The sequence below is a fragment of the Chryseobacterium sp. FR048 genome (assembly GCF_056844665.1).
The window spans coordinates 346,029-461,371 of sequence record NZ_JBXDSE010000001.1; the positions used below are offsets into that span (position 1 = coordinate 346,029).

Annotated in this window: 103 protein-coding genes (2 of these 103 cut by a window edge); 43 read left to right on the forward strand and 60 right to left on the reverse strand. The window is 37.7% G+C overall.

Going from position 1 to position 115,343, the window contains the following annotated elements:
* Positions 1-385, reverse strand: the beginning of a protein-coding gene (locus tag AC106K_RS01545) for an NAD-dependent epimerase/dehydratase family protein (protein ID WP_482443068.1). 581 nt of this gene lie to the left of the window's left edge; only the first 385 of its 966 coding nucleotides appear in the window; the start codon lies at positions 383-385; the stop codon falls past the left edge of the window.
* A 467-nt stretch (positions 386-852) separates the two neighbouring features.
* On the opposite strand from AC106K_RS01545, the gene ggt reads away from it, so the two are divergent.
* Complete coding sequence (ggt, locus tag AC106K_RS01550) at positions 853-2,541, forward strand: gamma-glutamyltransferase (protein WP_482443069.1); 1,689 nt, start codon at positions 853-855, stop codon at positions 2,539-2,541.
* 197 nt (positions 2,542-2,738) lie between these two features.
* Positions 2,739-4,019: a dicarboxylate/amino acid:cation symporter gene (locus AC106K_RS01555; RefSeq protein ID WP_482443071.1), complete on the forward strand. Its 1,281-nt coding sequence runs from the start codon at positions 2,739-2,741 to the stop codon at positions 4,017-4,019.
* Positions 4,020-4,097: 78 nt separating this feature from the next.
* Here AC106K_RS01555 and AC106K_RS01560 read toward each other — a convergent pair whose 3' ends face one another.
* The 8 genes from AC106K_RS01560 to gyrB form a co-directional block, all read right to left on the reverse strand.
* Positions 4,098-4,901 (reverse strand): T9SS type A sorting domain-containing protein, encoded by an 804-nt coding sequence (locus AC106K_RS01560; RefSeq protein WP_482443073.1) that lies wholly within the window; start codon positions 4,899-4,901, stop codon positions 4,098-4,100.
* 289 nt (positions 4,902-5,190) lie between these two features.
* Positions 5,191-6,081: a diacylglycerol/lipid kinase family protein gene (locus tag AC106K_RS01565; RefSeq protein WP_482443075.1), complete on the reverse strand. Its 891-nt coding sequence runs from the start codon at positions 6,079-6,081 to the stop codon at positions 5,191-5,193.
* Positions 6,082-6,085: 4 nt separating this feature from the next.
* Positions 6,086-6,913, reverse strand: coding sequence for an RsiV family protein (locus AC106K_RS01570; RefSeq protein ID WP_482443077.1), 828 nt, complete (start codon positions 6,911-6,913; stop codon positions 6,086-6,088).
* 98 nt (positions 6,914-7,011) lie between these two features.
* Positions 7,012-8,943, reverse strand: a complete 1,932-nt coding sequence (locus tag AC106K_RS01575; RefSeq protein ID WP_482443078.1) for a transglutaminase family protein — start codon at positions 8,941-8,943, stop codon at positions 7,012-7,014.
* A 2-nt stretch (positions 8,944-8,945) separates the two neighbouring features.
* Positions 8,946-10,838 (reverse strand): DUF3857 domain-containing protein, encoded by a 1,893-nt coding sequence (locus AC106K_RS01580; protein WP_482443080.1) that lies wholly within the window; start codon positions 10,836-10,838, stop codon positions 8,946-8,948.
* A gap of 43 nt (positions 10,839-10,881) precedes the next feature.
* A complete protein-coding gene (locus AC106K_RS01585) occupies positions 10,882-12,807 on the reverse strand; it encodes a transglutaminase family protein (protein WP_482443082.1) in 1,926 nt (641 codons plus the stop codon).
* Between the two features lie 454 nt (positions 12,808-13,261).
* Positions 13,262-13,684 carry a DUF5684 domain-containing protein gene (locus AC106K_RS01590; protein ID WP_482443083.1) on the reverse strand — a complete coding sequence of 141 codons (423 nt, stop codon included), beginning with the start codon at positions 13,682-13,684 and terminating at the stop codon, positions 13,262-13,264.
* Positions 13,685-13,766: 82 nt separating this feature from the next.
* Positions 13,767-15,701, reverse strand: coding sequence for a DNA topoisomerase (ATP-hydrolyzing) subunit B (gene gyrB / locus AC106K_RS01595; protein ID WP_047096882.1), 1,935 nt, complete (start codon positions 15,699-15,701; stop codon positions 13,767-13,769).
* A gap of 459 nt (positions 15,702-16,160) precedes the next feature.
* On the opposite strand from gyrB, the gene AC106K_RS01600 reads away from it, so the two are divergent.
* The 4 genes from AC106K_RS01600 (at position 16,161) to AC106K_RS01615 (ending at position 20,585) form a co-directional block, all read left to right on the forward strand.
* A complete protein-coding gene (locus AC106K_RS01600; RefSeq protein ID WP_482443084.1) occupies positions 16,161-17,462 on the forward strand; it encodes a T9SS type A sorting domain-containing protein in 1,302 nt (433 codons plus the stop codon).
* A gap of 258 nt (positions 17,463-17,720) precedes the next feature.
* Complete coding sequence (locus AC106K_RS01605; protein ID WP_482443086.1) at positions 17,721-19,064, forward strand: cytochrome ubiquinol oxidase subunit I; 1,344 nt, start codon at positions 17,721-17,723, stop codon at positions 19,062-19,064.
* Positions 19,061-20,065 (forward strand): cytochrome d ubiquinol oxidase subunit II, encoded by a 1,005-nt coding sequence (locus AC106K_RS01610; protein WP_482443087.1) that lies wholly within the window; start codon positions 19,061-19,063, stop codon positions 20,063-20,065. The genes AC106K_RS01605 and AC106K_RS01610 overlap by 4 nt, the downstream gene beginning before the upstream one ends.
* A 4-nt stretch (positions 20,066-20,069) precedes the next feature.
* Complete coding sequence (locus tag AC106K_RS01615) at positions 20,070-20,585, forward strand: ClbS/DfsB family four-helix bundle protein (RefSeq protein WP_482443089.1); 516 nt, start codon at positions 20,070-20,072, stop codon at positions 20,583-20,585.
* 19 nt (positions 20,586-20,604) lie between these two features.
* Here AC106K_RS01615 and AC106K_RS01620 read toward each other — a convergent pair whose 3' ends face one another.
* From AC106K_RS01620 to AC106K_RS01640, 5 genes are all read right to left on the reverse strand, one after another.
* A complete protein-coding gene (locus AC106K_RS01620) occupies positions 20,605-21,348 on the reverse strand; it encodes a hypothetical protein (protein WP_482443090.1) in 744 nt (247 codons plus the stop codon).
* Positions 21,349-21,474: 126 nt separating this feature from the next.
* Positions 21,475-23,172, reverse strand: coding sequence for a lysine--tRNA ligase (gene lysS / locus AC106K_RS01625; protein WP_482443091.1), 1,698 nt, complete (start codon positions 23,170-23,172; stop codon positions 21,475-21,477).
* 339 nt (positions 23,173-23,511) lie between these two features.
* Positions 23,512-24,414 (reverse strand): 23S rRNA (adenine(1618)-N(6))-methyltransferase RlmF, encoded by a 903-nt coding sequence (gene rlmF / locus AC106K_RS01630; protein WP_482443093.1) that lies wholly within the window; start codon positions 24,412-24,414, stop codon positions 23,512-23,514.
* A 3-nt stretch (positions 24,415-24,417) separates the two neighbouring features.
* Positions 24,418-24,792: a c-type cytochrome gene (locus tag AC106K_RS01635; RefSeq protein ID WP_482443095.1), complete on the reverse strand. Its 375-nt coding sequence runs from the start codon at positions 24,790-24,792 to the stop codon at positions 24,418-24,420.
* Positions 24,792-25,013, reverse strand: a complete 222-nt coding sequence (locus AC106K_RS01640; RefSeq protein WP_482443096.1) for a hypothetical protein — start codon at positions 25,011-25,013, stop codon at positions 24,792-24,794. The genes AC106K_RS01635 and AC106K_RS01640 overlap by 1 nt, the downstream gene beginning before the upstream one ends.
* Before the next feature lie 178 nt (positions 25,014-25,191).
* On the opposite strand from AC106K_RS01640, the gene AC106K_RS01645 reads away from it, so the two are divergent.
* The 15 genes from AC106K_RS01645 (at position 25,192) to AC106K_RS01715 (ending at position 38,041) form a co-directional block, all read left to right on the forward strand.
* Positions 25,192-25,647, forward strand: coding sequence for a cupin domain-containing protein (locus AC106K_RS01645; RefSeq protein ID WP_482443097.1), 456 nt, complete (start codon positions 25,192-25,194; stop codon positions 25,645-25,647).
* 78 nt (positions 25,648-25,725) lie between these two features.
* Entirely contained in the window at positions 25,726-26,370 is a 645-nt protein-coding gene (locus AC106K_RS01650) for a hypothetical protein (RefSeq protein ID WP_482443099.1), read from the forward strand.
* 247 nt (positions 26,371-26,617) lie between these two features.
* Complete coding sequence (locus AC106K_RS01655) at positions 26,618-28,042, forward strand: anthranilate synthase component I family protein (protein ID WP_482443101.1); 1,425 nt, start codon at positions 26,618-26,620, stop codon at positions 28,040-28,042.
* A gap of 33 nt (positions 28,043-28,075) precedes the next feature.
* Complete coding sequence (locus AC106K_RS01660) at positions 28,076-28,675, forward strand: anthranilate synthase component II (protein ID WP_482443102.1); 600 nt, start codon at positions 28,076-28,078, stop codon at positions 28,673-28,675.
* A gap of 38 nt (positions 28,676-28,713) precedes the next feature.
* Positions 28,714-29,700, forward strand: a complete 987-nt coding sequence (trpD, locus tag AC106K_RS01665) for an anthranilate phosphoribosyltransferase (protein WP_482443104.1) — start codon at positions 28,714-28,716, stop codon at positions 29,698-29,700.
* A 45-nt stretch (positions 29,701-29,745) separates the two neighbouring features.
* Positions 29,746-30,519, forward strand: coding sequence for an indole-3-glycerol phosphate synthase TrpC (gene trpC / locus AC106K_RS01670; protein WP_482443105.1), 774 nt, complete (start codon positions 29,746-29,748; stop codon positions 30,517-30,519).
* A 52-nt stretch (positions 30,520-30,571) separates the two neighbouring features.
* Positions 30,572-31,249, forward strand: coding sequence for a phosphoribosylanthranilate isomerase (locus AC106K_RS01675; protein ID WP_482443107.1), 678 nt, complete (start codon positions 30,572-30,574; stop codon positions 31,247-31,249).
* A gap of 82 nt (positions 31,250-31,331) precedes the next feature.
* Positions 31,332-31,784 (forward strand): IS200/IS605 family transposase, encoded by a 453-nt coding sequence (tnpA, locus tag AC106K_RS01680; protein ID WP_185287223.1) that lies wholly within the window; start codon positions 31,332-31,334, stop codon positions 31,782-31,784.
* Positions 31,785-31,891: 107 nt separating this feature from the next.
* Positions 31,892-32,437 (forward strand): hypothetical protein, encoded by a 546-nt coding sequence (locus AC106K_RS01685; protein ID WP_482443108.1) that lies wholly within the window; start codon positions 31,892-31,894, stop codon positions 32,435-32,437.
* Between the two features lie 4 nt (positions 32,438-32,441).
* A complete protein-coding gene (gene trpB, locus AC106K_RS01690; RefSeq protein WP_482443109.1) occupies positions 32,442-33,620 on the forward strand; it encodes a tryptophan synthase subunit beta in 1,179 nt (392 codons plus the stop codon).
* Between the two features lie 94 nt (positions 33,621-33,714).
* The gene (trpA, locus tag AC106K_RS01695; RefSeq protein ID WP_482443111.1) at positions 33,715-34,449 is read left to right on the forward strand and encodes a tryptophan synthase subunit alpha; all 735 of its coding nucleotides are present in this window, start codon (positions 33,715-33,717) and stop codon (positions 34,447-34,449) included.
* 78 nt (positions 34,450-34,527) lie between these two features.
* Entirely contained in the window at positions 34,528-35,256 is a 729-nt protein-coding gene (gene lipB / locus AC106K_RS01700) for a lipoyl(octanoyl) transferase LipB (RefSeq protein WP_482443113.1), read from the forward strand.
* A 78-nt stretch (positions 35,257-35,334) separates the two neighbouring features.
* Positions 35,335-36,468 (forward strand): hypothetical protein, encoded by a 1,134-nt coding sequence (locus AC106K_RS01705; RefSeq protein WP_482443114.1) that lies wholly within the window; start codon positions 35,335-35,337, stop codon positions 36,466-36,468.
* Positions 36,469-36,697: 229 nt separating this feature from the next.
* The gene (locus AC106K_RS01710; protein WP_482443116.1) at positions 36,698-37,660 is read left to right on the forward strand and encodes a protein-glutamine glutaminase; all 963 of its coding nucleotides are present in this window, start codon (positions 36,698-36,700) and stop codon (positions 37,658-37,660) included.
* Between the two features lie 69 nt (positions 37,661-37,729).
* Complete coding sequence (locus AC106K_RS01715; RefSeq protein WP_482443117.1) at positions 37,730-38,041, forward strand: hypothetical protein; 312 nt, start codon at positions 37,730-37,732, stop codon at positions 38,039-38,041.
* A gap of 11 nt (positions 38,042-38,052) precedes the next feature.
* On the opposite strand, the gene AC106K_RS01720 is transcribed toward AC106K_RS01715, so the two are convergent.
* Complete coding sequence (locus tag AC106K_RS01720) at positions 38,053-38,805, reverse strand: SDR family oxidoreductase (RefSeq protein WP_482443119.1); 753 nt, start codon at positions 38,803-38,805, stop codon at positions 38,053-38,055.
* Positions 38,806-39,322: 517 nt separating this feature from the next.
* Between AC106K_RS01720 and AC106K_RS01725 the strand changes: the two genes are divergently transcribed.
* The 4 genes from AC106K_RS01725 (at position 39,323) to AC106K_RS01740 (ending at position 41,980) form a co-directional block, all read left to right on the forward strand.
* On the forward strand, positions 39,323-39,955 hold the full coding sequence (locus AC106K_RS01725; protein WP_482443121.1) for an NAD(P)H-dependent oxidoreductase: 633 nt from the start codon (positions 39,323-39,325) through the stop codon (positions 39,953-39,955).
* 31 nt (positions 39,956-39,986) lie between these two features.
* The gene (locus AC106K_RS01730) at positions 39,987-40,421 is read left to right on the forward strand and encodes a MarR family winged helix-turn-helix transcriptional regulator (protein ID WP_482443122.1); all 435 of its coding nucleotides are present in this window, start codon (positions 39,987-39,989) and stop codon (positions 40,419-40,421) included.
* Positions 40,422-40,847 carry an organic hydroperoxide resistance protein gene (locus tag AC106K_RS01735; RefSeq protein WP_482443124.1) on the forward strand — a complete coding sequence of 142 codons (426 nt, stop codon included), beginning with the start codon at positions 40,422-40,424 and terminating at the stop codon, positions 40,845-40,847.
* 239 nt (positions 40,848-41,086) lie between these two features.
* Positions 41,087-41,980: a chitinase gene (locus AC106K_RS01740; RefSeq protein WP_482443125.1), complete on the forward strand. Its 894-nt coding sequence runs from the start codon at positions 41,087-41,089 to the stop codon at positions 41,978-41,980.
* A gap of 221 nt (positions 41,981-42,201) precedes the next feature.
* On the opposite strand, the gene AC106K_RS01745 is transcribed toward AC106K_RS01740, so the two are convergent.
* The 9 genes from AC106K_RS01745 to AC106K_RS01785 form a co-directional block, all read right to left on the reverse strand.
* On the reverse strand, positions 42,202-42,831 hold the full coding sequence (locus AC106K_RS01745; RefSeq protein WP_482443126.1) for a peptide deformylase: 630 nt from the start codon (positions 42,829-42,831) through the stop codon (positions 42,202-42,204).
* Positions 42,832-43,096: 265 nt separating this feature from the next.
* Positions 43,097-43,969 (reverse strand): ChaN family lipoprotein, encoded by an 873-nt coding sequence (locus tag AC106K_RS01750; RefSeq protein ID WP_482443128.1) that lies wholly within the window; start codon positions 43,967-43,969, stop codon positions 43,097-43,099.
* Between the two features lie 140 nt (positions 43,970-44,109).
* On the reverse strand, positions 44,110-45,138 hold the full coding sequence (locus tag AC106K_RS01755; protein WP_482443129.1) for a hemin-degrading factor: 1,029 nt from the start codon (positions 45,136-45,138) through the stop codon (positions 44,110-44,112).
* 4 nt (positions 45,139-45,142) lie between these two features.
* Positions 45,143-45,793 (reverse strand): class I SAM-dependent methyltransferase, encoded by a 651-nt coding sequence (locus tag AC106K_RS01760; protein WP_482443130.1) that lies wholly within the window; start codon positions 45,791-45,793, stop codon positions 45,143-45,145.
* Between the two features lie 2 nt (positions 45,794-45,795).
* Positions 45,796-46,569: a heme ABC transporter ATP-binding protein gene (locus AC106K_RS01765; protein ID WP_482443131.1), complete on the reverse strand. Its 774-nt coding sequence runs from the start codon at positions 46,567-46,569 to the stop codon at positions 45,796-45,798.
* Positions 46,569-47,609: a FecCD family ABC transporter permease gene (locus AC106K_RS01770; protein ID WP_482443132.1), complete on the reverse strand. Its 1,041-nt coding sequence runs from the start codon at positions 47,607-47,609 to the stop codon at positions 46,569-46,571. Before AC106K_RS01770 ends, AC106K_RS01765 begins: the two co-directional genes overlap by 1 nt.
* The gene (locus AC106K_RS01775; protein WP_482443133.1) at positions 47,593-48,471 is read right to left on the reverse strand and encodes a heme/hemin ABC transporter substrate-binding protein; all 879 of its coding nucleotides are present in this window, start codon (positions 48,469-48,471) and stop codon (positions 47,593-47,595) included. The genes AC106K_RS01770 and AC106K_RS01775 overlap by 17 nt, the downstream gene beginning before the upstream one ends.
* A 21-nt stretch (positions 48,472-48,492) precedes the next feature.
* Complete coding sequence (locus AC106K_RS01780) at positions 48,493-49,575, reverse strand: HmuY family protein (protein WP_482443134.1); 1,083 nt, start codon at positions 49,573-49,575, stop codon at positions 48,493-48,495.
* A gap of 10 nt (positions 49,576-49,585) precedes the next feature.
* Positions 49,586-51,721: a TonB-dependent receptor plug domain-containing protein gene (locus AC106K_RS01785; RefSeq protein WP_482443136.1), complete on the reverse strand. Its 2,136-nt coding sequence runs from the start codon at positions 51,719-51,721 to the stop codon at positions 49,586-49,588.
* A gap of 97 nt (positions 51,722-51,818) precedes the next feature.
* On the opposite strand from AC106K_RS01785, the gene AC106K_RS01790 reads away from it, so the two are divergent.
* Both AC106K_RS01790 and AC106K_RS01795 read left to right on the forward strand, forming a co-directional pair.
* Positions 51,819-52,601, forward strand: coding sequence for a T9SS type A sorting domain-containing protein (locus AC106K_RS01790; RefSeq protein WP_482443138.1), 783 nt, complete (start codon positions 51,819-51,821; stop codon positions 52,599-52,601).
* A 174-nt stretch (positions 52,602-52,775) separates the two neighbouring features.
* Positions 52,776-54,062: a T9SS type A sorting domain-containing protein gene (locus AC106K_RS01795; protein WP_482443140.1), complete on the forward strand. Its 1,287-nt coding sequence runs from the start codon at positions 52,776-52,778 to the stop codon at positions 54,060-54,062.
* 187 nt (positions 54,063-54,249) lie between these two features.
* On the opposite strand, the gene AC106K_RS01800 is transcribed toward AC106K_RS01795, so the two are convergent.
* The 3 genes from AC106K_RS01800 to AC106K_RS01810 form a co-directional block, all read right to left on the reverse strand.
* The gene (locus tag AC106K_RS01800; protein WP_047095522.1) at positions 54,250-54,540 is read right to left on the reverse strand and encodes a putative quinol monooxygenase; all 291 of its coding nucleotides are present in this window, start codon (positions 54,538-54,540) and stop codon (positions 54,250-54,252) included.
* 88 nt (positions 54,541-54,628) lie between these two features.
* Positions 54,629-55,516 (reverse strand): sulfite exporter TauE/SafE family protein, encoded by an 888-nt coding sequence (locus tag AC106K_RS01805; RefSeq protein ID WP_482443141.1) that lies wholly within the window; start codon positions 55,514-55,516, stop codon positions 54,629-54,631.
* Between the two features lie 112 nt (positions 55,517-55,628).
* Positions 55,629-56,036, reverse strand: a complete 408-nt coding sequence (locus tag AC106K_RS01810) for an RrF2 family transcriptional regulator (protein WP_482443143.1) — start codon at positions 56,034-56,036, stop codon at positions 55,629-55,631.
* 505 nt (positions 56,037-56,541) lie between these two features.
* On the opposite strand from AC106K_RS01810, the gene AC106K_RS01815 reads away from it, so the two are divergent.
* The 5 genes from AC106K_RS01815 to AC106K_RS01835 all read left to right on the forward strand — a co-directional run bounded on the left by AC106K_RS01815 (position 56,542) and on the right by AC106K_RS01835 (position 60,436).
* The gene (locus tag AC106K_RS01815) at positions 56,542-56,970 is read left to right on the forward strand and encodes a DUF4268 domain-containing protein (RefSeq protein ID WP_482443145.1); all 429 of its coding nucleotides are present in this window, start codon (positions 56,542-56,544) and stop codon (positions 56,968-56,970) included.
* Between the two features lie 111 nt (positions 56,971-57,081).
* Complete coding sequence (locus AC106K_RS01820; protein ID WP_482443146.1) at positions 57,082-57,720, forward strand: hypothetical protein; 639 nt, start codon at positions 57,082-57,084, stop codon at positions 57,718-57,720.
* Positions 57,721-57,767: 47 nt separating this feature from the next.
* A complete protein-coding gene (locus AC106K_RS01825; RefSeq protein WP_482443148.1) occupies positions 57,768-58,586 on the forward strand; it encodes a DUF2314 domain-containing protein in 819 nt (272 codons plus the stop codon).
* Positions 58,587-58,771: 185 nt separating this feature from the next.
* Positions 58,772-60,010 carry a serine hydrolase domain-containing protein gene (locus AC106K_RS01830; RefSeq protein ID WP_482443149.1) on the forward strand — a complete coding sequence of 413 codons (1,239 nt, stop codon included), beginning with the start codon at positions 58,772-58,774 and terminating at the stop codon, positions 60,008-60,010.
* Positions 60,011-60,070: 60 nt separating this feature from the next.
* Entirely contained in the window at positions 60,071-60,436 is a 366-nt protein-coding gene (locus tag AC106K_RS01835) for a helix-turn-helix domain-containing protein (RefSeq protein WP_482443150.1), read from the forward strand.
* Between the two features lie 54 nt (positions 60,437-60,490).
* On the opposite strand, the gene gldG is transcribed toward AC106K_RS01835, so the two are convergent.
* From gldG to kbl, 5 genes are all read right to left on the reverse strand, one after another.
* Positions 60,491-62,161: a gliding motility-associated ABC transporter substrate-binding protein GldG gene (gene gldG, locus AC106K_RS01840; protein ID WP_482443151.1), complete on the reverse strand. Its 1,671-nt coding sequence runs from the start codon at positions 62,159-62,161 to the stop codon at positions 60,491-60,493.
* A gap of 4 nt (positions 62,162-62,165) precedes the next feature.
* Positions 62,166-62,894: an ABC transporter permease gene (locus tag AC106K_RS01845; RefSeq protein ID WP_482443152.1), complete on the reverse strand. Its 729-nt coding sequence runs from the start codon at positions 62,892-62,894 to the stop codon at positions 62,166-62,168.
* A gap of 45 nt (positions 62,895-62,939) precedes the next feature.
* Positions 62,940-63,491: a CopD family protein gene (locus AC106K_RS01850; RefSeq protein WP_482443153.1), complete on the reverse strand. Its 552-nt coding sequence runs from the start codon at positions 63,489-63,491 to the stop codon at positions 62,940-62,942.
* A 93-nt stretch (positions 63,492-63,584) separates the two neighbouring features.
* Entirely contained in the window at positions 63,585-64,100 is a 516-nt protein-coding gene (locus AC106K_RS01855; RefSeq protein ID WP_482443154.1) for a hypothetical protein, read from the reverse strand.
* A gap of 681 nt (positions 64,101-64,781) precedes the next feature.
* Positions 64,782-65,978, reverse strand: a complete 1,197-nt coding sequence (kbl, locus tag AC106K_RS01860; RefSeq protein WP_482443155.1) for a glycine C-acetyltransferase — start codon at positions 65,976-65,978, stop codon at positions 64,782-64,784.
* A 158-nt stretch (positions 65,979-66,136) separates the two neighbouring features.
* Here kbl and AC106K_RS01865 point away from each other — a divergent pair, with 158 nt between their 5' ends.
* Entirely contained in the window at positions 66,137-67,015 is an 879-nt protein-coding gene (locus AC106K_RS01865) for a cupin-like domain-containing protein (RefSeq protein ID WP_482443156.1), read from the forward strand.
* 49 nt (positions 67,016-67,064) lie between these two features.
* Here the strand turns inward: AC106K_RS01865 and AC106K_RS01870 are convergent, their stop codons facing one another.
* The 3 genes from AC106K_RS01870 to priA form a co-directional block, all read right to left on the reverse strand.
* Positions 67,065-68,999, reverse strand: a complete 1,935-nt coding sequence (locus tag AC106K_RS01870) for a M1 family metallopeptidase (protein ID WP_482443157.1) — start codon at positions 68,997-68,999, stop codon at positions 67,065-67,067.
* Positions 69,000-69,082: 83 nt separating this feature from the next.
* Positions 69,083-70,552 (reverse strand): D-alanyl-D-alanine carboxypeptidase/D-alanyl-D-alanine endopeptidase, encoded by a 1,470-nt coding sequence (dacB, locus tag AC106K_RS01875; protein ID WP_482443158.1) that lies wholly within the window; start codon positions 70,550-70,552, stop codon positions 69,083-69,085.
* 162 nt (positions 70,553-70,714) lie between these two features.
* Positions 70,715-73,162 carry a replication restart helicase PriA gene (gene priA / locus AC106K_RS01880; protein ID WP_482443159.1) on the reverse strand — a complete coding sequence of 816 codons (2,448 nt, stop codon included), beginning with the start codon at positions 73,160-73,162 and terminating at the stop codon, positions 70,715-70,717.
* A gap of 106 nt (positions 73,163-73,268) precedes the next feature.
* On the opposite strand from priA, the gene AC106K_RS01885 reads away from it, so the two are divergent.
* On the forward strand, positions 73,269-73,739 hold the full coding sequence (locus AC106K_RS01885; RefSeq protein ID WP_482443160.1) for a hypothetical protein: 471 nt from the start codon (positions 73,269-73,271) through the stop codon (positions 73,737-73,739).
* Here AC106K_RS01885 and AC106K_RS01890 read toward each other — a convergent pair.
* The 7 genes from AC106K_RS01890 to AC106K_RS01920 all read right to left on the reverse strand — a co-directional run bounded on the left by AC106K_RS01890 (position 73,731) and on the right by AC106K_RS01920 (position 80,787).
* Entirely contained in the window at positions 73,731-74,639 is a 909-nt protein-coding gene (locus AC106K_RS01890) for an AEC family transporter (RefSeq protein WP_482443161.1), read from the reverse strand. The two genes, AC106K_RS01885 and AC106K_RS01890, sit on opposite strands and share 9 nt — an antisense overlap.
* A 117-nt stretch (positions 74,640-74,756) precedes the next feature.
* Positions 74,757-75,002: a type II toxin-antitoxin system ParD family antitoxin gene (locus tag AC106K_RS01895; protein WP_482443162.1), complete on the reverse strand. Its 246-nt coding sequence runs from the start codon at positions 75,000-75,002 to the stop codon at positions 74,757-74,759.
* A 77-nt stretch (positions 75,003-75,079) separates the two neighbouring features.
* Positions 75,080-77,551, reverse strand: coding sequence for a beta-mannosidase (locus tag AC106K_RS01900; RefSeq protein ID WP_482443163.1), 2,472 nt, complete (start codon positions 77,549-77,551; stop codon positions 75,080-75,082).
* On the reverse strand, positions 77,544-77,930 hold the full coding sequence (locus AC106K_RS01905; RefSeq protein WP_482443164.1) for a GxxExxY protein: 387 nt from the start codon (positions 77,928-77,930) through the stop codon (positions 77,544-77,546). Before AC106K_RS01905 ends, AC106K_RS01900 begins: the two co-directional genes overlap by 8 nt.
* A gap of 279 nt (positions 77,931-78,209) precedes the next feature.
* On the reverse strand, positions 78,210-78,872 hold the full coding sequence (locus AC106K_RS01910; RefSeq protein ID WP_482443165.1) for a copper homeostasis protein CutC: 663 nt from the start codon (positions 78,870-78,872) through the stop codon (positions 78,210-78,212).
* A 22-nt stretch (positions 78,873-78,894) separates the two neighbouring features.
* Complete coding sequence (locus tag AC106K_RS01915) at positions 78,895-79,461, reverse strand: hypothetical protein (protein WP_482443166.1); 567 nt, start codon at positions 79,459-79,461, stop codon at positions 78,895-78,897.
* A gap of 324 nt (positions 79,462-79,785) precedes the next feature.
* Complete coding sequence (locus AC106K_RS01920; protein ID WP_482443167.1) at positions 79,786-80,787, reverse strand: isoaspartyl peptidase/L-asparaginase family protein; 1,002 nt, start codon at positions 80,785-80,787, stop codon at positions 79,786-79,788.
* Between the two features lie 45 nt (positions 80,788-80,832).
* Here AC106K_RS01920 and AC106K_RS01925 point away from each other — a divergent pair, with 45 nt between their 5' ends.
* The 4 genes from AC106K_RS01925 (at position 80,833) to AC106K_RS01940 (ending at position 84,650) form a co-directional block, all read left to right on the forward strand.
* The gene (locus tag AC106K_RS01925; RefSeq protein WP_482443168.1) at positions 80,833-81,501 is read left to right on the forward strand and encodes a Crp/Fnr family transcriptional regulator; all 669 of its coding nucleotides are present in this window, start codon (positions 80,833-80,835) and stop codon (positions 81,499-81,501) included.
* A gap of 227 nt (positions 81,502-81,728) precedes the next feature.
* Entirely contained in the window at positions 81,729-82,085 is a 357-nt protein-coding gene (locus AC106K_RS01930) for a DUF3302 domain-containing protein (RefSeq protein WP_482443169.1), read from the forward strand.
* Positions 82,086-82,090: 5 nt separating this feature from the next.
* Entirely contained in the window at positions 82,091-83,248 is a 1,158-nt protein-coding gene (locus AC106K_RS01935; protein ID WP_482443170.1) for an HlyD family secretion protein, read from the forward strand.
* A 1-nt stretch (position 83,249) separates the two neighbouring features.
* Entirely contained in the window at positions 83,250-84,650 is a 1,401-nt protein-coding gene (locus tag AC106K_RS01940) for a TolC family protein (protein WP_482443171.1), read from the forward strand.
* Positions 84,651-84,799: 149 nt separating this feature from the next.
* Here the strand turns inward: AC106K_RS01940 and AC106K_RS01945 are convergent, their stop codons facing one another.
* The 6 genes from AC106K_RS01945 to AC106K_RS01970 all read right to left on the reverse strand — a co-directional run bounded on the left by AC106K_RS01945 (position 84,800) and on the right by AC106K_RS01970 (position 91,415).
* Complete coding sequence (locus tag AC106K_RS01945) at positions 84,800-85,288, reverse strand: DUF6691 family protein (RefSeq protein WP_482443172.1); 489 nt, start codon at positions 85,286-85,288, stop codon at positions 84,800-84,802.
* Between the two features lie 27 nt (positions 85,289-85,315).
* Positions 85,316-85,879, reverse strand: coding sequence for a YeeE/YedE family protein (locus AC106K_RS01950; protein WP_482443173.1), 564 nt, complete (start codon positions 85,877-85,879; stop codon positions 85,316-85,318).
* Positions 85,880-85,888: 9 nt separating this feature from the next.
* Positions 85,889-87,304, reverse strand: a complete 1,416-nt coding sequence (locus AC106K_RS01955) for an MBL fold metallo-hydrolase (protein ID WP_482443174.1) — start codon at positions 87,302-87,304, stop codon at positions 85,889-85,891.
* Between the two features lie 82 nt (positions 87,305-87,386).
* On the reverse strand, positions 87,387-88,175 hold the full coding sequence (locus tag AC106K_RS01960; protein ID WP_482443175.1) for a sulfite exporter TauE/SafE family protein: 789 nt from the start codon (positions 88,173-88,175) through the stop codon (positions 87,387-87,389).
* A 344-nt stretch (positions 88,176-88,519) separates the two neighbouring features.
* The gene (locus tag AC106K_RS01965) at positions 88,520-89,146 is read right to left on the reverse strand and encodes a Crp/Fnr family transcriptional regulator (RefSeq protein WP_482443176.1); all 627 of its coding nucleotides are present in this window, start codon (positions 89,144-89,146) and stop codon (positions 88,520-88,522) included.
* Positions 89,147-89,165: 19 nt separating this feature from the next.
* Positions 89,166-91,415 carry a beta-N-acetylhexosaminidase gene (locus AC106K_RS01970; protein WP_482443177.1) on the reverse strand — a complete coding sequence of 750 codons (2,250 nt, stop codon included), beginning with the start codon at positions 91,413-91,415 and terminating at the stop codon, positions 89,166-89,168.
* 280 nt (positions 91,416-91,695) lie between these two features.
* Here AC106K_RS01970 and AC106K_RS01975 point away from each other — a divergent pair, with 280 nt between their 5' ends.
* Positions 91,696-92,520 (forward strand): DUF4197 domain-containing protein, encoded by an 825-nt coding sequence (locus tag AC106K_RS01975; protein WP_482443178.1) that lies wholly within the window; start codon positions 91,696-91,698, stop codon positions 92,518-92,520.
* A gap of 956 nt (positions 92,521-93,476) precedes the next feature.
* Here the strand turns inward: AC106K_RS01975 and AC106K_RS01980 are convergent.
* The gene (locus AC106K_RS01980) at positions 93,477-94,130 is read right to left on the reverse strand and encodes a CoA transferase subunit B (protein ID WP_034695353.1); all 654 of its coding nucleotides are present in this window, start codon (positions 94,128-94,130) and stop codon (positions 93,477-93,479) included.
* 280 nt (positions 94,131-94,410) lie between these two features.
* Between AC106K_RS01980 and AC106K_RS01985 the strand changes: the two genes are divergently transcribed.
* Entirely contained in the window at positions 94,411-96,213 is a 1,803-nt protein-coding gene (locus tag AC106K_RS01985; RefSeq protein WP_482443179.1) for an ABC transporter ATP-binding protein, read from the forward strand.
* Between the two features lie 54 nt (positions 96,214-96,267).
* Here AC106K_RS01985 and AC106K_RS01990 read toward each other — a convergent pair whose 3' ends face one another.
* A complete protein-coding gene (locus AC106K_RS01990; protein ID WP_482443180.1) occupies positions 96,268-96,969 on the reverse strand; it encodes a CoA transferase subunit A in 702 nt (233 codons plus the stop codon).
* 387 nt (positions 96,970-97,356) lie between these two features.
* Here AC106K_RS01990 and AC106K_RS01995 point away from each other — a divergent pair, with 387 nt between their 5' ends.
* Positions 97,357-98,895, forward strand: coding sequence for a toxin-antitoxin system YwqK family antitoxin (locus AC106K_RS01995; RefSeq protein WP_482443181.1), 1,539 nt, complete (start codon positions 97,357-97,359; stop codon positions 98,893-98,895).
* A gap of 212 nt (positions 98,896-99,107) precedes the next feature.
* On the opposite strand, the gene AC106K_RS02000 is transcribed toward AC106K_RS01995, so the two are convergent.
* Positions 99,108-101,852 carry a fibronectin type III domain-containing protein gene (locus tag AC106K_RS02000; RefSeq protein ID WP_482443182.1) on the reverse strand — a complete coding sequence of 915 codons (2,745 nt, stop codon included), beginning with the start codon at positions 101,850-101,852 and terminating at the stop codon, positions 99,108-99,110.
* A gap of 295 nt (positions 101,853-102,147) precedes the next feature.
* On the opposite strand from AC106K_RS02000, the gene rplS reads away from it, so the two are divergent.
* A complete protein-coding gene (gene rplS, locus AC106K_RS02005; RefSeq protein ID WP_002980648.1) occupies positions 102,148-102,504 on the forward strand; it encodes a 50S ribosomal protein L19 in 357 nt (118 codons plus the stop codon).
* A 605-nt stretch (positions 102,505-103,109) separates the two neighbouring features.
* Here the strand turns inward: rplS and AC106K_RS02010 are convergent.
* A complete protein-coding gene (locus tag AC106K_RS02010; RefSeq protein WP_482443183.1) occupies positions 103,110-103,568 on the reverse strand; it encodes an SRPBCC family protein in 459 nt (152 codons plus the stop codon).
* Positions 103,569-103,779: 211 nt separating this feature from the next.
* Positions 103,780-104,562 (reverse strand): AraC family transcriptional regulator, encoded by a 783-nt coding sequence (locus AC106K_RS02015; protein WP_482443184.1) that lies wholly within the window; start codon positions 104,560-104,562, stop codon positions 103,780-103,782.
* Positions 104,563-104,638: 76 nt separating this feature from the next.
* Here AC106K_RS02015 and AC106K_RS02020 point away from each other — a divergent pair, with 76 nt between their 5' ends.
* The gene (locus AC106K_RS02020; protein ID WP_482443185.1) at positions 104,639-105,787 is read left to right on the forward strand and encodes an MFS transporter; all 1,149 of its coding nucleotides are present in this window, start codon (positions 104,639-104,641) and stop codon (positions 105,785-105,787) included.
* Here AC106K_RS02020 and AC106K_RS02025 read toward each other — a convergent pair whose 3' ends face one another.
* The 7 genes from AC106K_RS02025 to rpsA all read right to left on the reverse strand — a co-directional run.
* Complete coding sequence (locus AC106K_RS02025) at positions 105,788-106,285, reverse strand: DUF3592 domain-containing protein (RefSeq protein ID WP_482443186.1); 498 nt, start codon at positions 106,283-106,285, stop codon at positions 105,788-105,790.
* 97 nt (positions 106,286-106,382) lie between these two features.
* A complete protein-coding gene (locus tag AC106K_RS02030) occupies positions 106,383-107,378 on the reverse strand; it encodes an alpha/beta fold hydrolase (protein ID WP_482443187.1) in 996 nt (331 codons plus the stop codon).
* A gap of 86 nt (positions 107,379-107,464) precedes the next feature.
* Entirely contained in the window at positions 107,465-108,451 is a 987-nt protein-coding gene (locus tag AC106K_RS02035) for an EamA family transporter (RefSeq protein WP_482443188.1), read from the reverse strand.
* 128 nt (positions 108,452-108,579) lie between these two features.
* The gene (locus AC106K_RS02040; RefSeq protein WP_482443189.1) at positions 108,580-111,234 is read right to left on the reverse strand and encodes a T9SS-dependent M36 family metallopeptidase; all 2,655 of its coding nucleotides are present in this window, start codon (positions 111,232-111,234) and stop codon (positions 108,580-108,582) included.
* Positions 111,235-111,494: 260 nt separating this feature from the next.
* The gene (locus AC106K_RS02045) at positions 111,495-112,919 is read right to left on the reverse strand and encodes a T9SS type A sorting domain-containing protein (RefSeq protein WP_482443190.1); all 1,425 of its coding nucleotides are present in this window, start codon (positions 112,917-112,919) and stop codon (positions 111,495-111,497) included.
* Positions 112,920-113,085: 166 nt separating this feature from the next.
* Positions 113,086-114,507: a T9SS type A sorting domain-containing protein gene (locus tag AC106K_RS02050; RefSeq protein ID WP_482443191.1), complete on the reverse strand. Its 1,422-nt coding sequence runs from the start codon at positions 114,505-114,507 to the stop codon at positions 113,086-113,088.
* Positions 114,508-114,892: 385 nt separating this feature from the next.
* A protein-coding gene (gene rpsA / locus AC106K_RS02055; protein WP_482443192.1) for a 30S ribosomal protein S1 crosses the window boundary here: on the reverse strand, positions 114,893-115,343 show its final stretch. It continues 1,340 nt past the right edge of the window; 451 of the gene's 1,791 nt are visible here — the last part of the coding sequence; the start codon falls outside the window, past its right edge; it ends in the stop codon at positions 114,893-114,895.

Sequence of the window (115,343 nt, forward strand, 5' to 3'; positions counted from 1 at the left end):
TTCCTTTCCCAAACACAGCAATAGAACTTGGCCAGAAGATCTTTTTAAGAAGCCCTTCTTTCGCCATTTCACAGAAATGAAGCAGAGGTTCAAGATTTAATTTCCAAGCGAAAATAGGCTGCTTTTCTGAAGTCCCGGACAAAAGTGAAGCTAAGTGATACACTGTAGTGATGTCATAATCTTTAATCACCTGTCTTACTAATTGCGTATTAGTAACATCCATTCTCTCATAGTGTCCGGCAGAAGTAATGCCTTCCTGCCATCTGTCAAGCCCAGAGGCCACAACATTCTCCGCTCCGTGGATTTCAACAAGTCTATTGGTAAGTTCGGTGCCGATTTGTCCCAGCGCACCTGTAATCAGTATTCTTTCCGTATAGGATTCCATTTTTCAGATTTTTTTTAGAATTGTACAAAAGTAAAAAAATCATGCTTATCATAATAAAAAAGGTGGATTTAAAATATTTTTCCAAATTGTGATTAAAATCATTTAGCCCAAACTCTGATACTAACCAGAAGCCTGAAACTGAAAGAAGGAAGCTGGAAGAAGGGAGCTGGAAGTCAATTTGAGTTATAATAACTATATTCACCACTATCATTCAATGCCCTTTTAAAAAAAACAGCTATTGTTAATGACTTTCATAGCTTCCAGTTGTCATTTCCTGCTTCAATCCAGTAATTCTTGTCCCTAACTCAAGCTAATTTAAATCAATCATCAAGACTTCCAGAGGTTTAAAGACCAACAACAAATTCCCACTTCCAGCCTCCCTCTTCCTTCCATGCTCTATTATTTCCTCAATTCAATCTAAAGTTATTGATGTAATTTCTATATTTTTGTTGTAAAGAAACAATCATATGAAGAAGTATTTAATCGTTTCGGTACTATTGGCAAGTCAAATGAGCTGGGCTCAGTTCAAAGACTTCAATATCGTAAAGGAAGTACAGGTCAAAAATAAAGGGGTCGTGGTCTCTGCACACCCATTAGCCAGTGAGGCGGGGGCAAAAATCCTGAAAATGGGCGGAAATGCCTATGATGCAGTCACTGCTACCCAATATGCTTTGGCTGTAGTCTATCCTCAGGCCGGAAATATCGGTGGTGGTGGATTTTTGGTAGGGGTAAAAAATAATGGTGAAAAATTTACATTAGACTATAGGGAAACAGCCCCGAAAAAGGCTTCCAGAGACATGTATCTCGATAAAAAGGGGAAAGCAGATACTGATCTGTCACAGAACGGAAGGCTGGCCGTAGGTGTTCCCGGAAGTGTAGCCGGATTTTTTGCGACCCTGAAATATTGCAAACTTCCGATGGAAAAGATTATTCAGCCTGCGATTGATCTGGCAGAGCAAGGTTTTGCCATCACAGACAAGGAGGCAGATATGCTCAACAGCCAGAGAGAGAAATTCCAGAAACACAATAAATCTTCTATCATTTTTGTAAAAGACAGTCCATGGAAAGCTGGTGATATTTTGGTTCAAAAAGACCTTGCTGAAACCTTAAAGCTGATTCAGAAATTAGGAGCAAAAGGATTTTATGAAGGTAAAACAGCCGAACTTCTGGTTGCTGAAATGAAAAGAGGCAATGGCATCATTACTCTGGAAGATCTTAAAAACTATAAAGTTGCAGAAAGAAAAGCTTTAGAATTTGACTACAAAGGAAGCAATGTTGTTTCTATGCCTTTACCATCCAGCGGCGGACTTCTTCTTGCCCAGATGCTGAGAATGGCCAGCTTTGAAAATCTTGAAAAATACCAGCAAAATTCTACAAAAGCGGTTCAGATCATGACTGAAGCAGAGCGAAGAGCTTTTGCCGACAGGGCAGAATATATGGGTGATCCGGATTTCATTCAGGATAAAACCTCCTATCTGATCTCTGATGAATATTTAAAGAACAGATGGAAAAGTTTCAGCTTCGACAAAGCCACTCCAAGTGCGGAGGTTGGAAAAATCATTGAACAACCCAAAGAATCTACACAAACCACTCATATTTCCGTGCTGGACAAAGATGGAAATGCAGCTTCTGTAACGACCACTCTTAACGGATATTATGGAAGTAAAGTTTTGGTTTCAGGGGCCGGATTCTTTTTAAATAACGAAATGGATGATTTTTCCATCAAACCGGGAGTACCTAATATGTTTGGAGCGGTAGGCGGTGAAGCCAATGCCATCCAGCCAAACAAGAGAATGCTTTCTTCGATGACGCCTACCATCCTGCTTAAAAACGGAAAACCTTATATGGTCGTAGGAACTCCGGGAGGAACTACCATTCCAACGTCTGTCTATCAATCTATCGTTAATGTGGTTGATTTTAAACTAAACGCCAATCTATCGGTAAACTCCCCTAAATTTCACCATCAGTGGCTTCCCGAAAGCATCAGCGTGGAAAATAACTTCCCGGAAAGCACCATTGCAGAGCTGAAAAGCAAAAATTATGTGATTGAAAAGGTAAAACAGATCGGTAAAACAGAAATGATCGTCCTTGATGACAAAGGAAACGTCCATGCTGTAGCGGACGGCCGTGGAGATGATTCTGTAGCAACCGAATAGTTGAACACCACAACATATGACTCATACAAGGGGATAGATCTGAAAAATCTATCCCCTTTTTACAGCCTAATTCTCAAACAATATTTCTTAAAAAGCTAATATTTTCCAACAATATCGCTGTTCAATCAGGAATATCATGACATTCGTCATGTTTTTAGAAAAAATTCATAATTTCGCCTTCTCAAAAAAAAATTTTATTGAAAGCAAAAAAATTTTATCAGCAGCTTTATTTCCAGGTGATCATAGCCATCGTTACAGGTGTTCTTCTTGGAAAATTCTATCCTGAACTGGGAGAAAAAATGAAACCTTTAGGCGACGGTTTTATCAAACTGGTCAAAATGATCATCGCTCCGGTCATCTTCATTACCCTTACCCTGGGAATTGCTCATATGACGGATCTGAAAAAGGTAGGCAGAATTGCAATAAAGGCAATGATCTACTTTTTTACATTTTCAACCCTGGCCCTGATTATAGGATTAATCGTAGGTAATCTTCTGCAGCCAGGTCATGGCTTAAATGCTGATACCTCTACCCTTTCCGGAGATGTTTTACAATACCAGCAAAAGGCTCATGAAACCACCCTCACCGGATTTGTCATGAATATTATTCCCGACACTCTTTTCAGTCCATTGGTGGGAGACAATATACTACAGGTGCTTTTGGTATCCATTTTAATGGGGGTTGCCCTGGTTTTAACAAAAGAAAAAAGTCAGAGAGTCACTGATTTTCTTCAGGATCTGTCGGCTCCCATATTCAAGATCGTTCATCTCCTGATGAAGCTGGCTCCTATCGGGGCTTTTGGCGCAATGGCTTTCACTATAGGAAAATACGGTCTCCATTCTCTTCTTAATCTGATCTTTCTTGTCGCCACTTTTTATATTACTTCCATCTTATTTGTTGTATTGGTCTTAGGATCAGTAGCCTGGTATAACGGATTTAATATTTTTAAGCTTTTATTCTACCTTAAAGAGGAACTTCTTCTGGTATTGGGGACCAGCTCTTCGGAATCTGCCCTTCCGGGGATGATGGATAAACTGGAAAAAGCCGGCTGCTCAAGAACAATCGTCGGACTTGTAGTCCCTACCGGGTATTCTTTTAATCTCGACGGGACTAATATTTATATGACCCTCGCCTCTCTTTTTATTGCCCAGGCATTAAATATTCATCTTCCTATTGAAAAACAGCTGATGCTTCTTTTAGTCGCCATGTTGAGTTCAAAAGGAGCTGCCGGAGTTACCGGAGCCGGATTTGTAACCCTGGCAGCAACCCTGGCAGTAGTTCCTGAAATTCCTATTATGGGAATAACACTGATCTTAGGAATCGATAAATTCATGAGTGAGTGCAGAGCATTGACCAACGTTATCGGCAACTCTGTCGCTACAGTGGTGGTAGCCAATTGGGAAAAACAGCTTGATAAAGAGCAGTTTCATTATTGCCTTAATCACCCGGAAGAGATTGAAAGAAATCTGGAGGTTTAATCTTAATTTATATACAAAAACCGGAGTACAAAGATGATGTACTCCGGTTTTGAATCATTGAATCAACAATCTGATCCCTTATTTTTTTTCAATTTTCTTTATGATTCTGTTCTCATTATCTGATATGATGATAAAATAGATTCCTTTTGGCAGGTCTGATACATTATATGATTCTTTACCAGACTCAAAAGTTTTCACTCTTTTCCCAGCCATATCTACCACTTCAATATTTACATTATTTTTGCTGTAAACTTTTGGTAATTCTATTTTAAACGCATCCTGAACAGGGTTTGGATAAACCAACAGATCATTTTTAACTTTTGCTTCAGAAACGCCTAAAGTTGTTGCCGTAATACTAATATCATCAATTCTCCATTGGGCTCCGTCAGTTCCAACATAATTAAAAGCTATTTTAACATTACTCTGGCCAATCAGAGAAGTTAAAGGAATACTTATATTGTACGTTGCAAATCCTGCTGGTGTAGCTACTGTAATATCATTTTCGCTCCAGATTTGCGTCCATGTTGCCCCATTATCAGTGGAAACCTTCACAATTGTATCATAATTATTGTTAGGAGTAATTGCCCAATAAGGATTAAAATTGGACTTGAAAGTCAAAACAGGATTCGTTACTGACATTAAGCTAAATGATGGTGAAACCAGCTTTTCATTTTGTGGCACAAGGGCAGGGTCATAAGCTACTCCGGCTGAATTCGTTCCTGAAATAGCTGTAGCTTTTACCCATGTATAAGCTGCATTTGTAGATTGAACCGTCCATCCGGATGGAGGAAAAGTTGTGGATTCAAAATTTTCAGTCAAAAGCTGGCTTTTTATTCCAATGAAGCAAATAAAAAGCATTAAGATAAAGTAATGTTTTTTCATAGGAAATGTTTTTAGTCTTATAAAACTATTATTATTTCACAACAAAAACAATGAAAATAGAAACATCCAATAACAAAATCAAGAATAAATTAAATTATCAATAACAAATACTCACTTTATCTTGATATATCTGCATTGAAAAACACTGTAAAAATGCATCAACAGGACAAAACCAATACATTCAATTGAATATCAACGCATTAAAAACCAAAAAAGCGGACTAAATCTCAAATGGGAAAGAGGTTTATTATTTTTACTTTTAGACAAAAAATAGTTAAAATTTTGAGGCCTATATCAGTATATTCAGGCTTGAGGGTTGCACTTTCACATGAATAGGAGACTGTATTTTATTAAACTCCCCATCCAGATGCCAGTTTTTGGTATTGACTTTGAACGAAATCTCAGAAACCGGAAGATAGGTAACATATTCATCATCCTTCAGTCGCTTAGTAAACATTCTGAAGGCAAAAAGTGCTGAATACGTCAAAGGAAATTTTTTAACCAACACCATATCAACCAAACCGTCACTTTTGCTTGCTTTTGGGGCAATGTATGCATTATTCCCGAACTGACGGGTATTGGCGATATTCAGCATCAGATACCTGCCGTTGTATTGCTGGTATTTTTCATCTAAAAATTTCACCTTGATCGGTCTGTAGTTGAAGAAAGTTTTCAGAGATACTTTGATGTAGTTTTTGAATCCACGGCTTGTTTTTTCAAATTCCTTCACTACTTTACCATCGAAACCTGTCCCGGAAACATTGATAGAAAGCCTGTCGTTCACTGTAAATGTGTCGATCTTTCTGGATTTTTTTGCTTTTATTTTTCCTAAGAGCTCATCCAGGTTTTTGCTGAATCGGGTTTCATTGGAGAATCCGTTTCCAGAACCTGCAGGAAAAATTGCCAGAACTTTTTCTGTATTGATCAGGTTTTTGGCTACTGTAGAAATGGTTCCGTCCCCTCCTATTGCCACGAATATATCCACTTCCTCAAAGTGGGCCTGAATAAATTCGTCGGTTCCCGGAATAGATTCGGATACATAATACAGTGGATTATCAACCTTAGATTTCAGCTCATTCAGAAACGGCTGATAATTTTTTTTGGCTGAAAAGGGATTGATAATAAAAGCTACTTTGTTCATCACCGCAAAAATAAAAAATGCTTCCTGAACTGGAAGCATTAATTTACTTAATTTTCATTCTTTCTTTAAATTCTGCATTTAAAGTCCCTTTTAATTCTTCCCATGAAACAGGAATGGTGATGTCTCCTGCTGCAAAAGCTGCAATTTCGTAAGGACTATAGTGGAAATAGAGGTTCTTATCATCAAAGTAGAAATTATCTGAAGCAGGAATCTTCTCTACCAAAAGCATTTCAGAATTCTTCACTTCTCCGTCCCCGTCCATCGTTCCGCTATTGATCTTATTGATATTCTTCATCAGAATAGCTTCAATCTTGTTTTTAGGCATTGAGGTAATATCTTTCAGCTCAAGTCTTTTGCTGTTTTTAAGATCAAAAACTCTTTCTGAAAACCCATAATTATCGTGGGCTCCACCTTCATAGCCGCTTCCTGTATACTGAATATGCATGTACCCATTGGCATTGGATATTAAATTCATATGAGAGCTTGAATACCACTCCTGAGAATAGGTAACATCCGAAAGCCAGTCTTTATTATCTTTTTTTACAGAGGTGAAATAATCATTTTTTTCCTTGTCCAGAAAAGCCTGAAGCCCAGCTTTAGAGAAGTCTTTGATCTTATTGTTCTGAAAATAAATGCTATCCAGCAACTTTTTATCTTTTAAAGAAGGAAAAACCAACAACTTGGAGGTGTAAGTAACTTTTAAAGAATCTGTAATTTTAGTGGAATCACTTACTTTTACCGAGTCTACCACCAATTCTTCTGAAGGTTTGTTTTCTGTTTTTTCTGTCGTCGTTTCTTTTGTTTCTCCCTTTTTACAGGCTGTAAAGGCTAAAAATGAAGACACCGCTAAAACAGCAATCATATTTTTCATAATTTCAATTTTCGATACTAATACAAAAACCATTCAAAAGATGAATGGTTTTGATTTTTAAAAAAAAAAATATTCAGATTTACCGGATCCTTCAAATATTATTTTTGAATGAGACTGATCACCTGATTTTCAAACTTTGAAGCAACGCCCCATATTTGTTTGAATGCCACATAATATTCTTTCGGATAGTCTGCGCTTGCCACTTTTGTAGTGGAAGTAATTTCCAGTTTATTTCCTTTTTGCTTAACGAAATAGCTATATTCGATCTCCTTATCTTCGGTTATGATCTTTTTTTCTTTCGGCAGCTCTTCTATGGTATAGCCTTCCGGAATTTCAAGGATCACTTTTTTGACTCTTGTAATAGGTGCTCCAAAATCGATGGTATATTTTCTGGCTTCCGTCTGATCAAATTCATTGGCATTCTTCCATAAAAACAGCATCGGGTTGATGATCATTTTCTTACCTACCCTATCGATCAGGCTCGTTGAGGAGAATTTCATTGTACTTTCAAATTCGCCATTTTCCAGGATTTTGGATTCAACTCCCGTAAAATCTACAGCATAATTGTCTTTATAGGCTTTCTTGTACTTTTCAGGATTTTCATCGTACTTATCTTTTGCCAACATTGCAAAAGCACCGGTATCACGGTCTGAATAGGTTCCGGAAATACTACCGTCCCCATTAATCTTGGCTTCAGTGGTAAGATAAGTATTACTGGCTTTTGTATTCGTCATCTGAATAAGCTGCCCCTTTGTTTTGGTTACTAAAAGTCCATACTGATTCCAGTTTTGTATAGGAATTTCATCCAGAGAAGACTGCTTGGAGGTAGCATCATAAATATGAAGTTTCCCTTCCATTTCTAAGGCTGCCAGTACAAAATTCATATTGGTAACATTGGGAGACACGAGATTGATCAGACCGTTGTTTACTGTGGAGATAATAAGTGGATCTGCCTTAATACCCGCTTCACGCAGCATCATGACCAGAAAAAGATTAATTTCAGCAGCATTTCCTACTTTCGTTTCCAGCATTTTCTTAATCCCCTCTTCGGTATAGATTCCCTTGTCTTTGTTCCAGGTAAATGTTTTCTGAACGTATGCAAAAATAGCATCGGCTTTTTCAGCATCAGTTTTTAATCCCGAAACTCCTGCCGGCATATTGTCTTTAGCCAGTTTTGATCTTTTCAGCTCTTCTCCAAAGTCTTCATTCTGGTAAAGCCTTTTGCTGATCTGATCCCAGGAAGAGGAATACAGCTTCAGTTCTCCGAAATTGGTAGAATGCAGTTCTGCACTTATCTTTGTCCGGAAGTTCTTATCATTTCTTACCCATTTTTCGGTTTTAAAACCTTTCAGATTTTCATACCCGAATCTATAGGTCTTATACTGACTGCCATACAGGTTACGATCTTCAATCTCTCGGTACTTAGGAGATACATCTCCTGTATAATTGATATTGTAGGAGATATTGAGCGGGGCATCCAGAACGTATTCTGTATTCAGTGAAGGGGTATCCGTCTCTATCAGTATCTCAGGAATCACATATAGGAAAGGGGAATTTACTTCATACTGATATTCCAGTACTGATCCGTTTTTCACATTGGGAAAGGCAAATTTGGTAATAGTAACATATTTGCTTTCTTTACTTTTATACTGGGAACTCTTTTCTACTTTCACCGGTACCACGTTTCCGTTTTCCAGATTGTAGGTAAAAGCTTTAAATTTACCCAGCGATTCTCTGTTGGAATTGAAACTATAAAGAGGTATTTCAAGGTTCAGCCAGTCCTCTGCCTTATCTTTATCATAGATTTTTACCCGGTAGAAATATTTTTTACTCAGGGTTCCATTAGAAGTATCCACCATAAAATGTATGGACTTATACAAAATTTCAGCTGACGCATTTTCGTCTAATAATGATTTTGTTTTAGACAGGTCTGCATCATTAAATTTTGGCGGGTTCAGAAACTGGTATTTCTGTGCACTGATTAGTATGGTATTGGCCGAACAAAGAACCAATACGATTATTTTTTTCATCTTTATATTTTAGTAATTAAAACTTTTGAATTGTCCATATTCAGAATCTTCTTTCTAAAACTTATATAGTCATTGTATTTTTCTTTCGGATAGATTCCTTTATTGAGCTGTATTTTTCGGAACACTTTCACCTGATCATTGTCTTTTACAAAACTTATTTTATAAGACCCGAATTCTGAACTGATATTTGAATCTGCAGGAATTTCATCAATCTTATAGCCTTTAGGAAGGGTAAAAACTATATCATAATCATCTTCAAAAGACTGCCAGATCTCGAAAGGGAGTTCACGGCTCTCGTCTGTTTTATACACCTGATTTTCAAAAATAGGAACTGCTCTGAACAAAAGGCTGCTTCCTGCTTTTTTAGAAAAATCATTGGTTTTAAAATCTATATCATAGGTAATAACCGCTTTATCTCGATCATTATTGAAATTTTTCATCTCAACTTTTTCGAAATTCAAAATACTGAATCTTCTTTTCAGGGCATCATTTTTTTCTTTGGGATCAAGGTTTACCAATCCTAAATTACTGTCATACTGGCTTCCTGTATAAGAAAAATTACCTACTCCTGTAATGCTGTTATCTTCGCTGAGGCTGATCTTTAATACCTGCTTTTCTCTGTTCTGTTCAGCTTTGTAGACAGGAGTATTGATGAGTTCTATTCCTTTCGGAGTCATGGCAAGCACATTTCTATCGGCTGTACTATACCCTAAGTGATTGAAAGCTATCTGCTGGGAAGTATTTTCAAGCCAGATATTCCCTTTTTCTGTAGGTACCATCAGAATGGCATGGTTTCCACCCATTGAAGGAAAATCCGGATCGAAAGAAATCGGTGAACTACTCGCGTTGATAATACAATATGTAGAAGGAATACCTGCCTCATTCAAAAGCGCTTTCATATAGTTAGTAAGTCCTTTGCAGTCACCGTAGCCTTTTTTATGAACTTCATCCGGCTGCATGGGAAGCCATCCTCCGATTCCTAATGCAACAAATATGTAGCGGGTCTTCGACTGCATATGCTGATAAAGCTTTTTCACTTTGTCTTCTGTTGATCCTTCCAGTTTTAATGCTGCCACTTCCGCTTTAATGCCAGGAGAGGAAACAGCAACAGGCTCTACCAAGTTGGTATAACACCAGGTTCCGAAGTCTTTCCAATCCGTCAGAGTTCCTTTTCTTCCGGCCAGATTAAACTGTGCCAGGGAAAAGCTCACTTTAGGTAATATTTTTACCGGATCCGGCAGCAACAGGGCATTTTCAATAGCGGGAACATTTTTGTAGGTATATGTTTTTTCAGTCCCACTTCCACTTTCTACAGCTGATGCATAGTTATATTTTGATGGATAGTTTTTCGTTCTCAGCTCAATTCCTGATTTGTTTATTATTTTAAACTGAGCTTCTTCCAATGAAGTATTGGTAGAAGAAAAAGGAGCAAAACTTGGGATAAAAACTGTATTCTGATCAGTAATCTCATAGGAAAAATCTACGGTATAAGGATAATAAGCAGAAGTATAAGGCAATACCAGAACTCTGCTGTCCGAATAAAATACCCCGGAAGAATTATTTGCAAAATCCTGAAAGTCAGATTTTGAAAAGCTCTTTACTTTTTTCCCGGCTTCATCATAGATCGTCACTTTCACCCCTGAAATATTATCCCCTTTCTCATAAGGAATGTAGATGGCCGCTTTAGAATCGCCTTCTTTATTCATAACAGTAGTTACTTTGTTGTACTGATATGTGATTTCATCGATCTTATTGATCTGTGCTGTTTTCAGGTTTTTTCTGATAACAACATCCGCATTTTTCTTTAAATTATCAGGAATTGCAGAAGCCGGATAGCTTTGTGCAAAGTATATTGAGGCTGCAGACAGCGCCCCTAATGTCAAAAGTTTCATCATTACTGTTAGTTTTTTAAGAAATAAATTATTAAAAACCGGAATTTTACTTTTTCTCCAGGCTGATTACCTGGTTCTCTGTTTCCGAAATGGTCTTCCAAATCTGTTTAAAAAAAGGATAGTATCCTTTAGGGTAGTTTTGGCTGGCCACTTTTATTTTTGAGGTAATAATCAATGTATTACCAAGAGTCTCAACTTTATAGTTAAAAGAAATCTCGCCATCATCTGTAGCAATCTTTTTATCTTTTGGAAGGCTCAGGACTTTATAATGATCAGGAATTTCCAATTCTACTCTTTTTTCTTTGGTGAAAGCGGACGTAAAATCAATCTGATGCATCCTTTCTTCGGTTTGGTCAAATGATTCTTTTTCAACGTTAAGGAACATCATAGGGTTGATAATCACTTTATTTCCTATAACATCCATAAGATTCGTATTAGAAAAGGCCACCTGAGTTTCAAAATCACCATCCGGAAGAAGTTTTGATTCCACGTTTTTACCTTCTATATTGTAGAGTGCTAAAAATGATTCTTTATACTTTTCTTTATTTGTGTCAAAATCTTCATAGGATTCTATGGCATACATTCCATTATCTTTTTGTACAAAAGTTCCTTTTACCGAAGGGTTTTCCAGATCTAAACGTGCTTTGATGCTGAGTTCTTTTTTACTCATTGTAAGGTTGGAAAATGAAAAGGATGCTCCTTTCTTGCCTTCAATCAGAATTCCGAAATCATTCCAGTTTCTTTCGGGAAGTAAGTTCGCTTTAGAATTAAAAGATGTTGCATCATAGAAATAAATCTGATTATTGATTTTTGCAGAGGTAAACAAAAAATTCAGGGTATTGATATTGGGCAAAGTGATGTTTAAAATCCCATTATCTACTGTAGAAATCAACAAAGGATTGGCCTCAATTCCTGCATCCCGCAAAAGCATTGTTAAAAGAAGATTAATATCCGCACTATTTCCAGCCTTCGTTTTTAAAAGTTGTTTTAAGCTTTGGGAAGCTATTGTTCCGTAACTTCTGTTCCACTTATAGTTTTCTTTTACAAAATTGAAAATTTTGTTGGCTCTTTCTAAGGGGTCAAAATAGGTTTTAATATTTTGGGGAAGAATATCTTTTACATTACTTTTTAAAAAACCACCAAACTCATCATAGCTATCCAGTGTTTCCGCTACTTTGTTCCAGTCTTTAAAATTATTGTAAGCAAAATATTTGCTGGAGTATCTTCTAAGCTCAGGTTTTATTTTTCCTCTGAACCGATCTAAATCTTTCACATATTTTTCTTTCTGAATCGGCTTTATATTTTCATATCCAAATCTGAATACATTGTATAAAGCTCCCAAATGACTTTCTGTGGTAGACAACTGATATTTTGGCTTAATAATCTTTCCCGTCGTATTAAAAGCATAAGTAATCGCTTCATCAGGATATTCTAAATTATATTCCTGGTAGACTACAGGGATATTATACTCCAGAAAATAGTTGGGGTTAATTAAATTTTTGGAGCTTATTTTATAGCTATACTCTATGATTGATCCGTCAGAAACACTTGGTAAGGCAAGTTTATAAATTCTTAGCCCTTTGGTAAAATTTTCTTTCAGCTGCTCTTTTTTGTCAATGACTACTTTCTCCACTTTGTTATTTGAAAGATTGTATATCCTGACTTCAAATTTCCCCAAAGATTCTCCTGTCTGGACAGGAATGTTTACATTAAGCCATTCTTCTGCACGCTTCTTATCATATATCTTAATTTTTGAATAGTATTCATTCTCTGCAGAGGCATCATTCAGTATATTAAATCTCACGCTATTATAAAGAATCTCGGCAGGAGCATTTGATTCTATTAAAGAATTTGATTTTCTCAGGTCCGCTTCATCAAAAGGCGGGGGAGAAAGAAACTGATGCTGCTGTGCAAAAAACATATTGACAGCCAGACATCCCACTACTACAGCGGATTTAGAATTAATTTTCATCGGTTTTTTTATTATCAGTTTTTAAGTTTCTCAATAGGTATTATCCCCGGAAAAGGGATTGCAGGTAAATTGAAGCGAAAGAAACTGCTTCTGAAGATACATATTTCTCATCATGGGTTATTAATATTTTGCAAACATAAGAAAATCTTAATAACTGTTAAAATATATAAAACAAAAGACCCCAAAAAATATGGAGCCTCTCAATACTTAAAAAGTACTATCCTAAAAATTGCCTGTTTAGGCTTAAAACAAAAATAATGGAAGATCATATGAAATATTTTACCAAAACATTTCATTACATGAATAAGGATCACATATCTTCTGTTTCAAAGTTAATATAATTAACCACACTTGTAATTCAAACAGTGTAGAATTAATTCTAACAGCCTATCGAATTTATTTTATCTTAATAAAAAAAGACTTCATCGCTGAAGTCTTTCTGATTTTTTATTTTCTAATCATTAGGTATTCTCTTACCGTCGAAGGTATCACTTCCCAGCCCAAGAACCGGGATAAAAATAAATCCGAAGAGTAGGATAAGAATAGTATACAGCGGAGTTTCTTTTCCGAATCCTTTTGCAAGTCTGTCATATACTACCCAGCATGCAAAAATATTAACTAAAGGAATACAGAATAAAATGAACCACCATATCGGTTTTTTCACAATATCCAACAATACAATTGTATTATAAATTGGAATAAAGGCTGCCCATGCATCTTCTCTTCCTGCTTTCTGGAAGATTTTATACATGCAGTAACCATAAAATATATAGATCAGAAGACCCATAAACATTGTTCCGATTCCCAATCCCGCTGCAGCTGCACCAGAAACGGCATTTGCGCTTTCATAAGAATCTGTTTGTAGAAGAGTTAACATATTATTGTTTTTTTGGTTTCTCCAAATATAAAAAAAGCTTCTAAATAATTAGAAGCTTTTTTTATTATATTTTTAAAAACGTTTATGCATCAATTTTTGCATATTTCGCATTTTTTTCGATAAATTCTCTTCTTGGCGGAACTTCATCTCCCATCAACATTGAGAAAATACTGTCTGCCTCTACTGCATTATCAATCGTTACCTGCTTCAGAATTCTGTGTTCCGGATTCAGGGTTGTTTCCCAAAGCTGCTCCGGGTTCATTTCTCCAAGACCTTTGTAACGCTGTACTTCTACTCCTTTTCCGTCCGGAGACATTTCTAATGTAAACTCTTCACGTTCTTTTTCGTTATAAGCATACACTTTTTTGTTTCCTCTCTTCAATAGGTATAAAGGCGGTTGTGCAATATAGATATATCCGTTCTCAATAAGTTCTTTCATATATCTGAAGAAGAAAGTAAGAATCAGGGTAGAAATGTGAGATCCGTCAATATCGGCATCGGTCATGATGACAATCTTATGGTATCTCAGCTTCGCCATATTCAATGCTTTGCTGTCTTCTTCAGTCCCTACAGAAACCCCAAGGGCTGTATAGATATTTCTGATCTCTTCATTATCATATACTTTGTGAAGCATAGACTTCTCAACGTTCAAAATCTTACCTCTTAGTGGAAGAATAGCCTGGAAATGTCTGTCACGTCCCTGTTTAGCCGTTCCCCCTGCGGAATCTCCCTCTACAAGGAAGATCTCAGATTCTGCCGGATCTTTGGATGAACAGTCAGACAGTTTCCCCGGAAGTCCTGAACCTCCCATCGGAGATTTTCTCTGAACCATTTCACGGGCTTTTTTCGCTGCCTGTCTTGCTTTTGCCGCTAAAACAACTTTCTGAACGATTTGTTTTGCTTCATTCGGGTTTTCTTCAAGGAAATTGGTTAACATTTCCCCTACAATTTTATCTACCGCTCCGGAAACTTCAGAGTTCCCCAGTTTTGTTTTCGTTTGTCCTTCAAACTGAGGTTCCATTACTTTTACAGAAATTACGGCAGTTAATCCTTCACGGAAGTCATCCCCTGTAATCTCTACTTTTTCTTTCTGTGGAATTCCTAAATCATCAGCATATTTCTTAAGAGTTCTCGTTAAAGCACGTCTGAAACCTGCCAGGTGAGTACCTCCTTCATGCGTATTGATGTTATTTACATAAGAGTGAAGATTCTCGTTGAAAGAAGTGTTGTAACGCATTGCTACTTCTACAGGGATATTATCTCTTTCTCCTTCCATGAAAATCACGTGTTCCATAATAGATTCACGGTTTCCATCGATATAAGCAACAAACTCTTTTAACCCTCCTTCAGAATGAAAAACTTCTGATCTGAAAGAACCGTCCTCCAATTTCTCTCTTTCGTCAGTAAGGGTAATGGTAATTCCTCTATTAAGGTAAGAAAGTTCTCTTAAACGGGTTGCTAAGGTATCGTAGTTGTAAACTAATTCTGTAAAAATAGTATCATCCGGCTGGAAGAACTGTTTTGTACCTCTTTTATCACTGTTTCCGATCTCTTCTACTCCTGTCTGAGCTTTTCCTTTCGAATATATCTGCTGGTAAACGTTCCCGTCTCTGTAAACCGTAGTGATCATTTCGTTGGATAGTGCATTCACACACGAAACCCCAACTCCGTGAAGACCTCCTGAAACCTTATAAGAATCTTTATCGAACTTACCTCCGGCTCCAATTTTCGTCATTACAACTTCAAGGGCAGATTTTTGTTCTTTTTCGTGGAAGTCAACCGGAATACCTCTACCGTTATCACTAACCTCGATTCCGTTTCCTTCTTTAATAGCAACGAAAATTGTGTCACAGAATCCTGCCAAAGCTTCGTCGATAGAGTTATCTACTACTTCATAAACCAAATGGTGAAGACCTCTTAATCCCACATCACCAATGTACATTGAAGGACGCATACGTACGTGCTCCATTCCTTCCAATGCCTGAATACTACTAGCTGTATATTGTTTTTGACTCATATTAAATATTAAAAATCTTGCTATATGCAAAGACTTACAAATATCGTGATTTTTTTTGACGTGTGAAAGTTAAAATATGTCAAAAAAGTATTAGTATAGGCATGAAAGATCACAGGATTACTCAGCTGTAAATTTAGAGTTAAAATTATTATAGACTCAGTTTTTTAAATGTAAAAAACAAAACGATCTTTAATATCCGGGAGTACGGAACAGCTCTTTTCAGAGATGGTTTTATATTCATGCAAAATTATTTGTACAACTATTTAAAATGATTATATTTAATTAATAATTGTATAAAACAAGTAAGTAAAATGCTGAAATTATATAAATTACACTTTTATTCTGTAAATAAATGAATAGACAGTCTAGTTTAAAATTCTACTCTTTTATTCACTTGTTTTATAACATTCACAAATGAAAAAACACAAAAGGAAATATTAACCTTTAAATATACAAATGATGAAAAATTTACTATTACTTTTCGGCTTGTTAGCCGGAATATCCGCCATGGCCCAAAACGTGAACATTCCTGATCCGAATTTTAAAAATGCTTTACTTACGCATAGTCCTGTAATTGACACCAACGGTGACGGAGAAATACAAACTGCGGAAGCCCAATCTTTCACGGGTACAATAAATATTATGAATAAAAATATTTATAATCTTACAGGTATTGAAGCATTTGCGAATATGAAAGAGCTTTGGGTTTCAAATAACCACCTGAGCAGTTTAAATACAAACCAGAATACGGCATTGGAAACTTTATATTGTAACAATAATTTATTAACGGGCCTGAATGTAAACAACAATCCTAACTTAGCTTTTTTGGATTGTTCTAACAACCAACTTACAATACTGGACGTAACTCATAATCTAAATCTGAGCTATTTGGCATGTTACTCCAATCATCTTACACAATTGGATATTAGTAAAAATGCTGTTTTAGACTATCTAAATTGTCAAAATAATTATATTACGGAATTGGATGCCAGCAATTGTCTGAATTTAACAATGTTGCATTGTCAGTATAACCAACTTACCACTTTAAATGTAAGTGGTCTACTCTATTTGACGGGGCTTCAATGTTTCCACAATTCTCTTACACAAATAGACATCACCTCAAGTCCGGCTTTATCAGGTTTAATCTGCTTCGAAAATCAGTTAACAGCATTAAATCTAAGTAATAATCCGGAGCTGAAAGTCCTTGAATGCTCTCATAATCTGATAACAGAATTAAACCTTAGTAATAATATTAAGTTATCTTTTGTATCTGCTAATGATAATCAATTAACGTCCTTTAATATAGCTAATGGAAACAATAATCTTTTTATGGATCCCAATGAGCCCAATTATCCTTACAATGGATTAATCGTTGATAACAATAGTAATCTTACCTGCATCAAAGTAGACAACCCTGCGTATAGCAATGCTAACTGGACAGATCCGCTTCGCTTCAAAAAGCCAGCAGGTGCGATCTGGGGAACATGTACAGCCACTTTAAATGTAAATGATGTACAGCAAAAGGAAAGTTTTAAAATCTATCCTAATCCTGCACAAGATTTCATCATCATTCAAGATTCTAAAAAACAAAACGAAACCCTGAAATATGAAATTTTGGATGGATCAGGCAGATTACTTAAAAAGGGTAAAGCTTTATTTAATGGAAAAATTAATGTCTCTAGCCTGGAGAAAGGAGCTTATATTCTCCAGATCCAATCTGGAAATGAGCCCAGACATAGTTTGAAATTGATAAAAAAATAGTTCTTACTTTATACTTCAGCCTGCAAATTTATTTGCGGGCTTTTTTTGTACATATTCCATACAAAATCTGAGACTGAAAGAATTGTTCTTTATCCGGCTTTTCAAGTCTGATCAGAAGTAGAAATTCCTATTCTGAACACTATTGTTTCAGACATAAAGAAAACAAAGTTAAAACACTTTTCGTGAAGTCATACTGTATTAAATCATACCTGAGATCAATAATTTATGCTTAAATTTATTTACTGAAAAGTTGATATTATGGATGATTTTATAGCTGCCCGCGCCCAGATGGCGCTTTCTTTGGGCTTCCATATCATATTCTCCTGTGTGGGTATGGTGATGCCTTTCCTCATGGCTTTTGCCCATTGGAAATACTTAAAAACCAATAACGAAGTATATAAAGGACTTACAAAAGCCTGGAGTAAAGGGGTTGCCATTCTGTTTGCTACGGGTGCTGTTTCCGGAACGATGCTTTCTTTTGAGCTCGGACTTCTGTGGCCCGGTTTCATGAAACATGCAGGCCCTATCTTCGGAATGCCTTTTTCTTTGGAAGGAACAGCCTTTTTCATTGAAGCGATTGCCATCGGGTTCTTTCTATATGGTTGGGACAAGTTTAACAAATGGTTTCATTGGTTCTGTGGTTTTCTGGTAGGGGTAAGCGGACTGGCCTCCGGGATTCTGGTGGTAGCAGCCAACGCCTGGATGAACTCACCCACCGGATTTGATTACATTAACGGACAATACCTTAATATAGATCCTATTAAAGCCATGTTCAATGATGCATGGTTTCCACAGGCTCTTCATATGACGGTTGCTGCGTTTTGTGCCACAGGATTTGCTGTAGCCGGGGTTCATGCTTTCTTAATTATGAGGAAAAAGAATGTGGAGTTTCATACCAAAGCATTCAGAATTGCGGTAGGTTTTGCTCTTATCGGAGCATTTGGAGCTCCTTTAAGTGGTGACGTGGCAGCAAAATCAGTTGCAGAGCGACAACCGATCAAACTGGCAGCTATGGAAGCACATTTTGAAACAGAAAAAGGAGCAGCATTTGTGATTGGCGGAATTCCTGATGAAGAAAAAGAGGAAATAAAATATGCGGTTAAAATTCCAAAAGTACTGAGCTTCCTTGTCAGCAATGACTTCAATGCTGAAGTAAAAGGACTTAAGGACTTTCCAAAGGATGAATGGCCTCCAATAGCGGTTACTCATTATGCATTCCAGATCATGATCTTCTTCGGGGTAGTGATGATCTGCATCGGAGCGGTATATCTCTATTCATTCTTCTTCAAAAAGGAATGGCTAACAAAAAACTGGCTGTTGAAAACATTTTTAATTGCAACTCCTTTCGGATATATAGCACTGGAAGCAGGATGGACTGTTACCGAAGTGGGAAGACAACCCTGGATCATTTATGGAGTCATGAGAACGATAGATGCGGTAACACCTATGCCAGGAATACAGTATTCTTTCTACTTCTTTACAGCGATTTTCATTTCATTATCATTGATCCTGATCTTCCTTTTAAGAAGACAAGTACAAATGGTACCGAAACTTTATGACCCGACCGACCCACAGTTTAACGATAAAAACAAAAAATCATGATTTACATTGTTATAGGCTTTCTCTGGCTATCCATCTGCCTTTATATGATTCTGGGCGGGGCTGATTTCGGGGCTGGTATTGTGGAACTTTTCACCAACAAAAAAGCCCGTCATAAGACTCAGGAGATCATGTATGAATCGATTGCCCCGGTGTGGGAGGCCAACCATATGTGGCTGATCATTGCGATTGTTATCCTCTTTGTAGGGTTTCCTGAAATCTACACCACGATGTCTACCTATCTTCATATTCCTCTGGTATTGATGCTGGTAGGTATTATTGCCAGAGGAACGGCATTTACCTTCAGACATTACGATGCAGTGAAAGACAACTGGCAGGTTTTATATACTCAGATATTCTATTATGCCAGTCTATTGACTCCTTTCTTTTTAGGATTAATTGCGGCGGCAACGGTTTCCCACTCTATCAATCCTGATGCAGTAGGTTTTCTGGATCTGTATGTTTTCAGCTGGCTGAACTGGTTTGGAGTTTCTGTCGGTTTATTTACCGTAGCGCTTTGTGCTTATCTTGCTTCTATTTTTTCATTAAGAGAAACCCGTGGTAAGGAAGAGTTATTATTAATGATCAGAAAATCAAAACAGACGATGATCTTTGTAGTCATCACGGGAATACTGGTATTTGCAACCGCCTATATTTCTGATATTCCGCTATTAATGTGGGTATTTTCAAAGCCTTTGGGTATTATGGCGATTGCTTTTGCTACAGTTGCCCTTCTATTGATTTTAAGAGCGATGAACCGTCAAAAATTACTTCCTGTACGAGCTTTGGCTGGTTTTCAAATCGTTATGATCCTTGTTGCGGCCACTTATCAGCACAATCCGGATATTATTTTATTAGGAAACGGCCAACACCTTTCATTACTGGTACATATGGCACCTCCGAAAACGATTGCCGCTCTGGGATGGGCGTTAATGCTTGGATCTTTGTTTATCCTTCCATTCTTATTTTATCTGATGGCTTCATTTAGTAAACTGAGAAAATAAGGAGATGCAAAATTATAAGGATAAAACAGAGCTTATTGAAGAGATAAGGAAAAGATACCTTCTTTATGATCAGGAACTGAATGATATTAAAGAGGATGAAAAAGATCTGTTAAAACCCGGAATCGACAAGACCCCATCACAGAATATATCTTATCAGCTTGGCTGGACGCATTTACTGTTACAGTGGGAGTCTGATGAAAAGAAAGGAATAGAGGTAAAAACTCCTACTCCTGAATATAAATGGAACAATTTAAAAGGGCTGTATCAATCATTTTATGAAAAATATGATACTTACAGCCTTTCTCAACAAAGAGAGCTGTTAAAAAGCCAGGTCAATGACATTATAAAATGGATAGAAAGCCTTGATCATGAAACCTTATTTGTTCCTGAACAAAGAAAATGGGCAACAACGCCTGCCATGTGGCCGGTTTGGAAATGGATTCATATCAATACTGTGGCACCGTTTACAAACTTCAGGACCCAGCTTCGGAAATGGAAAAAAGAAAAAGGTACAGCATAGTTCTGTACCTTTTTTATATTTAAAACCGTTTTCTTATTCTCTGGAAAAAGAAATTCAATATTCCAAAAACAATTTTGAGAAGCAGCATCAGTATAAATGCTAAAATAGCACCGGGAATAAGAAGGATGGGTCCTATAACAATCCAGCCAGTTGTAAAAATAACTACAAAAACCAGAATAGCAACAGCAACCATCACAATATAAACAAATGGCATCATCCACCAGTCTTTGCTTTCAGAATAATCTACCTTTGAAAGAATATATCCTGTCCTTTTTCCATATATAATTTCGAGAAAATTTTTATTTTCAGAGATAATTTCGAATTTATCTTTTTTTGTAAGTGTTTTAACGCTTACCTCTGCTCCACTTTTATCGTAGAAAAGTTCTATATATTTTTCTTTCTTCCCCGAATCATAAGTTCTGTTAAGTTTTACAGAAGCATTATTTTCTTCATTTTCTATTCTTGACACACTGAATACTTCAGAAAAAGAACGTTTTATTCCATCATTTTCCTCAATAAATACTATTGTACAGGAATCATCAGAAAGTTTAGCCTCCTTTACAATATACATTTTTGAGAAATCTTTTTTAATATATACCGGTTTTCCAGCTACATAAACTTCCATCCAGTTGATCCCATTCCGTCTCTTTTCACGGTTAAATTCGACAATTTCGCCTGTGTGCAGAAAATCGGAAGTCTTTGCATTTTCCTCATGGGCTGTATACATTGTTACAGGCTGAAGAATCTTAATTCGTTTTGCCATGTTAATCAGTTTTCTATTAGTTATTAGGGGGACGAATATACAAAGAAAACATGCTTTCACAATACCTATAAAAAAATAAAAAAGACTGCCTTAAAAGACAGTCTCTGTATGATATATTGGTCAATATTAAGCTAACTTCATCAAAAGATTTTCATCAATTTTCTCCACTTTCACAATATTGTTCTTCGTTAAAGTTTTAGAAGCTTTATCCCATTTTTTACCGGATAACTGGCTTCTTTCTTTTACTTCAGCTAAAGCCATTGGCTCTTCCTGAGAATTAAGGATTTCAAGGATTGCTTTTTCATCCTCACCTAATTCAATTTGTGGAACTGCCTTTTCAGGTCTCATCTGAGGGAAGAATAACACCTCCTGAATAGAAGCGTTGTTCGTTAAGAACATAATTAATCTATCCATACCGATTCCTAATCCTGATGTAGGCGGCATACCATATTCCAACGCTCTTAAGAAGTCCTGATCGATGAACATTGCCTCGTCATCCCCTCTTTCTGATAAAGCCATCTGAGCTTCAAAACGTTCTCTCTGATCGATTGGATCATTAAGCTCTGAATAAGCGTTTGCGATCTCTTTACCACATACCATTAATTCAAAACGCTCTGTTAAACCTTCTTTGCTTCTGTGTTTCTTAGTCAATGGAGACATTTCAACCGGATAATCTGTAATGAATGTTGGCTGAATGAAGTTTCCTTCACATTTTTCACCAAAGATTTCATCGATTAATTTTCCTTTCCCCATCGTTTCGTTCACTTCAATACCGATAGATTTTGCAAAGTCATACAATTCCTTTTCAGTTTTTCCAGTGATGTCGAAACCTGTAAACTTCTGGATTGCTTCCGTCATAGAAACTCTTGGATAAGGTGCTTTGAAGTCAACATTATGCTCCCCGAAGGTAGCAGTTGTAGTTCCGTTTACCTGAATCGCACAGAATTCCAATAATTTCTCAGTGAAATCCATCATCCAGTTGTAGTCTTTATAAGCTACATAGATTTCCATAGCGGTAAACTCCGGGTTGTGCGTTCTATCCATCCCTTCATTTCTGAAGTTTTTAGAGAACTCATATACTCCGTCAAAACCACCTACGATCAATCTTTTCAGATATAATTCGTTAGCAATTCTTAAATATAATGGAATATCCAATGCATTGTGGTGCGTGATAAACGGTTTTGCAGCAGCTCCACCAGGAATTGACTGCAGAATAGGTGTTTCTACCTCAAAGTAACCTGCATCGTTGAAGAACGTTCTCATTGCATTGAACAATTTTGTTCTCTTCACGAAGATTTCTTTCACCTGTGGGTTTACCGTTAAATCTACGTAACGCTGTCTGTATCTTAATTCTGGGTCTGTAAATCCATCGTGCACTACTCCGTTTTCATCGGTTCTTGGCTGAGGAAGCGGGCGAAGTGATTTAGTAAGAAGAACAAAATTCTTTACCAAAACGGTCTTCTCTCCTACCTGAGTTGTAAACAACTCTCCTTCGATACCGATAATATCACCAATATCCAAAAGGTGCTTATATACTTCGTTGTATAATTCTTTATCTTCTCCCGGACAGATCTCATCTCTGTTGAAGTACACCTGGATTTTTCCTTTAGAATCCTGCAATTCTGCAAAAGAAGCCTTTCCTTGAATTCTGCGGGACATCAATCTACCAGCGATCTTTACCTGTTTACTTTCAGAAAAATCCTGTTTTATAGATTCTGTAGTATCTGTGATTGTATACTCATCCGCAGGGAACGCATTAATCCCCATTTCAGTCAGCTTATTCAGCTTTTCTCTTCTAATGATTTCTTGTTCTGATAATTGCATTTCTTATTTTTCTAAAAGCGTACAAATTTAGGCATTTTTGACTTGATCATCAATGAGTTTTTTCAGAAAAATAATTTATTTATGAAAAATCGGATTCGGAATATGATTTTATCAGGATTGACAGCGGATTTATTTTAGTTACAGATTTTCACAGATGAGGGCGGTGGATATTTATGCAGGATATGCATTAGGTTTTGGCTAAAGCCGTTGGAAAGGAGCGATTATAAATAAAGCGGGCTAAAGCCCACTCCTATTGATGAAGGTAAATATAAATAAAATGTCGAATGACTTATACCTTTCAATGATCAATTACGTCAGTTATTAATTACGAGAACTTTTCTATTTTGTATTCCAGCTCCATGCAAGCATTCTGCTTACTTTCTGCCCTTGTGCCATGTCAACAATTTTAAAGTCAGCTTTATATTTTTTCAAAAGAGCTGTCAGCTTGGGTAGATTATCTTTTTTGGAAACCAGGCAGGTAAACCAAAGAACCTGAGATTGATACAAAAAGCTTTCATTGATCATATTGGTAATAAAAGCAATTTCACCTCCTTCACACCATAATTCCGATTGCTGGCCTCCAAAATTGAGCAACGGCTGTTTCGATTTTCCTTTTTTAAGATTTTTTGTTTTCCTGATATTCCCTTTCATTGCAGATTCTTCAGAATCGTGAAAAGGAGGATTGCACATCGTAAACGTGAACTGATCATCAGGACCGATGATATTCTTAAAGATATGATTGGAATCGGGTTGTTGTTTTAACTTGATTGCGGGGAACAGATTCGGATTTCGATCTAAGATCTCCCGGGCATTCTTCAAAGAAGCTTCATTAATGTCGGTTCCGTACATTTCCCAGCCATAAGATGCATGGGCTATTAAAGGATAAACAAGATTGGCTCCGGTTCCGATGTCGAGTCCTTTTATGGAAGTTCCTGTAGGAATTTCAGCAGATTGTTCTGTCAACAGGTCTGCAATATAATGTACATAATCAGCTCTTCCGGGAATAGGAGGACATAGATTGGCCTCAGGAATATCCCAGTCTTTGATGTTATAAAAGTGCTGTAGTAAAGCTTTGTTAAGTAATTTCACAGCCTGAGGAAGGCTGAAGTTAATGGTGGTCGTCTGATACGCATTAACGAAAACATAGTGTTTCAGTTCCGGCACACAAGAAATAAGCTGATCAAAATCATAGGGATTACGATGCAGATTTCTTGTGTGCAGACTGGATTTTTCAGTGGACATATTTTATTTCTTCTGACTCAAAATATATTCCACCATTTTTTTGGCATCATCTTTAGATACCTGTGGATGGGCAGCCATAGGGACACCTCCCCAAACTCCACTTCCGCCTTCTATAATCTTGGAAGCCAGCAATTCTATATCTTTATCAGAATATTTAGCCGCAATTTCCTTATAAGAAGGTCCTATCATTCTCTCATTCAGAGAGTGGCATCCCGAACAGTCTAATGTTTCCATAATCTGGTCACCGGAAAGATTAGATTTTGCAGGTTCTGAAACGGCAGTCGTTTCAGAAGATGATGCAACCTCTGCTGTATTTTCTTTTTTAGAACAGGAGAACATCAGAAAACCCAATGCTCCTGCCAAAAGTACTTTTTTCATTATTTTTTTGCTGTAGAGTCTGTTTTAGCAGCTTCAGGAGCAGGTGTAGCCGGAGTTGCAGCAGCCGGAGCAGCAGCAGGTTTCGCTGTAGAATCTGCAACAGTAGCTGTTTCAGGCTCTTCAAGCATCGTGTTGCTGTCTTGTAATGTGTGATCTACTTTTTTAGAACAGTTTACAACTAATAAACCTCCGATAAATGCAATTGCTAATACTTTTTTCATTGTTTTCTAATTTGGTAGCAAAAATATAAAAAATAAACTTTTAAACTTATGACAAATGTTTTCTTTGAAAGAAATTTTAAAGGACACCTTTGATTAGGTTCTAAAAAAATAATTCAAAATATAGGGAATTTTAATCAAGGTTGTTATTTTTGTGTAATTAATTATTCAAATAAAACTTATGACCGCAAAAAATGTATTCAAAACAATCTTATTCAGTTCCCTGTTAATCTGTATTTTATCCTGCGACAATTCTTCCTCAGATCCTCAGAATCCGGATTATCCTGATAAAACAGAATCAATCACGCTCTTAAAAGCTACAAAATCATGGGATGGAACCTCCTATGCCAGTTATCCTGGTGGGCAACCTGAAATCACGGTTCTTAAAATTGCAATACCGCCCAACTCTGCTCTGGATTGGCATAAACACGCCGTTATCAATGCAGCCTATATCGAAAAAGGCGAAATCCAGATTGAAAAAAAAGAAGATGGTAAAACACAATGGGTAAAGAAAGGACAGGTACTTCCGGAAGTAGTCAATACGACCCACAGAGGTAAAACGGGAGACCAAGGTGCAACCCTGATCGTTTTCTACAGCGGAACAACAGATCTTCCCATCACAGAACCAGTACATTAAAACATTCTTTCTGACAGAATTTTTGAGATTTATTTCCAGGATCTGCTTTTATCTGAAAAGATAATAGTACATTTAAACATGATTTTAATTTCAAAAATTCTGTTTTTTACCAGTCATCACGGATTTTATACTGTGATCCTGCTGTTTTTATTCTTTGGATTACTTTCATATGTAACAAAAAAAGCCTGGTTTCTTATTCCAATCATTCCTCTGGCTATTTTAAATGGGCTAGGCGGACAATTTCTCAACGCCTGGTTTCTGAATAAATATGGAGTAGAAAGTACCGCCATCATTACTTCCGATGTGGAAACCAATTCTACGCTGAACGAAATGTACATCCATGACTATGAAGCTATTGTGAAAAAACAGGACGGAAAATATATCTCAACCTTCTTCTCTACCACTTCTGCATCTATTTATCCGATTGAAAATGCAATCAGAATCCCCAGAACGGAAGTATCATTTCCGGTAAAATATATTCCCGGATACGAAAAGAATATCGTCATCCTCTACAACCAGTCTGAAGAAGGAAAAGCTGCCGAGAAATACTCAAAACTGGCTCCTGTAAATGCTGCCAGAATCAAATATGAAGCGGACAGAACCAATAAAGAATTTGTTGAAGAATACATTTCAGCTCTGGAAGATTATACCGCATCGTATGATGATGAACAGTACAAGGCAAAACTGAAAGAACTGAAACAGGAAGTTGAGCATTTGAAATAAAGTTCCCAATGTTAAGTTTTCTAAATTTTAAACTTTTTTATTTTTTGTATTAAAAAATTTTCTAATTTTGTGGCATGTTTAACATGAACAACAATAATTGGTGGTGGCTTTCAAACTCTTCGTCGGGTCTGGAAGTATTGTCATGTTGTTAACTGTACAGCAGAAATAATTAAAATAAACAATATATAGGCTTTGACGGATACCGTTGAAGCCTTTTTTTATTCCTTAATCTCAAAAAAAACAGCAGATGTTTACTGATACAATCAAAATAAAAACCGTTTCGAAAAAAACACTGGGAGACCTTCATACTCCCATGAATATCTATCTTAAAATCAGAGATAAATTCCGGGACACCATTCTTTTGGAAAGTTCTGATTCTAAAAGCATTGACAATAACTTTTCTTTTATTGCCGTCAATGCGATTGCCGGAATTGAAGTAAAGAACCTCCATGAATTTGAAGTGAAACTTCCGGATTCCGCACCTGTAAAACAATCGATCGAAAACCGTAACATCATCGATATATTTGAGGAGTTCCGTACGATCTTCAGTTGCGAAAAGACCAATGATCCGATAGAACAGACCGCCCAAAGCCTTTTCGGGTATACAAGCTTTGAAGCTGTACAGTTCTTTGAAAACATCAATTTGAAACCGCAAAGTCCGGAAGTGGAGATTCCCGTTCTAAGATACAGACTGTATCAATATGTGATCGCCATCAACCACTTCAACGATGAAATGTACATCATTGAAAATCAGATCAGCGGAATAAAATCTGAACTTCACCTTTTGGAAAGTCTTATCAAAAACCAGAATACTCCGGTATATCCTTTCGAAAAGAATGGCCAGGAAACCTCCAATATTACGAACGAAGACTATATCGAACTTGTAAAAACCGCTCAGAGACACTGTATGAGAGGTGATGTTTTCCAGTTGGTTTTAAGCAGAAGATTTGAGCAGAAATTCAAAGGGGATGAGTTTAATGTATACAGAGCTTTGAGAAATATCAATCCTTCTCCTTACCTGTTCTACTTTGACTACGGAAGTTATAAACTTTTCGGATCCAGCCCTGAAAGCCAGCTGATTATCAAAAACAACAAAGCTATTATTCACCCCATTGCAGGAACAGCGAGAAGAACCGGAAATTTTGAAACGGACCTTCAGGCTATTGAAACCTTAAAAGCTGACCCGAAAGAAAATGCGGAACACACCATGCTGGTAGACCTGGCAAGAAATGATCTTGGAAAACTTGGAAAAAATGTGACTGTTACCAAACTTAAAGAAATACAGCTTTTCTCTCATGTGATCCATATGGTAAGCGAAGTAACTGCAGAGGTTTCTGATGACATCAATCCTCTTGAAATGGTTTCTGCAACATTCCCTCAAGGCACATTAAGCGGAGCTCCAAAGCACAAAGCTCTTCAGCTGATCAATCAATATGAAAAAGATTCCCGTGGTTACTACGGTGGCTGCATCGGGATGATCGGTCTCAATGGCACCTGCAACCAGGCAATCATGATCCGAACTTTTTTAAGCAAAAACAATACGCTGTATTACCAGGCAGGAGCAGGTCTTGTGGCAAAGTCTGTTCCTGAAAACGAACTGCAGGAAGTCAACAACAAGCTGAATGCCCTCAAAAAGGCTGTAGAAAAGGCTGAAAAAATCGTCGAAAATTAAAACTTGAAAACACAATCTGTAAAAAAGCAAAAAATGAATACTACTATCAATACCATATCAGCCTCTAAAGTTCTTGTATTTGACAATTATGACAGCTTTACTTACAATCTGGTACAAATCATTGAAAGAGTTCTTGACCAGAAAGTAGATGTTGTAAGAAATGATCAGATAAGTCTGGAAGATGTGGACCAATATGACAAAATCATCCTTTCGCCAGGTCCGGGAATTCCGGAGGAAGCAGGAATCTTATTGGAACTGATCAAAAGATATGCACCCACCAAAAGTATTTTAGGAGTATGTCTCGGACAACAGGCCATCGCTGAGGCATTCGGAGGAAGTCTGATCAACCTGTCTGAGATCTTCCACGGAGTGGCTACCACCACCGACCTTGTAAAAGAAAACACAAAGCTGTTCAGAGATCTGAATTCCGGGCTGGAAGTGGGAAGATACCACAGCTGGGCTGTAGATCCTCAGAATTTTCCGGAAGAACTGGAAGTAACCGCCGTAGACAAAGACGGAATGATCATGGCCCTGCAACATAAAACTTATGATGTACACGGGGTACAGTTTCACCCTGAAAGTATCCTGACTCCGGATGGAGAAGTAATCATTAAAAACTTTCTTCTATCATGATTTCCTCAGAGATCTCCTCAACTGTAAAAAAAGCTCAAATGAAAGAAATACTACAATACCTTTTTAATCATCATACCTTATCAAAACCTGAGGCTAAAGCCATGATGATTGAAATTGCACAGAATAAATTCAATGCCGCAGAGGTAACGGCCTTCATCAGTGTTTTCCTGATGCGCGATATTACCCTGAACGAACTTGAAGGCTTTAGGGAAGCTTTACTTCAAATGGCTGTTCCTGTTCATATAGATGCGAATGATGCAATCGATATTGTAGGAACGGGAGGTGACGGAAAAAACACAATCAATATATCAACATTGGCCAGCTTTGTAGTGGCCGGAGCCGGGCAGAAGGTGACAAAACATGGAAATTACGGGGCTTCTACCACTACAGGCTCTTCCAATGTGCTGGAAGAACTTGGGTACGAGTTTAAAAACAATTCTGAGCAGCTGAATGAGGATCTGGAAAGAGCCAATATCTGCTTTTTACATGCTCCTTACTTCCACCCTGCTTTACAATCTGTCGGATTATTGAGAAAATCTCTGGGATTGAGAACATTCTTCAATCTTTTAGGGCCGCTCGTAAATCCTGCAAAACCTCAGTTTTCAATGATCGGGGTTTACAATCTGGAAATTGCAAGAATCTATCAGTATCTGCTTCAAAAAGAAAACCGTGAATTTATTCTGGTTCACGGATTGGATGGCTATGACGAAATCAGTTTAACCCATGATAGTAAGATCATTACCAAAAACGGTGAAAATATCTATTCTGCAGAGGATCTTGGTTTTCCTCCATTGACTCTGGAGGACATCAAAGCCGGAAATACCATTCAGGAAACGGCAAAGATCTTCAGAAATATCCTTGAAGGCAGCGGGACTGAACAACAAAATTCTGTTGTATTGGCCAATGCTGCTGTTGCTCTTCACCATACCCACAAATTCGGGGCTTATGAAGACTGTTTACTCCTAGCCAAGGAAAGTCTGAAAAGTGGAAAGGCATTGAGAAGTTTTGAACTTTTGATCAATTAAGAGGATCGGCAATTTAATGATTGGCTTAAATTTTAAACACAAAAAATGACCATACTAGACAAAATTATTGAAAGAAAAAAAGAAGAAATAGCGGCCGCAAAGTCTGCCATTTCTGTCGGGCAATTAAAAGACACTGATTTTTTTGGAAGAACAACCCACTCTCTGAAAGAATCGATCAAAAATAAAAGCGGAATCATTGCTGAATTTAAAAGACAGTCTCCATCAAAAGGGATTATCAATGATAAGGTTCAGCCGTTAGATGTTGTTTCAGCTTATGAAAAATTCGGGGCCAGCGGAATTTCGGTTTTGACGGATAAAGATTTTTTTGGAGGAAGCTTCAATGATATTCTGAATGTAAGGAACCAGATTAATACTCCTGTTCTCCGCAAAGATTTTATGATCGATGAATATCAGTTTTACGAAGCAAAAAGCATTGGTGCTGATGTTATTTTACTGATCGCATCCTGTCTTTCTCCCAATCAGGTTCTGGAATTAACAGATCTCGCTAAGGAGTTGAATATGGAAGTTCTACTGGAAATTCATACGGAGGAAGAACTGGAACATTACAATTCAAAGATCGATCTGGTTGGAATCAACAACAGGAATTTAAAAGATTTCAAAGTAGACCTGCAGCACTCCGTTCAGCTTAAAAATCAACTTCCCAAAGAAGTATTATCAGTGGCAGAAAGTGGTATTTACAGTCTTGAAGATTTTATATTTTTAAAAGAAAAAGGATTTGACGGTTTTCTGATGGGTGAATATTTTATGAAAAATACCGATCCTGCCAAAGCATTTGAAGCGTTTACCTTACAAATCTGAAAATGAATTTCAAACAGAAAAACAACACAATCATCAATCAGCCCTTACACTTATGAATCATCAACCTACCTCTAAACTCAAAGTCTGTGGTTTGACGAAACTCAGCCAGATTCAGGAATTGATTTCAATGAAAGTTGATTTTCTGGGCTTCATTTTCTATGAAAAATCGCCAAGATACGTTCTGAACCATTTGACATTAGAAGATATTTCAAAGATTGATCATCCTGGAAAAACAGGAGTATTCGTCAATGCGACTATTGAAGAGATTGTGGGAACCGCTGAAAAGGCACAGCTCAATTTCATCCAGCTGCATGGAGATGAAGATTATGATTTCATTGTTGAATTAAGAAATGCCCTGAAACCGGAAATTAAGATCATCAAAGCCATAAGAATAGGAAGTGATAATTCGGAAAACAGAGATAAAATGGAACAGCTTTTCCATCATCCAACGACAACCGATCACCCTCAGCCTATCTCCTACTACCTTTTTGATACAGATAGCAAAGCTTTTGGCGGAACGGGTCATCAGTTTGACTGGAACCTATTGAATACATTTGAAATTCCTATCCCTTATTTTCTGAGTGGCGGTATTTCAGAAGAAAATGTAGAAAATATTAAAGATCTTCAGCAACAGCCTTTTGCTTTAGACATTAATTCAAAATTTGAAACAGAGCCAGGCAATAAAGACCTCAGCAAAATAAAAAAATTTAGGTATAATATTACAGTATAATATCAAAGAGTGCCAACGGGACGATTTACCCCAAAATCGGATATAGTCCGATTATTACCCACACCAAAAAAACACAAAAGGAATGCCCCAATCACTAGTAAAAAATTATCTCCACATCGTATTCAGCACAAAATACAGGAATGATTTCATCGATGAAGGAATAGAACAGGAACTGTACTCTTACATTGCTGTAATATGTAAAGATTTTGAGAGCAAAGCATTGCAGATAGGCGGAACGGATAACCACATTCATATTCTGTGCAGACTTTCCCAGAAGATCCCGTTAATGAAACTGGTTCAGGAAGTAAAAGCCCACTCATCAAAATGGATCAAAACAAAAGGGAAGAAATATGAAAACTTCTTTTGGCAGGATGGGTACGGAGCTTTTTCGGTGAGTGAAAAGGATGTTCAAATGGTAACGAATTATATAAAGAAACAACGTCAGCATCATCAGAAACAGGATTTCAAAAAGGAACTGATCAAAATACTGGAAAAACATAAAATGGAATATGATGAAAAATATTTGTGGGATTGATTATATGTTGAATATGAAATATTACCGCTAAGGATTTTATCCTTTGCTATTTTTTAAGTCGTCCCTTCGGGACTCTTTGCTAACTTTGAATATAAAGCCTGAATCTAATGAAATATCAGATAAAATCAACAGACGGATTAACAGAAAATGAAATAGAGCATATTCTTCAGCTTTGGGATATTTCTTCCTGGAACTCGATGAAAGCTGATTATTTCCGTAATTTTTTCAAAGAATCGGAATTTCATTTTCTCCTGGATAAAGAAGAAAATATACTGGCAGTCATCCGGGTTAATTACGATTTCATTCTTGAAATTTTGGGAGAAAGGTTATCCTTTGCAGAGGCAGTAGGATTGGTAGCAGCCCAAAAGAAAAAAGGATATGGAGCTATATTGGTTAAGCATTTCCGGGAGCATGTTACCCTGAACCATATTGAAACAATAGGATTCTGCCATCAGGAACTTCGTCCGTTTTATGAAAAATGCAATATTGAAATCCTCTGTGATAAAGCTAAGACCATTAAGGAAAGTATAGGTTCAGAATGGGTCAACACAGAAGATGACGACATATTGATTTTTAATGTTTCAGAAAAAAGAAAAGAACTGCTCACTAACCTGAGTGTACAAAATAATGCTTATTTAATTACTAAAGAATAAAAAAATGAATTATAAAAACCCCGATGAAAACGGATATTATGGAGAATTTGGAGGCGCATTCATCCCTGAAATGCTCTATCCGAATGTAGAAGAACTTCAGAAAAACTATCTTAAAATCATAGAATCTGAAGATTTTCAGAATGAATATCAGGATCTGCTTAAGAACTATGTAGGCCGGGCTACTCCACTTTATTTTGCTAAAAATTTAAGTGAAAAATATAATACCCGGATCTATTTAAAAAGAGAAGACCTCAACCATACCGGTGCTCATAAGATCAATAATGCCCTGGGGCAGGTTTTGCTGGCCAAACGTCTTGGAAAAACCCGAATTATTGCTGAAACCGGTGCAGGCCAACATGGTGTTGCTACCGCTACAGCCTGTGCTTTATTAGGCCTTGAATGCATAGTTTACATGGGCGAAATCGACATCCAGAGACAGGCTCCGAATGTAGCAAGAATGAAAATGTTGGGAGCGGAAGTCGTAGCAGCCACTTCAGGTTCAAAAACACTGAAAGATGCAGTGAATGAAGCATTGAGAGACTGGATCAATAATCCTGTTACGACTCACTATGTGATTGGAAGCGTCGTGGGTCCCCACCCTTTTCCAGATCTTGTGGCAAGATTCCAAAGTATCATTTCAAAGGAGATCAAGGAACAGCTGAACGAAAAGATCGGAAGAGAAAATCCGGACTACGTGATTGCCTGTGTAGGTGGCGGAAGTAATGCAGCAGGAACCTTTTACCATTTTGTAGAAGAAAAAGATGTCAAAATTATTGCCGCAGAAGCAGGAGGTTGGGGTGTAGATTCCGGGAAATCTGCTGCGACGACTTTTTTGGGAACGCTTGGGGTTCTTCATGGCAGCAAAAGCCTTGTCATGCAGACTGCAGACGGACAGGTCATTGAGCCTCATTCTATTTCTGCCGGATTAGATTATCCGGGTATCGGGCCTTTTCATGCCCATTTGTTTAAAGAAAACAGAGCCGAATTTTTCAGCATCAATGATGATGAAGCCCTGAAATGTGCTTTTGAGCTGACCAGACTGGAAGGAATTATTCCGGCACTGGAAAGTTCTCACGCCCTTGCCGTTCTGGATAAAAAGAAATTCCATGAAAATGATATTGTAGTCATTTGCCTGAGTGGTCGCGGAGATAAGGATATGGAAACGTATCTGAAAAACTTGTAAACTGTCAGATGTACAAGGTATTCCATACACCATACTTTGTACATCATACTTTGTACTTTGTACTTTTTACACTATACCCTAATACATTAAAAAAATGAAAAAATTAAACATATACTTCACAGCAGGCATTCCTCAATTGGAAGATACAGCTGATATTATACGCCTCATTCAGGATTCCGGAGCCGATATGATCGAAATCGGCATGCCTTATTCTGATCCGGTGGCAGATGGTCCTGTGATTCAGAAAGCTCATGAGCTTGCTTTACAAAATGGCATGACCATCGAAAAGCTTTTTTCCCAGTTAAAAACGATTAAAGAAGAAATAAAGGTTCCCATTATTCTGATGGGATACATTAATCCTGTTTTAAGTTTCGGATTTGAAAAATTTTGTACCGAATGTGCTGAAAGTGGAGTTTCAGGCCTCATTCTTCCGGATCTCCCTCCTATTGAATTTGAGAAAAATTACCAGCAGATCTTAAAGAAACACAACCTCAACTTTACGTTTCTTATCACTCCGGAAACATCGGACGAAAGAATTCAGTATCTTGACTCTTTAAGCTCAGGTTTTCTGTATGCGGTAAGCTCTTCTTCTACCACAGGGAATGACAATACCGTTGTAAAAAATGAGAACTACCTTTCCAGGGTAGCTTCCCTTCCGCTTAAAAATCCGGTAATGATCGGATTCGGGATCAAATCCAAAGAGGACTTTGAAAATGTGACGGAAAAAGCAGACGGAGGAATCATAGGAACAGCTTTTGTGAATATTTTATTGCAGGATAAAGACTGGAAGAAGACTGCCATAGATTTTATCCATTCCATAAAAGGGTAAAATTCACTAAATTTGTATTTCAGAAATGGGATGAAATTCTGATTTCAGATGACCATTACAGAAGATAGAAAGCAGCATATGAATACAAATCAAAATAAAGCAGTAAAATTTGAAGATCTTGGCATAAAAGAATACCAGCCCGCCTGGGATTATCAGGAAAAACTGATGAAAGGTATTATCGACACCAAAATAAAGAACCGTGACCTGCCTGCCGAAGAGCATATTACAACACCCAACCACCTTCTTTTCGTAGAACACCCTCATGTGTATACCTTAGGAAAAAGCGGTCATGAGGAAAATATGCTTGCCGGTATTGATAAGCTGAAAGAACTGGAAGCTACCTATGTAAAAACAAATCGTGGCGGAGATATTACCTACCACGGCTACGGGCAGATTGTAGGATACCCTGTTCTGGATCTCGAGAACTTCTTTACTGATATTCATTTGTATATGAGAAATCTTGAGGAAGTCATCATCAGAACCATTGCCGAATATGGCCTCAAAGGAGAGCGTTCTCCAGGCGAAACCGGTGTATGGCTGGATGTAGGGAAACCTTATGCAAGAAAAATGTGTGCGATGGGGGTGAAAGCTTCCCGATGGGTAACCCTTCATGGCTTTGCATTGAATGTGAATACGGATATGCGCTATTTTGAATACATCATCCCATGCGGAATCAAAGATAAACAGGTAACTTCTTTGAAAAGAGAACTTGAAAGAGAGCTTACGCCTGAAGAAATGGAAGATATAAAAGCAAAGATCAGAAAGCACTTTGCAGATGTATTCCAGGCTGAACTTATCTACAAATAACAATTTAAAAACAGATATTCCCTATGTATTTTTATGGATACATGGGGAGTTTTTTATCTAATAACCCTACTTTTATACATGAGAAAAACATTTTTATTAGTCTATCTGCTAATAATAGCTACTACTTACGCCCAGGAATCAAAAAAAGTCAGTTTTGACGAAAAATTCAAAAAGGAAAATCAGGGAAAAAGCAAAATTGAGATCAATGAAGTAAAAGAGCTTCTTCATATCATGATCGCCATTACAGAAGTTGGTTTGGAGAATGATGATATGGTGCAGCAATCCGGAACGTATTATCAGGATGTGCTGCAACAGTTCAAAGCCTTTAAAAATGAAAAAATTATCGTAAAATTTGATTCATTGATGAAAGCTAATCCTACCAACTATGTACTTCTTACGGGAAATGCAATCAGCTATGATTTTAAAGGAGATCAACTTGTTCCTGATAAGAATTATCTTTTCCCGGCTCAGAGTGTTTCTTCCCATACTACTGTAAAAGTGAATCCTATGATCACTTACCGAACAGAACTTGAAGATTTTGCCAGGAAATCAGGGTTCAGAAGTTTTTACAAAAAACATATTCCTTATTATAATACCCTGATTGCCCAATACAACAAAATGGCCAACCTCAGTGAGCAATGGAAATGGCTTGAAAAAAACTTTGATACCAGAATTAATAATTATATGGTCTTAACCTCTCCTCTTATCAATGGACTTAACTATACCAGTACTTACAGAGATCATGGTTTTACCCAGATCATCATGGTACTCCCTCCTATTGATGAAGTCAAAGAACGTACGGAAGCTGAAAACAGAGTCTTTAATACAAGAGTAATGCTGACAGAGATTGATCATAATTATATAAATGCACCTACAAAGAAATATGAAGCCCAGATCAATGAAGCCCTTAAAGACAGGGAGAAATGGGTAAATATAAAGCAGGAAGGCACAGAATATTACCCTAATCCAGCCCGTGTTTTTGATGAATATATGACCTTTGCGATGCTTCCTCAGTTTATTTCGGACAAACACCCTGAGGACCGTAAAATTATCGATTATGCATATCAGGATGTAAATGCTGCGCTGAAAGCAAGAGGTTTTATCAAGATAAAAGAATTCAATGAGGCCATTGTCTCTTTAAAGAAAAAATATCCAAACAAAAAGATGGAAGAACTCTATCCGGATCTGCTTGAGTGGTGTAAGACTCAATAAGATTTATTTCATCTTCACAATACAACACCAGTTTCATGAGTTGAGACTGGTGTTTTTAGTTAACAGAAACCTACTTCATTATTGATTTTATAACGATATTTTAAATTTTTATTAAAAAATATTTGCATGTAATTGAATTTTTCCTACTTTTATTATCACAAAACTGTGAACTATTATTAATTTAATACGTTCATTAAAAACACCATTAACCCACTAAACTATGAGAATTATGAAAAAATTCCTGTTATCCATGATGGTATTCGTGACAGTTCTGTCATTCAATGCCTGCGCAGATTCCAGCGCCAATCAAGAGAATTTAACTGCTAAAGAATCCAGCGATAAGTCGCTGAAAGATTTCGGAAGAACTGTTCCGGTAGGGATAGAAAAAGAAAATGGAAAATACAGAGTTTCATTTATCGTTACAGCACAGCCTTATGAAATCAAAGACACTAAGGAAAATGAAAACTTCATTTCTATGATCAGCCAGGCTGTAAAAAATGAATCCCCTATTCATGTTTACCTGAAGTCTAATTCTAATGAAATTGCAAAAGTAGAAAGCCCTACAGAGGAAGATATTCGTTTCTTTAAATCTGCTTTGACGAAAGAAATAAGAGCGGATAAAGGAGCTACCAACAAACTGGCCAGCGTAATCCCTGATCTGGCAACTTTAAACAGCTTGTTTACTCAGATCAAAAATCAGTCTTGCGGTACTTCTACGGCATCTTCACCTTGTATCACATTCAGATATCCTGTTGACGGATGCTATGCAAGAGCTCACAAAATGAGACAAATCTTAAACAATGCCGGATATGAGTGTGAAAAGCAATTCGTATATGGTAATTTAAGAGCTTCCACAGGTACATGCTGTGTATCATGGGTCTATCACGTAGCCATTCTGGTAAGCTTCAAAAATGCTTCCGGAGTTGTTGAAAAAAGAATTATAGATCCGTCTCTGGTATCAACCGGTCCTATAACGGATACTGCGTGGAGAGCAGCATGTACTAACACTACTTGCGGATCAGCTTCTGTATCTTCTTTTGCTAATACTCCAGGAAATGTTTATTACAGAAATCCGGCAGGATCTCTATTATATGATAACAACCTGGTTAATACCAATTGTACCCTGACAGCTTTCGCAGCCCTTTCCGGTTGTTCAGCTCCGGTACCTAGTACAGCTCATTGCGGATTCTAATTAACTTTCTATATAGCTCCTGCATTTTTTGATATATTGCAGGAGCTTTTTATTCAATAATCTATCATTATGAAAGCCTGGACTTATTTATTATTAATCTTTACCATGATCGCATCCTGCTCTTCCAACTCTGAATCCCAGAAATTAACCTGGTATAATAATGCCACGATCAACGACATCCATGAAGACCCGGACAGACCGAAAGAATTAGTACGCGTTGCCATTGGAATAAGTGCTCAGGTCTTTTATATTTCAAAAAAATCTTCTGACTATACTGCATTGATCGAAAAGGCCAATCTAAGCTTAAAAAAAGGTAAAACCTACAATATTGGTGTTGAAAGTAAAACCAATATGATCAAGCAGATCAATGAGGTGAAATAGTTTTTTACCCATTATCTTATTACGGAAATCCCGGCATCCACCCTGATCTCTGTACCATGAATGTAAGATGCCTCTTCTGAAGCAAGAAATAGAACAACATTAGCGATTTCCTCCGGATCACCTTGTCTTTTGAAAGGGATGGTAGGAATGATGTTCTCAACGGCCGTTTCAATCTGATCAGGAGCTAATCCCGTATTGTTAAAGATATTGGTTTTGATATGCCCCGGACTCACTCCATTTACCCTGATACCACGATCTGTAAGTTCTACAGCAAATGTTTTAATAAAAGACTGAACAGCTGATTTTGCAGCTGAATACACTGAAAAGTTCTGCATGGCAATTTCGGTTGCAACTGACGTATTAAAAATAACGGAGCTTCCCTCTCCCATTAATGGCAGTATTTGCTGAACTGTAAAAAATGGTCCTTTCACCAGCATATTGAACAATTCATCAAACTGATGTTCATCAACACTTTCTATAGGGGCAAATCTTCCATATCCTGCATTCGCAAAAACCAGATCAATCTGATTTGTATAAAATTTCACCTGCTCCTGCAAACTCATCAGATCTTCCCTATTCCCGGCATCCGAAACAATTCCTGAAGCATTCTCTCCCAATTTCTCTAAAGCCAGGTTTAAAGTTTCCTTGCTTCTTCCCGTAATAATGACTTTCCCACCTTCTTCTATCCATTTCTGTGCGGTGGCAAATCCCATTCCGTTGGTTCCTCCAGTAATTAACGCTGTTTTGTTGCTAAATCTCTGCATTGTATTTTGATTTAAAATTCTACTACAAAGATTGGAATTGAGAAGGGGAAAAAAAATCCGAATCGTGTGGAAGTGAAGGGGGCGAAAAGGTAAAAGGGTAAAAGGGTAAAAAGGCGAAAGAGCGAAAGGGCGAAGAAAGCTGAGGAAGCGAAGAAGGCAAAGTAAGTAAGCAAGAGGAATATAAAGAAAGTGAAGAAACAAAGAGGTAAAGAAAAACTTGGAAGGATAAAAAGAAATATAGTATTGGGCATTTTTGCTTTTCTACCCTTTCGCTTTTCTGCCCTTTTGCTTTTTCGCCTTTTTACCCTTTTACCCCTTTTACCCCTTTGCCTCCTCTGCTCTCTTAGCCTTCTTTGCTTTCCCTTAGCTTCCATCAATAATCGTCATCAATAAAATCTTTCAAAATTAAATTGCGCACAATTGAATTGCTCGTATATTTGCCTTGTTATTTTACTTCGAAAATGAAAACAGAAAGTTATATAACACCAAGTAGTTTAAAATTTAAAACAAAAAGAAAATGTCATTAATAGAAAATCTTAACTGGAGACATGCGGTAAAAGCATATGATCCAACAAAAAAAGTTTCAACTGAAGATCTCAACACAATTCTGGAAGCAGCAAGACTGGCTCCTACTTCATCAGGACTGCAGCCTTTCCGTATTATCGTAGTAGAAAACCAGGAGCTGAAGGAAAAAATGGTAGCAGGTGCTTTAAATCCTGAAGTCATGAGAGATTCTTCTCACGTTCTTGTTTTTGCAGCTTGGGATAGCTATTCTAATGAAAAAATAGATAAGGTTTACGACCATCATACTGATGTAAGAGACCTTCCAAGAGGCCGATTCAGCAGCTATACCGATAAAATCAAAGAAATGTATGGTGCTCAGACTCCTGCAGAGCATTTTGCACACACTGCCCGTCAGACTTATATTGCTTTAGGGATTGCTCTTGCACAGGCAGCGGAACTTAAAATCGACAGTACTCCGGCAGAAGGTTTCAGCAATGATGTTGTAGACGAAGTACTGGGATTGAAAGAATTAGGCTTAAAAAGTGTAAGTCTTCTGTATCTCGGATACCGTGATGAGGCCAACGACTGGCTGTCTTCTATGAAGAAAGTCAGAGTCCCAATGGATGAGTTTATCATAAAAAAGTAATACCTTCATCGGATCTTTCGTCCCAGAACTTATGGAAAATTCAAAGACCCCCAAATTAGAAAACCAGATCTGCTTCCCGTTATATGTGATTGCCAAAGAGATCACAGGACTTTACCGTCCTTTTCTTGATGAGCTGGACATCACCTATCCTCAATACCTTGTGATGATGGTATTATGGGATGGAGACGGACTTACCGTAAGCCATATCGGAGAAAAGCTGTTTTTGGACAGCGGAACATTAACGCCACTCCTTAAAAGACTTGAAGCTAAAGGTTTCATCATAAGAAAACGAAAAAAAGAAGACGAAAGAGTTGTTGAAGTATTTTTAGCAGAAGCCGGAAAACAATTACAGAAAAAGGCCTGCGAAATTCCGGGGAAGATTCAGGAAAAACTTGATATACAGCCGGAAGAACTGCTGCATCTGAAAGATACGGTACTCAAAATATTAAACAAAATAGAAAAATAAATGAAAACATTATATACCACAAAGGTTACCGCAACAGGTGGAAGAAACGGCCAAGTAAAAAGTGAAAACGGAGTCCTGGATCTTGATGTAAAAATGCCGAAAGCTTTAGGCGGAGCTAATGATGATTTTGCCAACCCTGAAATGCTTTTTGCAGCAGGATATTCAGCTTGTTTTGACAGTGCTTTGAACAGAGTAATCAGTTTAGCCAAAGTAAAAACAGGGGAAACAACGGTTACGGCTCAGGTAAGTATAGGCCAACTTGAAAACGGAGGGTTTGGACTCGCTGCAGAACTGGACGTTAATATTCCTGGTGTTTCACTTGAGGAAGCTCAGACTTTAACGGAAAAGGCACACCAGATCTGTCCTTATTCTAATGCTACCAGAAACAATATGGAGGTAAAACTTTCGGTAACCAACAACGATTAATCCAATTTTTTTAAGCATAGTTATAACGAAAGGAGCTGTTTTTATTAGAAAACAGCTCCTTTTATTTTTGAACCGATTGATCAATAAAGAGAGCTGAATTGTATATATTTGTACTTACAGATTTCTTATCAAAAACTATGGTCTTCAACCCTATCAATATTTATATAAGAAATCGATAGTCTATTCACCATAGCTTATCTGCTTAATCGTTTAACAAAGGAAGATACCCAAATAATTAAATGATGAAAACACTACCAACCATACTGGTTTCTTTAGGACTTGTTTTCGCTTCCTGCAACCAATCTTGTGCGCAAAAAAACCAGGAAAGCAAGCCTTTACAACAGATTAATGCCCCTAAAACGGCAAGCCATATTACCCATCTTATCGATGCTAAAACCTGGAATTTGCTATTCCCCAACAGAAATAATGTTCAGGGCAGAGAAAACAACCACCAGGACTTTTATTCTTATCAGGCATTTGTACAGGCAGCAGCCCACTTTCCCCTTTTCCTGAATGAAGGAACACAGGAAGATCAGAAGAGAGAGCTCGCTGCATTTCTAGCCAATATCGCTCAGGAAACGAGTGGCGGCTGGTACGATGCGCCGGGAGGTTATTATAAATGGGGTCTCTATTTTATTGAAGAAAACAATAAGGGAAATGGGAATGATTATTCTGATGCTTCTAAGGTTAACTACCCTCCGGTAGCAGGGCAAGCTTATTACGGTCGTGGTCCTAAACAGCTCAGCTGGAATTACAACTATGGACAGTTCAGTGAAGCCTGGTTTGGTGATAAAAATATCCTTTTAAAAAACCCCGGATTGCTAGCCGGGAACAATGTTTTATCTTTTGCCTCTGCTATCTGGTTCTGGATGACCCCGCAATTTCCCAAACCCTCTTGTCATGAGGTGATGATCGGAAAATGGCAGCCTACAGAAAAGGATAAAGAAAGTGGAAGAACTCCTGGTTTTGGTGCTACTGTAAATATTATCAATGGTGGTATTGAATGCGGACAGTCTACCACACAGCCCAAAACAGAATACCGCTATGGATATTACCGCTACTTTTGCAGATATTTTGGAGTGAACCCCGGAGAAAACATCACTTGCAGCACTCAAAAACCATTTGGCAATTAAATAAAAGAATTTTCTATTTTAATCAGGATGGAAGCAGAGAGTCTGAAGATGGAAGTTATTTAGGTTATAATAAATAATTTTTTTCCATCTTTTTAAAGTGGTGTCATCAAATTGATGGCAACCTCTATAAATAATGAGACTGCCAGTAACTTCCAGCCTCACTCTTCCAGCTTCCAATAAAATTCTTTCACCCAAAATCAGGTTATAGTATAATCTGAAATCTATCTCCTGTTCAGATCACTTTTCTGATATGCATCTACTTTTTTATAGGAATCGTTTTTTTCTTTTTCTTTTTTATCGGAAATCAGGATTCCAAAGAGGTGGTCGATCTCGTGCTGGAAAATAACAGCCGTAAATCCTTCTACTATTTCCGAGTATCGTTGTCCTTTCAAGTCTACATATTCCAGTTGAATTACTTTACTTCTGTAGAACTGATCTCTGAAATCAGGAATAGACAGGTCGCCTTCCGGGCCAAGATTCTGCAGATCAGAGCGCCAAACAATCACCGGGTTAATGAAATATTCTAATGGAGCGCCTTCTTTATCAAAACGCTGTACCCAGATGATCTTCCTGTTGATTCCTACCTGTGGAGCAGCGATTCCCACTCCCCCATCTGTTGACAGAAGAGATTCTTTCATTCTCTTAACTAAAACTGCAGTATTCGGGTCAAGCGGATCTGCTTCTGCAGAAAGGCTTAGTAATGTTTTATGCTGATTGGCATCCGTCGTCTGATAAATCGGTAATGCTGTATTTTTATCTCCTTGGTTGATGATGGAAATCTCGTTTGAAGTCAGTTTTTGAGCTTGGATCAATCCTATGAAAAGGATCAGCAGCAAGGATATTTTTTTCATATTTTCTGAATGTGGTACAAAGGTAAATAATGTGATGTAAAAATGTTGAAGGCAGAGTTCAATTCTCTGGCAGAGATTTTTTATTTTGTTTTTTATGTTTTGGCTAAAGTCATTGGAGGTTTTATTTATAAAAAAACGGGCTGAAGCCCGTTCCTATTGAATTATCATATGATTCATTATCAAAAATATCATCCATTGATCTGCAACTTTTCTGGAGCCCCATTTAATCTGCAGGTTACAAATTCAATATTACAGGACTTTATCATTAAAAGGTTTTCGTCATATCCTCAGGAATGATCAGGTTGAATTCTGTTGGGATATAATCTTTGGCGGGAACTTTCAATTCCGAATCTTCTGACTCGAAGACGGAAATCACCGCCATTTTCAGGGTAGGGTTCTTTTGTTTGATATACCAGTAGGTTCCGCCGAATTCTTTACTATGATAGTTACCATTGTAATGGATAAAGGTTTTTCCGGCCTGGATATTCTTCAGAATAGATTCTGCCATTGTAGCATCCTTTGTAGCCTGTGCTGAAATAAAATTCATCACTTTTGTACCTTCTGCATGGTCGCCCATCATTTTTTTCATTTCCGGGTAACCGGGAGTATCCAATGTTACTTTGATAGGAAGCTGGGCAATGTAGGATTTTTCTTTATCGCTTAATTTATTTAAAGATTCAAGACCTTCCTTAGCGGTCTGTGAAGCGTATCTTCTGGGGATATTGGTGGCAATGAAGTTCAGTTTTTTAGTCTTGGCAAAGTCTACCAACGGTTTATAATCTGTTGCGTAATTATTCCATAGGCGGGCAGAGTCTTTGAATGTTTTGGCATCCAGTGTACCGTTCAGATATTGATTCAGCTGAGACTGGTTGTCTCTTTCAAACATTTCTGCTCCCAGAATAAGCTGTCCGTTCTTCTTTTCATACAAAGCTTCGGTAATCTTCAGCTGAAGCCAGTGATTGATGGAACTGTTATGGTTTTCACCAAAGAAAACAACGTCATACTCAGCCAGTTCCTTAACCAGTTTGTCGGTCTTTATTTCTTTTCCTTTTTTATCATAAAACTGATATGCTTTAAAGTTCTGTGCCTTTAATGTACAGAAACCTGCCAGCAGTATCGCTATGAGAATATTTTTCATTTCAATTATTTAAACACAAATTACACAAATATTTTGGCACAAATGTCATGGTGACACTCAATTCGTTTTTTTTCGTTTTTTCATAAAAAAGACCGCTTTGAATTTTACTACAAAACGGCCTCATTCAAATCATCTAATTATTATTGCTCTAATGCTGCTACAAGATCCTTCCACTCCTGAAGTTCAGGAATTCCAGGTTTTCTTTTTCCAAAGAACTGAACAATGAAGTCTCCTTCTTTGTTGAATACTTCGATAGCGGTAACTTCTCCATCTTCGGTTGGTTTTTTAACGATCCATGCTTCTGCAATTTTCGTAACATCCAGGTGCAGGTTGAAGTCAGGGTCCATCACATTGAACCACTGCTGGTGCCAAAGTGTTTTCTTTACGTTTCCTGTATGAATCTGGATAATCCCTCTGTTGCCTACGAACACCATGATCGGTGTATTTTTTTCTGAAGCATCTTCCAGGATATTGACCACTTTAGCATTGTCTATTTTCTTGGTGAATCCTTCCGGCGCCAATCTTAATGCCTGTGTTCTGCTTACCCCGAATTTTCTTGTCATCATGAAGAAATCATGGGTATCTTTTAATTCTGTCCATGCTTTTTTGAATCCTTCCACATCAATTTCAGCGTCAGCTTTTTCAGCCTGCTTTGGTGCTACTGCCTCAAACGTGAATGCCTGATTCTGATCTTCAGTCTTGAATTTTTCTACAATAGCATCAAAAGCTTCTTCATTACTGTTTTTCGTCAGATAGATCTTGTGTAAGGCTAAACCGTCTTTTCCAAAGAACTGGAAACTTTTCTTATCTCCTTCCACTACTGCAAAAGCAAATTTCCAATGGTTCAGGAAAATTCTAAGGTCAATATCTTCACCTACGAAAAGCTGTGCGTGAGGGCTGCTGAAATCTCCATTCTGGTAAGTTCCTTTTCTCTCATGAACACATTCATCATTACGGGTAAGCGCCATTACTTTTCCCAATTGCTCAGCTTCTGTAAGGATACCCGGAAAATCAGGATTTAAAACAGTTACTCCTTCTCCAATGCTTGTTACTAATAGTTCTGCTTCACTTACTTCTAACTGTGCTGCAGCATTTCTTATTCTTATATGTGGATTTTCTGCTTTCAGAGCTTCCCATTTTTCCTTTAAGTCATTTACTAATGTGCTCATTACTTTACTTTTTTATGGTTAAAATTGTATATATTCTTTGTATGGTTTCGTTTCCGGTTTTACTTTTTATCTCTTCTTCTTTTTCAGAAATTTTCATTCTTTTAAAATGGCTTTCAGAAATCAGCTGTTCCATTTCTGCATTGCTGTACAGTGTAAAATCATAGGCTGTAAATGGTAATTTTTCCATAGATGCCCTTTGCCCGAAAGTAAGAACGAAAGTTCCTTCATCTTTCAGAACTCTGTAGATCTCATTCAGAAACTCAACCGGATTTTCCCAGAAATACACGGTATTCACGGTGAATATCTTATCAAAAGTTCCATCCTGAAAAGGAAGCTTCTTTCCTTCGTATAGTATAAACTCTGCCTGACTGTCGAATTCTTTGTTCAGTCGTTTGGCTTCCTGATGCATGGTTTCTGAAATATCGATTCCCGTATAGTGTAAGTTTTGCGCTAGACTTAAAATATTTTTCAGGTGACCGGCATTTCCGTGTCCTATTTCAAGGATATGCTCATCATCTTCGATCAGAAGGGTTCTGATGCTTTCTAATGTCATGCTGATATTAGTGGCATTCATCATTTCGCCGATCTCAATGCCTTTTTCTCCCTGAGGGTTGGCAAGATTCTGTGCCAGGATTTTTAGTTCTTCTTTTTCCATGGTTATCCAAAAATGATCATTGGGTTATTGGTAATAGGATGCCCACAGATGGTACACGGGAAATTGTAGGCACTGCTGATGGTCTCTGCAGTGAAAACTTCCGCCGGTGTTCCAAAGGCGGCAACTTTTCCTGATTTCATTAGTAAGATCTTGTCTGCAAACTGGGCTGCAAGGTTCAGATCATGCAAAACAACAATCGCACTATTGGCTTTTTTGGTGAAATTCTTGATAATTTCCAGTGCTCTGTACTGATGTTTTATATCTAAATTATTCAAAGGTTCATCCAGAAAAACCAGCTTATGCGCCACTTCATTATCAAGCTGGGCCATTACTCTTGAAAGGTGTACCCGTTGCTTTTCTCCTCCTGACAATGTGTTGTAATCCCGGTCTTTCAGATGAAAAATATCGGTTTCATACATCATATTGTTCATCGCTTCAAGATCTTCTCTACCGGGCTGAGCATCAAAGTAAGGGTATCTGCCCATCATGACCACATCCTTTACTTCAAGAGGAATATCATTGCTGTTGTGCTGTGAAAATTTTGCTTTGTGCTTTGAAAGTTCTTTTACATTCCAATCTTTAATCGGCTTGTCTTTAAAGAGAATATCCTGCTTTCCGGACCTTACTTCGTCTGCTAAAACGCTCATAAGACTCGATTTTCCGGCTCCGTTTGGTCCTACAATGGCTAAAAACTCACCATATCCTAAAGAGACATCCACCCCATCCAGAATACGGAATTCTTTATGTTTATAATTAATCTGATGTGCCTTGATCATTACAGTGATTTTTTAAATTTAACCAAAATAGCGATAAAAATAGGTCCTCCCATCAGAGCGGTCAGAATCCCGATCGGCAGTTCCGAAGGTTCCACAATGCTTCTGCTGAAAGTATCGGCGGTCAGTAAGAGAATACTCCCACATACTGCTGATAAAGGCAGGATAAAGGCATAATTGGATTTGAATAAAAGTCTTAAAATATAGGGTACAATAAGCCCTACAAAACCAATTGTTCCTGAAAATGCTACGCAGCTTCCTACCATCAGCGCCACGATAATAATGATCTGCTTCTTCAGCTTTTCTACGTTGATTCCCAAATGCTGTGCATCTTTCTCTCCCAACATCATGGCATTCAGCGCTTTTCCTTTAGGAAGTAAAATAATATAAGCAATGCCCAGTACAACGGCCAGAATCGTATTCTTCGTCCATGTCGCAGCGGCTAAACTTCCCAAATTCCAGAATGTCAGATCTCTAAGTTGCTCGTCTTTCGATATATAGATCAGAAAACCTGTAATGGAGAAGCCGATTGCCGTGATGGCAACTCCTGTCAGCAGCATCATGACCACATTGGTCTTCCCGCCGCTTGTTGAAATTTTATACACCAGCATCATTGATAAAAAAGAGCCTATAAAAGCTGCGATTCCCACCAGCGAAAACTGTACAACTTCAGGAAGATACTCTTTGAAATGTCCTCCTAAAACAATCGCAATTGCCGCAAGTAATGTTGCTCCCGATGTAAGTCCTATCAGATCTCCTGTTGCCAGAGGATTTTTGAAAAGCCCCTGCAGACTGGTTCCTGAAACCGACAGCATACTTCCTATTAAAATCGCCATAATAATTCTGGCTGCTCTTACATCCCAGACTACATATTTATCACTCAGTGATAAGTCCGGATCTCCCTGTATTACTTTTCCTAAAACTTCAAATGCAGATTTACCACCAAAATCGTAAACGCCTGTATTAATAGACCATACTGCTATAATAGCAAGCAGTATGGTACTTGTTGTCATGTAAAAGTATAATTTACTTTGTGCTTTCAACTAATAATTTATTTAATCCTACTGCTGCCTCACCCAGTCTCGGTCCGAAACCTGACACTAAACCTCCATCCATTGCGATGATCTTTTTATTCTTCCCTGCGTTGGTCTGGGAAACTCCCGGCATTTTAAGCGCGCCTTCGTTTCCTCCTGCACCCTGCAATCCTGTTTCAAAGAAAAACAATACATCAGGATTGGCTTTTACTACTGCCTCAGGCGTCAAAGGTTTGAAATCTTCAAAATCACTGACTGCATTTTCTCCTCCTGCAAGGCTGATCAATGAAGCCATCGGTGTATTTTTACCTGCCACCATCAGCATATTTCCTCTGGCATAGATGAATAATACTTTCGGTTTTTTAGCCATAGGCTGTACCTGCTTCAGATCTGCATCAATTTTGTCATTTAATTTCTGGTAATCTGTATTTCCAACAGCTTTTGCTACTTCTTCAATAAGTTTTTTGGTTCCATCAACAGTATATTCCTGTTTGAAAACCTCTGTTTGAATTCCTGAAGCTTTGATCTTACCCATCAATTCCGGGTTTATATCTTTATCTGAAGCTAAAATTAAAGTAGGACTTACAGCCATGATCGGCTCAATCGTCATCGATCTTACGTGTCCTAAATCTTTTGCCGTAGTCTTTAATGAGGCTGGATATGTACTGGTGACATCGGTTCCTACGATTTCTTTTTCGTGGCCCAAAGCACTTACGATCTCTGTGATACCACCATTTAATGTTACTATTTTATTATTGGTCTTTGGCGCTTCAGAAGCTGCTTCAGTTGTTGTTTCTTTAGATGTACCTTCTGCTTTTTTGCATGAGTATACTGCTACCAGAAGAGAGGCTGCAAGAATGATTTGTTTCATGATATACTATTATTTGATTATTTATAAAGGTTTGTATTCAAATTGAGGTCTTCCACGTTCACCTGCTGTACTTGTTATTCTTGTAAATCTTAGTTTAAAGTAATATCCGTCAGCATCTTTAATGATATAGAAACGGTCACCATAGACTTCAAGACCGTTGGCTCCAACAGGGTTTCTCCAGTTTCCACCAATGACTCTCTGATCATTTGTAATGAATTTGGAAGGATCTACATCTGAAGTTTTGAAATTTTTATAAGCTTCAACCCCTGATCCGGATGTTACTTTCACTTCATAAGCTCCTACACCGCCCAGATTATTCGTGGTCACAAAATCAGCATAAATATAGCTTCCTGCTCCGGCAATGATATTGGTAAATACAGTGAAACATATATCCCATTTCTTTTTTTCAGGCTGAATTTTTACTTCACTGTTTTTCTCTAAACTGACAAAATTATAATTGTATGAAGTATTTTTGCCAACGATCAGCTCTTTATGACTGGTAGCATTAAGCTCAGCATACTTTATTTTATAATTGGTTCCCGATCTCTCGATCTGTACCTTCATCCAGCCTCTGTCATCTCCACCTGTAGCAACAGATCCTGTAGAAACGGGTCCTTCAAAGATCTTTTTACCCATATTCACGAGATACACGGCATTTTCAGATGCAATCGGTTTTATTTCTTCAATGGCAGTATATCCTGCCGGAAAATTCCCTTTCACATCATCTATATACACTTCATTCGACGGATCAAAATTGGATACTTTTATTTTTTCTTTTAATGCAGTGACATTGGCTTCTTTTACCAAATCTATATTGGTTGCATTTGGAATTTTACCGGCCGCTATCATAATAGACGAGTTCAGAATCACTTTAAATTCTTCTCCTGTATAGAAGGCAAAATCCCAATCTGTTCTTTTGGTAATCACTTCTGAATTGGTTCCCAGATCAAACCAGACCTGATTGGGTTCCGTAGCCCCACCTACACTTGGATTAACAACAGCGCCATCGGAAGGGGCTACCATAATAGCGTCTTCATTATCATTAATGCATGACTGAGAAATAAAAGAAGCGCCTATTAAAAGGGAAAACAGTATTTTTTTCATTTTTAATCCGTTAAAAATTATAGTTTAATCTGGCAAAATAGCTTCTGCCATAGAATAGATTTTGTTGGCTGGCAGCAGCATTGTGGCTGTTTCCTGCCTGTATTGTATTTCTGACACTGGTAACATCAAAAATATTTTTCACCCCGGCACTGATTTCAAAGTGATTTTTAAAGAAAGGCTGGCTCACTGTAAAATTCAACATATTAAAACTTCCAATCTCACCTAATACATATTGTCCCGGGTCTTTTGGATCCTGTGCATTTCCTCTGTGCGTATACTTCTTCTGAGTTCCTGTATACTTATAATAAAGGGCAAATAACGTTTTGGTAGAAGGCAAAGTATAGTTGGCAGCCAGATTCGCTTCTGCATAGAAGTTGTAATCATTAGGAGAAACAACATTTCCTGTATTGAGAACCTGAGAAATACCCATCACTGAAACTCCGGCATTTACAGAAAGATCACCTTTTCTGACATTTACGCCACCTCCAAATAATAAGGATTTATAATTGTCCACATTTAAAAAGGTCATTTGTAAAGGGCTATTGTTGACGATCACGCTCTCAATTCTGTCTTTTACATTTAAAAACATTCCTGAGGCACTGAAATTGAATTTCCAGTCATTGGAATTTGCCACGGCATAATCCCAGAATACCCCTGTTGAATACCCGGTTTCAGGTTTCAGGTTTTCATTCCCTCTGATGTCGTGGTTATTGTCAACCACAAAGGTGAATAGCTCATCGTAAGTCGGGAATCTGTTGGCAGAGCCAAATACTAAACGAATATCAGATTTTTCGGTCGTCTTAAACCTTAATGTGGTAGAATAATTATACTGAGAATCAAATTTATCACTCAGAGCCAGTCTTACGCCCGGACGTACAGAAAGCCAGTTTGTAGCATTCCATTCTGCAGATAAGAAATTGGCATAATTGAATATAGAGCGCTCAACATTTTTTCCGTTGTTATTGCTTTCAAACGTAGTAGATCCAGCAAAACCTTTTGTTCTGTCCAACTCATACCCTATCTGAAAGTTGATTTTTTCACTGTTTAGAAAATTACTGAACATCCCTCTTGAGTAGAGCACATCCGATTTGTAAAAAGTAAGATTCGGATCTCTTGATAATTCCTGTCTTTTGGGAACATCATAAGTATATTGCTGGGACTTTCTTTCCTGAGTCTGATAGGAAAAATCTCCATTATAATTGATTCTTCCCAGTTTTGTCTGAATGTTGAACTGATGAATCCATCTTTTTGTATTGTAATCGGTATCTTTTGAAGTGTAGGTTCTGTTACCACCTCCCAGATACAGTTCTTCTACCAAAGGGTTGTAATAATTGATCTTTTCTGAAAGGAAGTTTAGTTTATAATAAAAACTGGTGCTGTTTTTACTGTATCGGATGACTCCGTTAGTCGTAATCTGATCTTTAGGCTGCCAGTCATAACCACGCAGTCCGTCATTACCTTCACTGAAGTACTTATAGCCCCGAAGCTGTCCTTTGTATCCCTGAAAATCATTACGGTTAATATCTGCGGCAACCGACCAGTTGTCATTGATTCTATATCCTAAATTCAAAGACTGAATATGGCGGCCATTCCCTTTTTTAAACCAATCATAATCTTTATTCACGGTCTCTTCCTGCAAAGAAGCCTGAATGCTTACTTTTTTACCATAATTCTTTTTGGTAATAATATTGATAACTCCTGCCAAGGCGTTATTTCCGTATTCCACCCCCATTGCTCCTTTTACTACTTCGATACGCTCAACATTATTAACGTTGATCTTCGTAAGGTCTACCAGGTTCCCCAGCCCTTCATCACTTACCACAGGAATATTATCAATAAGGATCTTCGTATAAGCTCCACTCAATCCCATAATGTTGGCACTGGAATTTCCGGAACCTTTATTGGGCTCTATTAAGATATTAAGGTTTTGATTTAAAACTTCGGCCACATTGGTCACAGCCATATTTTTAATCTGCTGCGCATCAATCACTTCTACCTTATAAATCGATTTACTGATCGATTGCTGTGTATATTGTCCCGTTATAACAACTTCATCAATATTTTTCTGATTGAGAGAATCCTTCTGCTGGGCATTCATCCAAAAAGCAATCGACAGTGACAAAACGGTAAGCACTTTCTTCTTCATATATTGAAAAAAATTTTCGACAAATATAAAACTTTATTTAGAATCATTAAAAATAAATATATATTTTTGTGGAATAATTCTAAATAAAAATAATGTTATGAAATTAAAATTACTTTTAGGAGCATTAGTATTTACTGCAATCTCAGCGCATGCTCAGGTTCCTACAATCAATGAAAATTTCGAAACCTTCACTACAGGTATTGGAAATTCCCTTCCCCAAAACGGATGGTCTGCTGTCACGGCAGGGCAAAGGTTATATCCTGATGCCGCGAATGGCAATAAATATCTGCAGGGTTATACTTTCTTCTCACCGAATGTTCCATTTTATGCCATCACTCCGCAGATCGTTGCTCCTGACGGTACAAAATCACTGTCGTTTAAGGTAGCCCTTACCACTGGTTCCGGAGGTCCGGGTTCTATTCAGGCAGGTTTGGTTTCTAGCAACAGTGATGTGTCCGGCTTTACTCCACTGGGGGCTGCTGTGGATATTACCTCCACTACTATTCAAACGTTAAGCTATACGGTACCTGCATCATCGCAGCAGTATATTGCGTTCAAATTTATCGGTAATGTAGCTCATGCTGCTATTCTTATTGACGATGTCGTATACAATACAGCGTCTACATTAGGAGTTGCCGATTACAGAAAATCAACAGATGAGATCAGATTTGCCGTAAATGCAGACCAGACTGCCTTAGTGTTTGTTACCAAAAAAGATCCTAAAAACTTCAGGATCTACTCTGCTTCAGGACAAAAAGTGGCAGATGGAAAACTCAACAGACAACTATTTGACATCAGTGGATTACAAACGGGGATTTATTATACTGTAGCTGAAACAGCTGACGGAAATACAATCCAGTCGAAGTTTATCAAAAAATAAGGTTGATCAGACTATTATTAGCCTTCTTAAAGCCGGTAAGATCTTTGTCTACCGGCTTTTTTATGTCATAAGCTAAAGAAAACACGATAAAAATCATGTTTTTATTTAGAATGATTAAAAATAATATATATACTTTTGTGGAAGGATTCTAAATAAGGATTAAAAAAATAAGTTATGAAAACAAAATTACTTTTGACTTCTCTGTTTGCATTGTCTGTACAACAAACTGTACTGGCGCAAACGGATGCTAACGGATACACCACTGTGAATATGTCTATGGGAAGCAGCTACCAGAACCGTGTCTTTTTTGACTTTAGCAGCAATGCCATGGTATCACAACCTGCCAATTCGTGGGATGTTGCTTTCTACAGACTGTCTGCTACCAATTTTGGAACCAGAGTGAATGACGCTTATGATATAAAGGTATATGAAGCATCAACTACCCCTTCTGACTGGGATGCAATCACCACCAACAGTGTAGCTTCTTACGGTTCACCACTTTTTAATCTTGACAACACCAAGTATATTCAGGAAGGTGCTTTTGAACAGGGTTCTGCTACCTATGGATGGGGAGAATATATCAATCACCACGTAGTAGGGAAAGTCATTTTCATCATGCAATATGCTTCAGGAGCTTCTTTTAAATTCATGATTGATGATTATTTTGGAGGCTATACTTTCAAATATGCAAAATGGAACGGAACTGCCTGGGGACCTACTGAAACCAGAACGATAGCTAACGGTACCGATGATGCTTACTTCAATTATTTCTCATTTACCACTGGTGCTAAAGTTCCTGCAATGGAACCTCCAAGAAATGACTGGGACATCATGTTTACAAGATATTATACAGACTACCCTTATGTAGACCAGCAGGGAAATCCGCAAACCATGAAATACAGAATGGCGGGAGTCATCCAGAACCCGAATATCTCTGTTGCCAAAGTACGTCCTGAAACACAGGAAACAGCAGCCACCAATATCCCGGCCAACACGGCATTTGCAAGCAATATCACGACTATTGGTCACTCCTGGAAACCTACATCCGGAGTGTATTCTGACGCCGTATATTACATCAAGCAGGGATCAGATTACTACAGAATGTACTTTACTTCTAATGAAGGATCATCAACCGGAAATATGTATTTCAAATACAAAAAAATTACTGAAACTCTAGGCATCACCGAGGTCGGTAAAAAAGCAAGTTTTGGAATTTATCCTAATCCAACCACGGCTGACAAAAAAGTCACAGTTTTATTCGATGTCAAAGAAAAAACAGGTAACAAAGGGAATGTAGAAGTATATGACCTTACAGGAAAACAGGTATATACTGCAGAACTTACCAATCAGGCAGGGTTCTACAAACAGGATCTGAACCTTTCTCACCTGACATCAGGAAACTATTTAGTAAAAATCACTTACGGTGGTCACTCAGAAACGAGAAAACTTATCGTAAAATAACCATTTCATTTTAATACTTTCTATTTTTTCTAATAAAAGGCGGTTTCAGAATATTGAAACCGCCTTTGATCTTTAGAAGAATTAATAAAATGTAAGTAGTTCTGTCACAAAACCTCAGTATCTTCCGGCTTCAGATTTCTCTGATCTTAATGAAAACCGGATGTGAAGTAGGCAGAACTCAAATTAATTAATATATCTTAAACCCTTTATAAACTTCCGTTGAGCTCTCCATCATTTTGGAAGCATCTTTACGGAAGTCCAGCAGATGATCCTGCCCATTGTGTCTGTTGTGGTGATCCACACTTTCCCAAAGCTCGATCAGGAAAAAGGTTCCTTTATTATCCTTATCCTCAATCAGGTCATACTGCAGGCAACCTTCTTCTTTTCTTGTTTCTTTCACAAGCTTCTGAAACAGCTCAACCGCTTCCATCAGATAATTTTCATTAAACTTAAAAAGTGCAATGATATGTAAATTCATGTTCTAATATTTAGTAGTGTAAAAGTAAAATATTTTCAAAACCAAATATATTTTTGGTGCCTTTATTTTTACGGATCAGCCTTATTTTTTAATTAAAAACTGATTTATAAATAGTTATAGAACTCATAATGATCACCAGCATCCCAATGATCAGAAACATTTTCTTCACCGGAAGTTTTGCTGTAAGCATTGCTGAGAAAGGCGCTGTAATGATTCCACCAATCAAAAGGCCGAGAATAATATTCCAGTGCTGAATTCCCAGGGTAAAGAAAAAGGTGACAGCTGCGGTAATAGTCACGATAAACTTAGCCACCGTTGAACTTCCCACCGCAAATCTTGGGGTAAATGCATTTTTGATCAGTGTACCGGTAACCAAAGGACCCCATCCGCCGCCGGCAAATGAATCTATAAAACCTCCGATCACTCCGAGTCTGGTAAGATTGGTCTTCCTTTTCAGGGCTTTACTTTGTTTTTCTTTAAAAGCATTCGAAAGAATCTGTATACCGAGATATAAGGTATAAAATGCAATGATGGTTTTGGTGATCTTGGCATAATATTCACCAAGATAAGTCAGAGAAACAGCCCCAATGATCGCCCCGATGACTGCCGGAACGGCCAGCTTCTTCACCAGACTTTTACTTACATTCTTAAGTTTGACATGGCTGAGACTTCCCGCCGCTGTTGTAAAGCTTTCTGCCGAATGGATACTTGCACTTACAATATGAGGCGGAATATTAAGCAGCAAAAGTGTTGTTGTGCAGATCACCCCATACCCCATTCCCATAGATCCTGCCACAATTTCGGCAAAAACGCCTACTAACAGCATCCAGTAGAAAATATAATTGTCTTTTGCTAAAATATCGAAAAGCTCGTCCAGATAACCCAATTCATACATAGAGAACACCGCAATGCCTAAGAATGCAAGGGTTACAAAAAGTACATTGAGTCTTACCTGAATTTTTCTTGAAATAACCATAAATAATATTTCGTTTCAGTGTATATGCGCTTCCTTTGAAGCTTTGCAAATATCTGATAAAAATACTATCCTACCAAAAAGATAGACTACTAATTCAAAAAAAAGGACCGGGTCAGTCGACCAGATCCATTAAAGTTTTTTTCTCTAAAATATTCAGTGAGGCATCCCGAACTTCTATCAGTACGTCGTGCAGCCCACAGTGATCTTCATTGCAGTCTTCACATTTTTCATAAAAATTCAGACTTACACAAGGAAGCATCGCAATAGGTCCATTTACCAGACGGATGATCTTGGCTAGTTTTACATTGTCAGGCTTTTCTTTTAAAAAATAGCCTCCCCCTTTGCCTTTTTTACTGTCGAGGATCTCCGCTTTTTTCAGTTCAAGCAGAATATTTTCCAAAAACTTTAAAGGAATTTTTTTGTGTTCCGCAATTTCGGAAATAAGAATCGGGCCTTCATCTCTTTTTTCTACAAGATATGAAAGTGCCTTAAACGCATATTGAGATTTTTTTGAAAGCATTACAGCAAAAATAAGAAAATTGTTTTATATGGGAAATGGGGGAAGGTGAAAGGGCGAAATAGAGGAAAGGCGAAGGGGCAAATAGGGCTGAGGAAGCTGAGATGGCAAAGAAGGCAAATGGAGGAAAGGGTAAAAGGGTGAGAAGGTTTGAGAGTCTGAGAGTTGGGAGATTAGGAAAATTGAGGAGGGGAAGAGAAGGTAGAAAGGCAGGAAAATAGATTGGTGTAATGGAATAATCGGGATTTATTGAGAAAAGTTTTCATAGAAAGGTAAGTATATCTCCTAATATAGTTCTTTGCATCCTTGCTTCCTTAGCATTGATTAATTTTGCTTATTACCATTCCTATTACTAAGCCATCTTAGCTCTCTTCGCCTTCTTTGCCTTCTTCACCTTCCCAGCCCCGTCCCACATTTGCCTTTTTGCCTTTTCACCCTTTCGCCCTTTTACCCCCTTTTCCCCTTCCCCCTTTTTGCCTTTTTCCCATTAAATCATTATGTTTGCTCTATGTTCAGTAAACAAGAGGCGCAACAGCTAAAAAAAGACTTTTGGACGGCTTTTGGGAAATCTTTTCCGAGAAAGTGGATTCTTTATAATACCAAAGTCAAGGATATGGCATTCAAATTTTCTGCAGACAATAAGAAAGCAGAGGTGTCATTAGATATAGAAATGAGGGATGAAATCTTCCGCAATGCTTATTATGAGAAGATCTGGTCGCTGGAAGATATTTTAAAAGATTTTATCGGCGAATTTCACAAAGAAGAGCATTTTGCTCTGGAAAACGGAAAAGTGATCAGCAGAATCTGGGTAGAAAAACATGGAGTATCTGTCTTTAATAAAAATACCTGGCAGGAAATTTTTGAGTTTTTTGTTGACAAAATGGATGGATTTGAAAGGTTTTACTACGAATATGAGGATTTTATAAAAGATATTTGATTTACTTACGAAAATAATACTATAATACACTTAAGGTTAAGAAAAAAAAGAAACTTATCTTTGCTTCACCACTTAAACTAATAGATGAGAAACTAACTAACATGATTAACAATGAGAAAAGTGTACAAAAACATTTTTGGGGAAGTTATCTCCAAAAGCAATGCTGTGAAGCTAAGTGAATATCATCTGTATTATTATGAAGAAGGTTCGGATTTCCTTAAAGAAATTGAATTCATCAGTGAAGACAGTATATACAATATCAACTATTTCCTAAGTGACGGAGAAGATGAGGGGCAGATATTGGAATACCTGAAAGAAAAGTCAGACTTTTTTGATATTGAGAAAAGAGATACGACAGACGGGTTCATTATTTCCACCAACAAGTTATATTCTCTTTCTGTGGACGAGTTGCCTCTGATCTCCAAAACCGTATTTAAAACGGATGACCCAGAAAATTTCATTTGTTCTCAGGTTATTGACAATGAAACAGAAGAGCCACAGCTTGAAAAAACGGTAAAATGCTGGTATACCACGGATGAAAATGGTGAAACATACGCCGCTATAGAGTGCAGCTATCAGGAAGACGGAAAGCTGGAGCTTGCTGTTGATAAAACTTCGGATCCTGATCACGAAGAAAACTGGGCTCATTATGACTATGACACCTTCCAGGATCTTCAGGAGCAATGCCCGGTAGACATCAGCTATTACAGAACTGCAGCGCTACTCCCAAAAGAAGCCTATCAAAAATAAAATTCCCCTTCATATCTATTTATAGCCACCTAATCACAACACAGTATATGGAAAACAATTCGATTTTTTTTGCTGACGGAAATGATCCGGAAATGCATAAAGCTTATCAAAGAGCACAGGAAACTTTTAAATATTTTTGGCGCGAACAGTCTTGGGAATACCGAAGAATAATTCCCGGCCTTGATCTTGCCTGCGTAAAAACTATTTTTCAGGAACAGGATGAAGAAACCGGGGAAGACCTGGTAGAACATATGTGGATCAATGAAGTGGCTTTTGATGGTGAAAATGTAAAAGGCTATCTGATCAATGAACCTCACAGCCTTCAAAACATACAGGTTGGCGATTATGTTGAAATTCCTTTGAATCACATCAGCGATTGGCTTTTTGCCATTACCCCAGCTGCAAAACAATCAAAAGGACTTTCTAAATTATTTTCTTCTTCCTCGCCTACTCTTCCTAAAACTTATGGAGGATTTACCATTCAAAAGATGCGTGCAGATATGTCTGATTCGGAAAGAAGAGAACATGATGATGCCTGGCAGCTGGACTTTGGAGACTACAACGATATTCTGGTAGTCAATAACCAAAAAGAAAACCCGGAAAATCTGATTGAGCATCCTATGAGTAAAAATATGAAAGAAGAATTCATGAAATTTTTACAGCAATATCCTGACGAAGTACATCAAACGGATGAAAACGGGCTAACGCTTCTCCATCGAGAAACGATTGCCGGAAATCTGACCATTGTACAAGCTGCTTTGGATGCCGGAGCTGATAAAAATATTCAATCAGGAACTGGGAAAACAGCATTGGATTATGCGAAAGAATTTCAATGGGAGCATATAATTCCGGTATTGGAAAGATAAAATAATAGAGAGAAGTGCGTGCTTCTCTTTTTTTATTTTAAATAAGATGTTTGATAGTATCTTTTAATCGCACACAAACTATGCAGATAAAGCAGATCTTTAATTTAGAAGCATCTTTAACATTGAAATAAATGTATGAATATGTAACAGTAAAGTGGTATTAAATGTCTTATTATTAAAAGCAGATGAGGAAAATTATATTGTTAACTCTGATAGCCTGGACATTGATGTCCTGTCATTCGATAAAAAGCTTACGGAAAGCTAATCATCCTGTTCAGGATTCTTTGAATGTAGCTCTGGATAAGATCTATCAACAGGGATTATTCAACGGTTTTGCTGTTGCTGTTGTGGATGAAAAATCAACTTTATATGAGAAAGGATTTGGCTATGCTGATGTCAGAGAGAAAAAGCCGTATACTGAAAAAACGATTCAGAATATTGCTTCTGTTTCTAAAACATTTGTAGGAATCGCCCTTCTGAAAGCCCAGGAACTTGGAAAACTGAATCTGGATGATCCTGTACAGAAATATTTACCTTTCAAAGTAGTGAATCCTAATTTCCCACAAATACCAATTACCATTCGCCATCTGGCCTCCCATACTTCTTCCATTCTTGATAATGAATTTTATTTATCTAAAAATTATTTTCTGAAACCCAAGCAAGATTTAAAAGGTTTAAAGCTTACTTTTGACGATGAACAGGTATTCAATTCCTCTGATTCGATTATTTCCATGGCTACTTATTTAGAAAATGTATTGACTCCAACCGGAAAATGGAATAAAGATAGTTTTTCAAAACATCAACCGGGAACGATCTATGAGTATTCCAATGTAGGAACTGCTCTGGCAGCTTTTATTATAGAAAAGGCAACGGGTAAAACCTTTAGTGATTTTACCAAAGAATATATTCTGAACCCTTTACAAATGAAAGACTCAGGCTGGTCATTTGATGAAATACAATTTTCAAAACTCTCCAGATTGTATGAAAATCCTAGCACTCCTCTGCCCTACTACCAAACTGCAACTTATCCTGACGGTGGATTTATGACCAACATCAATGATCTCAGCAATTATTTAACGGAATTGATTAAAGGCTACAACGGAAAAGGAACCATTCTCAACCAGAAAAGCTATAAAGAATATTTTACCCCACAGCTTACCGCTTCCAATTTCATAGAACGAAATGATAAAAACCCATACAGCGAATCCTATAACGTAGGAATATTCATGGGATTTGGTTACACGGGCTATATTGGTCATACGGGAGGTGATCCCGGCGTCATGTCGATGCTGTTCTTTGATCCTAAAAATAATTTGGGAAGGGTTATGATCTTCAATACGAATTTTTCTGATAAGAAGGGAAATGATGCTTTTTATGGGATTTGGAATGTGCTGGAGAAGTATCAGAGCCTTTTCAATAAGTAGGTTTAAAATTTTACTCCTTTTTAATTATATTTGTACAAAGACACAAATAAAAAAGTCATTATGGAAAAGCTAAGAAATCTAAGAAAGCAAAGAGGTTATACCCAAGAATATATGTCTAATATTATATCTACAGACGTATCTAATTATTCCCGAAAAGAGAATGATGAAGTAAGAATATATGATGATGAATGGGAAAAACTGGCTAAAGCGCTTGATGTGCCTGTAGAAGAGATCAAAGAGGAAAGACCAGGACGTGTGGTTAACAATGATAATTTAACTTTTAACGATCAATCTGCAAATAATAATTTTAATCAATACTATAATATTCCCCACTCTATTGTAGAAAATTTACAGAGCTATATTAAAGTTTTGGAGGAGCAGGTGGGAGCTTTGAAGGAGGAGAATAGAAAATTGAAGAATAGATAGATAATTTATCTTATATAAAAAAAGAGAAGCTAATCCGCTTCTCTTTTTTTTATTCTATCCAAACTTCTTCTTCCTCAGCCAGAAGAACAATCCTCCAATCAATCCTATTATCGCCAGTGGAAGCAATAAATTCAGCCACTGCCAGTTGGATTTCTCTTCGGTAATTCTACGTCTGTCCAGAAGTCTTTCTTCGATATTTCTGTTTCTCAGCTCCATCAGGTTGCTGTCATCCAGAAGGTAGTCTAAAGCATTTCTAAGGAACTGCTCATTACCAAACTGCTCGTTGGTCAATAGATCTACTCCTAATGGAAGCGGTTTTCCTTTGATCACTTTGTTTCTTCCCACATCTCCGTCTGCAATCACGATCATTTTATTTTCCGGGCTGGAAGCTTTAAATCCAGGGTAAGATTTTCTTTCAATTCTGGAAGCGTAAGCAGAGTTGAATTTCCCTTCCAATGACACGGCAAAGATTTTTGGTGTGCTTGGTTTTTCCATTTGTCCAAGGCTGTCTACACTTGCAATTTCTTTCAGATCTACGTAATTCGGAACCTGTTTCAGCAATGTTCTTTCGCTGGATTCGAAAAGAACTTTTGTTTTAATGTTCTTTCTTCCGCCCAGTGTATCGATGGAAGTCGGGAATTCAAATTTTACAGGATTGATATTTTTTGTAATCGGGTTATCGTTTTCAGCAATTCCAAGTGGGTAATAAGGCCAAGGTAAGCTTGTGTACTGTGGATTTCCGCTTACTTCACCTGTTACCAGTCTTAGTAAGGCAAACTTTTTAACGTCTTTTACCAGGGCTGTATTGATCCTTACCCCATAGTTGAAAAAGAAGTCTGTCATATTGATGTCAACCGGGAAAGGCATTATTTTTTTCGCTCTTGTCAGGGTATCCATTTCGGCATTTACAGCATCGATCATCCAAAGTGTTTTCCCACCATTCATAATATATTGGTCAAGAATTACTTTTTCGTTATCAGTAAAGGCTTTTCTCGGTTTTGCAATCACCAGGGCACTCATTTGTTTCAGTAATGGAACATCTTCCAGTGTAAGCTCTGTCTGGTTTTTAGGAATGATGGGTCCGGCATCATAATTTTCCATCGCCAGATGTACAAATCCCTGGAATTCATCAGGACTCAATTCATCATGATTCACCAGAATTCCTACTTTCTTTTTCTTATCAGCTGCGATATTTTTGATGTTCGAAACAAGGCTGTATTCCAATCCTTCAATAGATCTGGTAAGCTGCTGATCTGCATCAATACCTGCCTGCTGTACTACCAGCGGAATAGAAACACCATCATCCCCATATTTGATCACAGCATAAGGGAAAAGAGTGATCTGAGAGATTTTCCCATCTTTCACGTCCGGAAGGATCGACGGCTGCATTCCCATTGCCATCAGGGTATCCTGAGACATTTTTGTCTTGATGGGATCAATAAATTTGAAATCGATTTTCGGATTGATCTTTCTGAATTCTTCAAGCATGAATTTCGTTTCACTCTGAAGCTGCTTAAAGCTTGCCGGAAAGTCCCCTTCAAGGTAAACTTCAACCGTCAATGGTTTTTTTACAGATTCCAGCACTTTGATCGTACTATCAGAAAGGGTATATCTTTTTTCTTTGGTTAAATCTAATCGGATTCCTGAATAGGCCAGAATAATGACTAAAGGAAGAATCGCAAACAAGAAAATTCCCAGTGGAGATTTAGCATTGAACTTCTTCATAATTCTACTTCTTTTTGTTAATGAAATGATTAGACAATACTAATGAGGCACCGATTACCAGAATAAAATACGCCACATCTTTAAAGTCTACAAGCCCTCTTGTAAAACCTAAGAAATGCTGGTAAAAACCTATATTCTGAAGGATAAAATCTGCTCCGCCAAGAAGTTTATAGCTTGCAAGCTGTTCGATCCCGAAATACATGATAAAGCACATGAAAACGCCCAACAGATAAGCCATAATCTGGTTCTGTGATAAGGAAGAAGCTAAAATTCCCACTCCTGAAAATGCTGCAATTAAAATAATCAATCCGATATAGCTCCCGAAAGTCATTCCAAGATCAATATTTCCGGCAGGAACTCCCAGCACATACACGGTATAAAGATAGATCAGAGAAGGAATCAGGCACAAAATCCCGACAATCCATACGGAAAGGAATTTCCCTGCCACCAGATCAGAAACTTTTAAAGGTTGTGAAAAAAGCCAGTTCAACGTTCCCGTTTGTTGCTCTTCCGCAAAAGTTTTCATCGAAAGGGCCGGAATGATAAACATCAGCAGCCATGGAACCAATACGAAATAGCTCTGCAGAGACGCCATTCCGATCTCAAAAATATTAGAATCGTTGTCGAAAAAGAACAGGAAAAGGGTTGCTATCAGACTGAAGGCAGCAATAATGACCCATGCGCTCCAGTTTCCGAAATAACTCCAAAGTTCTTTCTTTAAAATTGCAATCATAGTTTTTTAGTAAAAGGTAGAAAAGGTGAATATCCTACTCCACAATTATTTGTTTTTTTTATTTTTATTAACCAGTTTCACTGTCATCATGATCAGAAATACAAGAACGAAAAATCCTGTAATTAATTGCCACCAATATTCAATTACCATAGATTTTAAGATCACAGTAAATACGACAAGGAACAGAATGAATGTGGCAATTTCGTTTGCCTGTCTCAGTTTGATATTGGCAATTGGCAAAGTATTCCCGTTCAAAGCCTTTAAATGAAGGACTTTTTTCCAGCACCAGTAATGATAAGCTGCAAGACCGATCAGAAACGTCAGTTTTAAATGGAACCAACCCATTTTCATCAGACCCGGATTCAAAAAGATCATGACCAATCCACAGACTGCCATGATGACTCCCGCCGGAACGGTAATGATATTCCACAGCCTTCTGGCCATAAAAGTATATTGTTCTCTCAGAATTTTCTTTTTTTCTTCAGGAAATTCATCGGTATCTTTATAATAAACGAAGATTCTCACGAGGTAAAAAATCCCCGCAAAATAGCTTACCATGAAGATAATATGCAAAGCTTTGATGATGGTATACAGCATCCTAAAAATTTGTTTGCAAAGATAGTTTATTTCGGAAAAAAAGAGAATTTAATCTAAAATCTTTAGCTTAAAATAATAAAGATTAGGGATTTTCTAAAATTTGAAAATAATTTTCATATCAACATTAAAATTGAAACCCAGATTGGAGCCCTGCCGATTTAATTGATAGTCAAAAGGAAGGCCATCTCTGGGAGCATCATCTACTTCCCTTCCTGTCATATTAGTATAAGATACATTTCTCTGCCTGATGCCGAAGCCAATTTTAGGCATAAAGCCAAACCATGAAGACTCTTTATGAATCAAAATACTGTAGTTGATATTTAATCCATATTTGGTTCTTTTATAATCTGCTGAACTAAAAGAATAGTAAACATTATTTTCGTCATAATACATTCCTGAAACATCTTTTCCTGTTTGTTGCAAATAGAAGGCTTCTGCAGATACAAAATGTTTCAATCTTGATTGAGGAGCCAGGCTGTAAAAGACTTCCGGTTTTATCTCAAAAATTCTGTTTTTTCCTTCAAAATTGCCAATACTTACGGGAGTTATTTTGTCGGTTCCATATCCCAGTTCACCTCCAATCCACCATCTTTCATTTATTTTCCGCATATAACCTACGTTATAACGTTGGTCACGAAAAGGAGTAAAAGCACTTACAGTAAGTATTGATTTGTAATCAGATTGAGCATAAATTGTTGTAAAAAAGCTAAAAAAAGCTAAAAGAAGTAATTTTTTTTTCACAAAACGGTTATTAGAATTAGTGTTTCAAATATATTATATTATCAACTATTCAGCAATAGTATTTTTTCAACTGTTTTAATTTAATTACTAGAATAAATACTAACAATCATTTTACTATTGATATATTTTCAATGTATTTTAATTTTTATTGATGATCACACTATTCCCAATCCCCCTGAATAAGCCAATATAGGGTTTCACGCAAAGCTTCATGTTGGTGTATGTTTTATTTTAAGTGAGCTAAGAAGGGATCGATTTTCAAACGATCTGAAGAAGTGAACGCATAGTCACAAAGCTTCATCAGCGACGAAATTGTATTATTTAGCCTCCTAAAATAAAGTATTCGAATCACTAATTCTTTGCGGCTATAAAATTTAGAATAATCAATCGGTATTCAATTGTTTTACCACAGCTTTTGAGCATGATCCCTGAGCTATCCTTTCTTCATGATGGTTAATATAAACATGAATATTCTTTTCATAAAAAAACAGGACTTCTTATATTCAAAGAAATCCTGTTTTTATGCTACAAACGTAGAACTTTTTTATCTTAAGAAATAACTCCTAATTCTTTTCCTACTTTTTCAAAAGCTGCAATTGCCTTATCCAAATGCTCTCTTGTATGAGCGGCAGAAAGCTGTACTCTGATTCTCGCTTTTCCTTTCGGTACTACCGGATAGAAGAACCCGATTACATAGATTCCTTCATCCATCAGCTTTTCAGCCATTTTCTGAGAAAGTGGTGCATCATAAAGCATTACCGGAACAATAGCAGCGTCACCATCAGGAATATCAAAACCTTTAGCTTTCATTTCTGTTCTGAAATAGTCTGCATTGGCCATTACCTGATCACGAAGAGATGTATCGTCAGAGATCATATCCAATACTTTCAAAGCAGCTCCAACGATTCCAGGAGCTAATGAATTCGAGAACAGATAAGGTCTTGAGCGCTGTCTCAGCATATCGATGATTTCTTTCTTCCCGGAAGTAAATCCTCCTAAAGCACCTCCTAAAGCTTTTCCTAGTGTAGAAGTGATAATGTCTACTCTACCCATTACTTCATTAGCTTCATGAGTTCCACGACCTGTTTTTCCGATGAAACCGGTTGCGTGAGAATCGTCTACCATTACCAAAGCATCATATTTGTCCGCAAGATCACAAACTCCTTTTAAGTCTGCAACAATACCGTCCATAGAGAATACTCCGTCTGTTACAATAATTTTGAAACGGTGATTTTTTTCAGAAGCCGCGATCAGCTGAGCTTCCAGATCAGCCATATTATTGTTTTTATATCTATATCTTGCTGCTTTACACAGACGTACTCCATCAATAATAGAAGCGTGGTTCAGTTCATCTGAAATAATAGCATCCTCTTCTGTAAACAACGGTTCAAAAACACCACCGTTTGCATCAAAAGCTGCCGCATAAAGAATTGTATCTTCAAGACCTAAGAAATCAGCGATCTTTTTCTCCAGTTCCTTATGAATATCCTGAGTTCCGCAGATGAAACGTACAGATGACATTCCGTATCCGTGGGACTGGATCATGTCCTGAGAAGCTTTCATTACTTCAGGATTGTTGGATAATCCCAGGTAATTATTCGCACAGAAGTTTAAAAGCTTTTTTCCGTTGGCTTCTATTTCTGCACTCTGTTGAGAAGTGATGATTCTTTCTCTTTTGTAAAGTCCGTCATTCTCAATATTCTGAAGTTCGTTCTGTAAATGTTGAAGGTATTTTTCAGAGATCATTTTTGGTAATTTTTTTGATGTGCTAATTTACTAAAAAGGCAGTAAAATAAAACCTTTTATACGCTTAATTCTAAAAAATTGATTCTGTATTCACTTTTAACATTATTAGTCTACAAATTTAGTAGGATAATATTTATATTTGTTCAAAATTTAAGAATATGAGACTAAAGCCGGTAAGAAAAATGAAGATCACAGATTCGGAAACCTTTATCAATAACCATATGAAACCCGGGCTTCCCGTTATTCTTAAAGACTTTGTAAGCCCGGAAAGTCCCGCATTGAAAAAATGGAATTATGATTATTTCAAAGAAATGGCGGGAGATCAGATTGTCAATATTTATGGGAATGAATTGGATTCTCTGGATAAAGTAGCCAGTGACCCGATTGGCCAGACCACGTTCTCAGAATACCTGGACCTGATCTCCTCTGCTCCAACCGACCACAGGCTTTTCCTATTCAATCTTTTAAAGATAAAACCGGAACTGAAAAATGATATTATATACAATGACGTGACTGGCGGAAAGTTAGTAAAGTGGCTGCCTTTTATGTTTTTCGGAGGAGAAGGTTCCGTCACCAGGAATCATATTGATATTGACATGTCTCATGTTTTCATCACACAATTTCAGGGCATCAAAAGAGTCTGGCTATTCCCCTGGGAACAGTCTGATTTTATGTACAAACTGCCTTATAATTTTCACAGTCTGGCCCAAATCAAAAATCCTGATTACCGAAAATACCCGGCTCTGCTCTATCTGAATGGCTATGAAGCCATCCTCCATCCCGGCGAAACCCTTTACATCCCATCCGGATGGTGGCATTATATTCAATATGATACAGAGGGATATTCCGTATCCGTCAGAGCATTGCCTTCAAGCCCTCTCGAAAAATGGCGTGGTTTTAAAAACCTGATGATTACAAGACATTTTGATAATATTATGCGTCGTCTGTTCAAAGACAGATGGTTCAGATACAAAGTAAAGACCGCCACCGAAAGAGGAGCAAAAGCAAGCAAAAAACAAAGAAGCTTTCAAATCTGAAAGCTCCTTTTATTCTTATACTAATTTATAATATTGATGGCCAATATTTTTAATGTTTAATAAATTTAATATTCTTCTCATCCACTGTAAAAATATAAGCTCCGGGAACCAGTTCTGAAATACCTATTGCTTTTCCGGGCTGGTAGGTTCCCTTTCTCACTAGTTTTCCATCTATAGCATGAATGGAGAAATCTGTTGCTCTGCCAATTCCTTTCAGATACAGTTCATTTTTGGCAGGATTAGGATAAAGTCCAAAACTGTCTTTTTCTACAGATGACACGCCTAAAGTATTGTCTTTTGCAACCGTAGAATTTTTTTCCAGGATCTGGTATTCATAATTAAACTGAACACTCGCTATCGGGAACGTTACAGATTCCTGGAAGTATTGATTATTGGAAGTATTATTCAGTACGAGATATGCTGTTTCACCACCCGTTCCGTTTACTTTTATAGGCAGAGGCATTTCAAAGAAACTCACGGTAGGGCTGCTTTGTGTTTGTGTAACTTTGAATAAAGTCTGATTCCCTGACTGCTGCCACTTTATATTATAGGTAGGATACCCTTCTCCGGATACCCAATCATTAAAAAATTCAGTAAAATCTTTTCCTGTAGACTGAAGCAGTGAAGCATTAAAATCCGAAGTCCTTGCATAGTTATACGCCAAAGCCGGTCTTGTATGGTAATCTTTAAGAGCCTGATAAAAAGCAGCATCCCCAAGGATCCATTTCAACATTCTCAGAACGTAGCCTCCTTTTGCATAAGTCAGCCTGCTGTCAAATATTCTGTTCACACTTGAAAGCCCTGAATCAGGAACATATACACTTCCCCCTGCACTTCCGGTAATATAACTGATCTGACCTTGCAGGTAATTTAAAAAATCGGTAGGGGGCATAATGAGCTTTTCATAAGCCACATGTTCTCCAAAGGTTGCAAAACCCTCATTCAGCCATATATCATTCCAGGCTCCGCAGGTTACTTTATCTCCAAACCACTGGTGAGCCAGCTCGTGGGCAATAATCGTTTTGTTCCACCCTCCCATAGAAGACATGGTCTGATGTTCCATTCCTCCGCCAAACAAATATTCCATATGACCGTATTTTTCGTTACGGAAAGGATAGGTCCCGAAATAGGTTTCAAAAGTGTTCATGATCTGCTTGGTCCATGCAATATCGTTCATATTCGAAGTGTTCGCATTGGTAGACGGGTAGATATAATTAATAAATGGAAACGGAGGGTTTCCGATAGTGTCCGTTAACTTGACAAAATTGGTGATAGACAGCCCAATAAGATAAGCAGCGGTAGGATACATTGTTCTCCAGAAGGTAAGCTTTTTATTGTTCGGAAGTAAGGTCTCAGACATTAGCTTTCCGTTGGCAGCCACACTATAGGCATCAGGAGTAGTGATTTTAAAATCAAAACGGTCGATTTTATCGTTCATACTCTGCTTGGTAGGAAACCAATCCTGAGCTCCATAAGGCTCACTCAATGTAGAAAGAACAGGAACTCCGCCCTGCAAACCTGTAGCAAAAGCATTATTAGCAGTAGGTGGCGTTCCGGAATAATAAATTGTAAGTGAATCTAAAGTATTGGCAGAAAGAGGCGCCGGAAAATCTATTTTTAATTCTTTGGTAGAAAGCTGCTGAAAGGCAGTAATATTGTTTCCGTGGTATTTCACCTGAGAAACCGTAAGCGCATTGGAAAGATCAAAATAAATGCTTCCCATACTCTGTGTAGATTTAAAATGAGACGTTACCGAGCCGGAGATACTGCTGACTGCCGGATCCATACTCACATCCATTCTTTGATATTGCAGATCATAGTTCTGGGTATTGGGATTGATATTATTGCCAATAGCCATTTTATGAGTAAAGGACTTCTGTTCTTTTTCGATCAGCCCCTTTTTATCTGTGTTTTCATTCTGTTTTTGCCCGTAAAATTGTTGGGATACCAAAGAAATCAACAGCAGAAAATAGAATTTTTTCATACTTCGAAATATTTAATCAAATATAAAAAAAACCTTTTAATCATTAATTAAAAGGTTTTTATAATATATAAAATAAACTATTTTTAAAGTTCCAGTGCAGGTTCAAGAATTTTTTCCATTCTTTTCTTCACCATATCTACCGACCCTGAGTAGTTATTAACCATTAGAGAAAAGACCAGAGTCTTCCCGGAATTGGTTTTAATATATCCTGCCAGAGTTTTTACTTTGTTCAGAGTTCCTGTTTTAGCAAAAACCTGTCCGTTACCACCACCTATAAACATTCTCTTCAATGTTCCGGACTGTCCGCCAATCGGTAATGATGTCAGATAGGATCTGTAATATTTTTCATCCATTAAAGAAGTCAAAAACTTCACCTGCGAAATCGGCGTTACATTATTGCTTCTTGAAAGTCCGCTTCCGTCGATATAATTAAGGCCGTTCATATCAAAACCTGCCTCCTGTAAGTGATTGGTTACGACCATTCTCCCTGACTCTGAAGTCTGATCACCCATTTTCTGGAATCCTACTGTTTTCAAAAGAGCTTCTGCTAATGAGTTATCACTGTGCTGGTTGGTATAATAAATAATATCGCCTAAAGTTGGGGATTTATACGCTGAAAGCATTTTTCTGCTTTCTGGCGCAGCATCCGTCATTTTCGGAGTCACTTTTCCGGTAACTGAAATTCCGCTTTTTACCAGTGTCGTTCTGAAAGAATTGGCCAGATAAGCGGGTGCATCCGGAAGTTTTGTTGTCAGGATACCGTCGCCATCATACTTTTCAGCATACACCATCTGGTGAGCATACGGTGAAACATAGAAAAACTTCTTTTCTGTAGAAAAACCTCCTTTCTTTACGATCAGTTTTTCATTGGCCGGGTTGATTCCGCGGGTTGTTCCTGCAGGCAGATAGTAATTATTGTTTTCCAGCCACACAACATTTTCCGGAAGCATTGATATATTGCCTTTGAAAAGCGCTGTCTGAATGATAATATCACCATTTACCTTTCTGATTCCCTCTCGTGAAAGTCCACCTATGAAATCTGAAATAATATCCCTGTACGACCATGCTCCTGCTTTATTGGTTCCCAGAGAAGGGTCTCCACTTCCTACGATGTAAAGGTTCCCGTTCAGTGTTCCGTTTTCATCCACCGTTCCGGAGTACTCCAGCTGGGTCATCCAACGGTAGTTTTCTCCAAGGAGATTCAAAGCAGTTTCTGTGGTGAGTAATTTGGTAGTCGAAGCCGGTACCAAAGGGGTATTTTCATTGTACGAAGAGATTACCTTCTTCGTTTTCGGGTCATACACAACGAATCCCCAGTGTGCATTTTTCAGCACGGGGTCCGACATCATTGTGTTTACATTAATGTCTACGAGTTCTTTTGCTGACAAAACCGTTTTTTCCACCACCGAGCTAACGGGTGAAGGCAGATTCAAACTGTTTTTCTGATTGTCATAATTCTGAGAATAAAGAACGGTAGAAACGGTAGATTGAGCCAGGAAAAAACCAGAAGCCAATACCGCTGCACTTGAAATATATTTTCTGAAATTTACCATCTATCTTCTTTTTGTTCTATAGCTTTTGACTCTATAAAAAATGATAGGTTAAATCATTCAATTAGGAAGCCAAACACTTAATCAACGTCCAAAAGTAGAAATTATTGTCATATAACGGGTCATAGCCGTCTTATAAAAGAGCCTAAAGTTTGTTAAAAATTGTTAAAAATCCACAAAAACATCTTTTTTAATGCTTTGATATGCAGTGATTTCATCAAATTCTTTCAAACTTATCAAAACCATATTCTTAAACTTCTCATAGTTCTTTCCGCGGGGAAGTTTGAGCATAATCTGGAACTGATATAAATTATTAAGCCTTGCAATCTGAGCTCTTTCAGGACCCAGAACACAGTCTTCCGGCAGGTATTTTCTTAAGATAGATCCTAAAAACTGAGACGCACGGTCTACCTTATCTTCTTTCCTGTGCTTAAGCTCGATCATGATCAGCTTGGTAAAAGGCGGATAGTGGAATTTCTGACGTTCTGTAAGGATATATTTATAGATCTTGGCCGGATTGTTCATCTTGATCAGCTGAAAAACGGAATGATCAGGATTATACGTCTGAATCAGAATCTTTCCTTTTCCGGAAACTCTTCCTGCTCTTCCGGAAACCTGTGTGATCAGCTGGTAGGCTCTTTCTTCTGCTCTGAAATCCTGCACATACAACAGTGAATCTGCTTTGGGAATAGCCACAAGTTCGATATGGTCAAAATCCAGCCCTTTTGAAATCATCTGTGTTCCCACCACAATATCCGTTTCGCCTTCTTCAATTTTTTCATAGAGTTTTTCGTAGGCAAATTTCTTACGCATAGAATCTACATCCATTCTGTCCACCTCACTTTCAGGGAAGAGTTTAGAAACTTCCTCATGAATCTGCTCTACGCCTACTCCTCTTTCATTCAGATTTTCAGAATGGCATTTCGGGCAGGTTCTCGGTTTTGAAGCCCGTTGTCCGCAATAATGGCATTTCATTTCATTGGCCGCTTTATGATAGGTCATTACCACATCACAATTGGAGCAGTAATTGACGTACCCACAGCTTTCACATTCCACAACATTGGCATAACCACGGCGGTTGTGAAGCACAATAGCCTGATGATGTTCATCTACGGTCTTCTTCATTTCTTCAATAAGCCTTGAAGAGAAGTTTCCGGAAACATTTTTAGACTCCTGAGCTTCCTTAAAGTTGATCAGTTCATATTCCGGCAGGTTGACATTCCCGAATCTTTCGTTCAGGAAAATGTATTTCATTTTATCTTTTCTTGCTCTGTAATAGCTTTCAACGGAAGGTGTTGCCGATCCCAGAATCACGCCTGCTTTATAAAGACCACCCAAAACCAAAGCGGCATCTTTTGCATTAAAATATGGAGAAACCTCTCTTGGTCTGTATGCAGAATCATGCTCTTCATCTACCACAATGAGCCCTAAGTTCTGATAAGGTAAAAATAAAGCATTACGGGTCCCGATCAGAATACCGATGTCATTCTGCCTGATTCTTCTCCAGACTTCCACTTTTTCAAAGTCTGTAAGTTTTTGGTGATAGAAACCAAGCTGCCGGCCATATTTCTTTTCTAATCGCTGGGTAATCTGCTTGGTCAGAGAGATTTCAGGAAGTAAGAATAAGACATTCTTACCTTCTTTGATGCATTCATCAATCTTTTCCAGATAAATATGCGTTTTCCCTGATGACGTTACCCCGTGAAGCAAAACATTCTTTCCTTCTTCAAAAGCTTCATCGATCTCAGATTTAGCCGTTTTCTGCTGTTCAGACAGTTCTTCAAGCTCTTCGATCTCTCCTTCATAGCTTTCAATTCTGTCTTTCTGCATATGGTATTCTTCCACCAGGCCCTTGTCTGCCAAAGCTTTGAAGTGAGAGCTTCCAAAGTAGCCATCTTCAAACAGCTCTGCTTTTTTAATAGGAGTATCAGGATGTTCCGTCTGTTTTTCAAGAATCAACAGGAACAGATCTTTCTGCTTTTGTGCTCTATTCAGTTTTAAAAGAACTTCCGTAAGATTCTGATTTCCCAAAACCGCATCATTAATTTTTACATAAGCCACTTCTCTGGCCTTGTATTTTTCAGCAATTTTCTCATCAATCTCAATATACTGCAGATCGATCAGTGAATTGATGGTTTTGATAATGTCTTTTTTGGGAATAAAGGCTTCAATATCCGTAAGGTTGATCAGCTGTCGTACCTCCAATGCCTGAATCAGGTACATTTCATTGACATCCAGATTTTCAAAATCCACGACTGCTCCCGGTTTCAACTTCAGATAGGTTTCACTTTCCAGCTTTAAAGAGGAAGGAAAAGCAAATCGGTAAATTTCCCCTAGCCCACACAAATAATAATCCGACAGCCATTTCCAGAAACGGAGCTGTTCTTCGGGAAGTATCGGCTTATCATCCAGCATACTGATGACTTCTTTGGCTACGAAATTTTCCGGAGCATTATTATGCAGCTCAAATACAATTCCTGTATAGATCTTCTTTCCGCCAAACGGAACAAGTACCCGCATTCCAGGTTGAATTTCAGGCATCAGTTCTTCCGGAACCTTATAGGTAAAGGATCCTTTTAAATTTAACGGTAAAACAATTTGAGCGTATTGCAAGGGAAATATTTAAAGTGTAAAATTAGATTTTTCTTCAGAGAATTGCAATAATTTATATTTTTGCCGTTTTTTAAAAGTCTGTATTTTCAATTTAAACTTTATAACTATGAAAAAATTATTATCGCTATTCTTTTTGTTTTTACTATTAATAATCCAGGCCCAGGAAAAAACACTTATAAAAAAGACTGAGGTGACCATTCCTATTGGAAAAAAACTGATTCTTAAACCTCAAATAGATGGTCATAAAATCATCAGCTTTGAAATTACTGAAGAACAAAACATCAGTGAGAAACCCGATATGATGAACATTCTGAAAAATTTTGAAAAAGATCAGATTATTGACAATAGTATTGAAATGGTGTTCTGTGAAGCACAGATGATGAATAGTCCATTTTTTATACTCAAAACCATACAAAAGACAGGTAAAAGAATGACTTTCAAAGCTAAAATCAGGTTAAAGGGCTCGCCTTTATATTCAGCAACTTCCATTATGCCTGTTGGAAGTAACAGCCTTTCTTTTGAACAGTGGAAAGATACTATTGATTCTATTTTTCTTTACGACTTTGAACTACAATAAAAGTTCGGTGATCTCATACCAAAATGCAGAGGTAAAAAAGCCCACAAGAATACTAAATCCGATGATCAGGTTCGTCAGCTTTGTATTCAGTCTGAACTGTTCTGCAATGATGCTTGAGGTTACCAGTGTTGGCATTGCTGCTTCAAATACGGTAATTTTTGCCACATCTCCTTTTATTTTAAACAATAAAGCTAAGCCTAAAACAATTGCCGGTGCCAGAATGAGCTTATAAAGCATCGACATTGACATTTGCGGAATCAGTTTTTTCCAACCGTTAAACTTCAGCTGCAATCCTACTGAAAATAAAGCCAGAGGACTTACGGTGGCCGCCAGTTTATCAAAGAATGGTTCCGCAGCTGTAAAATCGATAAATTGTGACAACACCAAAGCCGAAATACAACCTATTAATGGCGGAAATGTAATCAGTCTTTTCAGAATAAATATGGCGCTTACCTTTCCTGATTTACTACCTCCTTTCACAGCGGCAATAATCCCTAGTGTAGACAAGGCAAAAAACATCGTCTGATCACAGATGATGGCAATACTTAAAAGGCCTTCTCCATAGAAAGCACTGATCAGTGGAAAACCGATAAAGGAAGTATTACTGTATCCGCTTGCCAGCTCCAAAGTACTTCTCGAACGCCTTGAATAGCCTCTGCTCTTGCTGTAGAACATCATAAAGAAGAAACAGAAAACAGAAATCAAAAATGTAGCAATAATCGGAAACAGCATTTCTGTTGTCCATTTTACTTTGGGCAGATATTTGAATGAAACTGCCGGAAGAGCAAGATAAAGAATCCAGGTATTGATGCCTTTGTGGGCATCCGGGTGGATAGATTTTGTTGCTTTGAATATCATCCCCGCCACAATGCACACTGCAATCAGAACAAAATTTACCATAATTATAAAGAAATATACTGCAAATTTACGGCTGATTTTTCAGTTGGAAGGGTAAAATTTATATTTTTTTGGGTAGGATTTCTATTAGGTTTCAATAGTAAAAGAGTACCTCGCTACTTATTTTTTCATTTTATATTTTAATAATTTCAAATGCTTTTCAGGATCAAAACCATTTGCTGTTCCACTTTCAATACCTTCATGAATTGCATTTTTGAGAAGCTGAATCTTATTTTCCTCTTCCTCCAACAATCTTAATCCTGCACGGATCACTTCACTAGCATTTTTATACCTTCCTTCTGAGACCTTATGGTCTACAAAATCTTCAAAATAGCCTCCTAAAGAAACTGAAGTATTACGTCCCATATTTATCTGATTTTAAATTCAATACATCAAATTTTATGAAAGGTTTATTTTAAATTCTATCTAATCAGATTCAGATTTTAATTTTTAACTTTTCCTGTATCCCAAAGACTCATTACCTCAACATTATTCAGGGGCTTTGAGAGGGTAATCTTTTTCGAAGTTTTCGGCAGAAGATCAAAGAAATTGTCACTGAAATGGGTATCTCCGATCAGATAGACATCTTTTGCAAGAACATCGGTAGAGACTTCAATCTCAGTGGGAGATATTTTTTTAATTGTAATATTAGGTTTTGTAAGTTTTATATCTTTCGGCCTGCTAAAAAAGAACAATTTTTCAATTTTTGAATCATTAGACGTAATCTTTAAAACAGCCTTTGACAAATCGAATGGAGCAAGTTCTGATTGATTAATGCGTACTATTTCTTCACTGGTATTGGCTTTCAGAGTACCTGATTTATTATTCTCCCAGAGTTTTTTCCCCTCAAAGTCTATAAGTTCTGATTTCAGGCTAAAGTTGAAGTCTTTAAGATCATCATTCATTAGGTAAAGATCATACGCTTTATCTGTTTCTGCCACAGAAACCAACACAGGTTCAAAGCTTCTTTTGGCCTGATAATGGAAGGCCTTCCAATTTCCAAGATAATCGATAGACGACCATGAAACTACCGGCCAGCAATCATTGAGCTGCCAGTATAAAGTTCCCATATTATAAGGTCTTGCACGGCGGTGAGCTTCAATTGCAATTTGCATTCCACGGGCCTGCAGCAATTGAGAAACATAATTGTATTGCACAAAATCTGTTGGGATATTGTAATCCCTTTTCATATATTCATTGATGATCTCCCAACCTCTTGCATGTTTTTCATGAGCTTTGATGGTTGGATTTTGTAAACTCAGATCGGGAGTTTCTGAGAACATCGATTTTGTCGTTTCAAGCGTAGGCATTCCCTGGAAGCCATATTCAGACATGAAACGTCCTACTTTTTCATTGTAAATCTCAAAGGGCTGTTCGCCCCACCAAACTCCCCAATAATGCGAATCTCCTTCTGTAAGGCTCTCTTTATGCCCCCATCCAATTGACGGAGAACTTGGCCAATAGATATTTTTGTCCGCTGTAAGGTTTTCTTGCAAAGCATTGGGAATGGCCTCATGAAACAGTTTTTTATAATCTTTCCAGACCTGTAATGAATCGTTTTTGGAATATTTGAACTGTTTCTGATACCCCCAGTTGACAATGGCTTCATCTATTTCATTATTTCCGCACCACAAAGCAATTGACGGATGATTCTGAAGTCTGTTGACCTGATCCTTTACTTCTTCTTTTACATTGGTTAAAAATGCATCATCTGCCGGATAGAAACTTCCTGCAAACATAAAGTCCTGCCAGACCAAAATTCCGTTTTCGTCACAGGCTTTGTAGAATTCGTCATCTTCATAGATTCCACCGCCCCAGATACGGATCATATTCATATTGGCATCCTTAGTATCTCTGATCAGTTTTTGGTATTTTTCTTTGGTTACTCTTGGTGAAAAACTATCTGCCGGGATCCAATTGGTTCCTTTAATATACAACGGATTCCCGTTGACTTTAAAGTAAAATGATTTTCCCTTACCATCCTTTTCCTGAACAAGTTCTACTGTTCGCAATCCTATTTTCACCGTTTCATCAGAAAGCAGTTGATGATCTTTCTGAAGCGAAATTTTCATATCATACAAATGAGGCTCCCCCCAACCATTAGGCTGCCAACGTTTCGGATTTTCAATGGCAAAAGGAAGATTCAGACGGTTTTCTCCTTTTTTCAGCTGAATTGTACTCGCCTTATTATTGATCGTAAAAGTATACTTGCCCTCTTTTTCAGCCAGAATTAGAGCATGAATATGTAAGTTGGCCTTTTTATCGGATAAGTCTTTCTGTTCAATTTTTATATTTTCAACTTTAGCTGCATTCCAAAACTCAACTTTGACTTCTTTCCAGATTCCTGCTGTCACCAATCTTGGTCCCCAATCCCAACCAAACTGATATTGTGCCTTTCTTATAAAGCTTCTTGGAGATTCCGGCATAGTGAACGGAACCTGTTTAGCCAGTTTTTTCCCTTTTTCAACCGCAGATATGAATTTAATCTTCAATTCATTGTCTCCTTTTTTCAACAGTTCTTTCACCGGAATTTCCCACTTCCTGAACATATTGTCTGTTTTTTTCAGCAATTTCCCATTAAGATAGATCTCTGAAAAAGTATCTAATCCATTGAATACAAGATCTGCATGCTGATTTTCCAACTCTTTCTGAGTAATATTAAAATGGGTTTGATATTCCCAGTCTTCAGATTCTATCCATTGTACTTTCTTTTCATTTTCATCTTTATAAGGATCCGGAATGACTTTATTGTTCATCAGGTCCAGATGCACTGTTCCCGGTACTTTTGCAGGAAGCCAGTTTTGATCTTTTGAATTTTTGAACTGCCAGTTTTCAGAAGACAAATTTCTTTCAGAAAACTGTGCAAAAAGGATATTCTGTATAAAAAGAGAAGCAAAAAGGATAGATTTATTCATCAGTAAGTTTATTTACGATTCTATGAATTCCGTACTTAATAAGTTCATTGTTAAAATTGATAAGCAGTCCTAGCTTTATATTACTTTGTTTCAGATAGGTCAGTATTTGTGAATGAGAAATAGGATGTAATTCCAATACAGATTTTATTTCTACAATTACTTTATCTTCTACAATCAGGTCAACTTTATATGCATTTTCTATCGTTATTTCTTTATATTTTAAAGATAGAGATACTTGTTGTTTTATATTTAATCCCTGCAGCTTTAATTCATAAACCAAAGCTGTTTCGTATGCGCTTTCCAGCAGGCCTACTCCCAGGTTTTTGTGTACTTCTATTGCAGCACCTATTATTTTATAGGATAATTCATTTTCATTCATTTTTGTGTGTGTTTATATATTTTTTAAACGCAAAGTTTTATCTTATTTATGTTACATTTTTAAGGGTGCTAAGATGGGATCGGTTTTCTACCGATCTGATGAAGCGAGCGTTTTACCACCAGCTTCTTCAGCGACAAAGTCGCTATTCTTTGCTTCCTAAATATAACGTAATTCTTAATAAAACTTTGCGTTTAAAAAATTACAAAGTAAACTATCCATATTTATAACTTTAGTTTGTCACTCCGTCCGGAATGACAAAGTGTATGGGTCATGATAGTATTAGCTGTTTTTCAAAGCTACAATCTCAGCTGGATTGGCAAATGCTCCTCCATTCGTAATTGCTGAGGAGTGAAAGTAGTCTGCTTTTGTAAATGCTCTCAATTCTTCGATGTTCGATGAGCGAAGTCCACCCCCTACTAAGATTTCTATTCTGTCATCGGAAAGTTCAACCAGCTTTTTCAGATTTTCTTTTCCTTCTGATACATTGGTTTTTTGGCCGGATGTAAGGATCGTTTTAAAACCACATTCTATAACTTTTTCTAAAGAATCCTCAAGATTTTTTGCGCGGTCAAAAGCACGATGGAAAGTACATTGAAATGGCGCTGCCAATTCTATCAAAGCTTTATTCTGTGCCAGATTCACCTCATCATTAGCATCCAGAATTCCAAATACGAAACCATCTACATTTAAAGATTTCAACTGAATCAGATCATTTTTCATCTGCTCAAATTCGGCTTCGGAATAAGTAAAATCACCTCCTCTCGGACGGATCATTACAAAAATCGGGATATTGATTTTCTCACGAAGCTGTTTTGTGGTTTCAAAATCGGGAGTAGTTCCTCCTTCACTTAATCCGTCACATAATTCTATTCTGTCTGCTCCATTTTCAAAGGCGATAACCGCTGATTCAGGATTAAAGCATGCTATTTCTATTTTTGACATTTTTTCTTTTGTATGCTTAATTTTATTTTGGCTCTTCCTGCAATACATCTGCAATCAGAAAGGATCCATTTTCTTTTATGACTTTTACGACTGAAGGATATTTAGCTTTAAAGCCATCATCTCTCAACACGATATTGAAGGTATATTCATCTTTGGAAGAGGATTTTAATTCACAGCTTCCCACTTCAATATTGTTCCAGTCCTGTGCAGGAATAAGAAATCCGATACCCACACCAGCTTTACTTGTATCAAATTTACTTTTCCATTTATCTTTGAACTCCTGCTCAGTAAGACTTCCATCTACATCAAGATCTACATTCGTAGCATCGGTTTTATAATCGTAATAGTCTTTCGTAGTCATTTTCTGCATGTCTTTGTCCTGTTTAACAAGGTCTGCTTTAAAATAATCTACAATGCTCTTCTTCAACCATTTTTGAGCTTCTTCAGCATCTTTGGATTCGGAGTCTGTGTCTAAAACTACTTTTTCTTTTACCTGTTCGGTTCCAGGTTGGGTCGTTGTTGTATTCTCCTTCTTTTCTTCCTTACATGCGATGATTAAAAATAAGGAAGCGATAATCGTTCTTTTCATATTTTGTTTTGATCTATATTTTGGATAAAGACTCTTGTTTTTGGGGTTATGGTTTGGAAAACGCAAAGGCGCAAAATTTTCTAACAAACTGTATGCTTTAAGGCGCAAAGATTTTATCTGCGATAAAATTGAATACTGCTTGCTTGTAATTGCCACGAATGCACGAATAAAATGGATGACGCATAACTTTTAAAACTAAGCATTTATGCGTTTTAATAATAATTCAAATTCTAATAATAAAACACTTAGAATAAAATTATTCGTGCATTCGTGGCAAAAAAAACAGCATCATAATAATGATCTTTTTCGCCTTTATATATTACATTATTTCAACGCAAATTCCGGTTTTTCAAGGCGATTTCCTTTCTGATCATACACCGCAAAGTTGAATCCGTCCTGGATGCAGTAAGAACCATATTCTCCTTTTTTGTTGATGGCAATGAATCCTACCTGAATATCTTTTAAATTTTTATTTCTTCTCTGATTAATCTTTACAATTCTGTCTACTGCTTCTTTACAGGCTTCCTGTGGATTTCTGCCCTGTCTCATAAGCTCAACCACCAAATGGGTCCCCACGGTACGGATCACTTCTTCACCATGACCGGTTGCTGTAGCTGCTCCTACTTCATTATCTACAAATAATCCTGCTCCAATGATTGGGGAATCTCCTACTCTTCCATGCATTTTAAAAGCCATTCCGCTTGTAGTGCAGGCACCAGAAAGGTTTCCCTGGGCATCCAAAGCGATCATTCCTATGGTATCGTGATTTTCAATATTGGCAATGGGTTTGTACTGACTGGTTTTCAGCCATTCTTTCCATTCTTTTTCGGATTCCGGAGTGAGAAGGTTTTCTTTTTTAAAACCTTGTGAAAGGGCAAACTGTAATGCTCCGTCTCCTACCAGCATAACGTGAGGTGTTTTCTCCATGACCGCTCTGGCCACGGAAATCGGGTTTTTCACATGTTCCAGACAGGCAACGGAACCGATATTATAATTTTCATCCATGATACAGGCATCCAGCGTTACTCTTCCATCTCTATCGGGACGGCCGCCATATCCTACACTTCTTTCCTTAGGATCTAATTCTACGAGACGAACTCCTTTTTCTACGGCATCCAAAGCTTTGCCTCCTTTTCCGAGAATCGTCCACGCTTCTTCATTGGCTTTAAGACCAAAATTCCAAGTAGAAAGAACAATCGGTTTGTTGATCACTTTGGCAGATGTATTTTCAGGTAATTCGGCAGCCATCAGATCCAGCGGATTTACGGCAAGTGCTGCTGTTGCAATTCCCAGTTTTTTTATAAAACTTCTTCGGTTATTGTTCATGGTATCTCAAATTATTAATACCTGACAAATCTAAAAAAAACTTCTATGAAATCCTCAGGCGAATCAAGGAATATCCGTCTATTATTTTTATTTATCTTTACTGCTGTAATGGATTCTTTTAAAATATTCAGGAATATCCCTTTCTTTCAGGAGCTGTCTGATGAAGAAATCAATATCCTGGTCAGCATCAGCACCCCGAAGCTTCTTCGTAAAAAAGAGAAGCTGGCAGAACCTGGGCTGTCTTTCAACCATTTATTCATTATGTCTCATGGGTTACTCAGATTTTTCTTTGATGATGAAAACGGCATCGAGAGCAACCTGTTTCTACCTTCAGAAAAAGAAGCCGCCATTATGGAAACTCCGGAATCCTATTCAGGTGAAACGGAAAGAAAATATACGATAGAAGCGGTCATAGAAAGTCAGCTTTTTTTGTTCAACAAAAATGAATTTGAGGATATTGCCTTTCAGCACAGAGGCATTTATAATGTGTATCTTAAGTCTTTGAAGCTGATTATCAATATCGCGAAAACACGCATCGAACAGTTTTGCTCTACTTCCCCACACTCCCGCTATGAAGAGTTTCTGGAGACCAGACCGTTTACTTCTCAAAACGCCAATAGAAAATATATTGCGAACTTTCTGGGCATTACTCCCAACTCACTTTCAAGAATGACAGCCCGTATCCATAAAAAAAGGAACGACAGAAAAAAATAACTTAGGAATACTTTTTCTCAGTTTATTCGATCTAATTTTGCTTTATCAAAATACTGTCACACAATCAATTAAAAGCAAAATGAGAAAATATCACCTAAAAACACAACTGTTATTGAATAAGCTTTAATCTTCTCTTAAGATTTAAAGTAACCGTCTCTGTGGTCATTGATCATCGGGTTACTTCCTTGTTTTACCTTTCAATATCATTTTACCTTATACAATTATTTATGCAAAGAATTTCAATACTTCTCTGCCTGTTGTTATCATGCAATTTTGTTCAGGCATCAACAGGCCATTTGGAAGATCATATAGCCAATGCTGCATCATGGTTCATTTTACTTGTTTTACCCGTTGCAGGCATTTATCTTTTCTGGAAAGTACACATCTATCCGGAAAAAGTAGCTGAGAAAAAGAACCATCCTCAGCTAAACGCCATAAAAAGTATGTGCCTCCTTTCCCTTGTTTTTGGAGGCCTTTTATGGCCGATTGCCCTGATCTGGGCCAACTATAATTACGGAAATCAGGACGATCCGAAAAAAGACACAGACCTTATGGAAAAAGAATTTACAACCCCCGAAAATTAAAAAACATGCTGGAATTACTCGTTGCAATATATGCCGGAATATGCTGGCTGCTTATCAAAAAATTAAAACTGATCCCCTGGACCTTTACCACGCAGGTTGTGGTGTATTCACTTCCTATTTTCGGATCTATAGCTTTGATATTAAGTTTAAATTATTACTGCCCCATTACTTCTGATGTGAAAGTAGGAAACAGAAGTGTAGATATTACCACACAGGTCCTGGGAAAGGTAAAAAAGGTCTATGTAAAAACCAATCAGGAGGTAAAAAAAGGAGATACATTATTCGTTTTAGACAGAGAACCTTATGTACAGGAAATCAAATCTCTGGAAGCTAAGCTTAGCAATATGAAAGCTACAGTAAGCTCTTATAATACAGACATTTCAGCTTCCCGAAAAAACATTGCAGGTTTACAGTCGCAGCTGGATCTTGCTAATAAAAGAGTGACTCAGTATCAGGAACTCGTAGAAGCAGGTGCGGCGAATAAATTTGATCTGGAGCAAGCCATCACCAACGTTCGTGATCTCCAATCCAGAATCAGCGCAGCCCAATCTCAACAACAGTCTTTGGAAACAAAATCCAATGCGTCGTATGGAGGAGAGAATTCATCGGTTTCTGAAATTCAGGCAAAACTGGATCAGGCAAAGTGGAATCTTTCGCAAACAGTGGTTCTGGCTCCTACAGATGGAATTATTCCTAACGTTCAGCTGAATGAAGGGGCAATCATGGCTCCTTTTAAATCTGCCTTTGTGTTGATTCAGAAGCAGCAGTCTGTCATCGGATTTTTTGCTCAGAATGAACTGGAAGCCGTAAAAAACGGAAATGAAGTAGAGCTGGCCCTTAAAACTGAACCGGGAAAAGTAGTGAAAGCCAGACTTGAATATGTAATCGATGCAACCAGCCAGGGAATCATGAATAATGCCGGAGGTATGCTTGGTGGGAACGGCTCTGTAGCCGGACTTCCGGATACTGCGAGACAATTACCGGAAACGGACGGAAAACTTATTGCCAAATTTGTACTGGAAGATGATCAAAAACAGCTTACGGTAGGTGCCAGAGGAACGGCGGTCATTTATTCTGATCATATCAAGCCACTGCATCTTATTCGAAAGGTGATGGTTCGTATCAATAGTAAAATCAATTATCTGATCCCAAAACTTCATTAATATGTACAGAAAATTAATTGTATTGGGAGTCCTTTCCCTAGGCTTAAGCTCATGTATAGGCTACAAAGAACCCACTAAAGAAAGTATGGATCAGCTGAAAGAGAAAAGTGAAATTGCGGCCCATCTGGAAATTCCGGATGACTGGATATTCGACAGAAAAGCAAATTCTAGATCTTTGTCCTACGACTGGATCACAGATCTTAAAACACCTCAGCTGGAAACCCTAATCAATGAAGGGATGCTGTACAATGCAGATCTTATCATTGTCAAAGAAAAGCTGAACCAGGTTGAACTGGCTATGGAAATTGCCGGAAGTAATCTTTATCCAAGTGTAAGTGCCGTTGCCAATACCTCCAACAATCTGATCAGTGATGCCCAAATCCGACGTCTTGCCTTAAAAGCAAACTGGGAAATTGATCTTTGGGGTAAAAATAAATCTTCACAAATGGCCGCCAAAAGCAATTATTTTTCTGCCAAACATCAGAATACGTTGCTTCATCAGTCTATTGCGGGGATGATTGCCAAAGCTTATTTTTTGAATATTGCAGGAAATATTCAGGAAGAGATGATTCAAAGCTATATTCAGAAATCCAAGGATCTGGAAAAGCTGTATATCCTCCAGAAAAAAGTAGGAACTGCTAATGCTTTAGATATTTCTAATATCTCGGCAGAAATCATTTCTCTGGAAGGTTATCTCGAAAAAGTAAAAAATGCCAATGCACAATCCAGAAGATCGCTGGAGCTGCTTACCGGAAAATACCCGGAGGGAAAACTGGTTACACAGAATTTTTTTAATCCTGTAAAAAATGAGATTCCAGAGTCTTTCCCACTTCAGCTTCTGGAAAACAGATCTGATATACAGGCCAGCCAGTTTCAGATAGAAAAATCTTTTTATGAAGTACAGGAGGCTAAAGCAGCCAGACTTCCCTCACTGAGCATAAGTTCATCTTTGGGAACTGCCGGCAGTAATGTGGAATCAATCAATTCTCTGTTTTCGAATCCTTTATTAAAAGTGGGCAGTGGATTGGTTTCCCCTATATTCAACAACGGAAAATTGAAAAAGAATGTAGAAATAAAAAATTCACAGCAAAAACAGGTGATCGAAGAATATTCAAAAGCCGTTCTGAATGCACTGAATGAGGTAGAGTCTTCTCTGGCCAATCTGCATTCCGTTGAAAAGCAATTGACCTATAACTTTAGTGCAGTCAATGAACTGAAAAACAACATCAATCTTACCCAAAAGCAGATCAAAGTAGGGACTAATAACAGCTTTGTCCTTATCCGAAAGCAAAGGGATCTCCTAAGAAATGAAATGAACCTCATCAATATTGAGCTTCAGTACAGGATAGAACGTATCAATCTGTATATGGCGCTGGGCGCTGAGAATTTCATTTATTCATAATTTATACTTCGAAAGCCTGTGGAAATCATCCACAGGCTTTTTGTTTTGACCACCCCGTCAAAAATTCTTTGAATTTTCGCCACCCCTCCAGAGGAGGGGAATATTCAGTCCCTCTAATGGAATATTTCGGGGAAATTCTATGATATTCTTTAATGGGGCAGTTTATCTCTGAAGTAACCATATACCCAGGTTCCGGCAATAGCACTCAACAGAGTGATGGATACGGCTAAAGCTCCTGTTCCGATCTGAGCAAAAAGTGGTCCCGGACAGGCTCCTGTAATGGCCCAGCCAAAACCGAAGATCAAGCCACCGTAAATCTGACCTTTATTAAACTTTTTAGGTGTCAGCGTAATAGGCTCACCATAGATGGTTTTGATCTTAAACTTTTTAATCAGCCACACTGAAATAATCCCTACCAATACGGCACTTCCGATGATTCCGTACATATGGAAAGACTGTAAACGGAACATTTCCTGTATTCTGAACCAGCTGATCACTTCTGCCTTCACGAAGATAATACCAAATACAACACCTGCTGCAAGGTACTTCAGGTTGTGATACCATTTATATTCAACACTCACTTCATTGATACAATTTGTCTCAATATATGAGTTGTTATTTTCTCTTTCTTTTATCATAATTTAAATCCTTTTTTAAAATCCCATTTACAAGGAAAGTATTACAGGCAGAATAAGATTGGCCATTAAAAATCCGCCGATCATAAAACAAATAGTCGCTACCAAAGAAGGCCACTGCAGATTGGAAAGCCCCATGATTGCATGACCGCTGGTACATCCGCCGGCATATCTCGTCCCGAATCCTACTAAAAATCCGCCCACAACCATCATGATAAATCCTCGCAGTGTAAAGACACTTTCAAAGTTCATCAGCTGCATCGGTACAAGATTGCTGTAGTCTGTTATTCCGTAGCCTGCCAATTCGGTTTTCAGAGTGGGATTAACATTGATCTCTGCAGGATTGAGCAGAAAATGGGCAGCAATCATTCCGCCAAAGAAAATTCCCAGTACGAAAAACAGGTTCCAGGCTTCTTTCTTCCAGTCGTATTTGAAAAAATTCACATTTGCCGGTACACAGGCTGCACAGATGTGCCTTAATGAGGAACTGATTCCAAAGGATTTGTTTCCCATGATCAGCAATGCAGGAACGGTAAGTCCTATCAAAGGGCCTGCAATATACCATGGCCACGGTTCTTTTATGATCTCCAACATATATTCGTTTTATTGATTTAAAATTTTAGTCTGACATACAAAATCACTTTTAGGAATCGCTGTAGAAGCAATCGCTTTGAATCCGCCTTCAATCTCAGAAAAGTTCCTGTAACCTCTCGCCTGAAGAATACTTGCCGCCATTGTACTTCTGTAGCCACTTCCACAATGCATATAAAAATGCTCCTGAGTTTCCAGAGTACGAATCCATTCGTTGATATAGGCCAGCGGTTTGCTATACGCCTCGTGAATATGTTCTGCATGGTATTCACTTTCTCTTCTTATATCAATGATTTTAGATTCTTTCCCAGCGATTTCTTTTTCAAACTGTTCTGCAGAAATACGGTGTACAGAATCTGTTTCTTTTCCTTCTTTTATCCAGGCTTCAAAACCGCCTTCCAGAAATCCTAAAATATGGTCAAAGCCTACCCTGCTCAGTCTTGTTACGGCCTCTTCTTCATCTCCTTTTTCCGTTACCAGTAAAATAGGTTGATTCACATCAGCAATTAAAGCACCTACCCAAGGAGCAAAGTCACCATCCAACCCTATATTGACTGACTGAGGGATAAAACCTTTCGCAAAGGTACGGTTGTTTCTTACATCCAGAATCAAAGCGCCCGATGCTTCCGCTATTTCCTCAAACTGTTGTGGAACAAGAGCATGTAATCCCTGTGACAATACTTCATCAAAGCTATTATATCCCCGTTTATTCATCATCACATTCATTCCGAAATAAGCAGGCGGAGGTAAAAGTCCGTCTGTCACTTCTTTGATGAAACTTTCCTTACTTTTTTGATTAAGGGCATAATTCGTTTTCTTCTGATTTCCAAGAGTATCTACTGTTTCTTTCTGCATATTTTTACCACAGGCAGAACCGGCTCCATGTGCAGGATATACGGTAATGTCATCATGTAAAGGTAAAATCTTATTATACAGGCTTTCATACAGTAAACCTGCAAGTTCTTCCTGAGTCATATCTGTTCCTTTCTGGGCAAGATCCGGTCGGCCCACATCTCCAAGAAACAAAGTATCCCCACTGAAAAGTGCTGTTTCAAAACCATCTTCGTCGATCAACAGATAGCAAGAGCTTTCCAATGTATGTCCCGGTGTATGAAGAACCTTTATTTTAATATTTCCGACTTCAAATATCTGGTTGTCGTTTGCGATAATGGCTTCAAATTCCGGACTAGCTGTAGGTCCGTAAACAATCGGAGCCTGAGTTTTTTGGCTTAAATCAAGGTGTCCACTGACAAAATCAGCGTGAAAATGGGTTTCAAAAATGTATTTTAATGTTGTTCCATCTTCTTTCAATCTGTCGATATAAGGTTGTGTTTCCCTTAAAGGATCAATGATCACCGCTTCTCCGGCTGAAGTGATATAATAAGCCCCCTGAGCTAAACATCCTGTATAAATCTGTTCTATTTTCATTGTACTTATTTTTACTATTGAAATGATATACAAATCTCCCTCTTTCTGTTTTCCCCTACAGCTACTTTTGTTACATAAGGGTTTAAAATATATGGGTTTCTTTAGTCATAATATAAATTCCCATCACTAAAATAAACCACCCGAATGCCGGTTTCAGTTTTTTACCATCTATTTTCTTTGATAATTGGGCGCCGATGATAATTCCAATAACGGCAATACCAGCTATGGACATCAATACATCCCATTCTATTTTGGTACTGTTCATCGATGAAAGGAAACCGATCAGAGAATTCAGGGAAATAATAGCCAAAGAAGTTCCTATTGCTGTTTTCATTGGAGTTTTCAAAAGATTGACCAATGCCGGAATGATCATAAAACCACCTCCTGCTCCTACCAGGCCTGTCAAAAATCCTACAACCGTCCCCTGGCCAGCTGCCAGAAACACATTTCCTTCCCCAGAACTATTCTCAGCTACCGTTGTATTGCGAATCATTTTATAGGAAGCAAGAACCATCAGACCGGCAAAAATCAGCAGTAGAAAAATATTTTTAGTTACTGTAAAGCCTTTTACAACGATCAGCACATCCGGAATTAACGGCAGCAAATACGTTCTGGTCAGGAAAATTGAAATAACAGAAGGCAGCCCGAATACTACCGCCATTTTACCATTGACCAATCCTTTTTTGAAATAAGAAACGGAGCCGACCAGGCTGCTGATCCCCACAATGAAGAGTGAATATTCTGTAGCAAGAAAAGCATCCATCCCAAACAAATACACCAATACCGGAACGGTGAGAATACTTCCGCCACCACCGATTAATCCCAGAGAAATTCCTATTAAAACTGATGCTGCATAGCCTATAATTTCCATTTTTATGATCTCTATAATTATGGTGCAAAAATGGGATTGTTCTGGAAGGGGTACAGCTACTTTTGTTACATAAGAGATTTTTTAGACCCCTTTTTTTCTAACACTTTAGTTCACTTTAGAAAGTTTATGCTGCGACTGTATAAGTAAGTTCACTTTAGATGAAAATCTCTGATTTTCATAATACTTAAGTGTTCTTTTCAACAGGATGCATGATAACTTACATTTTACTTGAGTGTTATGATTTTTTTGTGACTTTTGTGGTTGGGGGTAAACCACCCCGTCAAAAATTCTTTGAATTTTTGCCACCCCTCCAGAGGAGGGGAATATGAGTGCCTTTGATTGACCTAGAGGTTAAGGGTGATCTTGTTTCTGCCGAGCTGCACGCTTCCTTCTTCTTCAAGTTGCTTGAGAAGTCTGGATACCACTACCCTGGCGGTTCCCAGCTCGTTGGCAAGCTGTTCATGAGTGGTATTGATGATATTGGAATGAGTGAGTTCTGACTTTTTATGAAGGAGGTTCAGCAACCTTTCATCCATCTTTTTGAATGCGATGGCATTGATAATATCCAGGAGTTCTTCAAAACGTTTATGATAAAGCCTGAAGATATAATCCAGCCATTCCGGATGTTCTTTGATAAATAAAGACACTTTATCTACCGGAAGGAAAAGAATTTCAGCATCTTCCTCTACCTCAGCTTTCACAATACTTTTTTCATTATGCATTCCGCCCAGGAAAGACATGATGCAGCTTTCTCCTGCTTTGATGTAGTACAGCAGAATTTCTCTGCCGTCTTCTTCTGTTCTGATCACTTTGATCATCCCTTTCATCACAATAGGAATGGAGCGGATAGAGCTGTTTTCATCCAAAATAATATCTCCTTCACTGTATTTTTTCGTTATCCCGTTCTGGTATAGCTTTTCTACAAGGTCCGGCGACGAAGCAAATTCTGAAGAAAGAATGGTATCCTGCATGCTGTAAAATTCTGTAGGGCTAATTTACGCCAATTTCATCAACGAACAGCCATGCTTTTGAATCTGCCCCCGGATTTCCTGCCGGAATAATGCCTGCATTTTCAATGACAACTTTTAGGTATTTTGCATTCTGAGCCCCCACATTCAGTCTGATCTTTCCTTTGGCATTCTGAATGTCTTCTTTTCCGATTTCTTTGATCAGTTTAAAGTTTTTAAGATCATCAGCAATATAGATCTTTGCTGATTTTGCAAGGTGGATCCAGCTTCCTTTATTTTCGAGTGTATTGAAATAAATTTCTGAAAACCCTGTTCTCTGTCCAAAATCTATAGTTGCCACAACGTCTTTTCCCTGAAAGCCAAGCCATGTTTTGCCCAGCTGCTTTACATTTCCGATAATACCATCTACCAGCGTGAAAGCACCACCAAAAGAATAGTTTTCACCTGGCTGTTGTTCCAGTGTAATGCTTTTTCCTGTAGTTTTTGAAACGGTAAATTCCTGAGTAGAAACGGCGCTTTTCAGTTTTCCATCTTCAAAATAGGCAGACTTAATCGTTAAAGAATTTGGAATGGAAACCGGGCCTTGGTATGTTTCAGAGTTTATGGTAGGAACCGTTCCATCTAATGTATATCGGATTCCGTTTGAGTTTTGTGAAGTAGAAAGTTCATAGGCAATCCCCTTATTCGCAGGAATTACTTTTCCGGAGATATTGTAAATACTTTTAGCATAGTTCACATTCATTTTATCCAGAACTTTGAACTGGTTGATCACCCTGTTTTCAAATTCTTTATAATTCTTAGGATCGGATGTTCCCCATCCTACTTCGGAAAGCGCCATCAACCTTGGGAAGATCATGTATTGTACCTGCTTAAAATCCAGGATATATTCAGTCCACAGGTTCGCCTGTACTCCCAGAATGTATTTTGCCTGTTCTGCGTTCAGTTCGGAAGGAATAGGATTATACGAATAGACTTTATCCAGCGGCGTGAAACCTCCGAAAGCATTCGGTTCTGATTGTGGATCTCCCTGATAATGGTCAAAATAGCAATATGCCCCCGGTGTCATTACTGCAAAGTGTTTTGATTTTGCGGCTTCAATACCTCCGTTTACTCCTGTCCAGCTCATTACAGCGGCATTCGGTGCCAGCCCGCCTTCCAGAATTTCATCCCAACCAATAATTTTTCTTCCTTTGCTGTTTACATATTTTTCAATTCTCTGGATAAAATAGCTTTGCAGGCCGTGTTCATCCTTTAAATTATTTTTCTTAATCAGTTCCTGGCAATGTGCACATTCTTTCCATCTGGTTTTCGGACATTCATCGCCACCGATATGGATGTATTGGGATGGAAACAGTTTTATTACTTCATCCAGAACGTTCTCCAGGAAGGTAAATGTTTCATCTTTCGGGCAAAAAACATCATCAAAAACACCCCATTTTGTAGCAGATTCAAAAGGTCCTTTTGTACAGGCCAGTTCAGGATAAGCCGACAATGCAGCCAAAGCATGCCCAGGCATTTCGATTTCCGGAACAACAGTAATATGTCTTTCCTGAGCATATTTTATCACCTCCTTTATCTGTTCCTGAGTATAGAAGTAAGGTCCGTAAGGTTTCCCATCGTAAGTATTATCCACGTAAGCCCCAATCATCGATTCTTTACGTTTTGAACCGATCTGTGTAAGCTTCGGATATTTTTTTATTTCAATTCTCCATCCCTGATCGTCTGTAAGATGCCAATGGAATGTATTCAGTTTATACATCGCCAGATAATCGATATATTGCTTCACCTCCTCTACCGTGAAAAAATGACGACAAACATCAAGGTGCATCCCACGCCATGCAAATTTTGGCTGATCCTCAATTTTTAATGCCGGAATTTTCTTTTCCGTTTTATAATTTTCAAATAACTGAATCAATGTCTGAAGCGCAAGGAAATAGCCTTGTTTGGTGTACGACTGAATGTGAATCTGCTTAGGTGAAATATCGAGGGTATAAAATTCTTCTTTTCCTACCGGAGCTTTTGGCAATTGCGAATAAATCAGTTGAGCATCGGCTTTCTTTGACGTCTTAATCTTTATTTCTGAATTGAATCGTTTCTTAAAATATTCCGTTTCATTTTTAGGCAGATCATCGCTTATAACCAAGATGTCGGAAATAACAAAATTTCCATTATTGATCTGCACATTTTGTGGATAAGGAATCAGGTTCAATTTATTCTGAGCAAAAATTAGGGTGGAAACTAACATGAAAAATGCTAAAAAAGTCCGTATCATGGAATGGAATTAAGGTTTCAGCTAAGATAATTATTTTTCAAAGTTCTTTGATTTTTTTTAGGCATAAAGTCGTAAAAGCTTTCAAATTCTTATTTTTCCAATTCATATGATACGATAAAGTAGTTTATTATAAACACTAAGTTTTTAAGAGCGTAGTATTTAAGATCGCCCTACAATTCTCTCGAAGTAAATCTATATTCATTTTAAAACTATGGTTTGTTTTTTGATCAGTATTGATCACTTAAAAAGATAAAACGTTTAAATTTGTAAAAAAAATCCGATGAAAAAAAGCATTTTTCTGGCAGCCGGGCTATTCTTCTCCATCTCTACGCAAGCACAAATTCTTGATATTATTAAATCTACTGTGAAAGATAAAACGGGTGTAGATTTGAATACTCCTGTTAAAAATACGGGTACAACAACTTCCACCAATACAACAACCACTACACCAATAAAAAACAATACTTCCTCTTCGAATGCGAATCTGGGAAATCTTACCTCAACTCAGATTTCTTCCGGATTGAAAGAAGCTTTGAATATCGGTGTTACAGATGGTATTAAAAAACTGGCGGTTACAGATGGTTTTTTCAGAAATGAAGCGGTGAAGATCCTAATGCCTGAAAAGCTAAGAAAGATTGATACCACGCTACGTTCTATCGGAATGGGAAGCCTTGCAGATGAAGGAGTAAAACTCTTAAACAGAGCTGCTGAAGACGCAGTAACAGAAGCAGCCCCTATTTTCACCAAAGCGATCACTTCCATGACCATTACAGATGCTAAAAATATCCTGCTAAGCAGTGATAATGCAGCCACCAACTACCTACAGACTAAAACTCAAAGCCAGCTTTTCAGTGCTTTCCAGCCAAAAGTGAAGGCTTCATTAGGAAAAGTAGGTGCTGATACGGTATGGAAGAACCTGATCTCAAAATATAATACTTTCACCGGACAAGCTGTAACGACTGACCTTAATGAGTATGTAACAACAGAAACCATCAATGGTGTTTTCAAAATGGTAGCAGATAAAGAAAGTGGTATCAGAAATACTCCGGCTATGAGGACTACGAGTATTTTGCAGAAGGTTTTTGGAGCGCAGGATAATAAATAATAAGTTAGTTGGTAAACTAACTGTTACCTATAAAAAGACTGTTTCATTGTGAAACAGTCTTTTTTATTATATTATTTTCTTTTGTCTTGAAACAAAAATTCAAGACCTGGAAATCTACGCTAAAAATAATTCCTGTTCTCTAAAAATTCTAAACTTGTGCGAATTCTATATTTGTTGATCAGTTCTGAATGGGTCTCGCACTTCGGACAATAGAATTTTCTTAACGTTCACAGAATTTATTTTTTTAACGCTACGATTTCCGATGTCACTTTTCGTAGCCGTTAATAGAAAGATATTTCATGATATTAATTTTCAGAATTGTAAACACCAAAAAAAACTGTTTCTTTATTTTACTATTTTCTTTTGTCTTGAAACAAAAGAAACAAAAGTTCAAGACCTGGAAATCTACGCTAAAAATAATTCCTGTTCTCTAAAAATTCTAAACTTGTGCGAATTCTATATTTGTTGATCAGTTCTGAATGGGTCTCGCACTTCGGACAATAGAATTTTTTTAACGTTCACAGAAATTATTTTCTTAACGCTTCGATTTCCGATGTCACTTTTCGTAGCCGTTAATAGAAATATATTTCAAAATATTAATTTTCAGAATTGTAAACACGAAAGGAAACTGTTTTCTTTATTTTACTATTTTCTTTTGTCTTGAAACAAAAGAAACAAAAATTCAAGACCTGGAAATCTACGCTAAAAATAATTCCTGTTCTCTAAAAATTCTAAACTTGTGCGAATTCTATATTTGTTGATCGGATTTCCGATGTCACTTTACAAGTATTCACTGCTAATACAATTGAATGTGCTCACATTCCCCTCCTTTGGAGGGGTGGCGAAAATTCAAAGAATTTTTGACGGGGTGGTTTTATGATGACTTTTGGGGTTACCAGCTATTTATTAGGTATAAAAAAACCTTGTCAGTGACAAGGTTGCTATTTTATTGAGTGTTAGAACTGCATTTCAGGAATTTCTCCTTCAATGATCAGATCTGCTTCTGTAGCTTTGATAATGTCTTCTACTGAAACTCCCGGTGCTCTTTCCACCAGTTTAAACCCTTGTGGGGTAACGTCCAGAACAGCTAATTCGGTAACTACTTTTTTCACACAGTTTACTCCTGTAAGAGGAAGGGTACATTTTTTAAGGATTTTGCTTTCTCCTGCTTTGTTTACATGCATCATCGCTACAATGATATTTTCAGCAGAAGCCACCAGATCCATAGCACCTCCCATTCCTTTTACCATTTTCCCCGGAATTTTCCAGTTGGCAATATCACCATTCTCTGAAACCTCCATGGCACCAAGGATCGTAAGATCTACTTTCTGGCCACGGATCATCCCGAAACTGAAAGCAGAATCAAAGAATGAACCTCCTTCTAGTATGGTAATGGTTTGTTTTCCGGCATTGATGATGTCTGCATCTTCTTCTCCTTCGAAAGGGAAAGGTCCCATCCCCAGAACTCCGTTTTCACTCTGGAATTCTACGGAAATACCTTCCGGAACATAGTTGGCAACCAAAGTAGGAATTCCGATTCCCAGGTTTACATAATAACGATCTTTCAGTTCTTTTGAAATTCTTTTGGCAATTTGTTCTTTTGTAAGCATAATAAAAACTTAGACTGCAATTTAAATATTTTCACCCGAATACAAAAGGGCTTTCTGAGGCTGGAAGTCGGAAGAGGGAAGCTAGAGCTGAGTTTTAGCCAGAAAATTACTATACCACTCTCTATTCCTATTAAAAACGAAATAAGGCTACTTATATACTTTGCCAATTGCTTCTTCCAGCCTTCAGCCTCAAATCTACCTCAACAGCAGATCACTATCATCAATAATTAACACTGTTAGTCAAAATAATATCATTAATTTTGTATCCTTATTTACTAAAATGAAAATACTTTTAAGATATATTAAACCTTACCAATGGCTGATTATTATTTCCTTGCTATTGGCTACCATTAACCAGGTTTTTTCTTTGTTTGCTCCGGCCATTACAGGAAATATTCTGGATCAATTGGTCACACACCCCAATTTCTTTGATAAAGAGAAGCTTTTACCCAGAAATCTCCATGAATATTTATACGGAAGTCCGGTTTACCATGGTGTTTTTTACTTTTTAGGGCTCCTTATCGGGACAGCAATGGTGAGCAGAATTGCCAAGGCGTTTCAGGATTATGTTGTAAGTGTGATTACCCAGAAATTTGGAGCCAAAATCTTCACAGATGGACTAAAACATTCGATGGCACTGCCTTATCAGGAATTTGAGGACCAGAGAAGTGGTGAAACTTTATCGATCTTAACGAAAGTGAGAGAGGACACGGTAAAATTCATCAGCAATTTTATTAATATTTTCTTTGGAATTCTGGTGAGTATTATTTTCGTTTCCGTGTATGCCATCCGCCTGCACTGGTCGATTATGCCTGTGTATATCTGCGGAATCTTTCTGATTGCTTTTGTCACCAATTTATTGAGCAAGAGAATCAAGGTGATCCAGAAGAATATTGTTTCTGAAACAACTGCTTTAGCCGGAAGTACGACTGAAAGTTTAAGAAATATAGAAATTGTAAAAAGTTTGGGACTGACCAATCAGGAAGTGATCCGCCTCAACAACAATACGTATAAGATCTTAGGACTAGAGCTCAGAAAGGTGAAAAGCATCCGTTCTTTAAGCTTTATTCAGGGAACTATGGTGAATTTTCTTCAGCAGATGATCACCCTTACCCTTTTATTTTTAATCTTTAAAAATATTGTGACTCCCGGACAATACCTGTCGCTTATGTTTTATGGCTTTTTTATTTTCGGGCCGATGCAGGAAATCGGGAATATTATCATTTCTTACCGTGAGGCAGAAGCGTCTCTTCTTAATTTTGACCGTTTAATGAAGAAAGAGGTGGAAGAGAAACCTCTTCATCCAAAGCAAATTGGAGCGATCGAAGAATTGGAATTCAAGCATGTTTCTTTTAAGCATCAATCCGCACAGTATAAAGCTTTAAATAACATCTCTTTTGATGTGAAAAACGGAGAAACCATTGCTTTTGTGGGACCAAGTGGTTCCGGAAAAAGTACGTTGGTAAAACTTCTTGTAGGACTTTACCGACCTCAGGAAGGGAATATCTTTTACAATGGTATCAACGGAAAGGAGTTTGATTTTGATGAATTAAGAAATCAGATTGGTTTTGTAACTCAGGATACGCAACTTTTTGCAGGAACCATCAAAGAGAATCTTCTTTTTGTAAATCCTCAGGCTACAGAACAGGAATTGGCTATCGCTTTACAGAAATCAAGCTGTACCGCTTTATTGGAAAGGGCTGAAAAAGGAATAGAAACCGTTATCGGAGAAGGCGGACTAAAACTGAGTGGGGGTGAAAAGCAGAGAATAGCCATTGCCAGAGCTCTTTTAAGAAAGCCTCATTTACTGATTTTTGATGAAGCGACCTCTGCACTGGACAGCATCACTGAAGAAGAAATCACTTCCACCATCAAAGACATTTCAAAAGAACGGGAGCAGATTACGGTTCTTATTGCCCATCGTCTCAGTACGATCATGCATGCAGACAAAATTTATGTTCTTGAACGTGGACAGGTGGTAGAAACAGGATCTCACAATGATCTTATTTCCGAAAAAGGACTATACTACGCTATGTGGCGACAACAGATCGGGGAAAGAAAAACCCTTACTCCACAGGCATAAAAAACAAAAGCGCTGAATTTACCTTCAGCGCTTTTTTATTGTTAGAGTTTGAACTTATTCTTTAGTTCTTACTGTTCTCTGCTCAATTCTCTTTTCAAATTTCTCTCCCTGGAAAATTCTCTGGATCATAATTCCCGGAATATGAATTTCATTAGGATCTAATTCTCCCGGTTCTACCAGTTCTTCTACTTCAGCAATAGTAATTTTTCCTGCTCCAGCCATAGGATGGTTGAAGTTTCTTGCAGATCCTTTAAAGATAAGGTTTCCGGCATGATCTCCTTTCCAGGCTTTTACGATAGAAAAGTCTGCTTCGTAAGCGTGCTCCAGAATATGAGGTTTCCCTTTGAATTCTTTTACCTCCTTCCCTTCTGCTACTTCTGTTCCATAGCCTGCAGGAGTATAGAATGCAGGGATACCTGCCTGAGCTGCTCTGCATTTTTCAGCTAAAGTACCTTGTGGAGTAAGTTCCACTTCCAGCTCTCCTGAAAGCATCTGTCTCTCAAATTCCGCATTTTCTCCTACATAAGAAGAGATCATTTTTCTGATCTGTCTTTTGTGAAGCAGTAATCCTAATCCGAAATCATCTACCCCCGCATTGTTTGAAATACAGGTAAGATCCTTCACATCACTTTCTACCAGTGCATTAATTGAGTTTTCAGGGATACCGCACAATCCGAATCCGCCAAGCATTAGTGTCATCCCATCTTGAATTCCGTTGATGGCCTCCTTTGCATTTTTTACTCTTTTATCTATCATGAAATATTAGATTTTTCTGTTGGCTAAATTTAATAAATTTTCCCATATATCCCACCGCCGGATCTCATCTGAATTTCCTGCTTTTTTAAACGGCATATTTTGTAAGCATTTAAAAACATTGTAATCAACCCTTTACCCTCAAAAACGAACCAATCTGTTCACTTTTTCCATATTTCTCGTAAAATTGATTTATATTTGAGGTTTTAAATCCAAAAACACTGTATATTTTATAGTCTTGTGAGACCATTTATTTAAACACGATGTATGTAAAAGATTATTCCGGAGCGGCAGCTGCTGTTTTGTATTTTTATATTCTGTCTGCATTTTCATGCTGTTTCTAATCTCTGATCTCCCGCTATTCTAAATCATTTAAATTCAAATAAAAACATGAAAAAATTATTTGCATCGGCGCTGTTTGTATGTGTATTCAGCCTCAATGTATGGGCACAGGAAAAAACTTATTTTGATGAAAACTGGGAAAAAACCTCCCGGGAAAATATGGAATACTACCGTGAAACCACGCCTAAAGGTAAACTTACTTTAATAAAAGATTATTATAAAGACGGGAAGCTTCAGATGGAAGGTCTTGCTTCTGACCCAACGCCCAACAACGAGGTCTATGACGGAAAAGTGACCTGGTACACTCCTGAAGGAAAGGTACAAAGTATGGTGACCTATTCTAAAGGTAAGCAGGTAGGCGCTTCTCAATCTTATGATACGAAAGGCAGACTGACTGAAGATATGGTATATAAAGAGGATGGCAGTTTTTCCGGAAAAATGTTTAGTTATAAAGATCCGGACAATGAGTATTATTACAACACTTTTACCCAATACGAAAATTCTCTTCCTTCTCTGACCGTTATTTACGATGAAGACATCAAAGGCATCAGAGCTGAAACCATTGTCAATAAGAACGGAGGTTATGAAAATAAATATTATGGTGAAAAAGGGAAATATCTCGGAAGTGCTACTTCTGACTCCGGCATTGAAAGTACTCAGGTAGAATACTACTACAATCCGATGAGGGTTTCCAAAATGGAGAAGTATAAAAGTGACGGCAGTATAAAGGAGGGCGTTTTATATGCTAAAAACGGAAAAATCCTACAGGAGCAGAAAAGAAACAAAAAAGACGGCTATAAGACCACTTATGACGAATCCGGAAAAAAAATAGGACATCTGGTTTACCAATATGACAAGGAAAGTGAATCTTACACGCCAATGGATGGTGAAGACTATCAGTTTGGGTACAACAATGAGTACATTTCCGCAATTGATGTCTATAAAAACGGAGCTGCCACAATCAACAAAATATTTGATGAAAACGGAAAGCTTTCAACGGAAATATTACTGAAAGACGGTTCTACTCAGGAGATCAAATATTATACTCCGGAGGGAAAACTAAGGTCAACACTTACGTATAAGGATGATCTTCCTCATAACGGTACGGCCTACGACGGATTGAGTGAAAAGCAATATAAGAACGGAGTTTTAGTCGTTAGCAAAACCTATTCTGAAGAAAATGTACTAAGATCCGAGAAGAAACTTAATGCTAAGCAAACCGCTTATGATGCTACGATCTACGATAATAAAGGAGCCATTCTTTATACCTTCAATCAGCCTTTAAGCGAAGATGGAGATGAGGATTACAGCTTCACCGCACAGATTGTACAATATGCAAAAGGAAAACCTTCCAATAAATCGTCTGTAAAAGGAGGAGTCCTTCAAAGCGGAAAAATCAGATTGAAAATGTACAATGGAGCCAAAGAACTGGAGCGTAACGGAAAATGGATCTTATTAAAGGTTTATAATACGGATGGAAAGCTTATCCAGGATACTAAAGTTTTGGCAGATACTGGAGAGGAGTACTTCACCAGCGATAATCAAACCATCATTCAGGAAGAGCATTTGCAGCCTGATTTTGAATAAAGATCAAATCAAATTTACTATAGAAAAGCAGTTTCCATTTTGGGAGCTGTTTTTTTGGTATTAAAAACACAAAAGACACGAATATTTTTCACGAATAACACAAACTATATTTTTTTATAAGACTGTTCTTATTTTGTGGGCTCATTGTGCTTCTATAAAAACAGGCTGTCATTGCTGACAGCCTGTTTTATTTTATGGATATGTTTGCTTGATTACTGGATGATCAGTTTTAAAGTAAATAGCTTTCTGCCGTGCACTTTTACGAAATACACTCCTTTCGGTAGATTTTCGTTGACCAAAGAGAAACGCTGATTATTGATATTTTTTGATACATAAAGCAGTTCGCCTGATGCAGATACCAATTCGATTTTCTCAATCGGGTAATCACTCTTAATAAAAGTTGGCTCACCCGGTTTCGTAGGATTCGGATATAGGATCACATTTTTCTCCGTACTTCTTGTTTCTTCAACGCCCAATGTTGGTGAAGTCACCTGAAACTGTACCCTGTTTGAAACTTCAGTATAAGAATCATTGGTAAACATGACCATATAATAATTACCTGGTGCGGTTGGTACCCCGTTTACATTTCCTGTAATCGTTTTGGTCCCCTGAGTTACCCCATCAAAATAGGTGTAAGAAACGAAGTTATCATCCGGTGTCTGAACGTTTTGAGGATAAATTCCCAGCCAGTCTTTAATGATCCCTGGAGAATCTGTCCATGAAGCGGTGATATTTTCGCCCAGTGTATACACCGGTTTGTTGATCCATAGATCTGTAACAATATCCCCTACTTTGAAGAATACTTTCTCCCCAATTCCGTTATATCCGTCCTCCAACAGATACTGGGCATAGTAATACCCTTTCGGAAGTCCTGTAAAATTCAGTGTTCCTGATGCTGTGGTTACGTAGTTCCATTTGATAGACGTTGTAGTTCCCGGGGTCTGTCCCATTTTATAAATTCCGATCCAGTCTTTCTGTAGGTTGGGTCCGTTGGAGAAGTTAATCACCACTGTTCCGCCTACCGGATAAGTATCTGCGGTAGCCTGAAGCTGAACGTTTGGCCCTACATAAAAATTCTTTCTCGGAGTGATTTCTGTGTAACCACCGTTAGCAAAAAATCCGGCAAAATACTGACCTTTGTTTGCAAGACCATTATTGAAGGTAACTGTTCCAGCTACCTGTCCGTTCGTATAGATATACCCCTGCGAAGTAGTAGAAGCTGGAGTCTGTCCTTTTTTATAGATTCCTACCCAATCCTGCTGATTTCCGGGACCTCCTGTAAAAGTCGCTGTGATCGGCTCATTCTGAGTATACTCCGTTTTATTTAAAGTAAAAGTTGGGTTTGAAACCACACTTCCTGTAATCTCGAACTGCTTCACATCACTCCAGTCACTCCATTCCAGGTTTCGGTCTCTGTAGCGGGTTTTTACGTAATAAATCCCGTTAGGAATAGAGTTCGCTGCTAAAGTTGCTTTTGTAATGTCTACTCCTTCATTCAGGTTTTTCGTTTTATCCGGTGTTCCGTTTCCGTCTTTTCCGAACCAGTTTTCAAAATCACGGTAGAATTCTTTTTCGATTACTGAGAAATTCGAAGTTTTACTGATCAGAAACTGAGTCGTATTCAGAAGTTCTCCGTTTGAAGAGGAGAAGATACTTCCGTCCAGCGTCAAAGGTAAAGTAATGGGACCTGAAAAAGTATTGGTAATAGACGGTTTTGCCGGTTTAGGCTGATTTTTATACCTGTGAAAAGAGTCTACCAATACATTATCTTTTTTATTGTATACTCCACCAATAGAATAGCATTCTATATCTACTTTTCCGGTAGGTATGTCTACTTCCACAATCTGATACGTCCAGTCTGTTAATGTTTTCTGAACATCATCAAAGTCTTTTTCATTCGACATCCCCCAATACTGATCCCAGGCTGTTCCTCCTGAAATAATCTGATAAGTAGGTGAGTTTTTCAGCTGACCTCTGTGGTAAAGGTGGTGGTGAGCTCCTACGTGCATTAAATATTTATCGGAAGTTACCAGAAGCGGTACTGCATTGTCTCTTACCCATTGAGAAATATCCCCTACATACTGTTCTGCCTGATACGGTCTGTGGCTCAGGGAAATGATCCAGTCTACTGTAGAATCATTATTGGCTTCATTCAGTACCTGCGACAGCCATGTCTGTTGGGCTGTACCTGTATGCTCAGAGCTTAAACTGATAAACAATACGTTACCCGCCTGCTGAGCATAGTAGTTTTCATTTCCGGAACTGATCCCTTTGTATTTAATTTCATCGATGTAAAAATGCGCATAATAAGAATTCATCCCTAAAGTTCCGTAGGTTTCATGATTTCCCACTGTAGTCTGAATAGGCAGATAAGGAGACAGTTTGATGTTCTTTTTGAAGTGAACATTCTCATAATGATCCAGTGTTCCCACATCCACCTGGTCTCCCACCATGAAAGTAAGCGCGATATTATCTGACGGATCTGTGTTGGCTCCAAACTTTTGTTTCAGTTTTTTAAAAGCGTTTAAGGTAAGACTGTCATATCTTGGTTCTGCCTTGATCTGGTTATCCCCCATGATCAGGAATCTGATCTTTCCATTAGCAGTCACAGCCTGTCCCGGAAGCGGAAGTGTTCTGAAGTTGTAGACCGCCGATTCGTTTGCTCCCGTCTTTATCTTATAATAATACTTGGTATTCGGCTGTAAGTTGGTAATTTTTGCGGTGTGATAATAATAGTTGTTGTTGTACCCTGTATCAGAAAAGATATTGGTGGTACCCGTTACCGTTACATTCAGATTCGTTGGAGAATCTCCGTAGATCACAGTGGTTTCGTTATCGGAAGCGGTCTTCCAATTGACGATCATAGAATTCGGGGTCGGGTTTTGCAGATATGGAAACAAAGCCTGCCCAAAAGCCATCTGAACTGCGAAACAAAAAAAGAAGAAATAATGTTTCATAATCGTTTACTTTTTAAAATGACATATAGAGTTTTAATTTGTGAATCAGGAATTTAAAAAATCGTTACTCAGATTTTTATTTCGGGCAAAAGTATGCTTCCCATATAAACTCTGTCTGATGGAATTTTAAAGAAACCGTTAATTTTTTAGCAAAACCGGAATGAAAAAATTATAGTTTTTAGTACAATAATTATTTGGCATATTCAAAAAGTATTTTGTACATTTGCAACCTGTTATTCAACCTCTGACGAAAAACGTGTAAGTTGCTTAGCTTTAACATTTTATTTTATTAATAATGGATTTATTAAAGTACGTACAAGACAAGTACATTGCTAAAAAAGAATTCCCTGAATTCAAAGCAGGTGATACAATTACTGTGTATTACGAAATTAAAGAAGGACAAAAGACAAGAACTCAGTTCTTCAAAGGGACAGTTATCCAACTAAGAGGTACTGGATCTACAAAAACTTTCACTATCAGAAAAATGTCTGGTGATGTAGGTGTAGAAAGAGTATTCCCTATCAACATGCCTGCACTTCAAAAAATCGAGGTTGACAGAAGAGGTAGAGTTAGAAGAGCTAGAATCTACTACTTCAGAGATCTTAGAGGTAAAAAAGCGAGAATTAAAGACGCTGCTTACAAGAAGAAATAATTCAGACAACAATAAATGCAAAAAGAGGCTGTTTACAATCTGTAGACAGCTTCTTTTTTTATGAGCAATGAGCAGTATCTGCATCATGTATATTGTAATCATTATTTTTCAGGAGCTTTATCCTGCTATCCACTCATACTCCTCGCTCCTGTTCTCTCCCACTCTCAACCCCTTACTCTCCCACCCATGCTGCGGGGTAACCGTTACTATCAGGGCTAATATGATGAATGATCAGCCAATCGATATTCCTCAATCCGTTCTATTTTGAAAAACAATAAGTAAAAATCGGATCAGATTCAAAAAATATTTTGTTGAATGAAACACAGTATTAAAAAACGCAAAGAAAGTTAATTAGAATGTTTTATTTTAGGGAGCAAAGAAGAGCGACTTTACCGCTGAAGAAGCTTCATGGATTGCAGTCGCTTAGAAAGAATCAATTTCATTGATTCCATCCTTTGCTTTCTTAAGAATATGGGATAAGATGCTAAAAATCTTTGCGTCAATTAAATTTCATAAACACAAACAATCCTATCCCTCAGCTTTGGCACCTGATCCTAAAAATCTTCCAGGTTTATAGTGTTACATTATTTCAGGAAGTAAAAGCATTACCCTTTATACGGACTTCCGTTTCCTGTTTCCAAAAACAGCTTCAGGCTATTGACAAACTGCACCCAGCCACCGGTACATATTTCGTAACACTCAACCTCAGGATTCAAACCTATATGAGTCACTTTGATCCGGGTAATCTCCGCTTCCTGCTTTATTTCCCAAACGATGGTTGTCCCTATCCATTCTGTCTGGTTTTTTAATTCCGGCAGGGCAATTAAAGAATCTTCAACATACCAGATTACTTTTGAATCAGGAATCAGTTCTTTCACCCGCATTGTTTTGTGAATACTGCTCCCAAATCTTATTGTAAATACATCATCCACGTTGGCAGATGAACCTTCGAACATTTCAGTCCACCACAGGGAAATCTGATCCGTAAGTGCTTTGTACGCTTTATCTGCTGTAGTTTTTACCTCAATGGAATGCGTGTAATTTTCTACGTTATTTGTATTCATGGTTTACATAAAATTATTTTATTAGGTACTACAATTTTATGAAAATTATTATGTAACAGACTTTGCATAGGACAAGAAAAATACTGACGTACAATGGATTAAATCAAGTGCAATAAACCACCCCGTCAAAAATTCTCTGAATTTTTGCCACCCCTCCAGAGGAGGGGAATGTTGGGTCTTTCGGTTGTGATATTGGTGGGAATTGTAAGCTTTATCCGTTTTTTAGAAGATACTGCAGCGGTGTAGAGCCAGTATGCTTTTTGAAAAACTCAATAAAAGCACTGTCTGAAGAAAAACCTAAAGCATGAGAGACCTCTCCTATAGAATCTCCTTCTACCAAAAGTTCTATGGATCGCTGGAGACGCCATTGCTGCCTCCATTCCTGATAAGAAAGCCCCGTCTCTTTTTTGAAAATACGGGTGATGGTTTTTTCTACCGCTCCGGTATCTTCTGCCAGCCTTTTCAGCATTGGTGGCATGGATTCCCGTGTGGTCCACTCTTCTACAATTCTTCTAAAACGTCTGTCAACAGGCATTTTAAGTTCCAGCTTTTCTTCGGGAGCTTTTCCTATTTCATCCCAGAACACCTTGAGAATATTCTCCTGAGCAGGATTCATAGGTGCCCATTCCCAGAAACAGATTCTTTCAATCATTTCTTTTAATAAAGGATTTACGTGCAAAACTCTGAGACTGGCGCTCATCAATTTCTCAGCGTATCTATTATCAAAATAAACGGATCTGTAAGCTACCATATTCCGGAAATTGACTCTATGGACTTCATGAGCCGGAATCCAAAGCATCCTGAACGGAGGCAGTACAAACTGCCTGTCAGAAGTCGTTACCGTCATACAGCCTGATGGGGCATACAAGAGTTGAGCCTTCGTTGGATGAAAATGAAACCCTGAATCGTGCATCACCATATCCGAAGCAATTCCTATTACTTTTTCATGAATAGAATCAGCATCAAACTCTTCATCTTGTTTCAATACAGCCATGTCTTATTTTTGATATTTTTTGTTTTTATATCATTATAAATATACACTGATTTTTTCAAAACTTTGCAGAAAAAAAATGAAAAAGACCAATCCGCTATGGCTGCTGACTTTACTTGTAATGCTTCCACAGTTTGTAGAAACCATTTACAGTCCTGTTTTGCCCATGGTACAGGAACAGTTCAGTATAAAAGAAGAATCTGCAACGCTGACGATAAGTTTATACTTCATCGCTTTTGCCTTGGGAGTCGCATTCTGGGGGATACAATGCGACCGGATCGGGAGGAAAAAAGCTCTGGAATATGGTTTAATCACCTATGGAATCGGAACGGTTACCGCAGTTTTTGCTCCAAGCTTTATATTTTTAATTTCCGCCAGGGTCATTTCTGCTTTTGGAATTTCCGTAGGTTCTATCGTTACACAAACTATTTTACGTGATATGTATGATAAAGATAGCATCAGCAAAGTATTTTCATGGATCGGAATCGGTTTGTCAATCAGTCCTGTAATCGGGATGATCACCGGTTCTGCATTGGCCGTTACTACAGGTTATCAGGGAGTATTTATCAGTCTGGCTCTTCTGGCAGTTTTATTTTACGTTCTTTCCAGAAAAAATGTCTCTGAAACCCGTTCTCCCGGAAAAGAAATCAATATCCGAACGCTCGGAAATTTATTAAAACGGATGCTCAGGGATCATGAAATTATCAGATGCTGTTTACTGATCATGAGTTTCAATGTTCTTTTGTTTTCATATTATTCACTGGCTCCGTTTATATTCAAGGAACAACAGTATTCATCATATGCTTTCGGATACAGCAGCATTATTCTGGCAGCAGGTACCTTTGTGGGTGCAAAACTCAACAGATACCTGATCATGAAAAGCATACAACCTAAAACCTTAGTTAAGGCAGGTACATCAGCAGCATTTATTTCTTCCTTTTTTGTCTGGATTCTATCAGATCAGGGAATCTATTTCCTGATTCCCTATTTCTTTATTGTAATGACCTTCAGTATTGCTATTCCCAATATTTTAAGCACAGCCCTGATACGGTATAAAGAGGAAACAGGAAGTGCAGGAGCTTTTTTGGGACTTATCTATTATCTATTGATAGGAACCGGACTCATCAGCATTGGCTATATTCAAAATCTGGGGATTTCCTGCCTTATTTTTTCAGGAATAGGAGTTCTTACCTTGCTGCTGTTTCAACAAAAAGAAAAAAACGTTTAGCTACAAACGTTTTTTTCTTTTAAATAATGACTTTATATAATAATTAAGAACAAACAATACTATTCCCAATGGAATCATAGACAGGCACAGTATCACAAACGGCCAGAACCACAGATGCCAGAATCCGCCACGAATAGCTTTTGAATGATCTTCTTTATCAAAATACACCGTTACATCATTAGACCATTCCCTCATGTTGCTGCTATAGTCTGCATGGAGGGTATACGAATGATTGGAAGAGTCATAATAAGTGATCACCGGAGAATACATTTTGGTACTTCCATTCCCGTCACTATCCTTCGACCAGCTTTCTTCATATCCCGTGATCCTTGCTTCCGTTTTGACTCCATCAGATACTAAATTGATATGTCTGTAAAATTTATTGACACTATAATAAACTCCGCCAACTCCCATTCCAAGGAACAAAAGTATAAATATAACATAGAAAAAGACCACCCAGAAACCATCATTATTCCCCTGTTTATTTTTGATTTTCATCCTTCTTTTTATTCAATTTTTTCTTTTAGCTGTAAAAACCACCATCTCCTTAAATACAGAAACTAACCTTTCGCGCTGAAATTACCGGATCTGTCAGTTATTTGATAAAATTATATAGAGCATCAAAAAATTGAGGATAAACTTCTATATGAGGCAAGTGTCCTACATTTTCAATTTCCACAAGTTTTGAGCCTGCAATTTCACGTTGTGTTTTCTTTCCCAATTCCTGGTACTGTCCCATTTTAGACTGAAGTTCCTTAGGAGCTCGGTCTTTTCCTATGGCTGTTCTGTCTCTTGTTCCAATGATGAGGAGTGTTGGTACTTTTATATTTTTAAATTCATAACATACCGGCTGATTATAAATCATATCGGTTGTCAATGCTGCATCCCATGCTACCTTCGGATAGTCTGTATGAAGCGTCCAGCCTGCGATCAGGTCCAGCCAGGGTTGGTATTCTTCTTTCCATTTATTATCATAGTAGAATTTTAACTGATAGTTTTTATAGGTTTCGGCTGTGTTTTTAAGCTCCGCCTGGTAAGCCTGATCAATGGTCTGATACGTTGCAAAGGTTTTATAATCTTCTAATCCAATCGGGTTTTCAAGAATCAGCTTCTGAACTTTTTCAGGAAAAAGTAATGTAAATCTGGTAGCGACCATTCCGCCCATAGAATGTCCCAATACTATTGCTTTATCGATTTTCAGCTCATCCAGTACCGCTTTGGTATTCTCAGCAAGTTGAGAAAATGAAAACTGATAAGCATTGGGCTTTGATGACTTTCCAAATCCGATCTGATCGGGAATTATTACTCTGAATCCTTTAGCAGATAAATCTTTTGCGGTTCTCTCCCAATAAGCTCCATTGAAATTCTTCCCATGCAGCAGCATGATTGTTTTACCGTTAGGTTTTGCCGGATGTACATCCATATAAGCCATTTTCAGATCGTTGTTCTGAGATTTTAGATTGAGAAAATGAACTTCGTAAGGGTATTTATAATCTGACAGCATAGCATCCAGAGGTTTCAGTTGCGAAAACATAAAATTAGGAGCAGCTGCCAACGTAATTACAGCCATCAGATTTCTGAAATAGTTCATGAAATTTTATTTTAGATCTTTAAAATTAAAAAAACCGTTCCAAAAGGAACGGTTTTCAAGTGTTATTTTTATTTAAATATTATTTTTTAAGATAATTCTGCCATTGAAACCTCTTTCTCTTTTTTGGAAGGAAGGTTCATTAAAACAATAGCAAACAGGATTAAAGCAATCCCAACCCATTGTATCAGAAATACTTTTTCCCCTAATAAAACAAAAGCCATGGTTACTGAAACCGGAAGCTCAAGTGATGAAACAATACTTCCCAGTCCCAATCCTGCGTTCGGGAAACCAATGTTGAATAAAATCGGCGGAATAATGGTTCCAAATAGTGCCAAAACGGCTCCATAGGTCCAGAATATAGAATAATTGAACGGGTGAATATGCTCTGTATTTTCTGTAAAATTCAGATAAAATGATTTCAATCCTTCAAAATGCATTGGGCCTACCTGTGCAAAAAACAGGAATGCAAATACCACCACAGAACCTCCTGTCAGCATGATAATACTTTTTCTGAAAACCGGAAGATGGGTAGCCAGGGTATTGGAAGTAAACATTGTCAGCGTATAAGAAGCCGCCGCCATCAGTCCCCAGAAAACTCCATGCCAGTCCAGTTCAATCTCCATATCGATAAGGTTAGTCGCCAGAACGGTTCCTACCAATACAATAATAACGGAAACCACCTTTCTTGCATTAGGCAGTTTCTTGGTCAGAATACTTTCCACCACTACACTGAACCACACAGACTGCATCAGCAATACAATCGCAATGGAAACGTTGATGTACTGAACTGCGATATAATAAAACAAGCTGGTTCCTCCAAGGGAAGTTCCTGCCAGTATCAGCATTCTGACTTCTTTAGAGCTTGGTAATGGCAGTTTTTGTTTTGACGTGAGAGTCTGAATAAAATTCAGGATCAAAAGTCCTGCAAGTCCCAATACAAACTGAGCGGTAGTGACTTCGGAAGTTGTAAAACCATCATGATAGGCCATCTTCACAAAAGTGGCCAACATACCGTATATACTAGCTCCAATTCCTACAAATAAAACACCTTTTAGTATATTTTTCTTCTTCATAATTTTTTTAACAGCCTGCAAAGTTACGACATATAAATTAAAATAATCCGAAGTGTTGTGGTAATAGATAAATAAAATCGCCACAAGCTTTGCTTGTGGCGATTTTGAATTTGATTATATAAAGTTATTTATTTTCTAACAATTACTTTTGAAGAAGATTCAAAACCTAGTCCTTTTATTTTTACAATATAAGTCCCATTAATCAGATTTGCTGTAGAAATTGCTTTTTTAGCATCCGGTGAAATTTTGTCTTCTGAAGAAACCATTTTACCTGACATATCATAAAGCTCTACGTTTACTTTTCCAAGGGTATTGCTTGGGAAATTGATATAGAATTCATCTCTGGCCGGGTTTGGATAGATTGAAATTCTACTTTCTTTTACCGTTTTTACTTCATTGGTTGCCAATAAACATTCTTCAGGCACGTCAAAGTTTTCTACCTGATCGGTAATATTATTTTTAACACCTGCATTTGCATTTAGTCCTAAACCTCTTTTTGCAAAAACGTTCCAGATCATACATTTGTCTGCTCCCTGAGTAGTTGCTAACTCTGCTTTCAGTATTGCATCTCTACCTTCAATAAAGGAAGGATTACATACCTGAAGCTTCAAGCCGTCCATGATCAGTTGTAATACTTTTGTACTTCCGTTTGTGTTATTAGCCAATACATCGGAAGAATAGCCGTATTTTTCAACATATTTCCAATGAAGATCCCATAGCATTGTAGCCCAAACAAATCCGATAGAGTGTACATCCGGAACTAATACACCATTTGCATTGGTATACTGCATGGTATTGGTATTTCCATAGGTAAAAGGATTCACTGCAAAATCCGGAGAATATCTTGCAGGCCTGATTCCTGCTCCTTCATTTGACTGACCGGATACATACGTACCTATCGCTCTTGGCACTGAAGCATTATCACCGGCTTTATTGGTTAACATAAGAGCAAAGAAGTCAGACCATCCTTCACCCATCTGCTCTTTACTTGCATTGGCATTTAAACAACCTGCACCTGTAGCGGTTAATCTGTTTGAAATTCCGTGTCCGTATTCGTGAATAACCACTCCGTTATCAAAACTTCCATCAGGTACTACATTATAAGCCGCATCTTTTTTCAAGGTAACGTTTACAATCGTATTAGAAGCCAGCTGGCTTTTGATGTATTCTCCCTCTGCGTTCTGAACAACTACGGAAGGAATCGTAATGGAACCATCTACTCCTCCCATTACAGCAGGAATACTGGAGCCTCCTGCGTTACTGTATACGATCACTCCTATAGCTCCGGCATTCTGAGCATTTTTTACTTTTACAGCAAAGCCGCAATTAGCTCCACCTCCTCTTTCAATAAGTCCTATTTTTCCGGCAAGAGCTCCTGCCGGTAATGCCTGACAAGCCTGTAAATCCGGTGAGAGTTTCACCTCCCCTGTTATTCCGGTTGCATTTAATGCAGGGCCAAACTGAGCGCTTCCCGCAATTGGAGCACGGCTACTTGCTGCACCAGGGGTATTATAAAATAATAATCTGGTATTGGTTGTTGACCAAAGATACATCTGCATTTTAGGGTTATAACCATCTCCAGGAGAAGAGAAATTGGCATTATTCGTCCCCCCTCCATCTTGTGCCTCTGCATATACCATATCATCATCCCCTCCTACAGGTCCACTTCCAAAATTATTCTGTTGGAAGTTTCTTGCTGTTTCTGTGAATCCGAATTTATAGAAAATATCGTGGGCTTTATTATTCAGATAAAATAAGTTAGTAATCGATGCATTTCTATTAGCTGCTGCTGTGGAATACATTCCAAAAGGGAAGTCAAAATTCCTTTCCACCCCACCATCTGCAGGTGTTCCCGGTGAGTTATTTGAAGAGGACATTGCATTTCCCGCAACATCTTCGTAGGCAAATACATTGTTTCCTCTGGTGATATTATAATGGGTTGTTCCATCAGAATGCCATCCTTCCGGAGAAGCAGCAAGAATCCATGGATTGGAAACAACAGATCTTGATCCGAATGTTGCCGATTCTATAGGTAAAGGGAATACATTATAAGTTGCATTGTCCGGTGCCAATAATGCCGCATTATTTTTTGCTATCATATTTTCCGGACCAATAAATGCTTTTTCCAAATGATCAGCATGGTTATGATCAATATCTGAAGCATATGCATTAGGATGGAAGCTACATGACAACGTCAGGTTATTTTTCTCCAGGATATTTCCATTGTTTGCATCTACCAGAATATTCCAGTAATTGGGAGATTTTGGTTCTGTCAGATTGTATTCATAGGCAAGGCGTAAATTTCCTTTTTCATCATTTACGTATACCAATCGCTGATTGGCTGATGTAGCCTGCTGCCCGTTCTTTTCATTGTATCCAAGAATGGTAAAACCGGCAATATCAGAATTTTTCAAATCTTCAGCAATCTTTTGAAGTGCTGCCTTTTTATTGACTATAGCTGTTCCTGATGTAGAAGTAGTATAATCTTTTACAAAATTGTCTACATAGTAAATAATCTTCCCATCTCTGATGAGCGCCGTCCCTGAAGAACTATATATAGGCAAACCATTATATGTCTGTAAAAACCTCACAACGTCACCATTCATTGATTTTGAAGGATCTACATTGTCAATAATGATATTATTAAGATCAGATTTTTTATATTCCCTTATTTTATTTTGAGAAATATAATCTTTAATCAACTTTTCATTATCTTGTCCAAACAATAATGTTGGAAATGCAGAAAACACCGCAAATAAAATAGGTAGAGCTTTATTTTTCATATCCATTATTAAAGGCGCTAATCTACGAATATTCAATAAATAAAAGTTATTATTTTTAATTTTTATTTAAAATAAAAACAATACATATAGTTTAACAATTATAAAATATGACTCAATAATTCCCAATATAGGGAATTCTATTTCAATTTTATTACTGACATACCACAGTTGACAATAACTCAAGGTAATCTATGATAAATTATGACACTAAAAAGTGGCTAAAAAAAAACTGCTCTTGTGAGCAGTTTCTTACTTTAAAATTATTTTTTGATGATTTTTTCTGAATAGATTTCATTTTTATCTGTTGTTACATTGACAATGTAAACTCCTTCTTTCCTGGAGCTCAGATCTACGCTCACCTCTTTTTCGTTACGCAATACTTTATTATAGACTGTATTTCCCGTCAGATCTCTTACTTCCAGTTTTCCGGATTTAATTTCATTGGTAAAAACGGCTTTAAATAATCCATTGGTAGGATTTGGAGTCAGTCTGAAAATCTTTTCTTCCTCTGAAGCGCTCACTACACTTGGTCTTGGGCACTCTATCGCAATATCATAATCAAAAAACGGATAGTTGTTCCAACTATAGACAGTCTCGATCTGACCATGATTGTCATAAATCAAAGTCACCCTAAACTTATGCCAACCTGTAGCGTTCTCATATTTCAGAATAGCTAAATCTGAAAGCTGAACATTATATTCAAAATAGCCTGAACCTCCAATCGTAGGATTAACAGCTATAGGATACACCTGGCCTGTAGACAAACTTACCACATCCAGTTTGAAATCTACTACAGTAGTACCAGCCGCTGGAAGATAATACTGCCCTTGAAATGTTGCAGGGGTAACACCACAACTCTGTGGTTCATATTTAAAGTTCACAGTTGCCTGACCTTTAGAAGGTGTACAGATCTTCCCGGCCATATTTTTCCAATAATCTATTTCAGAGCTAAACATACCAAACCCATTCGTTCTATTATAATACATTCTGCCCCCATTATTATCATTACCTGAAACCCACTCTGCCGGTCCGGAATAAGGACCTACAGGGCTTGCACTTGCAACCGCTGCTGCAGCCTGAATATTCACAGCCTTAGTATTTAAATGAACGACTGTAAATTTCGCATCTCTTTCATTTTTAAATTTCAGCATATAAAAAAATTCCGAAGAAGCATTGGGATCGCTGTTTATAATCAATGATGAGTTATTAATATTAATACCTCCTGAATTTCTGTCCGCATCAGTCAGAACGATAACATTCAGAGGTTGCTGCACATTTAATGTTGTCTGACTGCTTACAATACTTACATTAGGAGTTCCATTTAAAGCATCATCTACCAAACCTAAGGATTCATCGAAGAAATCCCCGTAGTTCAATCGTCTTTCAAAGTTTTGTGCGGCAAAATGATCTTTGGTAAAATCAGACTCAATATAAATTAAGGGTTTATATATTCCAGTATTACTTCCCTGTACTCCTGCTCCATACTGTACAACAGCTACCCTGTTTCCAGGATTACAGGATAAAAGCTGCTCCATCAATTTAATGGCACCCAGCTTCATCTGGGCATAGTTTAGCTGATTGGTGGAAGATCCATTATCTAACATAACAATGTAATCAGATTGTGCATTGAGATGACTCCATGACGTAAGGAATGCCATGAAGAGCAATAAAAATGTTTTTTTCATAGTTAAAAGTTTTAAATTCAGTTTTGTTAAAGTAATATTTTTTCCATAAACAGTGAAATAAATTTAAAATTTTAACATTTCAATAAAAATATATTTAATTTCTACTACAAAACAACCATGCTTTTTAAAATAAAAAAACTGCCAGAGTTGGCAGTTTTAATTTTATTTATTTCTTAATAATCTTTTCTGAATAGGTTTCATTTTTCTCTGTTGTTACATTGACAATGTAAACTCCTTCTTTCCTGGAGCTCAGGTCCACAGTCACCTCTTTATCGTTACGCAATACTTTATTATAGACTGTATTTCCCGTCAGATCTCTTACTTCCAATGTTTTTGCTCCCGTTCCTTCTTTCATAACCACTTTAAACTGACCGCTGGTAGGGTTTGGTGTCAATCTGAAAATTTTCTCCTCCGGCTGCGTCTGTGCCATTCTCAAATGCGGACACTTCATTGTAATATCATAATCAAAGAACGGGTAATTGTTCCAGGCATAAGCAATCTTATATTCCCCATTATAAAGATAAACCATAGATACTCTGAATTTCTGCTCTCCTATTGCTCCTCCACTCACAGCTGCAGCAAAATCAGAAGGCTGGAGATAATAATTATAAAAGTTGGGAGCCCCCACTCCAAAAGTAGGATTAAACACTATAGGAAATACCGTTCCGTTCTGCAACCCTATCAGCTCAAGTCTTAAACTCACCAAAGTAGCCCCCGGCGGCAGGTTATAATAACCACCGATACCAGCCGGCTGCTTTATACATTCTCCCGGTTCATATCTGAAGTTAACCGTTCCCATCCCGTTGTTATTACATATGTTCGCTGCAAGATTCGGCCAGTAGTCCATTTCCGGCTGCCCTACGCTGAATCCATTAGGCCTGTTATAATATAGTCTTGAAGGTGCACCTGTATCAGGATCTGAAGCATTAGGCTCCAATACTCCTGCATATGAGCCTCCTGCACTCGCAATAGATGCCGCTGCCCCTACTGCCATAGTATTTGTATTGGCATGAATCATTGTAAATTGTGCCCCCATTGTTTTGAATTTCACAACATTGTCAAACGCTAATGGATTACTATAGCCTGTGTTGTTATAATTCACCAGATAAGACCCGTCAGCTCCCCCTGAATTTCTTTCTGCATCTGTAAATACAACAAATTTTAAAGGCTGTGCATTGCTCAATGACGTTTGAGGACTTATGATTTGAGCTCCTCCGGCTCCATTTAAGGCATCTGCAATCAGACCAAGGGATTCATTGAAAAGATGTCCGAAATCCAGACGTCTTTCAAAATTTTGAGCGGTAAAGTAGTCATTAGTAAAGTCGGATTCAATATAAATTAAAGATTTGCCCGTTCCATTGGTATCCCCATATTTTCCTGTTCCATATTGCACGACAGCAACCCTGTTTTGGGTATTGCATGCTAAAAGTTCCTCCATCAGCTTGGTGGCGCCCCGTTTCATGTTAGCATACTCATCATTGGAAACAGAACTTCCGTTATCCAGCATAATAATGTAATCGGCCTGCGCTTTAAGGCCGCTCCATGACATCATCAATGCCATGAAGAAAAATAAGAATGTTTTTCTCATATTATAAAATTTTGTTTTAGCTGGCCAAAAATAACATATTTTCATTATACAGTGAAATATTTTAATTATTTTTTAACTAATAATGAAAATATTTAATGAAAAATGCAAAACCTAACATGTTTTAGAAACCTGTTAGGTTTATTTGTCAGGTCTGTTGACTGTTGTTGTTATTCTACCGACAAGTATTTGTCATGACGACCACTTCCTAGCCCCGATAGGAACGGTTACCCCGCAACATGGGTGGGAGAGCGTTAGGGTTTGAGAGTGGGGAGGGAATAGGCGCGAGGAGTATGAGTGGATAGCGGGAATCTGCTCCTGAAAATAAATCAGGCACAAAAAAAAGCCGCTCAAATGAGCGGCTCCTTATGTATGAATGGTTCAAAGATTATTTACCTTCTTCCATTTTTCTTTTCAACTCTGCTAATGCATCGATGTCTCCAAGAGTAGATCTTTCTTCGTTGTTAGAAGAAGAAGATACGTTTCTAGAAGAAGCTTCTTTTACGTTTTTCTTCTCTTCGTCTCTGAAGATCCCTGTGTGAGAAACTACAACTCTCTTGAATTCTTTGTTGAATTCAATTACTTTGAATTGAGCATCTTCACCTTTCTTGATTTTAGATCCATCTTCTTTCTCTAATAATCTTGAAGGGCAGAAAGCTTCAACCTCAGCATCTTCGAATTGTACAGAAGCTCCTTTATCGTGAACTTCTACTGCTTTACCAGCGTGGATAGTTCCTTCAGCATATTTAGTTTCGAATTTATCCCATGGGTTCTCAGTCAATTGCTTGTGACCTAGAGATAATCTTCTAGCTTGGATATCTAGCTCAAGAACTACAACA

What these genes read in the sequence shown, in the direction of transcription:
- AC106K_RS02040 (WP_482443189.1), bottom strand. Translation starts at nt 111,234, where the DNA reads ATGAAAAATAAAGCTCTACCTATTTTATTTGCGGTGTTTTCTGCATTT.
- rplS (WP_002980648.1), top strand. Translation starts at nt 102,148, where the DNA reads ATGGATTTATTAAAGTACGTACAAGACAAGTACATTGCTAAAAAAGAA.
- AC106K_RS01955 (WP_482443174.1), bottom strand. Translation starts at nt 87,304, where the DNA reads ATGAAAATAGAACAGATTTATACAGGATGTTTAGCTCAGGGGGCTTAT.
- rlmF (WP_482443093.1), bottom strand. Translation starts at nt 24,414, where the DNA reads ATGTCCACTGAAAAATCCAGTCTGCACACAAGAAATCTGCATCGTAAT.
- AC106K_RS01915 (WP_482443166.1), bottom strand. Translation starts at nt 79,461, where the DNA reads ATGAAAAGAACGATTATCGCTTCCTTATTTTTAATCATCGCATGTAAG.
- AC106K_RS01990 (WP_482443180.1), bottom strand. Translation starts at nt 96,969, where the DNA reads ATGATAGATAAAAGAGTAAAAAATGCAAAGGAGGCCATCAACGGAATT.
- AC106K_RS01735 (WP_482443124.1), top strand. Translation starts at nt 40,422, where the DNA reads ATGAAAACATTATATACCACAAAGGTTACCGCAACAGGTGGAAGAAAC.
- AC106K_RS01985 (WP_482443179.1), top strand. Translation starts at nt 94,411, where the DNA reads ATGAAAATACTTTTAAGATATATTAAACCTTACCAATGGCTGATTATT.
- AC106K_RS01615 (WP_482443089.1), top strand. Translation starts at nt 20,070, where the DNA reads ATGCAAAATTATAAGGATAAAACAGAGCTTATTGAAGAGATAAGGAAA.
- AC106K_RS01995 (WP_482443181.1), top strand. Translation starts at nt 97,357, where the DNA reads ATGAAAAAATTATTTGCATCGGCGCTGTTTGTATGTGTATTCAGCCTC.
- AC106K_RS01890 (WP_482443161.1), bottom strand. Translation starts at nt 74,639, where the DNA reads ATGGTAAATTTTGTTCTGATTGCAGTGTGCATTGTGGCGGGGATGATA.
- AC106K_RS01645 (WP_482443097.1), top strand. Translation starts at nt 25,192, where the DNA reads ATGACCGCAAAAAATGTATTCAAAACAATCTTATTCAGTTCCCTGTTA.
- AC106K_RS01790 (WP_482443138.1), top strand. Translation starts at nt 51,819, where the DNA reads ATGAAATTAAAATTACTTTTAGGAGCATTAGTATTTACTGCAATCTCA.
- AC106K_RS01760 (WP_482443130.1), bottom strand. Translation starts at nt 45,793, where the DNA reads ATGGAAAAAGAAGAACTAAAAATCCTGGCACAGAATCTTGCCAACCCT.
- AC106K_RS01560 (WP_482443073.1), bottom strand. Translation starts at nt 4,901, where the DNA reads ATGAAAAAACATTACTTTATCTTAATGCTTTTTATTTGCTTCATTGGA.
- AC106K_RS01780 (WP_482443134.1), bottom strand. Translation starts at nt 49,575, where the DNA reads ATGAAAAAAATACTGTTTTCCCTTTTAATAGGCGCTTCTTTTATTTCT.
- AC106K_RS01775 (WP_482443133.1), bottom strand. Translation starts at nt 48,471, where the DNA reads ATGAAACAAATCATTCTTGCAGCCTCTCTTCTGGTAGCAGTATACTCA.
- AC106K_RS01600 (WP_482443084.1), top strand. Translation starts at nt 16,161, where the DNA reads ATGAAAAATTTACTATTACTTTTCGGCTTGTTAGCCGGAATATCCGCC.
- AC106K_RS01970 (WP_482443177.1), bottom strand. Translation starts at nt 91,415, where the DNA reads ATGATACGGACTTTTTTAGCATTTTTCATGTTAGTTTCCACCCTAATT.
- tnpA (WP_185287223.1), top strand. Translation starts at nt 31,332, where the DNA reads ATGCCCCAATCACTAGTAAAAAATTATCTCCACATCGTATTCAGCACA.
- AC106K_RS01960 (WP_482443175.1), bottom strand. Translation starts at nt 88,175, where the DNA reads ATGGAAATTATAGGCTATGCAGCATCAGTTTTAATAGGAATTTCTCTG.
- AC106K_RS01755 (WP_482443129.1), bottom strand. Translation starts at nt 45,138, where the DNA reads ATGAGCACATTAGTAAATGACTTAAAGGAAAAATGGGAAGCTCTGAAA.
- AC106K_RS01950 (WP_482443173.1), bottom strand. Translation starts at nt 85,879, where the DNA reads ATGTTGGAGATCATAAAAGAACCGTGGCCATGGTATATTGCAGGCCCT.
- AC106K_RS01925 (WP_482443168.1), top strand. Translation starts at nt 80,833, where the DNA reads ATGAAATCCTCAGGCGAATCAAGGAATATCCGTCTATTATTTTTATTT.
- AC106K_RS01850 (WP_482443153.1), bottom strand. Translation starts at nt 63,491, where the DNA reads ATGCTGTATACCATCATCAAAGCTTTGCATATTATCTTCATGGTAAGC.
- AC106K_RS01945 (WP_482443172.1), bottom strand. Translation starts at nt 85,288, where the DNA reads ATGATAAAAGAAAGAGAAAATAACAACTCATATATTGAGACAAATTGT.
- AC106K_RS01855 (WP_482443154.1), bottom strand. Translation starts at nt 64,100, where the DNA reads ATGCGGAAAATAAATGAAAGATGGTGGATTGGAGGTGAACTGGGATAT.
- AC106K_RS01785 (WP_482443136.1), bottom strand. Translation starts at nt 51,721, where the DNA reads ATGAAGAAGAAAGTGCTTACCGTTTTGTCACTGTCGATTGCTTTTTGG.
- lipB (WP_482443113.1), top strand. Translation starts at nt 34,528, where the DNA reads ATGAATACAAATCAAAATAAAGCAGTAAAATTTGAAGATCTTGGCATA.
- AC106K_RS01750 (WP_482443128.1), bottom strand. Translation starts at nt 43,969, where the DNA reads ATGAAAAATATTCTCATAGCGATACTGCTGGCAGGTTTCTGTACATTA.
- AC106K_RS01810 (WP_482443143.1), bottom strand. Translation starts at nt 56,036, where the DNA reads ATGCTTTCAAAAAAATCTCAATATGCGTTTAAGGCACTTTCATATCTT.
- AC106K_RS02010 (WP_482443183.1), bottom strand. Translation starts at nt 103,568, where the DNA reads ATGAATACAAATAACGTAGAAAATTACACGCATTCCATTGAGGTAAAA.
- AC106K_RS01610 (WP_482443087.1), top strand. Translation starts at nt 19,061, where the DNA reads ATGATTTACATTGTTATAGGCTTTCTCTGGCTATCCATCTGCCTTTAT.
- AC106K_RS01725 (WP_482443121.1), top strand. Translation starts at nt 39,323, where the DNA reads ATGTCATTAATAGAAAATCTTAACTGGAGACATGCGGTAAAAGCATAT.
- AC106K_RS01930 (WP_482443169.1), top strand. Translation starts at nt 81,729, where the DNA reads ATGCAAAGAATTTCAATACTTCTCTGCCTGTTGTTATCATGCAATTTT.
- AC106K_RS01635 (WP_482443095.1), bottom strand. Translation starts at nt 24,792, where the DNA reads ATGAAAAAAGTACTTTTGGCAGGAGCATTGGGTTTTCTGATGTTCTCC.
- AC106K_RS01940 (WP_482443171.1), top strand. Translation starts at nt 83,250, where the DNA reads ATGTACAGAAAATTAATTGTATTGGGAGTCCTTTCCCTAGGCTTAAGC.
- AC106K_RS01885 (WP_482443160.1), top strand. Translation starts at nt 73,269, where the DNA reads ATGAAAAAATTATTATCGCTATTCTTTTTGTTTTTACTATTAATAATC.
- gyrB (WP_047096882.1), bottom strand. Translation starts at nt 15,701, where the DNA reads ATGAGTCAAAAACAATATACAGCTAGTAGTATTCAGGCATTGGAAGGA.
- AC106K_RS01900 (WP_482443163.1), bottom strand. Translation starts at nt 77,551, where the DNA reads ATGAATAAATCTATCCTTTTTGCTTCTCTTTTTATACAGAATATCCTT.
- AC106K_RS01620 (WP_482443090.1), bottom strand. Translation starts at nt 21,348, where the DNA reads ATGGCAAAACGAATTAAGATTCTTCAGCCTGTAACAATGTATACAGCC.
- AC106K_RS02020 (WP_482443185.1), top strand. Translation starts at nt 104,639, where the DNA reads ATGAAAAAGACCAATCCGCTATGGCTGCTGACTTTACTTGTAATGCTT.
- AC106K_RS01720 (WP_482443119.1), bottom strand. Translation starts at nt 38,805, where the DNA reads ATGCAGAGATTTAGCAACAAAACAGCGTTAATTACTGGAGGAACCAAC.
- AC106K_RS01805 (WP_482443141.1), bottom strand. Translation starts at nt 55,516, where the DNA reads ATGGTTATTTCAAGAAAAATTCAGGTAAGACTCAATGTACTTTTTGTA.
- AC106K_RS01715 (WP_482443117.1), top strand. Translation starts at nt 37,730, where the DNA reads ATGAAAGCCTGGACTTATTTATTATTAATCTTTACCATGATCGCATCC.
- AC106K_RS01965 (WP_482443176.1), bottom strand. Translation starts at nt 89,146, where the DNA reads ATGCAGGATACCATTCTTTCTTCAGAATTTGCTTCGTCGCCGGACCTT.
- AC106K_RS01650 (WP_482443099.1), top strand. Translation starts at nt 25,726, where the DNA reads ATGATTTTAATTTCAAAAATTCTGTTTTTTACCAGTCATCACGGATTT.
- AC106K_RS01765 (WP_482443131.1), bottom strand. Translation starts at nt 46,569, where the DNA reads ATGATCAAGGCACATCAGATTAATTATAAACATAAAGAATTCCGTATT.
- AC106K_RS02035 (WP_482443188.1), bottom strand. Translation starts at nt 108,451, where the DNA reads ATGAAGAAGAAAAATATACTAAAAGGTGTTTTATTTGTAGGAATTGGA.
- AC106K_RS01815 (WP_482443145.1), top strand. Translation starts at nt 56,542, where the DNA reads ATGTTCAGTAAACAAGAGGCGCAACAGCTAAAAAAAGACTTTTGGACG.
- AC106K_RS01795 (WP_482443140.1), top strand. Translation starts at nt 52,776, where the DNA reads ATGAAAACAAAATTACTTTTGACTTCTCTGTTTGCATTGTCTGTACAA.
- AC106K_RS01655 (WP_482443101.1), top strand. Translation starts at nt 26,618, where the DNA reads ATGTTTACTGATACAATCAAAATAAAAACCGTTTCGAAAAAAACACTG.
- AC106K_RS01845 (WP_482443152.1), bottom strand. Translation starts at nt 62,894, where the DNA reads ATGATTGCAATTTTAAAGAAAGAACTTTGGAGTTATTTCGGAAACTGG.
- AC106K_RS02050 (WP_482443191.1), bottom strand. Translation starts at nt 114,507, where the DNA reads ATGAGAAAAACATTCTTATTTTTCTTCATGGCATTGATGATGTCATGG.
- AC106K_RS01870 (WP_482443157.1), bottom strand. Translation starts at nt 68,999, where the DNA reads ATGAAAAAATTCTATTTTCTGCTGTTGATTTCTTTGGTATCCCAACAA.
- AC106K_RS01910 (WP_482443165.1), bottom strand. Translation starts at nt 78,872, where the DNA reads ATGTCAAAAATAGAAATAGCATGCTTTAATCCTGAATCAGCGGTTATC.
- AC106K_RS01575 (WP_482443078.1), bottom strand. Translation starts at nt 8,943, where the DNA reads ATGAAAAAAATAATCGTATTGGTTCTTTGTTCGGCCAATACCATACTA.
- kbl (WP_482443155.1), bottom strand. Translation starts at nt 65,978, where the DNA reads ATGATCTCTGAAAAATACCTTCAACATTTACAGAACGAACTTCAGAAT.
- AC106K_RS01685 (WP_482443108.1), top strand. Translation starts at nt 31,892, where the DNA reads ATGAAATATCAGATAAAATCAACAGACGGATTAACAGAAAATGAAATA.
- AC106K_RS01675 (WP_482443107.1), top strand. Translation starts at nt 30,572, where the DNA reads ATGAATCATCAACCTACCTCTAAACTCAAAGTCTGTGGTTTGACGAAA.
- AC106K_RS01975 (WP_482443178.1), top strand. Translation starts at nt 91,696, where the DNA reads ATGAAAAAAAGCATTTTTCTGGCAGCCGGGCTATTCTTCTCCATCTCT.
- AC106K_RS01605 (WP_482443086.1), top strand. Translation starts at nt 17,721, where the DNA reads ATGGATGATTTTATAGCTGCCCGCGCCCAGATGGCGCTTTCTTTGGGC.
- AC106K_RS02045 (WP_482443190.1), bottom strand. Translation starts at nt 112,919, where the DNA reads ATGAAAAAAACATTTTTATTGCTCTTCATGGCATTCCTTACGTCATGG.
- AC106K_RS01730 (WP_482443122.1), top strand. Translation starts at nt 39,987, where the DNA reads ATGGAAAATTCAAAGACCCCCAAATTAGAAAACCAGATCTGCTTCCCG.
- AC106K_RS01865 (WP_482443156.1), top strand. Translation starts at nt 66,137, where the DNA reads ATGAGACTAAAGCCGGTAAGAAAAATGAAGATCACAGATTCGGAAACC.
- AC106K_RS01745 (WP_482443126.1), bottom strand. Translation starts at nt 42,831, where the DNA reads ATGAAAAAAATATCCTTGCTGCTGATCCTTTTCATAGGATTGATCCAA.
- AC106K_RS01980 (WP_034695353.1), bottom strand. Translation starts at nt 94,130, where the DNA reads ATGCTTACAAAAGAACAAATTGCCAAAAGAATTTCAAAAGAACTGAAA.
- AC106K_RS02025 (WP_482443186.1), bottom strand. Translation starts at nt 106,285, where the DNA reads ATGAAAATCAAAAATAAACAGGGGAATAATGATGGTTTCTGGGTGGTC.
- AC106K_RS02030 (WP_482443187.1), bottom strand. Translation starts at nt 107,378, where the DNA reads ATGAACTATTTCAGAAATCTGATGGCTGTAATTACGTTGGCAGCTGCT.
- AC106K_RS01590 (WP_482443083.1), bottom strand. Translation starts at nt 13,684, where the DNA reads ATGTTAACTCTTCTACAAACAGATTCTTATGAAAGCGCAAATGCCGTT.
- AC106K_RS01660 (WP_482443102.1), top strand. Translation starts at nt 28,076, where the DNA reads ATGAATACTACTATCAATACCATATCAGCCTCTAAAGTTCTTGTATTT.
- AC106K_RS02015 (WP_482443184.1), bottom strand. Translation starts at nt 104,562, where the DNA reads ATGGCTGTATTGAAACAAGATGAAGAGTTTGATGCTGATTCTATTCAT.
- lysS (WP_482443091.1), bottom strand. Translation starts at nt 23,172, where the DNA reads ATGCAATTATCAGAACAAGAAATCATTAGAAGAGAAAAGCTGAATAAG.
- AC106K_RS01825 (WP_482443148.1), top strand. Translation starts at nt 57,768, where the DNA reads ATGGAAAACAATTCGATTTTTTTTGCTGACGGAAATGATCCGGAAATG.
- AC106K_RS01585 (WP_482443082.1), bottom strand. Translation starts at nt 12,807, where the DNA reads ATGAAAATTAATTCTAAATCCGCTGTAGTAGTGGGATGTCTGGCTGTC.
- AC106K_RS01835 (WP_482443150.1), top strand. Translation starts at nt 60,071, where the DNA reads ATGGAAAAGCTAAGAAATCTAAGAAAGCAAAGAGGTTATACCCAAGAA.
- trpB (WP_482443109.1), top strand. Translation starts at nt 32,442, where the DNA reads ATGAATTATAAAAACCCCGATGAAAACGGATATTATGGAGAATTTGGA.
- AC106K_RS01580 (WP_482443080.1), bottom strand. Translation starts at nt 10,838, where the DNA reads ATGATGAAACTTTTGACATTAGGGGCGCTGTCTGCAGCCTCAATATAC.
- AC106K_RS01565 (WP_482443075.1), bottom strand. Translation starts at nt 6,081, where the DNA reads ATGCTTCCAGTTCAGGAAGCATTTTTTATTTTTGCGGTGATGAACAAA.
- AC106K_RS01830 (WP_482443149.1), top strand. Translation starts at nt 58,772, where the DNA reads ATGAGGAAAATTATATTGTTAACTCTGATAGCCTGGACATTGATGTCC.
- trpD (WP_482443104.1), top strand. Translation starts at nt 28,714, where the DNA reads ATGAAAGAAATACTACAATACCTTTTTAATCATCATACCTTATCAAAA.
- trpC (WP_482443105.1), top strand. Translation starts at nt 29,746, where the DNA reads ATGACCATACTAGACAAAATTATTGAAAGAAAAAAAGAAGAAATAGCG.
- gldG (WP_482443151.1), bottom strand. Translation starts at nt 62,161, where the DNA reads ATGAAGAAGTTCAATGCTAAATCTCCACTGGGAATTTTCTTGTTTGCG.
- AC106K_RS02000 (WP_482443182.1), bottom strand. Translation starts at nt 101,852, where the DNA reads ATGAAACATTATTTCTTCTTTTTTTGTTTCGCAGTTCAGATGGCTTTT.
- trpA (WP_482443111.1), top strand. Translation starts at nt 33,715, where the DNA reads ATGAAAAAATTAAACATATACTTCACAGCAGGCATTCCTCAATTGGAA.
- AC106K_RS01935 (WP_482443170.1), top strand. Translation starts at nt 82,091, where the DNA reads ATGCTGGAATTACTCGTTGCAATATATGCCGGAATATGCTGGCTGCTT.
- AC106K_RS01905 (WP_482443164.1), bottom strand. Translation starts at nt 77,930, where the DNA reads ATGAATGAAAATGAATTATCCTATAAAATAATAGGTGCTGCAATAGAA.
- AC106K_RS01570 (WP_482443077.1), bottom strand. Translation starts at nt 6,913, where the DNA reads ATGAAAAATATGATTGCTGTTTTAGCGGTGTCTTCATTTTTAGCCTTT.
- ggt (WP_482443069.1), top strand. Translation starts at nt 853, where the DNA reads ATGAAGAAGTATTTAATCGTTTCGGTACTATTGGCAAGTCAAATGAGC.
- AC106K_RS01800 (WP_047095522.1), bottom strand. Translation starts at nt 54,540, where the DNA reads ATGAATTTACATATCATTGCACTTTTTAAGTTTAATGAAAATTATCTG.
- AC106K_RS01705 (WP_482443114.1), top strand. Translation starts at nt 35,335, where the DNA reads ATGAGAAAAACATTTTTATTAGTCTATCTGCTAATAATAGCTACTACT.
- dacB (WP_482443158.1), bottom strand. Translation starts at nt 70,552, where the DNA reads ATGGTAAATTTCAGAAAATATATTTCAAGTGCAGCGGTATTGGCTTCT.
- AC106K_RS01920 (WP_482443167.1), bottom strand. Translation starts at nt 80,787, where the DNA reads ATGAACAATAACCGAAGAAGTTTTATAAAAAAACTGGGAATTGCAACA.
- AC106K_RS01740 (WP_482443125.1), top strand. Translation starts at nt 41,087, where the DNA reads ATGATGAAAACACTACCAACCATACTGGTTTCTTTAGGACTTGTTTTC.
- AC106K_RS01710 (WP_482443116.1), top strand. Translation starts at nt 36,698, where the DNA reads ATGAAAAAATTCCTGTTATCCATGATGGTATTCGTGACAGTTCTGTCA.
- AC106K_RS01895 (WP_482443162.1), bottom strand. Translation starts at nt 75,002, where the DNA reads ATGGGACGTAATACTTCAGTTTCTTTAGGAGGCTATTTTGAAGATTTT.
- AC106K_RS01820 (WP_482443146.1), top strand. Translation starts at nt 57,082, where the DNA reads ATGAGAAAAGTGTACAAAAACATTTTTGGGGAAGTTATCTCCAAAAGC.
- AC106K_RS01640 (WP_482443096.1), bottom strand. Translation starts at nt 25,013, where the DNA reads ATGAAAAAAGTATTAGCAATTGCATTTATCGGAGGTTTATTAGTTGTA.